This is a genomic window from Lysinibacillus sp. FSL K6-3209 (assembly GCF_037976175.1).
Classification (GTDB): Bacteria; Bacillota; Bacilli; order Bacillales_A; family Planococcaceae; genus Lysinibacillus; species Lysinibacillus sphaericus_D.
Genome location: NZ_CP150264.1, coordinates 1322646 through 1437988, shown reverse-complemented (window position 1 = coordinate 1437988; position 115343 = coordinate 1322646). Strand labels below are relative to the sequence as shown.

Sequence of the window (115343 nt, the reverse complement as noted above, 5' to 3'; positions counted from 1 at the left end):
TTTGATCCACCACATGAAGAGGGCAGCCACCATGGCGAAACAAGAATTATTCGCTTTGCTTACGGTGAAGGAGCTAGTTATGTCCCTTTCGTACTACGCGCAGGACAACTTTGGAAAGAACTTGAAGCGGAAACAAATGAATCTTTGTTTTTACAAACAGGTGTGATGAATGTTGGTCAATCAGATCATACCTTTCTTCAAAATGTTAGAAGAAGCGCGAAGCTATACGATTTACCTTTAGAACAGTATACAGCCGCCGAAGCGATGGAAAAATGGCCTGGATTAGCATTGCCTGAGGATTTAGTAGTGTGCTATGAACCAACTGCTGGTGTATTGCATGTAGAAGCTTGTATCGCTGCCTATAAAAAGTTAGCATTAGCACAAGGTGCCCTTTTACATACAAATGAAAAGGTCCACGCTATTAAGACCGAAGACATTGTACTGATACATACAGATAGTGGTTTTTATGAGGCAAAAAAACTCATTATAACAGCAGGTGCTTGGGCATCGGAATTGCTCCAAACCATGAATCTTTCATTACCTATTACACCCACACGCAAAACATTTGCTTGGTTTGAAGCAGACGAACAGCTTTATCGTGACACTACGTTCCCCGCCTACTGTTTCGAATTTGATGATTGTGCCTATTACGGTTTTCCCAGCATTCATGGGGCAGGCTTGAAACTAGGTCGCCATGATGGTGGTGAGCCGATTGACCCTAATGAGCCAATGCGTCCATTCGATAATCAGGATGCTGCTGATTTACAACATTTTATCAATCGCTTTATGCCACAGCATGGTGCACTTGCATTCGGCAAAACATGTAAATATTCTGTGACACCTGATGAACACTTTATCATTGATTTTTTACCTAATCATCGCAATATTGTCATTGCTGCAGGATTTTCTGGTCATGGCTTCAAATTTAGTAGCGCAGTTGGCGAAGTATTAACAGAACTTATTTTAAATGGTACAAGCAAGCAAGATTTATCACTTTTTCAGCTTAATCGCTTTGCCTAAATCACAACAACCAAGAGAAATATTTCGTTCTCTTGGTTGCTTTATTGTTGTATAACATTACATCCAATAGGCTAACGAACGTTTTTTCATGGACGTACGATATTGTTTCGTGGAAATTGGTAATACTTGATTTGCTTTGTAATCCATAATAACGCCATAGCGACGTACAACGTCCATTTGATTAATTTCACCTGTATTGTACAGACGCTCCACTTCATAGGGGTCTGTTTCAAGCCATTGTTGACGATTTTTTCGAATATACGCTCGCTCTTTCACAGTAGCTGCCATATCAATTTCAAATGCGTCAATATCGCGATCAATTTCACGAATAACAACACCATAATCAAGTTTCGCACGTTCAAGAGAGACATATTCATCAATTACATCCTCTAACACTGCGTTGACATCCCGCTCCAGAGGATCACCTAATCCTCCCCCGCCAGCAGATGGACGTGTAAAGGAGTCTCCTTTTTTCAATGCGACATTAGAAAAAATGGTACCCAAAAATTCCTCACCAGCTTGATTTGGATTTAAAATAGCCCCTTGTGCAATGGACGGTAAGCCTCCCATAATGCCCCACGTAATGGAACGAGAACGGTCACAACAGTACGACATCACTGTATTGTTTATATCCGTTAATAGCCCACCTTTTTCAACACCACAGCCGCCGCGATATTTCCCCGGACCTGCTGAATCTGTAATAATCTCATGTTTTGTTGTTAGTACAGGAGACAAACGTTCTTGCCCTTCACACGGTTGGACACTTAAACCGACCCCAAATACAGGTGATGTCGTATTTGCGCCATCACGATCCACACGCCCACCATGTCCTCCTGCCATCCAGTCATACCACATAAAATACCCATTATTATTTTGTCGTTGATCGTAGCCACCAATTAACAAATACTCTAGGTTAAATGAACAAGCAATTGCACGTTCAGGCATAATGTTCGACCATAACTCAAAACATGCATTCATTATCTTTTCAAAAGAACCTGAGCAATAGCCAGATACCGCAATAGGACTCGGAGCATTGACAACAGTATTTTCGGGCAAATGTATTTTGACAACTCGATAGAACCCTGAATTTAACGGAATTTCCGGAAAGAATGTTTTAGTTCCTGCATAAATACCAGAAAGTGCAGAACCGAATCCAGCATTTAAAAAGCAACTTATAGCAGGGTGTGACCTACTTAAATCATAGAAAATTTCATCTTCACGAATTGTCATTTTCACATGCACTGGTATTAAGCCATCCCCTAGCTCTGGGTCCATATCAATGTAATCGACTGTTTCCCATTGTCCTTTCGGTAAGGCTTTAATCTTTGCACTCGTTAAACGTTCTACATAATTTTGTACCTCTTCAAATGCTAGCAAAACCGTATCGATACCATATTTATTAATCATCTCATTCAATTGTTTTTCGCCAACTTTAGCCGCTTCTACTTGTGAACGTAAATCGCCAATTCGTTCCTCTGGAATACGCATATTCATCACGATAATATTCACAACATCTGCTAAATACTGACCTTTACTATAAATGCGTACAGGGGGTATTCGTAATCCTTCTCCATAATGTTCCTTTGCTGTAATATCAAAAGAACCTGGATTAGAACCACCTACATCTGCCCAATGACCGTTTGTTTGCATCAAGGCAATCAGCTTATCGTCATGGAAAACAGGTAGTATAACCCGAACATCGCTAAAATGCGTGCCCCCCCGATATGGATCGTTTACTAAAAATACGTCACCAGGGTGAATGTCATTTGCAAAATCCTCTAAAACCGCTTTTGCTGTTAGATGTAAAGTACCGACATGTACCGAAATATCTTGTGTTCCCTGCATAACCGTGTTTCCTTGTGCGTCACATAATGCACAACTAAAATCCCGATTATAAATAACAAAAGAATAACAAGTACGCAGCATTTGTTCAGCCATTTGATCGACTAAATTTACAAAGCCATTTTTCAACACTTCAAATGTTACTGGATCTAGATTTTTAATTTGATTATTTAGGAACAATCCTGTTGTACTCATAGATTACTTCCCCCTTATCATGTATTAGTTCACGGTAATAATGATATTTTTATAAGCATCTACTTCAGCCGTAAATCCTGGTGGAATGACCGTTGTCGTATCTAATTGATCCACAATTGCAGGACCTTGTAATTGTGCATACACTGGAATTTTATCGCGATAATAAACGTTTGTTTCAACATATGCCCCATCAAAATAAACAGGTCGTGTCTCTTTATAAGCATCTTGTAAGGAGCCAGTTGGTGCAAATTGTGGGAAATTAGGTTTTGGCACTGTACCTATTGCAGTCACACGTAAACCGTAAATCTCAACAATCTGGTCCTTATCTGAAAATGCAAATTCTCGCTCATGTTCTTGGTGGAATGCTGCTAATACTTCCTCCAAGGAAGTGACATAATCTGGTACCACAACCGCTAAGGAACGCCATTGTCCCTTATAGCGAAGATCCATATAATTCATCAAAGTCGATGTTTCTTCAGAAATCCCTTCTTCTTCTAATAGTGCTTTCGCCTCTTTCCGTAGTGCTTGATATTGAATATCGAGCTCTTCGACTGATACTTCATTTGCTTTTTTTACAAACGTTTTTGAAATATCGTGGCGTACATCTACAAGTAAGCACCCCATTGCTGCTGCTACGCCCGGATGCGTAGGGATAATGACTTTCGGGATATTTAAATCTTTTGCTAAATGTGCGGCATGAAGTGGTCCTGCACCACCAAAGGCTACAAGGGCAAAATCACGTGGATCATAGCCCCGACGTACAGAAATTAAACGAACGGCATCACTCATATTGGCATTGGCAACTTCAATAATGGCACTCGCTGCTTCTTCAATTGTCTGATTGAAAGCTTGCGCAATTTTTTTGACAGCCTGCTGTGCCTTGCCTTTATCTAATTGCATCATACCATCTAACAATGTCACACCAAGACGTCCTAAAACGACATTAGCGTCTGAGTTTGTTGGCTCTGTACCACCATGACCATAGCAGGCTGGACCTGGTATAGCACCAGCACTTTGCGGACCATTTCGTAATGATCCTCCTTCATCTTGCCAAGCTAAACTACCACCACCAGCACCTATTGTTAATATTTCAATACTTGGAAACCCTATTGGATAACCATATTCAATAGACCAATCCTTTGTAATTCGAATTTGTCCTTTGTACATCAGTGAAATATCTGTACTCGTTCCTCCCATATCCAAACCTATCGCATTTTCAAAACCACATAATTTTGCTATATGTTTGCTAGCAATGGCTCCAGCAGCAATTCCTGAACTCGCTAATCTAGCGGCATAGCGAGGCACTGTACTAGAAGTCATGACACCTCCGCCAGAATGTAAAACTAAAATTTCCTCCTCATAGCCTCTTTTTTGCATTTCATTGCTTAATTTACTAATATAATTGCTCATGATTGGTCCTAGAACGGCATTAATAATCGTTGTACTCATCCGCTCATGCTCGAATATTTCAGGTAGTACTTCACTTGAAGTACATATATAAACATCTGGCAGTTCCTCAAGTAAAATCTTTTTCACTTTTGCTTCGTTTTCTCCATTCACATAAGAATTGATTAAACATATAGCAATGGATTCTGTCCCGCGACGTTTCAATTTCTTTGCTAGTACCCGAATTTCTTCCTCATCGATAGCTTGCAATACTGTTCCTTCATAATCTATTCGCTCGTTGACTTCAAAACGATCGCGGCGTTGAATATAGGGCTTTGCCGTATCTTTGTACGTATCCCAAATATCCTCCTTTGTGCCGCGACGTATTTCTGTTACATCGCGAAATCCTTTTGTCGTAATTAGAGCGGTTTTCGGTAGCTTTCGCTCAATTAATGCATTCGTGCCAACCGTCGTGCCATGAGAAAAAATTTTAATATCCTGTCCTTTTAACTCTGCCTTCTCAACGCCATTTAAAATTCCCTGTTCAGGGTTTGATGGTGTGGATGAGGTTTTTGTGACAAATATTTCTCCTGTATCTTCATTAAAAACAAACACATCTGTAAACGTTCCACCAACATCTATTGCTAAGCGAGTTTGTGCCATAGAGATACCTTCTTTCGTTTAATAGTGTGAAAATATGCATAACAATCTACTAATCTATAAGAAAAAACGGTCTCCCATATGTAATGGGCATTAAAGCCCATTACACTCCCTGTGTGCGGATTGTCACCGTTTTAAATGTTGTAAAAAATTCTTTTGCTGCTTGACCTTGTTCACGTGCGCCAGTACTTGAATTTTTCATGCCGCCAAATGGCGCTTGTGGTTCAGCACCACCTGTCTCGTCGTTCACTTGAACAAGCCCTACTTCACTACGCTGAATAAAATCAAAAGCTTTTTGAATGTTGTTCGTATAAATAGAAGCACTTAATCCAAATTCAGAGTCGTTGGATAATCGAATTGCTTCTTCGTAATCCTTTACCTTAATCACAGCTAAAACTGGTCCAAAAATTTCATCACGCGCAATGCCCATAGCATGTGTTACATTTGTAAAAATCGTTGGGTCAATATAATAACCTTCTGATTTACCTTGCGTCGGCCCACCACCATAGACAAGTTTGGCACCTTCTAATGTTGCTTTTTCAATAGCAGCTAAAATACTCTCATATTGACCTTTTGAGGAAACGGGCCCCATTGTCGTGCCAACTTTGATTTCCCTCGCTTCTTCAATTAAACGTGCCAACACCTCATCATAAACTGCTTCCTCAATATAAACTCGGCTAGTTGCTGTACATCGTTGTCCGGTTTGCTTCATTGCTCCTTCCATTGTTAACTTTGCAGCGAGATGTATATCTGCATCGGCTAATATAATGGCAGCGTTTTTTCCGCCAAGTTCAAGCTGAATTTTTTTCTTAGTTGATCCTGCACTATCTAAAATACTTTGCCCCACACCATTGGAACCGGTAAATGTTATTGCTTTCACTTCTGGTGCTTCAAGCAAAACTTGCCCAACTTTCGAACCGCGTCCTTGTACGACGTTTAACACATTCTTTGGTATACCTGCTTGTTCAAAGAGCTCACCGATGAGTTTCCCCGTTAAAGCGCTTTCAATAGAAGGTTTCCAAACAACCGTATTGCCGTATACTAATGCGGGCGCAATTTTCCACAAAGGAATAGCTACTGGGAAATTCCATGGTGTAATAGCTGCAACTACACCAAGAGGCACACGCATGGTGTACAACATTTTGCCTTCACTGGCAGACGGCAATACTTCACCTGTCGCCCGCATTCCTTCTTGTGCAAAATAGCGCAAAATAGAAGCGCCACGTTTCACCTCCCCAATCATTTCATTTTTGGTTTTACCCATTTCGTTGGAAGCTGTTTCAGCTACTTTATCAATATTTTGTTCGAGCAAGTCTGCAGTGACACGCAATAGTTCCCCACGCACTACTGACGATGTATTTTTCCAATCTTCAAATGCTTCATTTGCCGCTGTAACGACTTCCTTTGTCTCATCCACTGTCAAAAGCTCTACTTGACCAATACATTGCGATGGTTTTGCAGGATTAAATTGCTCTCGAATTTCCCTAATGATAGTTGTCATAAAACCCCTCCTTGATTAAGTAACTGATTTATTATTAGCTCACATCAACACCAGACATATTATTCTTTTGCAATAATCGTTTTACGCACAAATTCAAAAGTCTCGTCTAGAATACGTAACATTTCGTTTAATTCTGCTTTCGATAAAATAAGTGGTGGTGCAAAAACAACTGTATCTTGCTCATACGTGACTGTTCGTAAAATTAAGCCTCGTTTCATTGTTTCCTGAACAAATATCGGGCTAATGGCAGTCTCGAAAAGCTCCCCAGTTTCACGATTTTTAACTAGCTCAATAGCACCTAGCAAACCAATTGTTCGAACACTGCCGATAAAGCTATATTTTTCTTGAAGCGCTTTAAAACCTGCCAACATCGCTTCTCCCATAGATGCTGCGTTTTCTATTAATAGTTCTCGCTCTAGAATGTCAATGTTTTTTAAGCCTACTTGGCAAGCCAATGCATGACCGCTATACGTATAACCGTGCATTAAAGTCCCTTTGGAAAGCTGGCAATATGTTTCATGAATTTTTTCGGAAATTACCACACCTCCAAGCTGTGCGTAGCCACTCGATACCCCTTTAGCAAATGACATCATATCTGGTACAACGCCGTAATGCTCCATACCAAACCATTTACCCGTACGTCCGAAACCGGTAATTACTTCATCCGCTATAAATAAAATGCCGTACTCATCGCAAAGATTGCGTACTTCTTTAAAATAATCTTCTGGTGGAATATTGACTCCTCCCGCTCCTTGAATCGGCTCGGAAATAAACGCTGCTACTGTTTCTGGACCTAGTGCTTCAATCATTTCTCGAAGATCGCGAACAGATTGATTGTAAACATAATGGAAATCAGGTGCAGGAGAGTTGGTAAAGTTACGAAATGCCTGTATACCCGTTGCATTTGTCGCACCCATCGCCACCCCATGATAGGATTGTGTACGTGAAATAATTTTTTGACGCTCTGGCTGACCCTTTAATAACCAGTAATGGCGAGCTAGTTTAATCGCCGTATCATTTGATTCTGATCCTCCGGAAGTAAAAAATACTGTATTTAAATCTCCCGGTGTTAAAGAGGCTATTTTTGTTGCTAAACGAATAGCTGGTTCGTTACTAAATGAAGCAAAACAAGAGCTGAATGCTAATGTAGCCATTTGTTCTTTTGCAACTTCTGCAATTTCCTCACGACCATGTCCAACGTTTACGTTCCATAAAGAAGACATGCCATCAATATAACTTTTCCCCTCTAAATCTTTTAAATAGATGCCTTTTCCCTCTGTAAAAATAGCAGCAGGCCCTTGTGTTTGCTGTTGCTCAATCGACGTCGTTGGATGTAGAAAATGCTTTTGATCTAAAGTTTTCAACTCTTCTTTTAGTTGAATTGTCATCAATACCAGCCTCTTTTCATTAAAAGTTTTATACACTTTATTACAAGCAATTTTCATGCCAACTCCATAAAAAAAGAGACATTATTTAAAAAATGCCTCTCTAATCTATTGAATTCGTCCATCATTATTCACTGTTGACCACCTCGAACAACTTTATTGTTTTCAGATTGTCGACATTTTTTTCGGTTCAACAAATATCTTACTAGAAATACATACGCCCTTTCTCAACATCACAAGCACTTCACGCTTTTTTGCACTATTTATGCAAATATGCAAGTAGTGATGCATAACCGCATCATTATTCTTGATATGAGATATGCCGTGTCAATTGGAATTTTTGTATTTTCCTTACTAACGTAGATTGATCGCAGCCGAGCGCTTTGGCTGCTTGTCTTATACTCGGATGTTCGGACAATGCTTGCTTAATCAATTGCTTTTCAAACATTGCCACTTGCTCTTTTAATGTACCTACAAAAAGTGGAACTGCAGGTTGTTGTTGTACATTCGGCTGTTGTACTGTATTGTCGACTTGTCGAATAACTAGTGGGTTGCTATCAAGCTCTTGTTGAACTGTACTTACTGTGATTTCAGGTTGGGTAGCCAATAAGCAAAGGCGTTCCACCATATTTTTCAATTGCCTGACATTTCCCGGCCATGTATACGCTTCTAACACTTTCATAGCAGATGACTCTATTGTTCGATGAATTCCATATTTATCACCTATCAACGCTAAAAAATGATTAACTAATGGTATAATATCTTGCCGACGCTGTCTTAATGGTGGAATTTCAATAGGGATAATGTTTAAGCGATAATATAAATCCTCTCGAAAGCTACCTTGCCTAACCATATCTGCTAAGTTTCGATTGGTTGCTGCGATAATTCGTACATCAATTGCAATCGGTCTGCCGCTTCCTATACGCTGTACCTCCGATTCTTGTAGTACCCGCAATAATTTAGCTTGGAGTTGCAAAGGCATTTCCCCAATTTCATCTAGAAACACCGTGCCTCCTGATGCAATTTCAAAGAGTCCAGCTTTTCCACCTTTACTAGCTCCCGTAAATGCCCCTGATTCATAGCCAAAAAGTTCAGATTCAAGTAATGTCTCTGGAATTGCACTACAATTGATTGTTAAGATTTGCTTATGACTTCGTCTGCTATAGGCATGAATAAGTTTTGTAATCTCCTCTTTACCGACTCCCGATTCACCACCAATTAGCACGGTAGAATCTACTTCAGCAACACGCATCACCCTTTTGACTACTTGCATCATGGCAGAAGATACGGCAATTAAACTACTTTTTCTCGATTCTTGATTATGTAAGGCTTGTAGTTTGCATTTAAAATTTTCATTTTGATCTTCTAATTTTTGTACTTCTTGTTCAAGCAATTTGAGTTGTGTCATATCCCGTGTGATGGCAACAACATATTGCAATTTTCCATCTTCATCAAGAATCGGCTGACCTGTAACTAAAAAACATCTGCCGTTAATGAAGGTTTGCAAAATTGTTACCTTTTCTTGCGATTCAATTACTTTCATCGAAATGGAATCACTCATTAATCCTTCCGCAATGACATCTTTTGCATATCTCCCCCGTAAATCGATACCAACAATTTCAATATCAATGTCATTTTGAAATAAAATCTTGCCGTGGCGATCACAAATCGTCACACCATCAGAAATTGAGTTCAGCAACTTATGTGACAGGGGATTCATAAAATCGATATCGTTAAACTGCTTCAATGATCTAGCTGTAAACAGCGTACCTTGTGATGTTTCTACTACATGGACGAAATATTCTTGCACCTCAAATGTTTCTTGTCCTTTACAGTATTTCTCACTTATTTGTTCAAGAAGCTCTTGTTGGATATCACTTTTGACAATCACTTCACCATTTTTCACAATAAAAAAATGCTCTTCCTTATGAAGTTCTGTTACTGACATCTGAACCGCTTCCTTTCCAAACTGTTTTATTATTGCAAGAAGTAATGCAAAAAAATTCGCTCCCTATCCACGGGGTCTCTAGCAAACAACTACTTGCGTAATTGTTTGCCAGGCTTGCATTCCCGTAAGCGTGTCGCGAATTTAATCTCATCGTATAGTTCCCTCACACTCATCAAGCCTCGTAGTAATATTCTACTCTGAAGCTAATTTATCCTCTAATTGCTCTGCTGGTTTCGTTGAAAGTTTTCGCAAGATGACAAATAATACAATTGACACAATCAATACTAATGTACTTAAGTAAAACTGCGTACGCAACGATTCAATTAACACTTGGCATAAATAGACAATTGTTAAAACACCAATCGTAACATACGATAAGTAGGGAAATAACCACATTTTAATCGCTAATGGCTCACCCGAAACTTGATCATAATACCGTCGAAATCGTATTTGCGAAATCGCAATAAAAATATAAACAGCAATCATTAATCCTCCAACACAGTTACCTAAAAAATAAAAAATGACTTCTGGGGAAATAAAATAGAGCATGGCACAAATATACGCAACTAAGGTACTTCCAATAATAGCTGGTACTGGTGCACCGCGACGATTTCGTATTTGTGAGAAGATTTTTGGCGCATCTCCTTGACGTGACATTTCAAGTAACATGCGTGAACTTGTATAAAGTGCTGAATTGAGCACTGAAATTAATGAGATAAATATAACGATTTGAATAATTTGAGCTGCAATTGGAAGTCCAGCCATCGTTAAAATATTGGCATAAGGTGCTGCTAAAAACGTTGAATCATTCCACGGGATAATCATTACCATAATAGCTACTGAACCGACAAAAAATAATCCGAGACGGAATACGACATTGCGAATAGCACGCACAATATTTTTTGCTGGATTTTCAGACTCTGCCGCAGCAATCGCTGCAACTTCAGCACCGCAAATAGAAAATATAACAAACACAATTGCCGTAAATATTGGAACAACCCCATTTGGTGCAAAACCACCAAATGCTGTTAAAATCCCCAATCCTTTAGGTTCATAATTAGGCCATATACCGAAAATCATCGCTGTTCCCACTACTAAAAAAATAATGATTGCCGTAACTTTAATAAATGATAGCCAATATTCAAATTCACCGAATGATTTCACCGAATAAATATTAATAATGGTCATTAACAATGTAATGCCTACACTTCCAACCCAAATCGGTATAAATGGAAACCAGTTATGCAGCATACCCCCGATTAATGCAGCTTCTAGTCCAACAATGAATACCCAGCTAGCCCAATAAAGCCAGCCAACTGTAAAACCTGCCCATGGCCCAATATACTTTCCTGCATACGATGCAAATGAGCCTAACTCCCCCGATTGACCAGACTTCTCTCCTAATGCGATTTCCCCAGCCGCCATTTCACCAACCATTTGCATAATTAAGACAATGAGCAAACACGCAATTGCATAGGATATGACTGCTGCTGGACCGGTACTTAAAATGTTTTTTCCAGTTCCGACAAAAAGCCCCGTTCCAATTACCCCACCAATGGAAATCATTGTAATATGCCGTGTTTTCAGTGATTTTTGCAAAGCTCCCATTAAACCACCCCTTAGTGTTTTGATATAGACATTTACTAGCCCCTTTCTCTAATGCATGTCTTCTGTTTAATGAGCAAGTTCTATGCCAAACACTACAAAAAACTTAAAATTTATAAAATTCTGTTAAATTAAGTTATAGTTTACTAGCTTCTTATCTCGCTTCATCCTTTTATGGTGGGCACAGCTTATCAAGTTGACGAGTAACGAATCGCTTTTGCACAATGCACAATTAAAATTTTGATGCACATTTGCATCATCGGTTTATTTTTACATCACATTACCCATACGCTCGATTATATGAACTTAAAATATTTAATTCCTCTCGATACTTTGCAACAGTTCTTCTTGAAATTTGAATTCCTTCTTCACATAAAATATTTGTCAATTGCTGGTCTGCTAAAGGATTTCGTTTATCCTCGGTTTCAATCAACTTTTGTAAGCGCTTTTTAATATACATAATAGAATCCATTTTTCCGGAAGAATTCAGCAAGCCCTTTGTAAACAAAGATTGTAATGCATAAATGCCTTTTGGCGTTTGAATATACTTCCCTCGAATAGCACGACTAATGGTCGATTCATGTACAGCTAACAAGTCAGCAAGATCTTTTAAACGCATAGGTTTTATCGCTTCTAACCCCTTCGTAAAGAAATTTTCCTGCTGTTGCAATAATAATCTAGTTAACTCATAAAGCGTCTTATCTCGCTGTTCAATTCCTTGCAATAGAGCTAATGCATCTTTCATTGAATCTCGATAGTACGTTTGATAATTCGGATCATTTTTTAACAGCGCAACATAACTTTCATCAATCGATACGATAGGTAAGTGGTGACGAGTTAACTGAATCACCCATTCCCCAGCAATTACTTTCACTTCGATATCTGGCGTTACATAGGGAATCGATTCTAATTTATCCCCCATCATAATCGGTTTCAATTTTTTTATATAGTGAACCGTTTCGATGACATCTTGTAAAGGCATCTTATATTTTTTACTCAACTGTTTAATCGCCTGCGTTGCAACTAACTCTAAATCTGAACGAATAAAGGTCGAAGCCATTTTCGGCGCAAACTGATCATTATCCAATTGGATAAGTAAAAATTCTTGGTAACTTCGTGCGCCTACGCCAATCGGCTCAAAAGTTTGTAATAAATCTAATATTGCTTCTACATGCGAATAACTAGTTTGAAACTTGTCTGCTACAATCTCTAACTCTACATCCAAAAATAAGCGATCATCCAACGATTGGATTAAAAATTTTAAAATTCGTAAATCAATAGAAGATAAATTTTGGTGCATCGGCACTTGCTCTAAAAGGAATTGTTCATAATTTTCTTTTTCAGCAAGCTTCATCTCAATCATATTAAATTGGTTACTGCTAGACCTATCATAGGATGATGAAAAATGATGAACAGAACAATTTGCTAATTGCATAATCTCCTCATATTGCGTTTTTACTTTTGCGTCGTTGACCACTAATAGTGGATTTTCTGTTGCTCTTTCATAAATGTATTGCTCTAGCTCAGTCGCCGAATATTGCAATATTTCTAAATGCTGGACTAACTGTGCAGATAATATTTGTGTGACCTTTTGAGAAGTTTTAATCGTCATTTGCATCTTCTCACACCCCCAAAACGTAATTTTTCTACATAGTAACATGTTTTTTCTGTTTTTTTACACTTTTTCGTAAATTAAATACTTTTTACTATTTGTAAGGCATATCGCTAAAAGCTCTCTACCAATTTATATATGCTGTAACCAGTTTTCACTTACGGAATTTTCTAATTATTCTAAAAAACATTTGACTTATTTACATAACGAATCATAAAATACACATATAATGTAATTATTATCACAATACGGTAAAAAGGAGGAGTTATTTTATGTTTCAATTACCCACAGTGCAATTTACAGAAGCGCAAGAACAATTCCGTTTAGAAGTTCGAGCATTTCTACACGAAGAACTAGCAAAAGGAACCTTCGTGCCGAAATGTGATTCTTGGTTAAGTGGAGATAACCCTGAATTTTCTAAATTGATAGGGCAAAAAGGCTGGATTGGCATCACCTGGCCCAAAAAATATGGCGGTCAAGAGCGCAGTACTATTGATCGTTATATTTTAACCGAAGAATTTTTAGCTATAGGTGCACCGGTTGCAGCACATTGGTTTGCTGATCGACAAACAGGACCACTACTTTTGCGTTATGGCACAGAACAACAGCGTGCTTTTTTCCTACCGCAAATTGTGAAAGGTGAATGCTACTTCGGCATTGGGTTAAGTGAACCAAATAGTGGTTCAGATTTGGCTTCTGTCAATACACGTGCTGAAAAAGTAGAAGGCGGCTGGATCGTAAACGGTCAAAAAATATGGACGAGTAATGCCCATCTTTGTCACTACATGGTGACTTTAGTTCGAACGAGCCCATATGATGGCAAACATAAACATGCGGGATTAAGCCAACTAATCGTCGATTTACAAGCGGATGGAATTACAGTAGTCCCAATCAAATTTTTAACAGGTGAACATCATTACAATGAAGTATTCTTTGATAATGTCTTTGTTCCTGACAATATGGTTGTCGGTGAAATTGGCAATGGTTGGATTCAAGGTTTAGCAGAGCTAGCATTTGAACGCAGCGGCCCAGAGCGTATTTTAAGCACGTTCCCTTTAATCGATGAACTCATTCAAGAATTAAAAAGACAAAATAACATTGACGGGTTAAAACAAGCATCTAAAGTTGTCGCACGCCTCTGGAGCTTACGCAATTTATCAATTGGTGTAGCCCAGCTTTTAGCAACTGGAAACGGCGATGAAGTCTCTATTCCCGCTGCTCTTGTAAAGGCTCTTGGCACCAAATTTGAACAAAGCATACCAGAAATTACTCGTTTATTAGTGCAAACCTACCCTACACTTGACGCGCAACGTAAAATCGACCGTTTAATGGCAGAGTCTATTTTACATGCACCAGGTTTTACAATTCGAGGAGGCACTTCAGAAGTTCTTTATGGCATAGTAGCGAAAGGAGTTGTTGCACAATGAGTGAAATGAAAGAAATGATACTTGAAGTAGTAGAACGAATGCTAAAAGAAAATGTTAGTAAAGATTTAGTTGATATTGTCGAGCAAGGTAAGTGGGCATCCGATATATGGAATTTGTTCGTGGAAAACGGGATGACGGCTGTCGCCATTTGTGAAGAAAATGGCGGTGCGGGTGGCGATTTAGAAGATTTATTAAATATTGTTCGTTTAACAGGAAAGTATGCGGCTCCGATCCCATTTACAGAAACAACATTAGCAAACTACTTATTAGCATATACTAACCTACAAGTAATGGATGATTTGGCAACCTATGCGCTAGCTGAAACGCCGAGCTTTACACTTGAAAACGGCAAACTAACGGGCTCAGCACAACATATTCCTTGGGCGCGCCATACAAAGCAATTAGTAACACTTGCACACAGCACAAAGGGTATCCATTTAGTAGCAATTGACTTAAGCCAAGCAGATATTTCACCGGATAAAAACTTAGCTGGTGAGCCACGTGATACGGTAACATTCCAAAACGCCAATGTTTGCCAACAATCTACTGTCTTAACTTCAGAACAAATTCAGACTTTGACAGCCATTGCAACAGCCTTTCAACTAGCAATGATGACGGGCGCTATTGAAAAAATAAATGACTTAACCGTGCAATATACAAAAGAGCGTGAGCAATTTGGTCGTCCCCTACATCGCTTCCAGCTTGTTCAGCAACATATTGTGAACTTAGCAGGTGAAACAGCGTTAGCTTTAGCAGCATTTAATAATGTGACCGTTGCCCTCGTTGCACAAAGCCCTCTGAGTGAAGTTGCCTATGCACGGATTCGTTTTGAAGAAATGATTCAAACGGTAGCGACCATTTCCCACCAAGTGCATGCTGCCATTGGTACGACACACGAACATAGCTTACAACAGTATACACGTAGGCTTTGGTCATGGCGTGATGAAGGAGCAAGCACTTTTTATTGGACTGATTTGGTGGCAACTCAATTACTAGAAAATAGCGGTGACAGCTTATGGGCTTATATGACGTCATGCACTAACAATTCACTACTGCTCAAAGCTCAGAGCTAAAAACTATACTTTGTTAGCTGAAGTAAGCAGTGCCATTCTTCAGCACAAGTCAGACAAAATACCAATTTTGTAAAGGGAGAGATGAACATGGCAGATTTATTATTTGATGTAAAAGACCATATTGCCACAATTACGTTAAATCGACCGGAGGCGTACAATGCGTTTAGCGAGGAAATGATTGCAGAATGGATTACAGCGCTTGAAACTGTACGCGATTCAGATGATATTCGTGTTGTTATCGTGAAAGGGAATGGCAAATCATTCTGCGCAGGTGGCGATATTAAAGCGATGCAAGCTGGAGAAGGCTTTTTCAAAAGTGAGGATGATATCTCTTCGACTGGCTTAGCACGAAAAAATTCGCTATGGAAAAAAATTCAACGTATTCCATTGCTGCTTGAAGAAATTGATAAGCCAGTGATTGCACAAGTGCACGGTTTTGCAATGGGTGCCGGTCTTGATATGGCTTTAATGTGTGATATTCGGATAACGGCAAAATCAACAAAAATCTCAGAGAGCTACATAAACGTAGCAATCGTTCCTGGTGATGGTGGCGCCTACTATTTACCAAAGCTTATCGGCATCGATCAGGCTCTGGACATGTTTTGGACTGCGCGTGTTTTAACAGCTGAAGAAGCGAAAGCGAAAGGCATCGTTACCTTTGTTGTAGAAGATGAGGCACTCGAAGAATATACATTACAGTATGCACAAGAACTAGCAAGTCGCCCAACAACAACCGTACAATTCATTAAACGTGCGGTCTATCAAAGCCAACGAATGGATTTACGCACAGCACTCGATTACATTTCTTCTCAAATGGCGATTGTAACAGAACTAGAAGATTTTAAAGAAGGTGTAACAGCCGTCGTAGAAAAACGTAAACCAGTATACAAATAACATTTGTGGGAGGAAACCATATGCAACCTCTTAATAATATTCGGGTGCTAGATTTATCACGTGTCTATGCCGCTCCTGCCGGCTCCATGTTGCTAGCTGATTTAGGTGCTGAAGTCATACGTGTAGAGCATCCCGATGGCTCTGATAGTATGCGTGACTGGGGTCCATTTTTAAATGAGCAAAGTACCTATTATTTATGTGCCAATCGCAATAAAAAATCAATAACATTAGATTTAAAAACAGTTGAGGACAAAGAAAAATTTAAAGAGCTAGTAAAAGATGCAGATATTATTCTAGAAAACTTTAAAACTGGTGATATGGAGCGGATGGGGCTAAGCTATGGGGAATTGAAAAAAATAAATCCACAACTCATTTATTGCGCGGTGACCGGCTTCGGTCAAACAGGTCCCCTCGCCTACGAACCAGGGTTTGATCCGGTCATACAGGCGATGAGTGGATTAATGCATGTAACAGGTGCAACGGATGGTGAGGCGACAAGAGTCGGTGTCCCAATTGCAGATATTTTAACTTCCCATTATGTCGTCATCAGTATTTTATCTGCGTTGCGAATGCGAGATGTAACGAATAACGGGCAGTTTATTGATTTAGCATTATTGGATGTTCAAATGAGTAGCTTAGCAAATGTGGCGAGTGCCTATTTAAATACAGGATTTGCTTCTGAACGTTTAGGCAATCGGCATAATAACGTAGCGCCCTATCAAGTATTTAACTGCGCAGACGGTCCTTTAATGATATGTGTTGGTACTGATGGGCAGTTTCAAAAATTTTGCACAATGCTTGAACGTCAAGAGTGGGCAACCGACGCACGTTTTATAACAAACACGATGCGAAAGCAACATGAAGCAGAACTGGTACAACTCATTTCGGACATTACAATAACTAAAACGCGTGATGAATGGATTGCGTTATTACAACAATATAAAATACCCGGAGGTCGTGTGAATTCCATTGCGGAAGCACTTGAACAACCACAAGTTATGGCACGTGACATGATTGGAGAAATCGAACACAAAAAATATGGCAAAATAAAATTCGTCAAAAACCCGTTGCAGTTTTCAAATTTAAATATTCAATATAAATTAGCTCCACCTATACTTGGGGAACATACAAATGAATTCCAAAAATCGTCTCTACCGAAATAAATTTACGCTATAATAGTAATAATTTTATCATCATACAACCCTAATGAAGATAAAGGTTATAGCCGATAAGCGAAAGTAAATTTATGTAAGTAGGTGGTGACAAGATGAATCAAGAAACTTTCGAAAAAAACTATACAATGTCATCGTTGCACAAAGCGATTAAAGTATTAAAAGCATTTACAAAAGAAGAACCTAATCTCTCTTTAACAGAGTTGAGTAAAAAAACAGGTATTAGCATCTCCAGTTTACAACGTTTTGTTTCTACCTTTGTGTATGAAGGATTTCTTCATAAAGATGAGGGAACAAAACGCTACCAATTAGGTCATTCACTGCTCTATTTAGGGAACCTAGTTAAACAAGAGTCCAGTCTAATTATTGTGGCAGAGCCTATTTTAAGAAAGCTCAATGAAGATATGGGTGAAAGTGTCTCGATGAATATTATCGACGGCTTAGAAAGGCGCTGTATAGTAAACTATGATTCTACCTACCCTCTATCAACGAAAATGTATGTAGGTGACACCTCCCCACTTTATGCAGGTGCATCTTCTAAAACATTACTCGCATTTATGCCAAATGTTGAAGATTACGTAGAACATATCACACTTGAACCAATTACAGATAAGACGATTTGTTCCAAAGAACAGCTATTAAACGAATTACAGCAAATTCGCGTGCAACGTTTTGCCATAAGTAATAGTGAGCGGGTGCGCGGCGCCTGTTCTGTATCAGCCCCAATATTAAATGCTTCGCATCAAATTATCGCTTCCGTCACACTCGTTATACCGGAAGTCCGTTACAATGATTACGATGAAAATCATTTAATTGCAACGATTCTAAATGTCGCTGCAAATATTGAAAAACAACTGTTTTAAAACAAAAAGGAATGGTACAACGAAACCCGTTATACCATTCCTTTTAATCATTCATTTTGCTTAAAAACTCATGCCAATGATGCATTCGAGGTAAATTCACATACTGGTTGTAAGATTGGTTTTTTAATATCACTTTTGTGTGAATGTCTTGTAGCGTTTCTAATACGGCTGGTTTATCATCTACATAAACATCTAATGCAAGTTTTTTAATAATATTTACTTTCTCCACGTCTTGCATACCACAATAGAAACGCCCCTGTTCCACAGGAAAACCTTGAGCCTTCATCCATTGTTGCGTTTGTTGACAATATTGCTTCGGACGTGACGTAATATAATAAATTTCATGCCCCTGTTCATGTAATGTTTGTAGCGTTTCAAGAGCCTTGTCAAAAATTGGACAATCCGTAAAGTATATTTCCTCTAAAGAACTATTCCACATTGCGGCGCCTTCTGCATCTGTTAAGCCAAAGGGCTCATGAATCTCTACTCTTTCTAAAGCATGAAAGACTTCCAGTGTGATATCTTTACCTAGTTTTTTATTATAAAGTGAAAAGGCATGTGCCCGTAAATTGATCAATGTGTCATCTATATCAAAACCGAATTTCATCTATGTTTTCTTCCCCTCAAGATGCCCTATCGATGAAGTGAAAGGCAAAAGTCTGTTCTTTTTCAATTTGCTGCGCTAATACTTCTTCAATAGCCTGTGCTCGCATTTGTTGAAAATCTCGCACATTAAATTGTCTAATTGCTTCTTTGTTTAGTAAGGATGCGAGACAATCTGCATCTTTTAGCGCGCTATTTAAGCCGAATGCGCCAGTAGGTGTCATGGTGTGAACAGCATCACCTAACAGCACAAGTCCTGCTGTACCCCAACAGTCGCAATGACTACTAAATACATCGAGTAACACAAAGTCCTGCCATGATTGAATATGGCGTGTAACAATATCATCTAGCTGTGGAAAGGCCTCAATCAGCTTGTGAATAAACGGTGTAAATGGCTGCTTTCTAAGTTGTGCAAAATTTCCTTGTTCAATATTCCAACCAATTTGAATAAAGCCTCCAGTCTGGGAGAATAGCGACAATTGTTTTTCATCAATTAATGCCATTTTAATAGCTGGCTCCCAATCTTGAGGTGCTGGAATTTTCGCCCACAGTAAATCAAAACCATGTTTCTGTTTTTGGCTAGCAATATGCGCTCGTTTTCGAATAGTCGAGTATCGACCATCCGCTCCTATAATAAGCTGACTCTTGATTTCAATTGTTTCATCGTTCTTTGTTGCCACAACACCGATATATCGCCCTGAAGTATCCGTCAAAAGTGTTGTCACTTTGGTATGCAAGAAACACTTAAAGTTTTGAAAGTGAACTGTTTGTTGAAGTATTCCCTTAAGCAAATGAGCTTGAGGCACATGAATACCTAAATGCCCTATAATTGGATCTGGAACAATCGTTTTAATGACTTCGCCCTTCGCATAATATTCTAATTTTTCCATTCGTAATAAACCAAGTGCTTCAACCGCTTCAAAAAGAAAATGCTTTTTGAGAACCGCCTCACCCTCTTCGTTTAAATGCTCACCACGAAATGCCTGCCCGAGTGTTGCGTTTTGTTCCAATAGTATGACGGATAGACCCTTTTTAACTAGCAAATGCGCAAGAAGTGCACCAGCTGGTCCAGCTCCGACAATACAAACATCCGCATGATAATTCACTTTCCTTCACCTTTTTTCGGATAAGCAATAATGCGTAAATCTTGCCCCAACTTTTTAAATGAATCAAATTCAACATCCCATGCTTCATCCATCGTTGCTGCATTGTAACCAGCGATTGGTGTTAATGATAGACGACCACCTAAAACTTTAGGTGCTACATAGATGACGTATTTATCAATGGCAGCACTTTGTAAAAATGAGGCATTAATTGCGCTACCACCTTCCACTAAAATATCTGTAATACCAAGTGCATAAAGTTTTTCTAACATATCATTAATATGCAAACCCTCACTATCTCTTCGGACAGGAAGGACCGTAACACCTTTTGCCTCAAAAATGCTAATTTGCTCTTGTTTGACTTCCTCACTGCAGACAATAATCGTTTGCGCTTCTTCTACATTTAATACATTTGCATGTGCTGGTGTACGAAGATAGCTATCCATGATTATTCGTATAGGATTCTTGCCCTGTCGATTGTTTAATCTCGTCGTTAAAGATGGATTATCTGCAATCACTGTCCCAACGCCGACTAATATTGCATCTACTTCATGACGAATATGGTGCACATCTTCCCGAGCTTCTGCACCCGTTACCCATTTGGAATGCCCTGTATGCGTTGCAATTTTGCCATCCAACGTCATAGCATATTTTGAAATAACAAATGGACGTTTAGTAAGCATATTGTGTATAAAACGTTCGTTTAAACGGCGAGATTGTTCTTCTAGTACACCTACCTCCACCTCAATGCCTGCATCACGTAGCAATTGTATACCTTTGCCCGCTACAGCTGGATTCGGGTCCTGCATCGCTACTACAACTCGACTCACTTCTGATTCTTTGACTAAATTAGCACAAGGTGGCGTTTTACCAAAATGCGAGCATGGCTCAAGCGTAACATAAAGAGTAGCACCTTTAGCGTGCTCTCCCGCCATACGAAAGGCATGCACTTCCGCATGAGGCTCCCCTGCTTTACGATGTAAACCAGTGCCTACAATAACACCATCTTTTACAATAACAGCTCCTACAAGAGGATTTGGGTTCGTATTCCCTCTTGCACTCGCCGCCATATCTAATGCCAATTGCATATATTTTTCATCTGTCGTCATCTTTACACCCTCCACTTACTTCATGTCACGGATATGACCAGATTTTTCAACTTTTGTATCTAAATAAAAGCGGTTTGTCTCTGTTACCCCACCCCATAACGGGATATGTCCATCTGCTGTTAAACCGTGCATCTGTAAAGCAGCTAGCTTTTTCGGATTGTTCGTAATTAGTGTTACAGGCTTTGAACGAAGAGCCGTTAAAACCGTAATCGCCTCTTCATAAGAGCGCGTATCATCTTGGAAGCCCAGTGCATGATTCGCTTCTACTGTATCTAAACCTTCTTCTTGTAGTAAATAAGCAAGCGATTTAGAAAATAAACCGATGCCACGCCCTTCATGGTCTGCTAAATAGAAAATCGCACCGCAACCATGCTCTGCAATCATTTTCATCGATTCATGTAATTGGTAGCCACAGTCACAGCGTTGACTTCCAAAGATATCGCCTGTATGACAGATGCTATGCATACGAATTAAAACATCTTCCTCATTTGTAAAATCCCCATAAACAAGTACGGACGATTGCTGAGAAAATGCTAAATTTGCTGTTGCTAGCCCGTCAATTATTTCTTCTTTTGATAGATTGCTATCAACTTTTACCCAGTTATACCATTGGAATGTCGCTGAAAATTCACCTTGCTTAACAGGTAATTTCACGGGACCTACAAGACAAATATTTTCAGTTTCTGAATGCTTTACAATTGTCATTTTATCCTTCACTATATCCACTACTTTAGTAGTAATTGTCATATTTATCGCCAACTTTCTATGCTAAACATTTAGGTTATATTTACTAACTAAACACTTCATTTTATTTAACTTACTTAACGTAACTTAGTTTATAATAATAACTTAAAACTGTCAAATAACAGCTCTTTTCTACTAAAATATCATATTTGAATAGAAAGCTGTTAAATGATGCTTAGAACCTATACTAATAGCTTATGGAGGTGCTATTTTTTCTGTGCAGGCTAGTCTATAATAAGCGAAGGTAGGTTTGTTATGACGAAAGGAAGTTTAAGCATGAACTTAGAAAAAAATGTTCAAGTAAAGCAACCAAAATACCAGCAAATAGCGGTAGACCTTGCTTCAAAAATTGTAGAAAAAAAATATCAAATTGGCGATAAAATTTATGCAAGATCTTCGTTGGCTAGCCAATACAATGTATCGGCTGAAACGGCAAGAAGAGCGATAGCCGTTTTGCAAGATTTAGAAATTGTCGAAGCTTCCAAAGGTAGCGGTGTCATCATTAAATCGTATGAAATGGCAGCGCGCTTTGTCCGACAGTTCCAAGATGTTCAATCTGTTCATGAATTACAAAATGAGCTGTTGATCAGTATTCAAAAACAACAGCAGGAATTGTTGCATTTACAGGAAAAAACAAAACAACTAATTAGTCGCACTGAACATTTCCGTTCCGTTAATCCTTTTATTCCATATCAAATTGAAATGACTGCTGATAGTCCGTGTATCCATCACACATTGCAAGAATTAAATTTTTGGCAAAATACATCTAGCACGATTGTTGGTATCCGTCGTGGCAATGAATTATTACTTTCACCGGGACCTTACGCTTCAATTGAAGAAGGAGATATTATTTACTTTATCGGTAATGATGAAAGCTTAGGCCGCGTGCAGAGCTTTTTATATCCAAATTAAAATCCGCATAAGCGCTGATATAACAGCGTTTATGCGGATTTTTTCTCATTTATCAATTTGACAAAAGTAACAACTCTTTGTTAACGTTAAGTTGTTACTTGTTCATTTTTGGTTTTCATTATCCTCAAATAGTTTAAAATAAAACAATTCGCCCACGGATTTGTTTTTAAAGTAACTACATTCTCACTCTACTAATTGAGGTTGTATCTCACTGTATATTTGTAAGTGGGATTAGTTTTTGAAAGGAGCGGTTCTATGGAAAAAATAAAAGTAGAACATGTTTCTAAAGTTTTTGGTAAGCATATTCCTCAAGCTTTAGAACTCGTCAAACAACAAAAAAGCAAGACAGATATTTTAAAAGAAACAGGTGCAACGGTTGGTGTTTATGATGCTAGCTTTACCGTCAATGAAGGAGAAATTTTCGTTATTATGGGTTTGTCTGGTAGCGGGAAATCAACGCTTATTCGACTGTTGAATCGTCTTATCGAACCAACGAGTGGCAATATTTATATTGATGGCGAAAATATTTCTAAAATGGGAAAAGAAAGCTTACGAACCGCTAGAAGAAGCAAAATGAGTATGGTTTTTCAAAACTTCGGTTTATTCCCTCACCGTACACTTCTACAAAATACCGAGTATGGTCTTGAAATACGAGGTATCTCTAAAGAAGAGCGCAAAGCTAAAGCAGAACAGGCTTTAGCAAACGCAGGCTTACTTGCCTATAAAGACCAGTATCCAAACCAATTATCAGGCGGGATGCAACAACGTGTTGGTTTAGCACGCGCACTCGCAAACGATCCAGAAATTTTATTGATGGATGAAGCATTTTCCGCTCTCGATCCTTTAATTCGAAAAGAAATGCAAGATGAATTACTAGATTTACAGCGTACGTTGAAAAAAACAATTTTATTTATTACACATGATTTAAATGAGGCACTTCGTATTGGTGATCGTATTGCCATTATGAAAGATGGTTCTATCATTCAAATCGGAACTGGTGAAGAAATTTTAACGAATCCAGCAAATGAATATGTAAAAACATTTGTTGAAGATGTCGATCGCTCTAAAGTATTAACAGCTGAAAACGTAATGGTTCGACCAGTATATGTCAACGTTGACCTTGATGGACCTACAGTTGCACTGAAAAGAATGCGTCAAGAAGCTGTTAGTTTACTAATTGCTGTTGACAAAAACAGACATTTGAAAGGATTTATAACTGCTGATGATGCACTAGCGGCCGCTAAAAAACAGGAACAAACAGTACATTCGATTGTTCAATCCGAAATGTTAACCGTTCCTCCAGATATGCTTTTACAGGATATTTTAGGCATGATTCATAACTCCCCTACTCCTATTGCAGTTGTGAAAGACGAACGTTTACTCGGTGTGCTTATCCGTGGCGTGGTTATCGAAGCACTTTCAACATGCACTGAGGAGGACGTAACACATGAATAATTTTTTAGACAATATTCCAACCTTACCACTTGCCCCATGGGTAGAATCAGCCATGGACTGGTTGACGAGTAATTTTTCAGCATTCTTCGATGTGATACAAAAATACGGAAAACTACTCATGAACCAGGTCACGGATTTATTAATTAGCATTCCCGCTATTATTCTTATTTTACTTGTCGTGATTTTAGCATTTTTCGCTGTAGGCAAAAAATTGGGGCTTGCAAGCTTTACACTAATAGGTCTGTTATTTATTTACAATCAAGGTTTATGGGATCACTTGATGGAAACGACAACACTCGTATTATTCTCTAGTATCATTTCTATCATCATCGGTATCCCTCTTGGTATTTTAATGTCCAAGTCAAGCGTTGCTGAAAATATTATTAAACCAATTCTTGACTTTATGCAAACGATGCCTGGCTTCGTATATTTAATCCCCGCAGTTGCCTTTTTCGGCATTGGCATTGTACCTGGTGTATTTGCATCCGTTATTTTTGCATTGCCCCCTACTGTACGTATGACGAATTTAGGAATTAGACAAGTACCAAAAGAATTAGTAGAAGCCGCTGATTCATACGGCAGTACCGCAGCACAAAAATTATTTAAAGTAGAAATTCCACTTGCCAAATCAACCATTATGGCCGGTATTAACCAAACGGTTATGTTATCTCTATCAATGGTTGTTATCGCGTCGATGATTGGGGCACCAGGACTTGGTCGTGAAGTATTAACAGCATTGCAACGTACACAGGTCGGTAATGGATTTGTTGCTGGTTTAGGACTCGTGATTTTCGCGATTATTATCGATCGCTTAACTCAAAGCTTTAATCGAAAAAAAGAGCTGTAATAGAGCATTTAGGCATTTATCAGCAAGTTACAATCGCATTATGCAACTAAAATGCTAAAAACGTAGAGTAGAAAGGAAGATTTGAATGAAACTCAAAACATTATCAAAATTAGGAATGGCTTTAGGGCTAAGCTTTTTACTAGCCGCATGTAACGAGGGGGATTCGACTAAAAAAGAAGATGCAAAAGATGTTAATTTAGCCTACGTTGAATGGGATACTGAAATCGCTTCGACAAACGTTGTCGGTCAAGTTTTAGAAGATTTAGGGTATGATGTTACTTTAACCCCACTTGATAACGCTATTATGTGGGAAGCTGTTTCTAAAGGGGAAGCAGATGGCATGGTCGCTGCATGGTTACCACATACACATGGATCACAATATGAAAAATATAAAAGTGACTTAGATGAACTTGGCGAAAACTTAGCAGGTGCGAAAATTGGTTTAGTCGTACCAAGTTACATGGATGCTAATTCTATTGAAGATTTAACAAATGAAGCAGACCATACGATTACAGGTATCGAGCCAGGTGCTGGAATTACGGCAGCAACTGAAAAAGCGTTAGAAGAATATGATAATCTTTCTGATTGGAACTTCTTAACTTCATCTTCAGGTGCGATGACAACGGCACTATCGAAAGCAATTAAAAATAAAGAAGAAATTATCGTTACAGGTTGGTCACCTCACTGGAAATTTGCCAAATATGATCTGAAGTATTTAGAAGATCCAAAAGGTGTTTATGGTGGAGAAGAAACGATTAATACATTTGTTCGTAAAGGTTTAAAAGAAGACCAGCCCGATGTTTATACTGTATTAGATAACTTCCACTGGACATCAGAAGATTTAGAGTCTGTTATGCTAAATATTTTAAATGGTGATGACCCCAAAGATGCAGCAAAACAATGGATTAAAGATAACCCAGATAAAGTTGCTGAATGGACGAAAGATGTAAAAAAATAATTAAAAGAAGAACGCTGCATACAGTTCTTTAAGGGCTAAAAAATCCACCTTGCTCTCTGCTGGCACATTCCAGCAGGAGTCTAGGTGGATTTTTACTTTACAATGAAATTGTTTGAAAATTGTTTGGGTGACTGGCACTACTACTTAAGATAACAATTTTAAAAAAATCGCAGCGCCTAAAACGAGCACAATACAGACAATCCTTCGCCAATCTTTCGATTCATTAAAAAACAACATACCTAATAGCGCTCCCCCTGCTGCCCCAATTCCCGTCCAAATGGCATAGGCTGTTCCCATCGGCAAGGTTTCCATAGCATAGGCAAGCCCTAAAAAACTCACTGTAAATACGGCAATTAATAAGACTAGGTTTTTTATACTTTTCACTTCATTGTACTTACTAATCATAAAAACACCCATCATTTCACAAAGTCCAGCGATGACTAATGCGACCCACGCCATTATCCCTTCACCTCTTTCTCTTTTGGCTCACCCGTCACAAGCTTCAAGCCTACAACACCTGCGAGTAAAACGACAATACACAAAATTTTTGCTAGTTTCCACGGCTCTCCAAACAGCAGACTATCCGCACATACCGTACCTGCCGTCCCCAAACCTACAAACACTGCATAAACCGTGCCAACAGGTAAACGCTCTCCAGCCTTAATTAATAAATAGAAACTAATAAAAATAGCAATTGCTGTTCCTAGCCATTCTAGTGTACTATTCGCATGCTTTAAGCCAATAACCCAGCCAACTTCAAAAAAAGCCGCTACAAAGACACTAATCCATTGTTTGTTCATTTTAAATCCCTCCATTTTCGACAAATAAAAAAAGCCTACAGAAACACTGTTTTTCAACAGTATCTCCCAGGCTTTTATCCTTCCGTGTCACAAAATACATTTTGTGGTTTTCTCTCGGACCAGACTAGCTAGCGCTACGGAACCCTAGAAAACTATCATATCGAATTGTTACCATTATTATAGCCAATAAGCTAATCATTTTCAACTGGCACATAACCAACCTTTTCAACTAATGCCTGTCCTTCAGGCGACACAATCCAATCAATAAACTGTTTAACATTTGGATTATCCGTCCCAGCAGTTACTGCATAAAATTCGGATATTAGTGGATATGTACCATTGCGAATATTTTCCTTTGTCGGCTCAACACCATCAATGGATAGTAATTGTATTTCATTATTCCCAACCATTTCTGTCGAGTAATATCTAAACGTATAACCAATTGCATTTTTATAATTGCGATATTGAGAAACTTCATGGATTATGCCACCCATGCCAGTTGCTACATTTTCTGCTGGTGCTTCCATTATAGGTGTATCGCCCATAATTTTTTCTAATGTCGTCTGACTACCACTATCAGCTGGTCGTTGAAATGCACGAATGGAGTCATTATCGCCACCAACTTCGTGCCAATTTGTAATTTGACCAGCATAAATTTGCTTCAGCTGTTCAAGCGAAAGATTTTTAACGCGATTTTTATGATGCACAAAAAAAACAAAAGCCTCACGCCCAATTGGGGTCATATCAAATGTCAGCCCATTTATTTCCGCGACTTTTAGTTGTGAATCTGATGGCGCTGCGGCAAAAATCACATCTACATCACCAGCAATTAAATTTTGATAAGCCTCGGGCGTTCGACTTACTTTCACCTCGCTATCATAGTACGGATAGCTTTTGTTCGGATAGGTCGCCTCTACAAAGGCCGCATATAATGGATACATCGCCGTTGCTCCATCTATACGCGGAAGTGGCTCTTCCAAGTGTAAGGAAGCGTCCTGACTATTCTTCACAACCTTATTGTGCGCTGCAAAAGGTTCGTAGACAGACACATCGATTTCAGCATCAACAGTAGCCATACTCATTTTATAATGGTACTGAATCGGTGCTACAGAAGCAATAAGTAGAGCCCCTCCAATAATCGTCGCGAACAATGTTTTGCGCTTTCTTGTCGTAAACCAGTCAAAAATCATACACGTAATAAATAAAAAGAGGCTAATTGATAACACAAAGAGGAGATTTAAATAATGGATATCCCCATTTAGTACTAAAGTCAAAGCAATTATTCCTGTAAAAAATAACAAAACTATAAACACTAGTATCGATTGTATAACCCTCATTGTCATTACCTCCTTATTCTTAAAAGTGTAAATTTACACCACTACTATTTACCTTATAAGATTTCCTTTTAAAACGCAACTATTAGTTATGAAAATATTGGTAACAGACCATAAAAATTGAAGCATATAAAAAAGGATGGGACATAACTAAAAAAATTTAAGGAACAGAACAAAGGTGTTCATAAATTTTTGCTATATGGAAAACTACCACACTTAGCTATTCTTGCTTTTGCAATAAATAAAAAATTAGAAAGGTTCGCTAGTTGTTGGTAGCGGAGGCGGTGACTCCTGCTCAGAACGCACACATCGTAAGACGCTGGCATTCTGCGGGTTAGCGAAGGTTTTCGGCTTACGTGTGTGCCCTCGGAAAGCACCGCCGAAGCGGACAATAACGGCGCAGCAAAAAAGTGTTAGATTGACTGCCATCAATCTAACACTTCTTCTCTTTTGTCCCAGCCTCTAATTGTTATTATAGCAACTGCACTGCCTATCCAATATAAACCCCATCACATGTGTCAGGTGCTGGTTCATAAAAACAATGATTTTTAAATTGTCCAGCAAATGGTTGACCGTACCATGTTGGTGGGCACGGCGCGTATGGATTAAAGTACCAGAGTGCATATTTTCCTGGGTGCTCTCGCCAATAATCCAAATTTTGTTTAGCTAATCTTTTCTCCGTTTCTCTTGCTCTTTGATAGAACATATTTCCTTTTTGAACTGCTTCAAATGAATAATTTCCGCCTTGGACTTGGTAAATAACATCTTCAATTGATCTTAAATCTTTAAAGTCTAAACAATTTGAAACTAGCCGATTGACAATTACATTGCCAACATACAACATCCCTTGTTTACCTTCACCTTCAGCTTCTGCTCTCATCATCCGCGCCATTAAGTCAATGTCTGCATCACGGTATTTTACTCTTGGCAATTCATTCACCCCAAAGTTAGTGTATGACTACAAAACGATAAATGTGTCAGATGTAGACGAAGAAAAATACTTTTAAGACTGACCGTTAGCATTCTGTCTAATTTTAAAGTACACGCTATATGGTTGCGGATTTATAAAGCCCAATTTAGTCCCTAAATTAATTGAAGCTCGATTATCAACATCACAGTCCCAACGAGGTTGAATATGAGCGGCTAGACAATAATCAATAAATTGTTCTGCCACAATACTTGCTAATCCTTTTCCTCTATAATTGGAATCTGTCACAATATCTATTTCAGCAAATTTTGTAGATTTAAAAATTGATACACTTTCGCTAATAACTTGCGCATTATCCTTGACACAAAACCCTATTCCATTTTGGATAAAATTATTCGTGGAATCCCAATATGTATCGTAATAGTTGCTGTCAAACTCCAAACAATGTAGGATTTCCAACTGCCCAATTTTGGCTACGTCATACTCATTTTTATTACTGCTTGTTCTTTTTTTATACGTCTGGACATCAAATGAAAAAGCATAACGCTGGATTTTCCCTACCTGCTGCTTCAAATATTTTTCAATGGCACAATCCCACGCTGCACTAGGTGAAAATAATGTAAATCGTTTTCCTTGATCTACAGATGCATCAAAAATTTTTACGATGTGCTGAAGGAATCGTTCATCTGATACCTGACCGGCAACATAATATAATCCTGAATCCGTTGCGATAAGCAATGTTTTGTAATCAACAGTATCTGCATAAACTGATCCTTTAATCATAGAATCCAATATGCTAAATACAAACGTAGGTGCTTCATTAAGTTTCGTTTTTATCAACTGATAATGGTCTTTTGATACTATAATCATATGGCTATACCTCTTTATTTCATCTTCATTTCGAGTAGCCGTACATCTCCTAAAATTAATAAGAAATATTAGCTCCGTTATTTTACATGGCTACGCTTTTTTCTTTTCCAGACAAAACAAAATGTTATGCCAATAAACGCTAAAACGCCTATTACAACGTATACTATTGGATGAATAATCAAGAAATAACTATCTTGCATTTGATAATACTCACGTCCAATTTGCATTGCATCATCCCCTTACTTGTCTACACTTAGTATTGGAAGTAAGTCGAAAGTCTCCGTATCTTCTTGTATACAATACTTTATTTTAATAATTTTTCCAAAATAACTAAATTTCGTTCCAAAAACACAGCATTTTTCTCAAGTCCACGGCGTTTACACCATCCAATACTATTGAAAGCATCTGTAAATCGATAAAAAGGCAATACCACGTCTAAGTCGATTAACGGCCTAATACTGTTGTATCCTTCTTGATAGGCTTGAAATAATGTAATATCCAGACTTAAAAAATCTCGATATAGCTTTGTAAAATCTATTTCGGTGGAACCAAATCGTACAGATTCAAAATCGATTGTACCTAATACTTTATTAGCATCCACAATAATATTCGCTGGCCGAAAATCCATATGGATCAAACTTGGTCCATCAGGCGATGGGAGCTGTTGTTTCATTTTTTCAAAATGAGCCATGGCTTGATTGTATAAACAAACATCTACCACATCTTTAACATCTTCTGCAAAACTATAAAACTGGCGTTCCACAAAATTAGACCAACTAGCAAACTCATTATCAATGCCGATTAATTTGTGCAAAGCAGGAGGTTGGACGGAATGGATGGATGCGTGCAAGACCCCTACTTGATAAGCTACTGTTGGTGGAGCTTCAAATGTTAACGGTTTACCTTTTAATTCCGATAATAAAAATGCTCCTGTACAGGCTTCATCACCATCCCAACAATCCAGCATGTTTGGTATAGCTACCCTTCCTTTTAATAGCTCATACGCTTCTAACTCTCGTTGATATTTTAATTTTGAAAAAGGTATCTTCACAAAAACATTTTCCCCATTACCTAATGCACATTTAACAACTGTTGAACTATTGGAATCTTCCACCTCACTTACGGATACAGCATCCAATCCAAAATGTTTAAGAACACGATTTACCATCCATACGAACCTCCGTTCTGCGAATTTCATTGTTGAATCGTTCACCACTTGCATCTGTGGTAAATTTTTACTTATTTCTATTATCTAAAATATTTTACGATTATGCAAATGCCTTAAAGGCGAGAACATAAACTGCAATATTCCTACACAAAAAACATTGCGTAGAATAGTTTTAAGTTAAAGGAATTTCTTTATTTCCATATTGCATTTCAACTAAAAATGTCTTGATTATTTTTAACGTACGTAAACAAACAATTGTATGCTCCTACAGTACAAAGAGCCTAAAGTTATATCTATTGTTATAATAAAAAAATTTATTTAGGTAGTTAATGTTTTCTTAATCATCTTATTGACGAATTAATAACTATTCTATAAAATTAATTTCGTGGCAAAAATTACCTAATAAAATACATAATTGCGCCATTCATATTACATTCATTTTTTTATCTAGAAAAGAGGAAACCTTAGTGAAAAGCATTAAACATAAATTATTAGGCGTATTTTTAATTATCGTCCTATTAATTACAGCTTTATGCATATATAACTTTAAGTCCGTCGTGAAGTTCAATCACGATACTGAAGCTATAATAAAAGAAGATTTACCATTGTTACTTGCTGACGAAGAATTAGCCTTTAATATTGCCGAACGAATTGCGTTAGCACGTGGATACATATTGTATAATGACCCTTCCTATAAAGAAGCATTTCTTGAATATACGGAGGAAAGTAAGGAATTACAAGATCAAGTCCTTCAAGAAACAAATTCCGAGGAAGCAAAGCAACTTGTTGATAAAAGTATAGAATGGCGTAAAACAATTACAGAAGAAGTGTTTGTTGAGTTTGATAATGGTAATAAGGAACAAGCACTTGCTATTTTGGCCAATAAAGTGCAGCCCCTAGGCAGGGACTTGATGTCTGGTTTTAAAGAGATCGCTGATAAAAGAGAAAACATCATTCTTAAAGAAGGAAATGATGTAATGGATACAGGAACAAGCATTAAAAATGCCAGTTTAATGATGTCTATTATTATCATTATGGTTGCCATTATTTTAGCAATAGTAACTGCGAGAATTATTTCAACGCCAATTAAAAAGGTTGTTGACCGTATGTTGCAAATTGCGGACGGAAACTTACAAACTACCAATTTGGTCACGAAGGCGAAAGATGAAACAGCCCAATTAATTCAAGCTACAAATACAATGAATACCAATTTGAAAAATGTTGTTACGAATATTATTAACGCAAGTGACAATGTAAAAGAGCAAAGTAAAGGTCTTTCCGCTTCTGCAAATGAAGTGAAAGAAGGTAGCTTACAAATTGCGATCACCATGGAGGCATTAGCTTCAGGTTCTCAAGAACAAGCGCAAAATTGTGCCAATCTCGGTGAAACACTTTCCGACTTTATAGAAAAAATTAAATTATCAAATGAAGAAGGGATACAAGTAAGAACCCTTACTGAAAAAGTTAAAACAGCTACGATGAGTGGCAATAAACTGATGTCAATATCCGAGAGTAATATGCATAATATAGAAGATTTAGTGGAAGATTCCGTTACGAAGGTGAAAGCATTAGATCAAAAAACGGCCAAAATTAATGACATCATCTCTGTTATTACGAGTATTTCAGAACAAACCAATTTATTAGCGCTAAATGCCGCAATCGAAGCTGCAAGAGCAGGTGAACATGGAAAAGGCTTTGCTGTAGTTGCAGACGAAGTAAGAAAGCTTGCTGAAGAAGTAAAATTTAGTGTTAATGACATTACAAGTATTGTTAACGATGTGCAACTAGAATCTGCCGAAGTTGCATCATCATTAGCATTCGGCTATAAAACGATCCAAAACGGAACATCCCAAATAAAAGAAACCGCAAAAACGTTTAATTTAATTGCGGAGCTGATTGAAAACATGTCAACAAAAGTTGGATTTATTTCGAATGAACTTGAAAGTTTTGTAGATAAAGGGCAAATACTAAACATGTCCGTTGCTTCTATCGCAAGTGTGTCAGAAGAATCTGCTGCTGGTGTAGAAGAAACAACTGCTTCGACTGAAGAAATAGCCACTCTAATGGAACAAATATTAGCAAGCGCTCAAATGCTAGCTGACCAATCAGAACAATTAAACAACATCACCAAAAAGTTTACAGTCTAATGGGGATAAGATGTGTACTGAAGTCATTACAGTACACATCTTTTTTAGTTTAGTATAAACGTATGGCGATTCTCACTGTTTTTGTGGCGATTTCTTGGGACTTAGTAGCGATTCGCAGTTTCATTTTATCCACCTCCCATTAACTTTTGTATTTAACATCTATACGTTTCTACATATAACAAAGTTTCTAAATTTATCCATAGTTAACCACACACACCTTAGTTACCTCTCATCTTATTGTAATCGCTATTGTTCCCCATTTTATTTCTTGTTCTGGCGTGTAAATTTCATATGTACTGTCTAACATTTCTTTCATTGTCCAACCTTCACAATCAAACTCTTTAAAAGGAATATCATTATACATTGCTTCAAAAGTATCGTATTTTCTCAACTTTGTTACTTGCACCCTAAATGTTTCATTTTTTTCTGGAATCCTAATAAATTCAACAGTGTCTCCGACTTTGATTTTCCTTCTCTTGTCATCATTTAATCGAACCTCTATTGTCTTTTTCCCTTCTTTTATCGATATGAAATATTCATCATATATGCCCATGTGATGTAACACTTGAACTGCACCTCCCTCCGCGAATTCAATAAGAGACTTCCTTCTTTTTTCTTTTGATTAGAAAGATAGCCCACCAAACAACTAAATAAAAGAATCCCGTAACTGCATAAATTGACCAAGGTGATCCTTGTTGTAAGTGGGCAATTAAATGTTCAAATTCATCCACGCCTTTCTCTCTCCCAATACTATTTATAATACTAATAATCGGAATAGTGATTGTCAGTACTGCTGAAATAATCGATAAAATGATGTTCTTCTTTCGGATAATACTTAATATTGAAGCACCCAATGTTGCTAATATAAATGTGTAATAAATAATCCACACCCAATTTAGAAGAGTTTCCCAATACATTTACTCACCTCTACTATTCAAATAATGACCCTTTTAAATCTATGCCATAACTATGCACAGCATAGCATGTAATTGCCCTCTATGATGATAAATATGAGCTACAATTTCTAACAACCATTCATACCGTGAGTATGTGACTTCCCAATAAGAATCATTTCCTCTGACTTTCTCTTTTTGCATATTTCATTATTAAGTCCCCCTTTTGTCTCCCAAAAAATCCACTTCACTTTTCGAAGATTCCTAATGGTATAATAAGTAAAATATATTTTTTATGAAACGGGAGGAACTTTTATGTCATTAGCCGCTCTAAATATTTGCCTTTGGAAGCCACTTTCAACATCACCGCCACCACCGTATACTCCGAATAAGCTTATATACAAAACAGATTAAGAATCTGCGAGATATAAGCTGTTTCGCAGATTCGAAGGAGTATACAATGAAATCAAACATTCAGTTTATTTTATCCATGGTCATTTTCGCTACAATTGGTTTAGTAGTACGAAATATTGACCTATCTTCGAGCGAAAGAGCTTTACTAAGCAGTTTTATTGGATGCTTGTTTTTAACAATCGTCTTATTAATTATGAAGAAAAAAATAGCATGGCAGTTGGTAAAAGCGAATGCTGTCATTTTAATATTTTCTAGTATTGCCTTGGGGGGAAATTGGATATTCCTTTACCAATCCTACGACTATACGACAATCGCCAATGCAACTCTTGGCTATTATTTTGCACCCGTGTTTGTCATGCTTCTTTCTCCATACGTACTGAAAGAACCATTGTCTTGTAAAAAAATTGTTTGCGTTCTGGTTGCGATTACCGGTTTAGTATGTATTGTCGGTGAAGGTCTAAGTGCATCAAAAACTGATGATCTTCTTGGACTTTTTTATGGATTAATTGCCGCCGCTTTTTACGCTATATTATTGTTATTAAATAAACTCATTCAGGATATAGAAAAACTGGAACTGACGATTATTCAGCTTGGAACTACCGCTGTATTTCTCTTGCCTTACGTTTTGTTAACGTCCGGTTTTGATATCGTAAAAGTATCTGGTTCATCCATTCCTTTTATTTTAATTTTAGGGATTTTTAATACGGGGATTGGATTTTGGCTATTCTTCTCGGGTATGGAGAAATTAAAGGGGCAAAGTATTGCCATGCTCAGCTATGTTGATCCCTTTGTAGCCATCTTGATTTCTGCTTTTATTCTACAAGAGCACATGACAATGCTTCAAATACTTGGGGGTATATTACTACTAGCCTCAACTTTTGTTAGTGAAATAAAAACGAAATCACTGAAATTTATAAAACACTAAATGAAGGAAGACAGTGGGAAGTATTGATTTCCCACTGTTTTGATGAAATAACTTGATTGAAACTACCACGTTAAATCATGTAAAAAAGCAAGTATATCATGGTTTATGTTATGCCTATCTAATCCTAATGTCATCAAATGTTGAGAGTTTGGATACCCTTTTATTATTTTATGCTGCGACACAACGTTGTGAAAAATAACTTCGGCACTTTCTTTATACAATGGATCATCCAATACACCATACATTATTTGAATAGGTGTTGTAATAAATGCTAATTTATCCATTGTTACATCAATTAACTGTTGGAATTCCACCAATGCATGGTTAGGCAAATTTTGTAGAAGGGCCATTTCCATATTTATTTGGTCCTCGTTTTTTCCTTCGAGTCGTTTGTATTCCTTTGCATAATAAAAGGCGCGCTTTTGAAGAAATAAAGCTTCCCTATGTCTTGGTACGGACATTGTCACAACACCATTTACCTCTAATTCTTGAGCAACTTTTAAGGCAAACACGCCACCAAGAGAAAGGCCGATTACCGCTATTTTTTCATACCCTTCATCCTTCAACAACTGGTAAGCTTGTCGTACATCCTCCCACCAATCACTCGGTCCAAACGTCAGCAATTCTTCTGCTGGTAAACCATGTCCTTTGTACAAAGGTGCATAACAAGTATAATTGTGTTGTTGCAAATACTTTCCTAATTTTTTCATATCAATCGTATTGCTTGTAAAAGAATGTAATAATAAAACCGCTTGCTCTCCACCTTTATAGAAAAAAGGCTTAGGTGGTACAATGTTCATCATAATAATTGAATCCCTCGCTAAAATATACTGTGACGTTCTTTCACATAAAGTATACCATCCAATAAATAGTCGCAAATTACCACGAACTCAGCTACTTAAAATTGCAGAAAAACTATCAAAAGCTTGTAATACATCATCACCTAATGGATGACCAAATTCTTGTTCTTTTAAAGGTAATATCCCTTCCTTTTCAAGTTGCTGTAGATAGCTTAGAAATGCTGAAGAAATAGCTTCCATATAAGCCTTTAGCTTAAATTGATATGTATCTGTACGTTGTGGATAATGGCCTACATGTTTAATATAAAGGTTTTGACCATCACTTGAAAATAAATAGTAATCAGCATTCCCGTGACAATCTAGCTGTGCCTCGCTGATTTCTCCTTTATAAAGTGCCGATAACGTTATAAAAAAATGCGGAATTGCTACAAAACCTATACCTGATTGAAAACGAAATAGCTGCGTATCATCGGAAACGTCGAATTGTATATCTCCACCGCTCAGTCGAATATCGATATAACCTTTATAATTACCGTCCATAAATCCTACCTCCATAAAAGAAAAGGACCAAAGAATGGCCTATTCCTTATTCAACTACTCTATCAAACCGGTCATTCTACTATCTTTATTACTGCCATTTCCTTACCAAATCTATCCCCTTCATCCATAAATCCTAAACTTGTATACAAATGATGGGCTTCTAAATTTTCTGGATGATAACCTACAATTATTTTCTTTGCATTCGGTAATTTAGCCATCTCTGACAGCATTAACGTAGTTGCAGCTTTTCCAATACCCTTGCCTTGGAAGGTCTTATCGATCATTATTCGATATATCCAATAACCATCAAGTTCTTCTTGAACCGAATTGTACATTAAAAAGCCAACCACTTTTTCATTATAATAAATAGCGTATGGCTTTAAAGTAGGCTCAAACTTTGATTGGGCAATTGAGATTGCATTGGATTCCATGAATTTTTTTTGCTCTGGTGATACTTCTAGTTCACAACAGTCATACCAGTTTTCTGCATTTAATTCGACAATTTGGACATTTTGTTCCATCTTCATTTTCCCCTTTCACTTTTGGGGAAACGCTAAATAACTTTGTTAGTAAGGCGTTATCCCCTTGTAACCATTCACATTCAATCTCGTATTTTCCATACTGAACGCCTCCTTTAACGATTGCTGTTCTTCACACTTTTTAATTATACCTTTTTTCCACTAAAAACCTTTTATATCAAATTTTCATTCCTAGTCAGCTCAAACATTAATAAACATCAATTTCAATGGAATCCCACAATTCCTTGATTAATTGACCATCCAGTTTAATCTTTCGAAGTAAATCTCCAGCGTCTTCGCCAATTATTTCACTTGTTGAATCATAGAATTTCCAAAACATAAACTGACCAGATCCACGACCTATATAGTAATTTTCTTTTTTATAAATGAAATGAATTTCTCTACCCATCGTTAGATCATGCAGCAAATCTGTATAGGTGTAATCTTTCATAAATCTTCATTCTTTAAATGTTTGGCATTTATAAAAAAGGCTGTGCCAATTAAAAATAATCCTAGACAAATGAACATAGCTATCCCCGAATATTGATCTTGCAATATAGTTGTGCTTATTAACATAACGACCATCATTAGTACAAGTGCTCCATATAAGCCTTTAATATACTTCATTAGGTATTCCTCCTTATCCAACAAATGGATTGCTAAAGTTTCTTGCGAGTTTGAGAAAAGATAAAGAATACGACAAATAAAAACGCTAAAATCCCCAAACCTTTAAAGATATAGTGTATATAGCTTTTTTTGTAAGTATAGGGTCCTTCTCGGAAGGCTTTGATATACTGATTGTCTCCAACTTGTACAGCAATTGCATCATCCGTATTAATACCAACAATTGAATAATATTTCGTCCCTATTGGATATTCATTTGAAAAGTTCCCTTCATATTGTTCCATATCGGAATACTTCGTGACTTCTCCAATTTCTTTATTAATAGTATCTATATTTTCATCGCTTATCACATAAATATAATTGTCCCAAACAACGAAAGGATATGCCCAACTTGTTGCGTTTGCTTTGCATGGAAAAATGGCTATAACTAGCATACTTACAATAATCACAAAAGAAATAATTCTTCTATAACTCAAGTACTCCACTTCCTCACTCAAACGTTTTCCTAATTGGACGTTGCCAACATAAAGAAATTCACAAAATATTCCACAACAAAACCTTATTGTACACCCTATTTAAGAACTGGCTACCTTGGCAACTCAATAGAACACCATTGTTATGTACCATTTATTGCGCTATTGATAATGTTTAATATAATTTCCCTTTTCAAAAATTTCTTTCGCACTTAGAGCAATCCATTCCTTTGGCGTTATATTTGGGTGTAAATCAAGATAGGATTTAACCATTTTATAGCCTTCACTGTAACCATAATTTATAGGAAGCTCATTTCCCCCAAAAAGAATTTCTGATGACCTATTTATGTCTTCACTATCGAGATCTCCTTCAATTTTCGACCAATCTTCTTTATTATATGTTAAAGATAAATCAAATAAGGGTAAATGAATATCAGGATAAACTAGATTTGCGAACATAACCGCTTTCCCTTCAAATGCTAGATTATCCAGTACAGTAATAGCTTTATCTCTACTTTGGTACTTCTCCGCCCAAATACTATGATGATATTCATGCGCTATTCCTATTCTTAAATAGTCATCCGTAAAACTTTCATGATATTGAACCAATATTTTATTTGCCCCAACTGTTAGCAAACTTGTATTTTCATTTGTAGAAGGGAGGACACATATCGTTGTTACCTTCTGAGAAGGAATAAGATTTGAAGATTTGAAAAGTGCTTCTCTTATAATCTTTTCTGTATTTTTACTGTCAATTTTTTCGTTTATTTTTTCAATTTCTTCAAAGCGATCAGGGGCTGCATTTAGAACTTGATCAGCCATATAAAGATATTCTGCATTGGCAAAACAATCACTATAGATTGGATTAATAACCTCTTCTTTATAAATTTCCAATTTTGATTGCTCTGGGTTACCTTCAACTTTATCTTTATAGTTATCATAAAGTTTATAGGCATTGACGATTTTATACTTTTGCTTAGTTTCGGGATGTTCGAATGTGGTAATGATACTTTCTATATTTTGTTTTTTATAGAATTTTTCTGTTTGTGTACACGATGCTAGCAGTAAAATGATGCTTATTAGAATAAATGCAGTAAATATTCCCCTATATTTTATCAATAACATTTCACCCTTTTTAGAAATTAGATAATAAATGAATTTTACCATATTTTCCATTTATATTTTGATTTCTTAATCAATCTATTATTATACGGTTATCAGCAATTACATAGTGCTACACCATTCCTAACTTTAAATTCTGAAAATTATGTTAAGATAGATAAAGAACACAGCAAGGAGGGTTTTAAATGGCAATTGAAAAAGTACGCGAGCATTTCGCACAGTGGCATTTACAACATAAAATACAGGAACTAAGTGAAAGTTCAGCAACCGTTGAAATGGCTGCAAAAGCACTTGGCTGTGAACCAGAGCGTATCGCTAAAACACTATCATTTCTTGTAAATGATGGGGCGATTTTAATTGTAGCAGCGGGTGATGCCAAAATTGACAATGCTAAATATAAAGCGATTTTTGGCACGAAGGCTAAAATGCTTGCCAAGGAAGAAGTAAATGAGCGTATTGGACATGATATTGGTGGGGTTTGCCCATTCGGTATAAATGATGGGGTTGCCGTTTACTTAGATGAATCACTTAAACGCTTCGCAACAGTATTTCCTGCCTGTGGTAGTAGCAATTCTGCTATTGAACTTAGCATTCAAGAGCTAGAAGCGTATACACCTTATCAACAATGGATTGATGTCTGTAAAGGCTGGAACGATTAATAAACTAACATGTAAGGTAAAAATCCACTTAGCCTCCTACATTTACGGAAAGCAAAGTGGATTTTACTTTATCTATAGCCTATAGCTAACCAGTGGGAATCCCATTCGGTAATTTGATTGCCCACGCGACAAGACAAACCACATGCGCGATTATCCGCGATAAAAGAGCCAATGAGCCATTTCTTAGAATGGAAGCCATCCGTCTGTTGAATATTGATGGAAGGCATTTCAACGTACTGCTGGTAAATAAACAAATTATCATCATAATGTGTATAGGCAGATGCATTTGTTTTCGAGCCGTCTCCTGCATAAATTTCGACTGTATTGCCTTCACGAGAATAGACAGGTTTTTTCACAAAAGGCATTCCTTCTGCTACAAAAGGCTCTGCGGACAAATAGGTTGGTAACATGTACTTATTAATTGCAGACCGCTCCTCCGCATTAAATAATAGCGGATCATTTTTTCGTTCCCAAATCAGCCATAATAAAATTTTGGACTGAAGAACATAGGCCGCTGGCGCATTAATAATGGCAAGCTTACGATCTTTTACAAGTTCTAATAATTGCAGACCGATTCTTTCACCATCAGATGCTATATCGTCAATTAAAAACTCCACTGGATGTGCAGGGCGATATAAAATATCGATTTTTTCCATCGAAGGTGTATAAAGCCCTCTCATTACGCTAGGCGTATCTTTAGCAAAAATAATTAGCTTTTGGATAGGTACATATTCAATATCAAATGGGACACAAGTTTTTAAAAAATTCACCTGGCAATATTCCTCAAAATCCTCTTCAGCCGTTTTTCCTGTAATAACTATTTTAGGTTTTTTAACATCATGTAAATAATGCATTGCGGCAAAAAGTGCACCAGAAAGCGTTTTTTGCAATGCTGATACATCATTAGGATTTTCTAGTTGGAAATGCTGACAGAGCTGTTCATTCATTTCAAACGTTTCTTGGACAAGAAATGGTGTTTCTCCATTCAGTTCTAGACATTTTATATCGCCTTCCTCCGTACAAATAAAATCAAAACGAGCAAGGATGGACTGTTGCTGTAAATAATCCAATTCGATATAAGGCATCATTTCTGACCGAATGCCAAGAGCAAAAAGCTGTTCATCTGTTAAATGCTTAAATTGTTTTCCAACTTTTAAAAAGATTTGCCAAAGCATATTCGTGGCGTAATAAATTTCGTCTATTTTTTCTTTTTGCAGTTCCATCACATCGTACAAAGCATATTCTAGATCTTCAAAATCAAAAAAGAAATTAGGAAATTGCGAATAGAATTTTAGCCGTTGCTTACTATATGTAGCGTGTTCCATCGTGCGTCCTCCTTTTCCAGTCGATTAGGACGATGACGAGCCTCCTCTAGAAGCCCCTCCAGAGCCGAAACCTGATTTCCCAGCGTTTGATGAAGAGCTATTATACGAACTACCACTTGAAGAGGAACTAGAACCATTGGAATATGAACGCTGACCGCTCGAATAAGAATTTGTGTTATTCGAATTTGTATTTGAACCACTAGATGTTGAAGCATTCGAATTCGTATTATTTGATGTGGAACTATTTACATTTGAGCTAGAACCATTTGTTGAGGTACCAGATGACGTCGATGAGGAACCTCCCGTTGTGATGCCATTTTTCGAGTTTGTAGCATTCGACTTATTCGTAGTCGTCGTCGATCCTGCCGCGCCGCCACTGTGATTGTCACGCTCCGTGCCATTTTTTAAATTGCGACTTTTGTAAATGGCACTGCCAATCATTGCACCCGCAGTAGCATACATTAACCCATTAAAGAAATGCTGTGCGTAATACGGAGAATTTTCATCTAAACATTCATATGAACCATCATCACTTTCTTGCCACTCATCACAAGCATCCGCCATTTCACTGTTATGTACATCAAGTAATTCATCTTCGTTCGTCGTTTGGGCATTATTTTCAACCGTATCGGTCGTATTAACGGGGTCAGACTCCTTCACTACCTCCGTTTCAACATTACCGCATGCTGCTAGTTGCATCACCATAAACGATGCTGTAGTCACTGCCATATATTTTTTTAATTGTTTCGCCATATTTATACTCCCCTTATTCTTGATATCTTTTTTACGGATGACTTGTCATTTAGTTTCATTGATTTTACAAATTTATACTTTCAATAGTAACAGTATATGATTGTTATTTCAAAAAACGCCAGTGCAATAATGCCCTGACGTTAATTTTTCGCTATTTATGATTTTACCGATACTTTTCTTCCATAAGTCATCCATCTCCACACTTTTTCTAACGGACCCATTTTAAAGAATTTAAACCATATAACACTAAAGATGATTTGAATAACAAAAATCATAATGGCAATTATGACTATACGGGAAGTCGACATGACTTCAAATCCCATTAACTTTATAATAGCTAGCCCTATAAAGCTTTGAGCTAAGTAGTTTGTAAAAGCCATTTGTCCGACACGCCCAATAGGCTTTAATATTTTTACAATTGGCTCATGTTCTAAAATAAGCAATAAGCAAGCAACATAAAAGTAGGTCGTCGGGATTACACCTAAGCCAAGTAGTAACTGAAGATGACCATCTTGATTTTGAGAGGCAAACCCAATCCAACTAGATAAGCCTACAAACAATGGACATGTTACATAAATCACCCATTGAATTTGCTTAGTATGTTGTCTTACGTTGCCTATCCAATTAGCTTTTGCAACGAGAAAACCAGTTAAAAACATAATAAAAATCGTCATCATATCATTGCCTAATAAACCAAAAACTGTTGATAACATACTTATATTTGGCATAAACATTTGGCCTAATATGCTCACAATATAAACCGCAATCAAGCTAAATAGCCATTTGCTAATTGTAGAAACTTTTGCATGATAAAATGGCAACAAAAAAAGACCAATTATTGCATAAGCAGATAAGATGGAGCCCCAGAAAAAAATTAAATGGACAATCCCTATAAGAAATAATGCTAGTAATCTTCTTGCAAAGCGCCATCTCGGCTTATCCCCCCGAGCTTCAGCACGTGATGTAAAAATATAATAACCTATACCGAAGAGTAAAGAAAAAATCGAATAAAATTTCTTCTCGATAAATATATCAATTACCGTATCTAGCATGCTATTGAATTTGCTATAAACAGGCAATGGTTGTCCTTCAACTACCAACTGATAAGCCCCCACATTTATAAACAATATGCCAAATAACGCTAAACCACGAATAATATCTAAGGAAACAATCCTTTCCTTTTGTGTAACGGTTGGATTCATTCTCCATAACTCCTTTCATCAATACTGTATTTTTTGCTCCTTCGCAAGTATAACTACGCAACCTTACAGCAGTTTTTTAATTAGCTTACAAAAACCTTAACTGTTCTCCACCTTCTACATAATTAGTATAAACAAACTTCATAATATGATAGAGTATGTAAAAATATAAATCACTTGAAGGAGTTCATATGACCATTCGCCTCCAACATATTCGACACGCAACGTCGATTTTATTTATCAACGAAAAACGCATACTAATTGATCCAATGTTAAGTGATATCAGCAAACTTGCACCCGTGCCATTTACTCGAAACTATCGTAGAAATCCATTAACTCCATTAGCTGTTCCACTAAACATTTTTGAAGATATGGATGCCATCTTATTAACGCATCGTCACTTTGACCACTGGGATAAAAGAGCGATGGCTATCCTGAACAAACAGATTCCTGTCTTTTGTCAGCCCCAAGATGCCACAGCAATACGGTCTGCAGGTTTTAAAAAGGTAATAGCTATCGATGATTGTTATGAATGGGAAGGAATTTACTTGAAACGACTAGCAGGACGACATGCACCTGGTATTACTGGCAAATTACTAGGACCTGTTTCTAGCTTTTTCTTAAATACGACGGAAGAAGGTTCCATTTATATTGTTAGCGATTGTATTTTCACACCAGCTATAGACAAAGCTTTCCGAGAGTTGCAGCCGGATGTCGCCATTTTAAATGCATCAGAGGCACAGATGATATGGGGAACTGTAATAACAATGACGCGCGAAGATGTTGCACGTATTGCTCGCTTATCCCCAAACACAAAGCTTGTTGTTGTCCATCTTGAAACCATCAATCATTGCAAATTAAGCCGAGCGCAGCTAACTAATTTTCTAGACGAGCAACGACTAGCACATGCCGTATCAGTGCCGAATGATGGTGATATTTTGTCGCTTTAATTTTCACTACTTTATCCATTCTTTTTGAGTTATCACTAGTTTTTCATCTCTTTTCAAATGTGAACGCTACATAATGTATAGTATGAAAACTTTTTTGAAAAGAGGTTATTACTATGAGTAGGAATAGAAAAATAGGATTTTGTTATCCAGGCTATAGATATTGTGGACCAGGATGTTCAGGCCCAGGCGCACCAACAAATGCAGTTGATTCCTGCTGTAAGAAGCATGACGAATGTTATGCGAAATATGGTAGAACAAAATACTGTGATGATAGGTTTCAAAAATGTTTATTGCCACAAATGAACACCAACAGCAAAATGAGCAGGGACGCTAAATTGTTCTATAAAGTATTTCATTTGCGCCATAACTTCTTTTAGAACAAAATTTTAAGTCTGCTCGACAAACAAGTCAAAAAGAGGCTGGGGCAAAAGAGAAAAAGTGTTAGATTGACTGCCATCAATCTAACACTTTTTCGCTGCGCCGTTATTGTCCGCTTCGGCGGTGCTTTCCGCGGGCACACACGTAAGCCGCAACCCTCGCTAACGCGCAGGTTTGTTGCGTCTTACGCTGTGTGCGTTCCCGCAGGAGTCACCGCCTCCGCTACCAACAACTAGTGAACCCTTCTAATTTATTATTCATTGCAAAAGAAATAATAGTAAATATGTTCTATATATTTTCTTAGCAAAAATTTATCAAAACCCATGTACCTCTATTTAAGATTTTAAGGTTATGTCCCAGCCTCTCACTACTTTTTACGATGTTACAAATTGTTTGAGAATTATTTGCGTGCCTGACACCGCCTTACTACTTAATCGGTATCCAAATTTCCGAATATAAATTTTCACTTGTAGGATCTTCTTCCGTATAAACTTCTAATTCAGCTGTTCCAGCAGGTTCATATGGATTGGATGGGAACCATTCCGAGAAAATTTTCTTCCAAGCATTTTGCATTGCATCTGGCATCGGGCCTCGCACTTCAAAGACAACCCATTTCGATGCTGGTACTTCCATTGCTAACATATTTTCAGGTACTTCCCCTACGTGATCCGTTGCAATCCAATAGTCTATTAAATGATTATCCTTATAGTTTTCATCTGGTACACACACACCCAGTACCCCTTTGATTTGCCCGTTGTTTAAAGTAAATAATTGCTCGTCCATACCTTGCCCATTTAGTTCATTCCAAAATTGAGGTATGCCTTGTAAATTCTCACCTGTTTGGCAATTATACGTTCTTTTGACACCCACAACTTGAAACTTTTCTTTCTCTACAATGTTATATTTCATTGGTTCTGCTCCCTTCAAAGTCACCTGGATAATCAGGCGATTGTATGATTGTAATGGTCCTTGCTGTTTACGTACTTCACTTGGCGTTACATTATGCTGCTTACGAAACGCTTTGGTAAATGCTTCAGGAGAGTCGTAGCCATATTTGTAGGCGATGTCGATTACTTTACTATCCGTATTGATTAACTCTTGGGCAGCCAACGTTAATCTTCTTCGTCTAATATAATCTGCGATAGACATATCTGTTAAAATAGAAAATGTCCGTTGAAAATGAAAAACAGAGGCATTTACTTCTTGTGCTATTTGTTCCATCGTAATGGTTTCATGTAAATGCTCTTCTATATAATTTATTGCCTTTTGAATCGACTCAATCCAACTCAAATGCCCTCACTCCTTACTTCAAGATTATCGTATTCAATTAATATCATCCTGTCTTTTTATGCTATCTTTGGACAGGTACCCCCCCTTTAATTTCCAAACCTTTACTTCAATCATAATCGTTTCGACGTGCTAATTACATACATAGTTAGCATATGAAAGCTGAATACTCTAATTATGCCTATCTTGGACGTCACAACTAAAACACGTGTTACTCACCTTATGAAAAAACATTTCTTTATCTATGTAATGTTGGAATTTGTTGAATTAAATAAATATTTCAGCAATTTTATTAATTATTAGTAGATTCTTAGTATTTCATTAATTTAAAATAAACAGTATTATTAAGTATTATAGATAAATCACCTAATGACATAAGACGCGGAGGATATGACGATGTTAGAAATTAAAAAAGAATTAACAACAAACCCAAAAGAAAAACCTGCAGTAGACCAATTAGGGTTCGGACAATTTTTTACAGATCACATGTTTATAGTCGATTATACAGAAGGAATGGGATGGCATGATCCACGCATTATCCCGTATCAGCCACTTTCTATCGATCCATCAGCAATGGTCTTCCATTATGGACAAGCTGTATTTGAAGGCTTAAAAGCTTATGCAACAGTAGATAACGGCGTGCTATTATTCCGTCCAGACCGCAATTTCAACCGTTTAAATCATTCAAATGAGCGTATCGTCATTCCAGCAATTGATGAAGAACTTGCGTTAGAGGCGTTAAAGCAATTAGTAACATTGGATCGTGAATGGGTTCCAACCGCACCAGGAACATCTCTTTATATCCGTCCATTTATTATTGCAACCGAGCCTCACTTGGGCGTACACCCTTCGAATAGTTATCAATTTATTATTATTATGTCACCGTCGGGTTCTTACTACAAAGAAGGCATTAATCCAGTCAAAATTATGGTGGAACAGCACTTTGTACGAGCTGTCGTGGGGGGAACTGGCGAAGCAAAAACCGCTGGTAACTATGCAAGTGCCCTGAAAGGACAAGAAATTGCGCATAAGGAAGGCTACTCTCAAACATTATGGCTTGACGGCAAGGAACACCTTTATATTGAAGAAGTAGGGAGCATGAATATTTTCTTCAAAATAAATGGTACTGTCATTACGCCAGCATTAAACGGAAGCATCTTACCAGGTATTACGCGTGACTCGATGCTGCACGTATTAAAAGCAAAAAACATCCCAGTCGAAGAACGTCGCATTTCAATTGATGAAGTGGTTGAAGCCTATCATAATGGCACTTTGGAAGAAGCATTTGGTACGGGCACGGCAGCGGTTATTTCACCTGTCGGAGAGTTGAAATGGCGCGACGAAAAAATTCTAATTAACAACGGTCAAATTGGTGAAATTTCACAAATGCTTTACGATACATTAACAGGCATCCAAAATGGCACGCTTGAAGATTCATTCGGTTGGACAATTAAATTATAGAAATAAACAAATAAAAAATAGCTAGAAAATGCAAAAGTGTTAGATTGACCACAATCAATCTAACACTTTTTTTGCTGTTATCCACTTAGGAAGAAGCTTTTCTCCTCCGCTACTAAAATATTTTTACTAATGGTTGATTTTTAATGACATTGAAATAACACTAAAATAGTAGTACCTTTAGCGCTTTTCCAAAGCTCTACAAAAAAGCAATAGCCATTAGGAAAATCATTTAAGCAAGCTTCATCATCAAGGCTAATATTATTTTTATACTTTGTACGCCATTCAGACTTAACATCATGCATTACTAAACGCTCTAACTTACTTATTCGTTCCGTTTGATAGTGACAGATAAAAATTTCTTCTAATTCGCCATTAAAAATCATTTGTTCAAGTTCCCGTAACGTAACATTATTAGCGTAAATTTTACTTGATACGCATACTTCATCGTGAAACATCTGATTGTTTTCTTTGTCTATGAAGTAGCCTTTCCTTATCACGTTGTTCAACCCTTTTTGTTTAGTACTTGCCTAAGTAAATTTCGATAACCGTTTGTTACAAGGGTCTGTTATTAATCTACCTATACAAAAACTCATATATTTACGTTATAAGTTAATGTTAACTCATCTCCAGGCAGCCCCCGTATTCCCCAATTATGCTTTGGCGTTTCAAAAATCGTAATTTCGATATCTTGAGGCGCTATACGCAGTTCACTATGAATCTTGTCAAACAACAATGTAAGTAATTGCTTTTTCGTTTCCACTGTTCGACCTTCAAACAGGCTTATTTCAATAATGGTATAGGCATCACTTCTATCACTTGGATAGTAAAAATCTTCTTTATCCATCGGAAAAATGCGATGAAATTTCTTATCTGAAGGCAATGCAAGTGCCTCTACCATACATGCATGAATAATCGTCGATAATGTTGCCTTAATAGGATTTAAGCTATCTTTCATACCATATATTTTAACTTGCCCCATATGATCTCTCCCTTCTGGCTACCCCACTTATAACAATTCTATAAAAACTAAGAATTTCCTTTCAATTACTGTCGCTTATGTTGATTGACAATTGCATCGGCTACATGCATACCACCTAATGTCACAAGAGGTAATCCCCCTCCTGGATGCGTACTGCCACCTACAAAGTATAAGTTTGATGCAATCGAACTCTTATTGGGATGACGAAAAAAAGCACTGCGAAAACTATTGAAGAGCCAAAAAGAATGGAATGGGTAGATCCTAAATATTCGACAATAAACGTTGTGCTAAAAATGAGTGTACTAATACTCACACCATAAATTGCGCCAAATCCCCTAACAAAATAAATAACCCCAAGCACACCCGCTGTGATAATAAAGACACTGTTTGCCCATTCAAGCCATGTTGGCAATAGATTAAACCCTACTAAAATCACACCGAAGCTATACCAAATAAGAAAAAAATAAAAAATATAATGTTGCCATCTCATAAAGTTGTGCTACCCCACCTTTTTGTATTTTTAAAAAGATTCATACTAACCTTATGAACTTAATCCTTAGACATTACTCCGGTGCGATGAAAGGAAAACGCTAGATAACTAGATTTATCATTAAATTTGTACCGCATCAATGCCGTTACCATGCCCTTTTGGCATTTTAGGGGCAAAGAGTTCTACTTTTGGTAATGGCTTGACAGCAAATTCAGTCATCTTCTCTTTTCTTAAAATACCATTTGCCGTAATACGTGCCGACTCTAAAATAATAGGTAATCCACTTCCTGGATGCGTACCTCCTCCTACTAGCCAGCAATGATCTAACTCTTCAAATTTATTATGAGGACGGAATGTTAGCATTTGTGTTAACTGATGTCCTAGATTAAAGGTCGCCCCTTTATATACATCCATTTCCTCTTCCCAACCTCTTGGTGAAATCATTTTTTCTTCTTCAATATATTGCGCAAGATTGTCAACCCCAAGTTTCTGTTCAAGCATTCCTATTAACATATCACGATAGTCTTTTTCACATTTCTCCCATTCGATATTACTAAAGTTATTCGGTACAGGTGCAAGAATATATAGCGTTGATTTCCCTTGTGGTGCAACGGTTGGATCAGTCACAACAGCATTTTGGATATAAATGGAAGGGTCATCTGATAATATTTTGGCATTTGTAATATCTTCCACATTTTGACGATAGTCCTCAGCAAACCAAATTGTATGGTGTGGCAAATCAAATGTTTTATTGACACCTAGATATAACATAAATGTTGAACAAGAGTATTTTTTCTTGTCTAACTTTTCCTTCGAATATTTTTTTAGTACACCTGGTTCTACTAGATTCGTCATGGCATGAGCAAAGTCTCCGTTAATAATGACATCATCAGCCGCAACTTTTTCACCATTTTCTAAAATAACACCTCTTACTTTACGTCCATCTAACCATAATTTTGATACACCAGTGCCTGTAAAAATTTCACCATTATTTTCACGTACAACTTTAGCCATCGCTTGTGTTAACTTGTTCAAGCCACCTTTAACATGATACACGCCATAGGCATGCTCAATATAAGAGAGAATCGAAAAGGCACCTGGACTTTCCCAAGGAGACATACCAAGATACTTCGCTTGGAAAGTAAACGCAAGCTGTAATTCTTCTTGTTTATAATAGCGCGATAATGTATCAATTAAAGATTTACCGACTTCTAGCTCTCCTAATGCTTTTAAAACCTTTGGTTGAAGTAAATCTGTAAAGCGATTCATACTCGTTTGTAAAACAGGGGCTAATTTTTCTAATTTGCGATTTGTTTCCTTCATATATCGCTCATAGCTTCCTTCATTTCCCGGGAAAAGCTCATTTATTTGGCGAATCATTTCGTTTCTGTCACGTGTCATTTTAATTTTTTTATCACTAAAAATAAGCTCATACATAGGATTCAAGTCAATTAGCTCTATGTAATCATGAAAATTTCTTCCAGTAAGTTCAAAAATCTCTTCTACAATATATAGCATATTTAAAAATGTAGGACCCATATCAAACTTGTATTCGCCTAGCTGTATTTCGCTCGTTCTCCCACCAATATAATTCTTTTTCTCAAATACTTTTACATCGAAACCCTTTGCAGTTAGCAACATCGCTGATGCTAACCCACCTGGGCCAGCTCCGACAATAATGATTTCTTTGTTCTTTTTCATCATAAAACCTCCCTATATCCTTAAGTTAGCTAGTATTTGCAAAGTTGTTTTAAATGGTCATGTTCTTGTATAAGTAATCCAGTTTTATATTATACAAGAATTCTACAACAAGTATACAACTGCTGTACAAAAATTTGCAAATAATAAAGAAGCTAAAAAATGCAAAAAAATACCTTGAACAAAAGCTTGTACAAGATAAGCTTCATTCAAGATATTGTTGTTTATGATTTTACAGTTTCCGTTGAGGATGTATGCTCGGTTTTCCAAAGAGGTAACCTTGAAAAAGCTGATAGCCATTTTCCTTTAACCATTCAAAATCCGCTCTGCTCTCAATACCTTCTGCTAACGGAATCGCATTCACTTCAAAGGCCTTCGCTAAAAACTGCTTGGCTACTGCTTGCTTTTCACTATTTCCGCTAACACCTTGAACATATTTGATGTCCAATTTCATATATTGAGGCTTTAAGTCTGCAAGCATTTCCAGCGTGTTGTACCCTTCCCCAACATCATCCAAGGCATATTGAAAGCCCTTTTGTTTATAGTAATTGAGAATTGATTTTAGATGCTCAATGTCATCGACTTTGTCTGATTCGACTACTTCAAAAACAAACTGATTCGGATCAATGCCTAATTGATTTGCTAATTGTACTGTTGTTTGTAAACAAAACTCTGGGGAATAAATAGACGTGGGAATAAAGTTTATAAATGTCTTTTTCTTTAATACTGCTGAATAGCGCACTGCCGCCATTCTACATATGCGATCTAGAGCATATAACCGTCCACGACTTCTCGCTGCAGTAAAAATTTCATTAGGATAGATTAGAGAACCATCCTCTCTTGGAAACCTAGATAATATTTCATAAGCATAAATTTCTTCATTTGCATCGACAATCGGTTGAGAGAAGCTAATAACAGATTTCTTCCTGATTACTTCATCAATCCACTTCATCTCTAAAATCGGCTCGATTTCTGTAATAGGTTGCCACGTTCTATTGTCAAAACGAAAATAAACTTGCGCTAAATCCATATAATCATGGCAAAAATCAAGCAACTCCCTGACGCCTGACTCTTGAATAATAAAAAAATCATCCTTTACCGAAATCAACAAGCCTCTTCTTTTAAAATAATTGACTACCTTTTCCATCAGTGATAGATTTTGTTGTCCCTTTAACTGTATGTCAAACTGTAACTCTAAAACTAAGCAGCTTTTACAAGGCATATTGATTCCCCCAGTATAGTAATAACGACTTCTCCTCTTATTTTCGTTAAATTATACAATTATGGATATTCATTATCAATTAATCTCTCACATTATTACTAGCTCTAACAGTTTGCTTGTCATGTTCTTAGCATAGAAGGATTTCAAATAGCTATAAACTGTTAGTTGTCAAATGCCTCTTTTTGTAAAACGCACTTTAAAATATAGCTTTTTTAGCCATTTTCTGTTTCTAAAACTTTGAATAATATTTCTCCTGACAAACCATCAATATACACAATAGAATCTCGGTAATCTTTTTGCAAAGCAACGATGTATGAAGTAAAAAAATAGGGCAAGAATAAAAGTATAAACATTATGAGGTGAATGAATGAAAAAATTATTTATCGGTACATTTACAGCAATTCTAGCAACAGGACTATTATTTGGATGTGGTACATCAAAAGATAAAACAGAGCCCAATGATACGGAAGCACCATCTACACACAAAGAACATATGGAAAATCACAATAAAACAGAAGACACTTCAAAAGAATAATATCTTTTACACATTAAAACATAAAAACCAGCTCAAATCATCAATGGAGCTGGTTTTTTATTATTTAGAAAAAGATTATGTTATTTATTCAAGCGAGGATATAATTGTATATGTATAGAAAGAAAACTATATTTTAGGAGGGTTTTAATGTTCCAAACTGTAGACCATTTTATACACTCTTGGGCATTTGAAGCGAGTGCCACACAAAATTACCTCAACACGTTGACAGATCAATCACTTACGCAAGCCATCACATCAGATAATTGGACTTTAGGACGCATTGCTTGGCATACTGTAACTGCTATTCATATTATTACATCCAATACAAACTTAACGTTTGAAGCTCCAACAGTCGATTATCCCGTCCCTACCTCGGCTCATTATATAGCAGACTGTTATCACCAAGCTAGTAGTGCATTTATCCATGCATTAAAAACGCAATGGAAAGACAAGACAATGACGGAATATATACAATTTCTAGGCCAAGAAATACCGAATGGATCACTATTATTATTTTTAATGCAACATCAAAGTCACCATCGCGGGCAAATGAGCGTTCTTATGCGACAGGCTGGTTTAAACGTTCCAGGCATTTATGGCCCTTCAAAAGAGGAATGGGCAAACTTTGGTATGGATGCCCCACAAATGTAGCGCAATTTAAAAATGATGAAAAAGTGTTAGGATAACTGCTGGCAATTCTAACACTTTTTTGCTACGACAGGGACTGATTGAAAATCCATGCTAATTTGCAAACTTCTACCGAGATTTCCCCTTTTAATAAAGTGAAGAATTTGTCCAGCCCAAGGGATTTTTTAGTAGTGTTGTCTAGTATAATTCGCCTTTTGTCAAGATTATGGCATTTCCTCCCACCATCACTCTTGGATTATTATTATGTATTAATTTAGTGATAATGGTAGAAGGTCTGCCCATGCTATAGCCTTGCAAAAACGTGAATTCTTCATTAAATTTCGTTAGCACGCGATTATGAAGAAGATAATATGTTAATGCACCATTGGAAGTCCCTGTTGCTGCTTCTTCATCAATCCCATAGAGCGGGCAAAAGTTTCTACTCTCTGCTATTCCACTATCTGTGTCCAGTGTAAATGCATGAACGCCTCCTATGTTATGGCGTTTGGCATATTGCGTAAGGGCATTAAAATCAGGGTTTAACGCGTATAATGCATCTTTTGTTTTGATTGGAAGCATAATATCCCAAAGCCCAGTGCTTACAGCTTGAGGCACTAGTTTAAAATGGTTATCGCCAATTTGCTCTTTATCCATATTAAAAAGAGTAGACAGCTTATCATAATCATCAAAGATTTTTCCGAGTCTTGGTTCGGCTTGCTCCATCATGAAAAATGATTGATTCACTTCAACAGCCAGTGTACCCGCCAGTGTTTTCATATAGTAAGTATGGTTATCTTCAATCGCTTGACAGTCCAATAGCGCTTTAAAGGAGGCTATTGTAGCATGGCCACACAGTGCTACTTGGGAAGTTGGTGTGAAAAATTTTATATCAAAATGATTATTGTCTATTTTTTTAATAAAGGCTGTTTCTGAAAAGCGAACCTCCGCAGCAAACTTTTGCATAAATTCTTCGTTTAAATGTTCATAAATCACTACGCCTGCCGGATTTCCGCCAAACTTTATCTCTGTAAAAGCATCAATTACATAATAGTACAAAGCTAATTCCCCTTTATGTTGTATAATTTGCCGTGCTGAAATCGGTGAACGAAGCAGGACATTGATTAAAATGCTTTACGTTGGTAAATTGCTGTAGTAATACCCCACGAAAGTAAAAATACTAGCAAAATCACCACTGTTGCAGCTATATAAATTGTTGTAATGGATAAGTGAATAATAAAATCCGTTATGGCTGTTAAATGTTCAGCTAAAAAGATAACAATAGACGGTCCTATACCTGCTAAAGGGATGAAACTAATCATGATAGCCATTGTGATATACCCTGGTTTAAATATATAAAACATTGGCAAAGTAAGGGAAACAAATAATATAAATAACCCTACAGAAATTGCGATATCCGTTAGTGAAAACGTTTTATTAGAGATCATTAATGCTAAGCTTGTCACGGCAATGGATAAAATCATATAAACTAATGCTCCAAGATAGCGTGAAGCAATAATTTCTTTACGTGTGTATGGTAAAGAATTTAATAGTATATTTGTTTCTGCTTTTTCATCGTAAGCATAAGCATTAAAAGGAATAAAAATACTAGCTACTAAAAAGATAAGAGCAGGATGCGAATCCATAAAAATAAAGAATGCTATAAAAGGAATAAACGTTAAGAGTAGCTTTTTTTGCATGATTACATCGCGCCAGATTAAATTAAACATAGCTTTCTCTCCCTTTCATGTAATACATAATATCTTCCAACGATGCTGGGTCAATGATAACGGACTCTCCGAAAATATTTTTCACTTCATTAATATTATCCGTTAATGCTTCAAAACCTGTAGTTGCACGATGAATGTGTACAAAGGCTTGTTCTGTATCTCGATCCAGCAGATCCACTCTTCCTTTCACAATAGCATAGTTTTCTGTAACATCATGAATGGACTTATTAAACACTAATTGTCCTTTTTGTATAAAAGCTATATAATCTGCAATTCGATTTAAGTCTGTGGTAATATGCGTGGAAAAGAAAATAGTACGATTCCCATCAATCATTAACTCTTGTAAGAGATTCAACAGTTCTCGTCTAAAAATTGGATCTAAACCTGCTGTTGGCTCATCCATGAGTATTAGCTCTGCATGATGTGATAAGGCTATCGCCAACGAAGCCTTCATTTGCATTCCTTTTGAGAAAGTTTTCACTGCTTTATTCATCGGTAATTCGAATTGTTCCACATAGTGATAAAATAATGTATCATCCCAATTTTTATAAGCTGGTGCAACAATACGCTTGATATCTTTTAAGTTGAGCCCTTCAAAAAATACATTGCCATCATATACAAACCCAATGCGTTCCTTGATTGCCTTCTCATGGGTCTTGTAGTCTAAGCCAAAAACCTTCACTTCCCCTGCATCTGCCTTTAATAAATTCATCATCATCTTTATCGTTGTCGATTTACCAGCCCCATTTGCCCCTATAAATCCTGTTACAAACCCTTGCTTTACTTGTAAATCAATATTTTTCACTGAAAAACCTTTAAAATGTTTTGTTACGTTTTTTAACTCAATTACATTTTCCACTTATCTCACTCCTCAGACAAAATATCCAATAATTGATGCAATTCATCGAGTGACAGGCCAATTTCTTTACTATTCGTTATAACGGCACTCAACTGCTCCTCAATGACCTTCTGTTTTTTCTCTCTAATTACTTCAAGATTTTGCTCTGCGACAAAAGAACCCTTTCCAACAATAGAATAGATAAAGCCTGCTTTCTCTAATTCCTCATAAGCACGTTTAGTCGTGATCACACTAATTTGTAAATCCTGTGCGAGTTTGCGCATCGAAGGTATGGCTGCACCTTCTTGTAGCTCCCCAGCTAAAATAGACGATTTCATTTGATTTGTAATTTGTTCATAAATCGGCTCCTTTGAACTATTGGAAATAATTATTTGCATGCTAATCCCTCTTCTTCCTATTTTCAAAACCTCTTTGTATAATGTCATGAACTGCTTGAATGAGAATGGCAATCACATGAACTGTTGTGACCAAATTAAAAAATGGAAAGGAATAAGGAGCAATCCATTTAGTAAAGAGCTTCAAATCGAGTATCCATCTTGCAATTCTGGCAAATAAGTTGCCACTATCGTTGATTTTTGGCTCCAGTAAAGTGCCATCAATAGCGATAAAAATCAATTGAACAATCAAAAAGACACCAATGGTAAGCACCCATCGTTTTCCAAGTTGATTGTTATATACTTTATCAGTTCCTATCATCTATTCTCCTCTCTATAACTCACTTAGCACTCCAAATTCATTATAATGTATATATAATATATACACATTATATACAAAATTAAAATTTGTGCAACTTTTTCCAAAAAAAATTCCCGTGGCTATTCTTCAAAGTTATGACCAAACCTATCAGTAGAATTAAAAAAAGACACGCACAAAGCAGGTTATGACCCTGTCTGTTCATGCCTTTGAATTTCATTGCTCCAATTTTTAGTTATATCCAAATTTACCTCAATTCCTACTAAAATACACTTAGCTTTAGTAACTACAGCATTCGTTATCAAGTATTCATCCTTTCGTGTAGCGTCATATAGCCCACCATTACTTTTTGATTTCTTCAGCTAACTCCAAAATAATGCCCTCTGGACCTCGCACGTAGCAAAGCTTATAGTGTTCTTCGTATTGCTGTATCTCACTAAAGATTTCCTTACCGTTCTTTTTTAGTTTGGCAACAATCGCTTCAATATTTTCAACAGCAAATGCGATATGTCGGATTCCCAGCGTATTAGCACAGGGTTGCTGAAAATCCCCTTCAGCTAACGGGGAATAAAATTTTATTAGTTCTATCCAAGTCTGACCGTCCGGCATGCCCAATCCCACACACGCTACTTTTGCGTCAGAAAGCCCAGCTGCATATCCCATCAACTCTCCTGCCATTTCCCATTCCCCTTTCACCTCAAGTCCAAAATCGAGAAAAAACGCTTTAGCTCCAGAGAGATCATTAACAATTATCCCTATATGATCCATTCTTTTAATCTTCAACTTTTACCCCTCCTATATCCCCTTATTTTACCAGTATGTACAATGCAACTGCTAATATCATAATATGATTTCAGCATTGCCAGTAAAAATTTTTTTTATTATGTACGCATTTATGAAAAAAACAAAGAAGTGTTGGAGCCTTAACAGCCCCAACACTTCTTTGTTAGTACATTGTTATATATTCATCGCGTTCTCAGTCGTGGACGCATTGGGGTTTCTGTCCCTGAAAAATCCCGATTTTCAGTGTTTTTCCATACTTTGATTTTGAACGTTATTTTATCTGGCTATGTATGCTAAAAATTTAATTTCTTCAAAATCTCAGGAAGTTTTAAATAATCATCAATTATTGCATCTGCTTCTATATCAGTCCATTGATTATCTCTTTTCCAAATCCCCTTCATTCCAACGTTTTGAGCAGCTTTCACATCATTTTCTGGATGGTCACCAATAAATACACTTTCTGAAGGTTCTACGTTTAATTTTTCTAATGCATTTAGAAAGATTTGAGGATTAGGTTTCTTCATTCCTTCCCATTCAGATACTAATATTACGTCAAAATATTGATCAATGTTCAAAGCTTTAATGTTCTCCATTTGGAACTGACCGAACCCATTTGTAATCATGCCTAAAGCGGTTTTATTATTTTTCAGCCCCTCCAACATTTCATGAATATGAGGAAATCCTACACAATGATGTTTGAATTCTTTTAAATAATCTTTGAGAAGTTCTTCGCAAGTTACTGAAGATATATTTAATTATCAATCAGTTGTTGGTATACTTTATCCTTCCAAACATATCCACGATTGTCTAATTCAATAAATCTTGAATTATATTGCTCTTTTGAAATATGAGAAAGTAAGTCAAATAATCTTTCATATTGCTGGTTTATAAAAAGCTCAATCGATTTATCACGATTCAATAAAGTTCCATCTAAATCAAATAATACAGCTTTAAACATTTTAGAATTCCTCCACAGGGAAATTTTTACTCAACATTAATATTAACAAAATAATCCACTTTATAATATAAACATTTCCCAAAGCAGGATTAGAGGATACTTTTCTCTTAACATTATAAATTTCAAATAAACAACAATAAGTAATTGTTTTTTAGTTCTAAAAGAATAACTACTATTATTAAGCGAAATGGAAACAATTTTTAGAAACCATAACAGCAAAACAAACCCATGTGGGCAAAAAAACAAAGAAGTGTTGGAGCCTTACAGCCCCAACACTTCTTTGTTAGTACATCGTCAAATATTCATCACGTTCCCAGTCGTGGACGCGTGTGCGGTATTTGTTCCATTCAATTTCTTTCGCTGCGGTGAACTTTTCAAAAATATGAATGCCTAGTGCGTCACGAACGATATGGTCCATTTCTAGTTCTATCAGTGCATATTCTAATGAAGATGGTAAACTATCAATGCCATTCATTTCACGCTCTACACGATTCATTTTATAAATATTTCGGTCCACAGCGTCTGGTGGTGTTAAGCCTTTGCGAATCCCATCGAGCCCAGAGGCTAAAATAACTGCCATTGCTAAGTATGGATTGGCTGCTGGATCAACAGAACGCAATTCAATACGTGTGGAAAGTCCTCGTGCCGCAGGGATACGAATAAGTGGTGAGCGATTTTGTGCTGACCAAGCTACGTAACATGGCGCCTCATAGCCAGGCACTAAACGTTTGTAGGAATTGACTAATGGATTCGTTACAGCTGTAAAGCCGTGCACATGCTTCATAATCCCTGCCATAAAACTACGTGCCGTTTGACTTAATTGCAATTCTGCATGTTCATCATAGAAGGCATTATTTTCTCCTTCAAATAATGACAGATTAAAGTGCATTCCTGAACCATTCACTCCAAATAAAGGTTTCGGCATAAAAGTTGCATGCAAGCCGTGTTGAGCTGCTACCGTTTTAACAACTAGTTTAAACGTTTGAATGTTATCACATGCTTCAATGGCACTGGCATATTTAAAGTCAATTTCATGCTGACCCGGTGCCACTTCATGATGGGACGCTTCAATTTCAAAACCCATGCCCTCTAGCTCCAGCACAATATCCCGTCGACAGTTTTCACCTAAATCCGTCGGTGCTAAATCGAAATACCCACCGCTATCATTTAATTCCAGTGTTGGATGACCTTTTTCATCTAGTTTAAATAAGAAAAATTCCGGTTCTGGTCCAAGGTTAAACGAAGTAAAGCCCAATTCTTCCATTTCTTTTAAGACGCGCTTCAAGTTAGAGCGTGGATCGCCCTCAAATGCTGTACCGTCTGGTCGTGCAATATCACATATAAAGCGTGCTACCTTGCCTCTTTCAGCCGTCCACGGGAAGATTACGAATGTATCAAGATCAGGGCGTAAATACATATCAGATTCCTCAATACGAACAAATCCTTCAATCGAGGAACCATCAAACATAACCTTATTGTCTAATGCCTTAGCTAACTGACTAACTGGTATTTCTACATTCTTGATTGAGCCCAATATATCAGTAAATTGTAGGCGAATAAATTTCACATTTTCCTCTTTCACCATGCGGATAATATCATCTCTAGTATGATGTTTCATTCTTCCCCACTCCAATTTGTCATTTTTCTTAACATCCGTTTTTTACAACTGCTTTTAAATTACACTAAAACAACTAATGAACGCAATGGGCATGTAAGGTTTTGTTACATAGAATTTTTAGAATATTCTTATCTTCTTTTTAGATGTATAGAAGCCTACTTGTTGCCCTTCATTGTCCACCCTAAATAAAAGGCTAGTGAAATAGTCTATAAGTATCAATATCCGAGCAAAAAATAAAACTTAAATATTAATTAAAATATATTTTATATAGAACATTAGTCTTGCTTTTTTTATATTTTACTGGTACATTAAAAGCGAATTTATTTTTATAGAGTTTATTGGATACTTTGAACTATTCAATAAATGGATATTTACCATTGTCTATTAAAGTAATTGTATAATTCGAAAGTACCTTTTATAATTATGACGTTGGTGGATAAAGACCTTTAATTCCATCTAGTTCTATACTCCCTTTAAACGGTCTTAAACTACCAAGTTAAAGCCCAACTTCGCAAGCTCCAAGTAAAAGATTAGTCATCGCCAAAATTTCCTTAACAATGCATGGTCACCAACTAAAATACATAGACTTCCTAGTATTTTTCACTGCTATAGGTGTGACATGTACTACGAGGGTGATAACAGCAATATTTAAAACTATACGTTGCGAGTAAACTCGTTCTCTACTTGTGAATACACACTACCGTTAAATAACGAACTTGTTTCAAACATTACGGATTGTGATTAAATCGTTAGCTACATAATCTAGCGTTTAGAAGGTTACACAGAGCCTAACAAGGTATATTTATGACGATAATGACAGCTTTTGTATGAAAAGAAACATTTTTTATGCCTAAAAGCCTTTCCCTTTATGGCGTCAGGCACTTCCATTTATTATTTTCTCACTATAATGGCGATGACCTATTTTATTTGCTTACATTTTTTACTGAAATGCTAGCGAAATTGTAATTGTTATTTCAAGTACAAGATAGGTGATTGGTATTGGAATTTACACTGCGAGTTCAAGCGAATATGCAAGCAGTTCATTTTATAGATAAGACAATGGAAAATTATACAACGCTTTATAATGTACCTTTTAGTAGAGAATTACGTTTTGTCTTACACGAATTAGTTATTAATGCAGTTGAAGCAACGGAAAAATCATTACATCCCCTCTCCCACAACACAATTCAAGTGCAAGTAACACACAACGACGAGGAAATTAAGTTAACCGTTATCGATGAAGCACAAGGAATTACCGAAAATAATTTGGAAAAGGCTTTGCAATTTGATCTAAACGAACATAATTATACAGATCGAGGTCGCGGGTTATTTTTTGTCAAACAAATGGTGGATTCTATTTGGTTCAAACATATTTCGAAAACAAAATTTTTAGTCGGTGTTTCTAAGAAAATTCACGGATAGGTACATCTGAGATTAGGAGGGACTTTTTATGAAATGGACAATCCGCAAAAAAATTAACTTACTACTCATTACTTGCATTTTACTTATGATTACGGTGATAACGATTGTCAGTTATACCGACGCAAAAAATAATCTAATCGAAACTGTCAATGCAAAACTACTATCGGATATAGATTCAAGTTACGAGTATTTAGATGCCAAAATTCCCGGTGACTGGCACATCAAAAATAATGAATTGCATAAAGGAGATGTGAAAATTGTTGGTAATTTTGATATTGTTGACAAACTCAGTAATCTAACACATGGTGATGCCATCACAATCTTTCAATATGATACACGGGTTAGTACAAATATTATTGAAAATGGAGAGAGAGCTATTAATACAAAGGCTCCTAGTGAATTAATCACGACCGTTTTAGAGCAAAAAGAGCAGCGCTATATCGGTTCAGCAGATGTGCTAGGGGAGCCATACGAAGTCGTTACAGGACCTATTACAAATAACTTGAACGAAATTATAGGCATGTTGTCAATTGCCTTACCATTAACGACCTATACGAATGCCGCTACTGAAAGTGTCATGAAAAATGTTATCGTGTTATTAATTATTTCAGCTTTACTGTTCGTCATCATCAGTTGGTTTCTACAACGCCAAATTATTGCGCCCATCAATCAATTAAGCGCCAATGCCAAAGAACTAGCAGATTTAAATTTAAATGTGAAAATATTAAATCCTAAAGGACAAGATGAAATTGCTAATTTAGCACAAGCTTTTAATGCGATGAAGACCCGTATAACCGAAACAATCAACGTTGTCGCCAATAGCGCCAATCAAATCGCAAGTTCTTCACTAGTTTTAGCGGAATCTTCTCGCCAAACTAGCGAGGCCTCAAACCAAGTGGCATTAACAATGAATGATATTGCAAGCGGCACTAGCACGCAATCCGATCAGGCGGAGCATATTGTGAAAATGATGCAAAAAACGAATGATGAAGTAGCCAATAGCTTACAAAAGGCAGAAGCTACTTTAGAGAGAGCCATTCAATCGACCCACATCGCACGAAAAGGCGAGGATGCGATTAATGAAGCCATTAAACATTTAAACTCTGTCACGCAAACAGTTTCCTACGCTACCGATTCTATTCAAAAACTAGGCAAACGTTCCGAAGAAATCGGCGGTATTATAACTGTTATTACAGGGATTGCGGAACAAACAAATTTATTGGCATTAAACGCCGCTATTGAAGCAGCTCGAGCGGGTGAGCAAGGAAAAGGTTTCGCCGTAGTAGCTTCCGAAGTACGCCAGCTAGCCGAACAATCAAGTTTAGCTTCTGGGCAAATTACGAGTTTAATTAAAGATATACAAGCTGAAACCGCTGTAACCGTTCGGACAATGGAAAGTAATTTGCTCGCTGTCGAAGAGCAGGTACACATCATTAGTAAAGGAGGCAATGCTTTACAAGAAATCGTCGAACAAGTTGTGGAAACAGAGCAAGGTGTGAAGGAAATGAAATCAGCATTCACCCATGTCAATGACAATTCATTAGATGTCCAACAAGCTATACATGATATCTCACGTATCATTGAAGATTCTGCAGCAGCGACCGAAGAAATTGCAGCAACTTCCGAAGAACAGCACGCAACCGTTGCGGAAATCTCACAAAACTCAGAGGAATTAGCCGAAATTTCGACTAACTTACAAAACGAAGTAAATAAATTTACAATCTAACTTTAAACATATAAGGAGGCGTAATTTATGAATCAGAAAAATATGATTAATATTGATACTAAGGCTGATTATATTTTAATCGCCTTTACTGGTAAATTAGAATATGGATTGATTGGAGATATAAAAGAGGAGCTTCACGCGATTAGTTTCGACACAAAACACGGCTATATTATCGATATGCAAAAGGTGGCGAATATTGATAGTACTGGTTTTGGTATGATTATCAATTTTGCAAAGAAAGTCACAACGTTCGATAAGAAAATAGCGATTATTGTGACAGATGATTTTATTCGTAAATTATTTGCCATCTCACAATGCGATAAAGTTTTCCCTATTGCCAAAAATGAACTCCAAGCGAAGCAGTTCATTAAAGAAGAAAAATGGTTAGGCGAACTCGCACTAAGTGAATATTAAATGGTGACAGGCACGCAAACAATTCTGACAATAGTTTAAATAGCAGAGCAACATACATGATTAGAGGAGCAGACATATATTCGTCTGCTCTTTTTTGTCTAAGGCTATAGAGAAATAAGTTAAATGCACACACAGGCAAAAAAAGATAAATTAAATAAACTAGTAGAAAAATGTATTAGGAGGTACAGTCTTTGAATCGTTGTCAAAAAAATTGTTCATGCGAACGTTGCCAATCTAGTTTGCCTGTTATTAAAGCAATCGATATTTGTCATATCACTCCAAACGCACAAACTCCACCCGTCTCATCTTCCACATACGGGAACTTTTTTCAAACGAATTTTATCACGCTCGCTACCAATCAAGCTATGCCTTGGAACGGTATGGGGGAAACTGCTGGCATCACGTTAGACCCCGATACAGTGACTATCAGGGTTACCCAAGGAGGGGCGTACTATATCGATTATCATGTGAATGGAAATTTCTCTCCATTTGGGACAGGTAACGTTACAATCGTTACAGCTCTCTTTGTTAATAATGCCGAAGTGAATCCAATTCAAACGAGATACGGAGCGTTAAATACAGAAGTCGACAGATATGAATGCGTACCAATCACTGGAGGAACAATTGTATTTATCCCAGATAATGGAACAGTTCAATTAAGAAATATCGGTCCAGACTTCCGTACTTGCGATGGCGGAATTGTACTCGCTGCTTCAATAAATTTAATAAAAGTTAGCACACCATAAGGTCTTGAAGTACCAGTAAAAATAGTACCTGTAGTTAAGACACTTGAAAAGAGTGCTTTAATGCCAGGTATTTTTTTCACTACCACTTACTTGGTGCTTAATCGAAAAAAAGATGGCTCCTGCGCAATACAAGAACCATCTCTAAGCTGCAATATATTTATTTTTGTATGAGCATATTTAATAAAACAACAATAATTACAATTGGGACGACCACTAACATTAATAGGCGATATGTGTTATAAAACCCTTGTCCCACCTGACTTCCCATAAGCAATTCTTTTTTCACAAAGTCTTTATCTACTACATAGGCAATAAAAATGGCGATCAATAAATTGCCCAATGGTAGCATTAAATTGGACACTAAGTAATCAGTAGCATCAAAAATGGACTTGCCAAATATTGAAACATCCGCTAATAAACTTGACGATAATGCCGATGGAATTGCTGCAACAAAAACAATGACTCCAAGTAATAACGTTAAGACTGAACGCGACATATGCCATTTTTCAATAAATGCTGCCACGATGATTTCATATAAACTAAACGACGAAGTTAATGTCGCAAATAAAAATAGTAATAAAAACAGGGCCAAAAACACTTCCCCAAAAGGCATTTGGCTAAATGCTGTCGGTAGCACCATAAATAATAAGCCAGGCCCAGCTTGCGGTTCCAAATCAAAAGCAAATACAACTGGGAAAATAGCTAGCCCTGCTAAAAACGACACAAGTACTGTCAAAATAACAACGGAACCTGCTGAATTTGGTAAACTAACATCTTTTTTCAAATACGAACTATATGTAACCAAACAAGAGAAACCTACTGCCAAACCAAAGAATGACTGCCCTAGCGCCTCTAGTAACGCTTTACCTGTTATATTAGAAAAATCAGGCCATAAGAAGAATTTCACACCTTCCATTGCCCCATCTAAAGTTAATGCACGAATAACAAGAATGATAAACATCACAAATAACAATGGCATCATCCATTTATTTGCTTTCTCAATACCATTTTGTACACCTAGCGAAATAACAAGTACATTGGTTAATGTAAATAACGCTAAACCTAGTAATGTAATCCACGGTGTGCTAATAATCTTTCCAAATAAATCGCCTGGATTAACTGAAGAATCAATAACTGCACCCGATATTCCAAGGCCGCTATAAATAAAAATCCATCCTCCTACAACACTGTAAAAGGTTAATAATAGAAAACAACCCAATACACCCATACGTCCAACCCAAGCCCATGCCGGTTTCGTTGGCACAACTTTTTTATAGGCAGTGACAGCTTCCGATTGCGTACCCCGCCCTAAAATATACTCGGATAATAACATCGGTAGGCCGATTAATAATGTAAAAAGCACAAAAATCAGGAAAAATGCGCCTCCACCACTTTGCCCTGTGACATAGGGTAACTTCCAAATAGCCCCTAGCCCAATTGCCGCACCCGCTGATGCTAAAATAAATCCTAATTTACTAGACCATTGTCCTTTATTCTCACTCATCTCTTCAATCTCCTCAAAACTAACTAATCTCTTATTAATTGTACATTAAAATAGTAAATTAGACTAGACAGTTCCTGAATTTCCCAGCATGCTATTGGATCCATAAAAAAACTGCACCTCCATTTGTTAGATGTGTCTAACAATTGGTGTGCAGTTCAATATGCTCGAGGTGAAATGAATTATTTTGATAAATACATTGTGCGTTGTTGGTTGATCCATTTGCGCATCGTTGTGAATAATAACGCCATAATCGCCGTTAATAACACACCTTTCACGATATTAAATGGTAAAATGCCTGCAACAATCATTGTGTATAATGAATCGCCAACGACTGGCTCCATTCCTAAGAAATAAGTGTACATCGGTAAAAATACTGCGATATTTAACAAGCTCATTCCAACCGCCATCACAATCGTTCCTGTTGCTAATCCTCCAACAAGACCTCCAATCGTTTTAAAACGGTTAAAAATAAATGATACTGGTAAAATAAATAATATGCCTGTTACAAAGTTTGCAATATGACCAACTGGCACTCCTGTTGGCGTACCAGAGAAAATCCAATCTAAGACATTTTTAAATAGCTCTACTAAAATACCTGCTACTGGGCCCATCGTGATGGCTGCAAGTAAGGCAGGCATATCACTGAAATCCACTTCCAAAAAGGCTGGGAACGGTGGAATCGGGAAATTAAATAACATTAATAAAAACGAAATACTACTCAGCATACCAATCGTAATAAACGATTGCAGTTTGACATTTTTCTTCATTGAAAACTCTCTCCTCTTTGCTGATTCAATCTTGCAAGAAGAAAGGTTACGACGTAATCGATTGTTTTTCACGAAAAAACCCTTATGCAAATCAGCATAAGGGAGAAAAGGCATGAGTAAATAACGCCATTACTAGCTATTTTTTGTGCATAGCGTGCACTTAAAGACACACTAAAAAAACGTTCGCACATAGCTTAATTCGTAACAACGAATGACGATCGTACCTTCATCTTCTCCCATCCAGACTATACTGTCGGCCTTGGAATTACACCAAGTCAGCCATGCAAAAAAATCTTTGCACAGGTCGCGGGCTGAAGAGCCATCTAGTAAATCATGCGAACTACTGTAGCTTACTACTACACTAGCGATTTACAACTCTATTACCGCCGGTCGGGATTTTCACCCTGCCCCGAAGATGAATCAATATTATTTTATAAACTAACTATAATGTTTTATCACATAAAAGTAAATACTTCTGCTTAAAATAATCCGATTAAATTTGTATGTTTTAATAAATGAAGCATTTTGCGAGAAATCATGGAGTAGCTTACCCGCGGAGCAAAGTCACTTACCCGCGATATTTTATCATTTACCCGCGAATCAAGGTGCTTTACCCGCGGTATTTCAATTATAAAAAAACAGCTATCTCTATCTGATAGCTGTTTTCTATATTATGGCATCATTTGTTTATTGGCACCTACAGGCATTGGTAAAAAATTTGTTAAATCAAAGCCTTCCCAACTTTCCTGTACAATGTTATCTAAACGTATCTTTTTATCAAAGCTTGACGCAGTCAACATCATCGCCTCGATTAATTGTGTTGCCCGTACGGCATCCATTGTCGTTAAATCAAGTGGTGCGTCAAATGTGACCACAACCCCATCTTCTTCTTCTTTTACAGTGTATGTGACATTTTCCGGAACAACTGGCACATAAACATCATCCTTTTTGTCTCGCATCGCCAGTAGAGCCTCTGTCACAGTAGGATACGTTTGATGGAAATCAGGCGATAAATATTCAGTCCCGTTTCCCTCTGTATATAAATAATAGTTATAATGATTATCTTTTGTTAGCGCTATAGGCTCACTCGGCTCTTCTGCTTGCGAAAACTCGTAAGCTGAACCATCTGCCTGTTTAATGGCAATGGCTTTATATTCGGATTCGGAAAAAGTATCTTTTAACGAGCTTAAATATTTCGTGACAGATGCCGAAGCTACATCATAATCATTTTCTTCTGGTAATACGTGCACAAGCGTCTTACCTTCTTCTTTTAACTCACCTTTGTACGGATGATAGTCCGTTAAACCCATTGCTTCTTCATCAATTTGAGGTGCGTATTTTTTATACATTTGTAAAGTTGTTGGTTTCTTCTTCCCAAAATCAGCAGTTATTTTTTCGTTCTTAATAATATAGGTCATTGGTATACTATCAGCCTTGCCACCAGGTAAACCAATTCTGAAAACGACTGCATCGACTAAATCATCTTCGTAAACAGATGTCCGCAACGATAGGATACGAGCATGCTCAGCACCAATATTCGCTTTCATCACACTATCTGCATCTGCATTTTCACTTTCTGTGACCGACCGATCCTCCTGCATGGAAGAATAATTTTCGATTGGGGCGTTTGCTTCATCCTTTACGGAAGAATTGTTCGATACATAGATGTACCCTGCTATTGATAGTACAAAAATTGCAGCAACACTACTTAAAATAGGCAACCTACTCTTGCGTCGTTTTATAGGTTCAATATTTTCTTGAGCAGGCAATGATTGTGCTTGTTGTTCTTTTACTTCATCTACTATGGCCTCTTGAAGATGTATATTGTCTTGTAAACGTGCATCAGCAAGCAATCTTTTTAACACTTCGTCTTTCGAGCGGTGGTCAGTAAGCTTCGGGGCATTGCTCAACATTTGTTCAAGTTGTTCATCGTCAAATTGTTGTTTATGCGTCATTGCCTTTTCGCCTCCTGTTCCCTAGCCTGTTGTAGATGTTGTCTTAAAAACTTAATGGCTCGATGTTGCGTCGTTTTAACCTTCGCCTCTGTCCAATCAAGTATTTGCGCAGTTTCAGTAATTGATAAATCTTGGAAATAGCGCATAATAATAACCATTTTTTGATCCCCTGTACAATTTTCAAGTGCAGACTCTATCTGCTTTAATTCATCACTGGTCTGTAGCACATCTTCCGGTGATGGTGTGGTTGAATGTAACTGTTCCGTTTCCCAGTCAAAAAAATCGAGCGAATGTTTTTGGCGCACAGCCTGCTTTCGAAAATGATCAATTGCGACATTTTTAGCAATGGCAAAAAGCCAAGTTTTTTCACTGCTATTTCCTGCGAATTGTTCATAAGATCGCAGCACACGGACATAAACCTCATGTGCAAGATCCTCAGCCAGTGTACGATTTTTTACTAGATAAATAAGAAACTGGAACACGTCTTGATGGTATGCATCGTATAGTCGATGGAACACGGAGTCATTCAAAGCACTCCACCCCCGTTCTCATAGTATTTGTCGTCTAACACTCGCAAAAGTTACATTTAAATAATAATTTTGTCTCAATTTTGCCATGTGCCAAACCCGAGCAAAAGCCGACAGCTAGACCCTCACAGATATTGGTATTATTGCCAAATAGTGCAGCTAGTTCTAACTACACGCATGACCTGTGTCAGCATGAAAGAGCATTGTCAGATGGAATCAGCTAAGGGCTTCTTAATGAATTTATTCGAAAGGTAAATAGAAAGTAAAGGTTGTGCCCTCTTTTAACACACTATCGACCATAATATTGCCAGAGTGCGCCTTCACAATATTTCGAGCAATTGCAAGCCCTAAACCCGTTCCGCCTTTAGAACGTGTCCGTGCTTTATCCGCTTTATAAAAACGTTCAAAGACATACGGTAAATCTTCCTGTGGAATCCCATGCCCTGTATCCTGAACAGATATTTTGGCAAAGGTTGGCTCTTGCTCTATCTTGACAATGACAGAACCTTCGTCTGTATGACGCAGTGCATTATCTACTAAATTCGTTAACACTTGTTCGATACGATCTTCATCCATACTTATGCGGGCATCATTATCAAACTCACTATTAAATAAAAGCTGCACGTGCTTTTCTTTTGCCACTTGAGCAAATTTCTGCGTAATACGTTCAAATGTCGAGTTAATCGGTACTTCATCTTTGTATAGTGTCATATGTCCTGATTCCATTCGCGCTAAATCCAATAAATCAGTTACTAAACGTCCCATACGCTTCGATTCATCATAAATAATTTTCGTAATCTCATTGCGTTCTTCTTGATCTTGAATAAAATCATCATCCATTAATGCCTCTGAATAGCCTTGTAACATGGAAATCGGTGTACGTAGTTCATGTGATACATTGGCAATAAAATCTGAACGTAGCTTTTCTAGACGATGCTGCTCTGTCATATCGCGGATTACAGCAACTGCTCCACGAATTAATTCCCCACTATAGAGCGGGCTAATCGTAAATGTATAATAATTTCCATCCATTTCAATTTCTTCTTCTAACTTATCTTCAAACATTAGTACATGATCGAGCATATGATAGAGTTCTGGTGGAATCGGCTTTGCGCTTTGCGAGCCTTTATTTACAAACCATTTTTGCATTAAACGTTCCGCCGGCGGATTGCTCAGTAAAATTGTTCGATCACGGTTAAACGTTATCACGGCATCTGTCATGGATGTTAAAATATTGGACAATTGCTCATTTTCTTGATTGATTACTTCTAAGTTATGCTTTAGCTGACGCCCCATTTGATTGAACGCAACAGCTAGCTGGCCGATTTCATCATTTTGCGTTGTCGGCATTTTTGCCTCGAAATTCCCTTTTGCAATTTCAAAAGCTAGTTCACGCATTTTACGTAATGGTGATGTAATACGGGATGATAAGAAAAATGCAAAAAATGTCGTTAACACAAACGCAATAAATGCCGCTAAAAAGACAATTTTGGTCGTCTCTTTCGATGTTTTATGTAACGCATCTGGACTTTGATAAATAAATACAGCACCATGCACTTCATTTTCCACATTTAGTGGAAACCCTAGCACAACATACGATTCCATCTTTCCTTTATCAGTTGAAGATGGCATCATCATTTCCTTTATAATAGGTTCATCTGATTGGAAAATTTCATGGAAGGATTTATTCGCTAAAATTTCATCTTGAATTTCTTTCTTGTTGACGCCTTCTTGCATCGCAAATGAGACTTCCAAATGATTTATGGCGATAAGTGCATTTGTACCCTCAGGTAAAATATCTGTAAGGAGTTGCGAAGTCGATTCTGCCGTCTCATTGTCATCCACTATACTCGCTATTGTTGCAGCCGTTTGACGCAGTGAAATTTCTGCTTGCTGCATATGATAGTTTTGAAGAAATTCGAGCATTAAAACCGTGAAAACAAATAATACAAATGAAACGAGAAGCAATATGGTTACCCATAGCTTCCCGACAACACTGTTCCATATTCTATTCATTGACAACCTCAAATTTGTAGCCAACGCCCCAAACAGTGACAATCATTTTCGCTGCGTTCTCGGATACACGATTCAGCTTCTCACGTAGACGCTTCACATGTGTATCGACTGTTCGTAGGTCTCCAAAGAAATCATAATGCCAAACCTCTTTTAGTAATTGTTCACGGTCAAATACTTTATCAGGAGATTTTGCAAGGAAATACAATAATTCATACTCTTTTGGTGTTAAATTTACTTCGATACCTTCCGCTGTTACACGGTGAGCATCATGGTCAATCATCAAATGTTGGAATACAACTAAATCTTTTGATGACGATGCATTTGTCGTAGGTGAAAATGCTTGTGAACGACGTAAAATCGCTTTTACGCGTAGAACCACCTCACGAGGACTAAATGGCTTTACAATATAATCATCTGCTCCAAGCTCGAAGCCTTGTACACGGTTCGCTTCCTCGCCTTTTGCAGTTAATAAAATAATTGGAGTTGCAGCTCTTTCGCGAATTTCTGCACATACTTCAAGCCCATCTTTTTCAGGCATCATAATATCTAGTAAAATACAGTGGTACTCTTTTTCTAAAGATTTCTCGATCGCTTCTTCACCATTCTCTGCTTCGTCAACTTGATACCCTTCGCGCTCCAAATACATTTTTAATAAGCGTCGAATACGATCCTCGTCGTCTACTACTAATACTGAAATATTTTCTGACACTTTCACGATCCCTCTCTTCCGATCTTTCTCTACCCTTCTATTGTACATGGTACGCTACGACTTGAAAAGAAAAGAAAGCCCTTTCGCAGCAGCGAAAAGGCTTTTTGTTCCCATTGTTACGCGTAGGAGTGTAAACCTGCAAGAATTAAGTTAACGGCAATAAGGTTAAATAATATAATACCAAAGCCAATTAATGCTAACCAAGCAGATTTTTCACCTTCCCAGCCTTTAGATAAACGTAGATGTAGGAATGCTGCGTAGAATAACCATGTAATGAGGGCCCATACTTCTTTCGGGTCCCAACCCCAGAAACGACTCCACGCAAGTTGTGCCCATATCATCGCAAATATGAGTGCACCTAATGTAAATACTGGGAAACCAATAATAACAGAACGATAACCGACTTCATCCAGTAATTGTAGATTTACACGTTTAACAAGCGGTTGGAATATCGCGCTTATGCGACGACGTGCAATAAGGCGAATTAATAAGTATAGTAACGAGCCTACTAATAATGACCAAACGACCGTTGTTAATTTTTTCGCATTAATCAATGCAGGCATTTCTACTAATGGAGACATGCCATGTTCCTCTACTGCCTCATACTCATTCATCCCAAAAATCGGTGGCAAATTATAAGTGATCTGGCGAGATACATCTTCTTTATCAATATACGTGTATTTCGATTCATAATCCATCGCACTAAATGTAGACGACACAATAACAAAGCCAAGCACAACGACTAAACAGTACATAACCGCTTCAAGCCAGAAACGCTGCTTTGAAGGTTTGTTTAAATCTACAACTTTTAATAAATAAATTAAACCTGCAACTGCACTAATCGCTAAAATCGATTGACCCATAGCAGCCGTAATAACGTGAATTGTTAACCAATGACTTTGCAATGACGGTACTAATGGACTTACTTCTGTCGGGAACATCGATGCATAGGCAATGATTAATAACGCTACAGGTAACGCCACTAAACCAAGCGCTGTTAGGCGATAAATAAAGTAAATTAAAATAAATGCACCAACAATAAACATCCCGAAAGCAGTCGTAAATTCAAACATATTACTTACAGGTGCGTGACCTGTGTGAATCCAACGTGTAATAAAGTAACCAATTTGCGAAAGGAAACCTATAATTGTTACGACAATCGCCAGCTTACCCCATTTGTCTGTGTTTTTGCCCGAAGCATTGGATTGTTTAATAGCGCCGCCAAATAGTAAAGTAGCTACTAGATAGGCTAAGAATGCAACAAATAATAGATTTCCACTTAAGTCAATCAAACTCATAAGGTGTTGTCACCTTCCTTTTTAGTATTGCCACGATTTGTGGACTCTTCGCCTTCTTCAGACGGCTCTAACTGATCCTTATATTGCGGTAGGCCAGCAAATGCAGTCACGGCATCTAAATCTTTTTTCATGCTGAACATATTTTTGTTTACATGGGCAGCCATCAGTACATGACCATCAGGCTCTACTTGTAACCAAAGTCGACGGTGGTTCCAATATGAACCGATTGCAACGCCGATCATGAAAATAATACCACCAACAAATAAAATTGGGATTGTGCGGTCTTTACGTATTGTAAAACCAGACATATCGCGTGTTTCCACACTATCAAACTTCATTTTGTATTGGTTTTCACCTAGTGGTTCGAGTGTTTGTTTAATCGCAACGAAGCTTGTTTCACCCTTTGGTGTTTCTGGTGTCGTCATTTTAAATAGAAATGCTGGATTATTAGGAACTGACGTCGCTGTTTGCGGAACACCATTTTCAAACCCAGAGAAGTCTGGCGTGTAAACAAGTAATTTAACAGATACACCATTTCCTAAATCGTATTCTTTTTTAGGATTTGTTAAATCGATTCCTACTTTACCAAGTGATTGCTCGGTTGTTTTATTTACTAGTTGGAAATTCATTTGCTTCAATTCATTTAAGCGATAATCCATTTGATACAGTGCATAGCCAGCTTCTTTTAAAGGGTGATTCACTCGAATTGAATAATCTTTCACCTTTTCTAGATTTTCCGTATCACCAGCAATAGCGTCTTCTGGTTGCTTATATAACGTAATATCTGTTTGGAAGTTTTTCGCAACGACGTTAACACCTTGCTTTAGCTGTTCACCTTGTGGTGTATTATCATGTGTTTCTAAAATAAAGTCTCGATTTTCAATAAAATAACCGTCCATGCCAGTAATTGCACGTGTTTCACCTTCACGTACCCATATCGATTCATCGACATAGAAACCAGGAACTAAACGCAACATTACCCCAGTTAAAAAGATAATGAGGCCTACATGATTTATGTACGGACCGTAACGAGAGAAGCGGCCTTTTTCTGCTAACAAAGCACTGCCGTCTCGACGAACAATGTATTTCATTTCAGTCATTTTCTTTTCAACTTTACTAAGCGTCTCTTCAGGACTTGCTGTTACCTGTCCTTCTGCCACAATACGTTGGCGCTTTAAAAAACTTTCATGGCGCTTAACACGTTGATTTTTCAATGATTTGTAAAGCGGTATACCACGGTCAAGACTGGCAACAATAATGGATACCGCAAGCATTCCAACTAAAATCTGGAACCACCAAGAGCTGTATAAATCAGAAAGTCCTAATGTATAATAGATTTTCCCCACTAAACCGTAAACATCCTCGTAATAGGCTCCCTTTTCCATGTCAGAAGCTTTTACGTAAAACTCTTGCGGTAGTAACGTTCCGATTGAAGCTGCTATTAATGTAATAATAATTAATGCTATCCCTACTTTAACACTTGAGAAAAAATTCCAAATTTTGTCGACAATTGATTTGTTGTACGTCTTTGAGCGAATAGCCGTACCATCATAACGCATGTCGACAACTTTATTTTGCTTTTCTTCTTCGGTTAAAGGACGACCACATTTCTCACAGAGCTTCGTGCCAAACGGATTACTATGTCCACAAGCACAAATAATATTCTCCATCGTCTATTACCCCTCATTTTGGCTTTATTAATTCCATGTAAGAAGCGATTGTCGCCTCCGTCATTTCTCCAGTAGTAATCTTCACTACCTTACCGTCTGGATCAATTAAAACTGTAGCAGGTAAATTGCCAACATTGTAAGCAGTCATTACACTTTTCGTTTTATCAATTACAACAGGAAATGTAAGGCCGTACTTATCAACAAAATTTTGTACTTCTAAATCAGTTTGTGCAATGTTGACGGCCAATGTCTGTACACCTAGATCCTTAAAAACTTGGTATTGGCTATTCATTGCGGGCATTTCCTTTTCACATGGTTTACACCAAGTTCCCCAGAAATTTAAAAATACTCCCTGCCCTCTATAATCAGACAGTTTGTGTTTCTCACCATTTAAATCTACTAACGTGAAGTTCGGTGCTTCAGAGCCAACAGCTACTAACTCTACCTTTTCCTTTGTCGCTGTCCCGTATACGGTATACCCAATTGCGATCGCTAAGATGGCTAAAATAATAGTGCGGGTTACGAGACGTTTCTTCTTTTTCTCCAAGTTAATAAACCCCCTACTCAAATACGCCTCGAGGGTATTTGTCGATATTTCACTTACACTTAAGAAATATCTGTTATAGCTCCCCCGAGACTTACTTTGTTTACGCGCCTGCTGGATAAAATTAAAACAGGTGTACTATTCTCACCTATTATAGCAAAATGATACAAAATCGCTTAGTTATTAATTATGAATGATTTATGAACGTTTTCACACGAGGAAAGTGAAAAACCCGCCATACGTATAGCGGTATATATTTCCATGCTGTTGTTCGTTTAGCCGATTTGCCCAGTTTCAGCTAACACACGTAGTTGCTTGACTTCATGTTTCGACAATTCACGATATTCTCCTGGTGTTAGACCGTATAAATCTAAAAATGCAAAACGTTCACGCTTTAGTTTGACTACCGGTGTACCGATTGCCTCAAACATACGACGTACTTGACGATTTCGCCCTTCGTGAATCGTAATTTCACAAATCGCCTTGCCCGCCTGCTCATCAAAAGAAGTCATACTTACTTTTGCTGGTGCTGTTTTGCCATCTTCTAATTGAATACCACGTTGTAGCTTTTTTAAGCCCTCAATTGTTGGCACACCTTTAACACGTGCAATGTATGTTTTGTCAATTTTAAATTTTGGATGCGTTAACATATAGGAAAACTCTCCATCATTTGTCAGTAATAATAATCCAGATGTATCATAATCTAGACGACCAACAGGGAAAATACGTTGCGGAATATGTTTAAATAAATCTGTGACAGTTTTGCGTCCTTTATCATCCGTTACTGCAGAAATTGTTCCACGTGGTTTATATAGTAAGTAGTAAACTTTATCTTCTTTCTCAAGTTTTACACCTTCTACTTCAATTGTATCCGAGTTGGATACCTTCGTTCCAAGTTCACGTACAACAACGCCGTTTACCTTTACTTTACCTTCTACAATCAATTGCTCTGCTTTACGCCTTGAAGCGACACCTGCATATGCAATCACTTTTTGTAATCTTTCCATTGTTTCACCTCTAGTTAAAAATGTAACCTTTTGAAGGTTATTTTTCCCGTCAATCTGTGAAAATTATGTCATACTTTTGTGTAATATAAAAGAGAAACTCATTCCGCACTAGTAATACGATTATTCTAAATAGTGTATTATTTGCTAGTTTCTCATTTATTTGTCTTTGCACTACATAAAATGGCCTAGCTATTTTTCAATCTATTTCTAATATAGACCAAACCACAAAATTTTAAAAAAAGGTGCCTGACACCCAAAAAATTCTGAAAATTCATATTTGTTTCGGTGTCTGGCACCCTAAAAAAGCTACCCTTTTAGGTAGCTTTTTTTATTGATATACATTTTCTATGGTAACGCCATTTTTACTCAATTCAAGATTGATAAATGGTTTGGCTTTCGCTAACTTGGCTGTCAAAGATTGTTCAATGGTCGAACCGTCCTTTAACGTAAAAATCAACTTATCTGGTTTCGTCACACCATCTTTTTGCACGTTTGTTTGTTCTGCTTTAATGATTTCTTCCCAGCTTGTCAAATCTTCCTGCACACTAAAAAATGCATTCGTATGGAGTCCTTTTTCATCCATTATTTGATAATGATTAATACATAAAAATAAAAATAATAGGACGAGCAACCAAGATGTACCGACAATCGCCCGTTGTATATTTCTCCCCTTTTTTGTTTTTGGAGCAATAATTATATTTACCAAAAGAACGCTCGCCATGACTATTAAAGCAATCATTAATATAATATACGCTTTAAAAATAGTCTCAAAAAGGTAATAGTCATTCGGTCGATACAGTAGCTCTTGAATAGGGAATAGTAAAATAAATGGAGCGATAAAACTTGATATAAATAAAACAATAATGACTGCTATTTGATTATGCTTTCGATTCACTTTAGCTGTAGCCATAATTGTCCCCCTCCTTGCCATCATGCTTATACAATTTAACTAACATAATTTTACACCAATTACTATAAATATAAAATTCCTTTTTAGATAAACAATATACAGTATAAATAAAAATCAGCGCATCGCTTTTAACGATCCGCTGACTCTACTTTAACAGGTGTAGCATAAATTCGCTCTTCCCCTAGAAAAATCGACAATACCGCTTCCTTTCTTTTTCTAGAAATTTGCAGTACTTGCCTTACAACCTTTTTTTCTTCTTTATTTAATTGCAATTGAATTGGTTGCTCTAATCGGATAGCCAATTTATCATTGACATTATATTTTCCCTTTTTCACAACCGTCTCCATATTATAGTTTTGCCATACTTCATTTGCTAAGCCTCTGTGAACATTCCAATCATCCGATTCATTTAACGTCACAACTATACATGTTTGCCCGTCTTTTTGAAAAGCGGTTGCCAACGTTCGTCCTGCTACCTTTGTAAAACCAGTCTTTCCTGCAAAAGCTGTTCCCGTTGCCGATTTTAATGAGCTTACAGGTTGCTCCGTCTCATCATCTACTTCAACTGCGACACCCGAACCTTCCCGCAATAGACGATGCTTATTTTCCCATAGTATACCATTTACTGTATTGGCACGATAAAGAACGGTAGATGCAATTTTCTCAAAGGTTTTGTTTTGAAGTGCGATTCTTAGCATTTCAGCTGTATCTCTTGCAGAAGACAAATGCTCGTCGTGATGCAAACCTGAAGGGTTCATAAAAACGGTATTGGTAAGTCCCGCAATCACAGCTCTTTCATTCATTAATTTAACAAAGCCTTCTACCGAGCCGCCTGCATGCTCTGCTAAAGCTGTCGCAGCATCATTACCTGATCGTAACATTAAACCATATAATAACGTTTCAACCGTCACCGTCTCCCCCGCTTGCAAATAAATGGAGGAGCCTTCAGCCATTGCAGCTTTAGGTGAAATAATTACTTCATCTTGAAGATCACTATTTTCAATCGCGACGAGAGCTGTCCAAATTTTTGTTAAGCTCGCAATGGGGAGCCTCTCATCGCTATTAGAACCTGATAATACTCGACCTGTCTCACCGTCAAGCACGACATACCCACTTCCGCCTCTTGCCAAACCATTTTGTGGGAAAGTTAAGAATCCCACAGCTATCATAAACACCATTAATCGTCGTAACCGTAGCAACAAGCCACTCCTTATTTTAAGTGATAGATAAGTAGAACTATGAAAATTAAAAGGAAAGCGCGTTAGCACTTTTCTTTTGTTTACTTAACGCCATTAAACGTTTCTTGGAATTTAGTCATAAATAAATCAGTTTCTTGTTCTGCTTCACCATTGTCCTCTTCAGGTAATGGTGGCATTTCTTCAATACTATTTAATCCGAAGTAGTTTAAGAACTCCTTCGTTGTGCCATATAAAATCGCACGACCTGTCCCCTCTGAACGTCCTACTTCTTTTACTAGCCCTCTTGAAGCGAGCGTTTGCAGTGGTCGTTCACATTTGACACCACGTAAATCTTCGATGGCTACCCGTGTAATGGGCTGTTTATATGCCACAATGGCCAACACTTCTAAAGAAGCCTGAGACAATGATTGCGCAGTTGGATTTTCTACTAATTTTTGAATCGTATCTGCTAATTGCGGCTTTGTAATTAACTGGTAAACACCAGCGATTTCCTTAATTGTTATCCCTCTAGTATCATCTTCGTCAAATGCTACACGCAGTGCCTCCATAGCAGGTGCAACTACTTCTTCTGCTTCACCAAGTAGCTGTGCTAATTGCTTAACTGTTAAGCCATCATCTCCTACAACAAATAATAAAGCTTCAATTCTACTCTGTAGGATTATTGTCTTCGTCATCATCCCATTCCTCCTTCTGTAATGTGACCGTTAGTTCTTCAAAATTACCGTCTTGCTCTACAATGACAATTTGACGTTTCATCAGTTCAAGTAGTGACAGAAACGTTAAAATAAGTGTTGGTTTATCTTCATAAGGAAAAAGCTCGAAAAATGATGCACGTCCACCTGTTAAACGTAAAGAATTCACAACAGAACGCATTTGCTCCTTTACTGAGCGCTCCTGCCTCGTGACAGTTGTCTTCAATGGCTTCTTTAATTTTTTTCGGCGCATCAGCTTCTGGAAGGCGCCAAGCATATCATAAATATTGACGTTCATATCGAATAACGCCATCTGTTCATCAGGTGCTAATTCCGATAAATCTGAAGGTGGTCTTGTAAATACCTGTGCTCTATCTGTTTCAAGCTCTTGTAGGTTACTTGCCGCTTCTTTATATTTTTTATACTCTATTAAACGTTGTACCAGTTCTTCACGAGGGTCAGGGCCATCGATTTCGATTTCCGCATCTTCTAGCTCTCCTTCATGTATCGGTAATAGCATTCGGCTCTTAATAGCCAAAAGTGTTGCCGCCATCACTAAATACTCACTCGCCTCATTTAATTCAAGCACCTGCATCGCATGGATATGATCAATATATTGTTGCGTAATTTCAGCCATTGGAATATCATAGATATCAATTTCCAATCTGTGAATTAAATGCAATAATAGATCCAGAGGACCTGAAAAGGCTTCTAACTTTACTTCATAAGACATTATTTTACCACCCTGATATTCAATGTTCTTTTAGTATAGTGGAAAGGAGTTCAAAATGCATCCACAGCACCATACTTTATTTATTGATTACTGTGCCTATTTCAATGGCAATGGGGATTTTTTTGAATGCCATGAAGTGCTTGAGGAATATTGGAAAAACATTGCGCCTGGCAATAAAAATCATCCTCTTGTTGGCTATGTTCAACTAGCGACAGGATTATATCATTGGCGTCGTGGCAACGCAACTGGTGCTTTCAAAATCTTACATAAAGCACTCACTAATTTTCAAGTCAATAAAGGCAATGTGTTTTTTAACGAAATCGACTACACAAAACTTCTATTACAATTAACCGAAACACTTAGCCATATTCAAACGGGCAAGTCCTTTCAAGCTTTTCAATTACCGCTGACACCTACTTTACAAAATTTAGTAACAGCTCGCATACAGCTTTTACCGGAAAGCAACCCTAACTATCTTCTTCATAAACATATGCTACGTGATCGCTCACATATTCTTGCTGAACGACAAGAAAGCAAACAAAGAAAAAGCAGACGTTAACTTTCGTCTGCTTTTTCTTCATTACATTGTATACATTTGCGAACAAATTCACGCGTTTCATCTGTTGCACGCAATTGTTCGTATTGGCCAAGTTCTGCTACTTCTTGTAGCATTTCTTTTGCCACGCCTTCTCCTCTGTAAGAAGGAACTACAGAAACGTGCTGAATTGTTGCTGTGTGATTGTCTGTTACAAGCCCGACGATACCAACGTATTCATCGTTCTTTTTCCATAAATATAATACCCAATTATCATCATTTTCATAGGATTGGATTGTCTCTGTGAGCTTTTTTATGTCTTTTTCGTTAGGCATAAACGAGAGTAGCCCCATTGCTATTTTCTCGAAAGCTTTTTTATATCGAATTAACATATTTGTCTATTCCCTCTTTTTCTAGCTGTACATAATCTTTGACTATCCTACACGATTTGTACTATTACCGCAAGCCAATTTTCTGTCTTACGAACCAGGGCCGAGAATACCTTGCGACGCTAACACCCAATAGACAACGCCCCACAACAAAATAAATGTCGTCATAGATGCCAATAATACCCATTTGTTTTTTCTCAAATTTATTCACCCTTTTTTAGCGTTAGCGGGAGATCATTTTGTACAATATCTTCGTAACTTTCACGTTTAATCGCTAATTGATGCTGTCCATTTTCTACAAATACCACTGCTGGACGTGGTACACGGTTGTAGTTGCTTGCCATCGAATAGCCATATGCCCCTGTACAGAAGATTGCTAGTACATCACCAGAAGCTGCCTCTTGTAATTTTGCATCGATAATCAATTTATCGCCAGATTCACAAAGTTTCCCAGCTACAGTGTACGTTGCTTCTTTTGGTGCATTAGCTTTACTAGCGATGACTGCCTCGTATTTTGCATCATATAATGCAGGACGAATATTATCACTCATTCCGCCATCAACTGCAATGTATTTACGTACATCTGGTACTGTTTTTTGAGAACCTATCGTATAAAGTGATGTTCCTGCATCACCGACAAGTGAACGGCCTGGTTCAATCCAGATTTCTGGCATTGTTAGTCCAAGTACAGTTGCTTTATTTTTCACAACAGTAATCATGTCCTCTACATACACTTGTGGCTCAAGCGGTGCATCTTCTTCTGTATAGCGAATACCGAAGCCCCCACCTAAGTTTAACACAGTACACGTAAAACCGTGAGTCTTGTTCCAATCAGAAATCTTGTCGATTAGTTTTTCACCCGCTAAGCCAAAGCCAGCTGTATCAAAAATTTGAGAGCCAATATGGCAGTGTAAGCCTAATAGTTGTAAGTATTCATGTTTAAACGTTTGCTCAAATGCTTGATCGGCTTGTCCATTATTTAAGTCAAAGCCAAACTTAGAATCCGCTTGCCCTGTCGTAATAAAATCATGCGTATGTGCCTCAACACCTGGTGTGACACGTAATAAAATACGCATTTTTTGTTGACGACGCTCAGCAATTTCTTTTAAAAGCTGAATTTCATAGAAGTTATCTACAACAATACAGCCAATTTTTGAATCAAAGGCTAACTCTAATTCCGCAATGCTTTTATTATTACCATGGAAGTGAATTCGCTCTGCTGGGAATCCAGCTTTTAATGCTGTAAATAGCTCCCCTCCAGAGACAACATCCAAGGATAGGTTTTCCTCTGCTGCTAATTGATACACCGCTACACATGCAAATGCTTTGGAAGCATACGCTACTTCAGCCTTTACCCCTAGTTTTTTAAATGTATCGATAAAGCCGCGTGCTCGCTTACGAATTAGCGCTGTATCGTAAACAAATAATGGCGTACCATATTCTTTCGCAAGTTCTAATGTATCTACTTGTCCTATTGTTAAATGTCCATCTTCTGAAATCGCTTGTGTTCCATATAAATGCATTTGCATCTCTCCCTTTTCACGTCTCCATTTTGTGACATTTGCGTACCTCGTGGTTTGTCAGCTCTTACTCAAACATTCCTATCGAGACATTGTATTATCTTAGCAGGTATTTGCATGTCACAAGATAAAAACATCTAGCCATTTACTAGCAAAGATAATTTTTGCAAAAATCACAAAATACTATATGTGAACTTTATCACATGAAAAAAGTGAGTGCAACGGCTCCTATGATCTTTTTCTCTGTTTGGAAGCGACTACATATGGTCTTAGCGCATCTGACGTCATAGGGAAGCGGATAATGACGCGAAGCATCGCAGTTGGGAAAAATGGAACGAGCGGCCATAAATAGGGTGCTTGTAACGGACGTAATGAACATAAATAGGTAAATAATAAAAACAATCCAATAAATAATCCATCTTCTCCCCAAATACCTGTCATAATAAGCAAAACAAATCGGAAGAGCTTAATGGAAATTCCTAGCTCGTAAGATGGAATAATAAACGTAAAGATTGCTCCTACTGCTGTATATAACACAACTTCGGATGAGAATACACCAACATCAATGGCAATCTGCCCAATAATTACCCCGGCTACTAAACCCATCGCAGTAGACAATGGTGTCGGGGTATGGATGGCGGCCATCCTTAGAAATTCAATCCCAATATCGGCGATTAGAATTTGCAGTAATATCGGAATATGTGATTTATCCTGACTACCTAAAAAAGATAGCGAATCAGGTAGTAACGATTCATTCGTTACAAATAAATACCATAAAGGTAATAATAGTAACCCCATAATTGTTCCGAAATAGCGCATAAAACGCACAAAGGTCCCGACAGTAGGCGCTTGTCTGTATTCTTCAGCATGCTGCAATAAATGGAACATCGTAACTGGCACTAAAATAACAGAAGGTGAAGTATCCACCATAATCGCTACATGCCCCTCTAGTAAATGAGCAGCGACAATATCAGGACGTTCTGTATAGCGTACAAAAGGAACTGGGTGAAACTTTTGCTTAAACAGCCATTCCTCTAGTGATTTATCGGCCATTGTCAAACCATCATGATTAATTTGACTAAGACGCTGTCGCAATTTATCGAGCATTTCCTCATTTGCAATATCCTTCATATACGCAATTGCGACATCGGTTTGACCGATTTTGGATATTTTATGTAGCTCGAAGCGTAAATTACTGTTGCGAATGCGTCGACGAACTAAAGCTGTATTTTGTGAAATCCCCTCTGTAAAACCATCCCTAGAACCGCGTATTACCTTTTCATTATCCGGCTCTTCTGGTGAGCGCCCTGGATAACTCCGAAGCTCCGCAATATAGCAGTAACCACTTTTCGTAATAAAGGTTACTTGCCCACTTAAAATAGCGAGCAAATAGGCTTTACGTTCAGTTTCTTCAGAACGACCATGAAAGTTGAAATGCGCTTCAAAATATTCTCGCTCATCATCAATATCAATGTCTTCTTCAGGTAACATGTTGGATAGTAATTGCGTCAGGGCTTCCCCATCAACAAGTCCGCTAATATATGCACAAAGAACCGGCAAATCTTTGACAAATAAATGCTTAATACCTACGTCAAATGATTCGCCGTCTCCAAATTGCTCTTTAAGAAAATCTTCGGCTTCTTCTAAGCTGTTAAATAGTTTATTTGTCATGCTGTCACCATTTTCTTAGATGTCTTTTTCTACTCCGTGTTCTACCGTGGCACTGGTCGCCATCCAACTTTTCAACTGCGCTAAAATCTTTTTCTCTAAACGAGATACTTGTACTTGCGAAATACCAAGACGAGTGGCAATTTCAGTTTGTGTACAATCTGAAAAATAGCGTAAATAGATAATGGATTGTTCCCTCGGATCAAGTCTTGTCAGCACTTCTTTTAACGGAATATATTCAAAAGGTTGCTCTGATTTTTCATCCTTCATTTGGTCCATTAATGTAATGGAATCCCCTTCACTTTCATACAATTGCTCATGTAAGGAAGCTGGATCCCTTAACGCATCAGACGCTGTCACAATTTCCTCAGTCGTGACGCCAAGAACCTGTGCTAATTCTTGAATGGTCGGGGGATGCTCGTTATTTTTAATAAATTCATCCGTCGCATGGCGGATTTTAAAGTTGAGCTCGCGAATTGAACGGCTCACTTTTACCATACCGTCATCCCTTAAAAAGCGCTGTATTTCACCGATAATCATCGGGACAGCATATGTGGAAAATTTCACATCGTACGCTAAATCAAACTTATCTACTGATTTCATAAGGCCAATACAGCCTATTTGAAATAAATCTTCGAGCTCCACGCCCCTTGTTGTAAAGCGTTGGACGATAGACCACACAAGCCTCGTATTCCCCTCAATCATTCGTTTACGAGCTTCATGATCGCCCTGTTGTGAACGCGCAATTAAATCACGCATTTCCTCCTGTGACAAAAGCTTATCGGACGACTGTTCTATCGGCTTCACGATAGCAACCTCACATTACCGCCGTGCGAACCGAATAAAATTTTTTCGTAAACGTTACAGTTGTACCTTCCTGCCACTTGGACATGACAGTCAACTGATCTGAAAAGCTGTCCATAATGGTAAAGCCCATACCAGAACGTTCCATTGCACTTTTCGTCGTAAACAAAGGCTCCATTGCTTGACTTACATCCGCAATACCAACCCCTTTATCCATCACAGACACCGTTACAATATCATCCTCACGCTTTGCATGAACTGTAACGACACCTTTTCCATCTTCTTCATAACCGTGAATAATGGCATTGGAAACAGCCTCTGAGACAACTGTTTTAAATTCTGATAGCTCATCAATTGTTGGATCTAATTGTGCGATAAAACCCGTTATCGCCACACGTGCTAAGGCTTCGTTTTCGCTAATTGCTAAAAAAGTTAATGTCATTTCGTTATCCATTTACAATCCCCCTAACTCGATCAATCGCTTCTTCCTCTGTTGCATCCATCATCCACGGACCTAAGCCTGAAAATTGAAATACTTTTCGCATCGTCGGCGATGGATTTAATAAAATAGTTCGTCCAGCGACTGCTTCTAACTCACGCATTCGACCAAGCACTAGGCCTACACCTGAACTATCCATAAACGATAGTCGCTCAAAATTCCAAATGATGGTCGTTACAGCCCCCTGAAAAATTGCTGTAGAAATTTTAGCCCGAATTTGCTCTACTGCATGATGATCGAGCTCCCCAAATAAACGTATAACTACTGTCTCTCTTGTTACCATTTCTAATTGAAAATGCATGAACATCGCCTCCTCCTCGTGCAATTCCACATTCCATATAACAAATCCTTGCTGTTGACAGAACTAGTGCAAAGTCTCTTGAAATAGTGTCAAATCGACATTCTTATTGCTTTTAGGTTAAGTGCAGTATGGGATAAATCAAAAGGTTTTAAACGTCGTCTACATTTTTTGTCAGTGTGTCATTGTAGAAAGCTAATTTATGTAGGTATTCAATACGAGTAGAACGAAAAAAAGTGTTAGATTGACTGCCATCAATCTAACACTTTTTCGCTTCGGCGGTGCTTTCCGCGGGCACACACGTAAGCCGCAACCCTCGCTAACGCGCAGGTTTGTCGCGTCTTACGGTGTGTGCGTTCTGAGCAGCATCACCGCCTGTGCTACCATAAACTAGCGTTTTCTGTTAATTTATACTTATGCCATTGAATAGGCTTGCTGTACTTTAGTGATTGTTTCTTCGTTAATTTCACTGTTTGAATACAGATAGGCAATGGTTTCATCCGCACTGACGCGGTCACCTTTTTTCGCGACTAGCTGGATGCCTGCATCATAATCAAGCGAAGATTCCTTCGTTAAGCGACCAGCGCCAAGACTAACGCTTGCTTCACCAATCATCAATGCATTAATCGACGCGACAACACCCTCTGACGCTGCTTTTACAGCCACCTTATGTGTTGTGTCATTTTGCACAATATCCGCTAAATCGCCGCCTTGCGCTACGATAAATTCCTCAAACTTCGCTGCTGCTGAGCCATCTTCCATCACTTTTTTGACAGCTGCTACCGCTGTTGTTTCATCTACTCCAGCCGCAATCTGATACATTAGAGAAGAAATAATAATGCACTCTTCTAATAAGTCTGCGTGCGTCTCTTCTAAGCGACCTTTTAGCAAGGCATACGCCTCTACTACCTCAAGTTTATTACCGATCATTTTTCCTAATGGATTATCCATATCGCTAATATGAGCGACAACTTTACGGCCTAATTTTTCACCAATTGCTGTCATCGCTTCAGCTAATTTCTTCGCTTCTTCTTCCGTTTTCATAAAGGCACCCGAGCCACATTTTACATCTAGCACAATGCCGTCTGCACCACTTGCAATTTTTTTACTCATAATCGACGCAGCAATTAACGGAATAGAGTCGACAGTACCTGTCACATCTCGCAATGCATAAAGTTTTTTGTCGGCAGGTACAAGATTGCCTGTCTGACCAGCAACCGCAATTTTATGTTTATTGACATTATCAATGAATTCTTGTGACGATAATTCTGTTTTAAAGCCACGGATTGATTCTAATTTATCGATTGTGCCACCTGTAATACCTAAGCCTTTACCGCTAAACTTCGCCACTGGAATGCCTAGAGAAGCAATGATTGGTGTGACGATTAACGTGACTTTATCACCGACACCGCCTGTAGAATGTTTATCAATTTTAAAACCTTCAATTGAAGTTAAATCAATTACATCACCTGATTCAATCATTGCCTTCGTTAAATAAAACGTTTCTTCGTCAGTCATACCAAGTAAGCGAATAGCCATTAACAATGAACTCGCCTGATAATCCGGAATAGCACCTGTTGTATAGCCTTCAACAAAGTATTGGATTTCAGCTTGTGTCAGTTCTTTGCCTTGTTTTTTCTTTTCAAAAAGCTGCACCATATTCATAGACAATTCCTCCTTATTTTAAATCATTTAAGAAACTCTTACCGAATGGTGGTGCTTCTACTTTGAAGTTTTCAGCGACAGTTGCTGCAATATCTGCAAAAGTCTCACGAAGAGCAAGCTCGCTTCCACCTTTAAAACGTGGTGAATAGACAATTAGCGGTACATATTCACGTGTATGGTCTGTGCCAGGGAATGTCGGATCATTACCGTGGTCTGCTGTAATCATCAGTAAATCATCTTCTGTCATTGCCTGTAAAATTTCAGGAAGACGCGCATCGAATTCTTGTAATGCGTTACCGTAACCAAGCGGATCACGACGATGCCCAAAATTGGCATCAAAGTCCACTAAATTTAAGAAGCTAATCCCATGGAAATCTTGCTTTGCAACTTTAGCGAATTGATTCATACCGTCCATATTATTTTTTGTACGAACTGCTTCAGTAACCCCTTCACCATTGAAAATATCAGAAATTTTACCAATAGCAATTACATCAAAACCAGCATCTTTTAAAGCATTCATCGTTGTACGTCCAAAAGGCTTTAACGCATAGTCATGACGATTTGGCGTGCGTGTAAAGTTACCTGGTGTACCGATAAATGGACGTGCAATCACGCGTCCTACTAAGTATTCAGGCTGTAATGTCAACTCACGTGCAATCTCACAAATTTTATAAAGTTCGTCCAGCGGAATGATGTCTTCATGCGCAGCAATTTGTAACACAGGGTCAGCCGATGTATAGACAATAATAGCCCCTGTCTCCATATGTTCCTGTCCAAAGTCTTCAATCACCTGTGTACCACTTGCAGGCTTATTACACAGTACTTTGCGTCCTGTACGTTGTTCAAGCTCGGCAATCAGTTCAGCAGGGAAACCTTCAGGATACACTTTAAATGGCTTATCAATATTAAGACCCATTATTTCCCAATGCCCTGTCATTGTATCTTTCCCGACAGATGCCTCTTGCATTTTACCGTAGTATGCTTGCGGTGTATTTGTTGCTTGTAGTCCTTGAAGTGGTTCGATATTCGCTAAGCCAAAAGACTCCATAACGGGCATTGTAAGCCCATTCATTTTTTCAGCGATGTGACCTAAAGTATGTGCGCCTGCATCTCCGAATTTAGCTGCGTCTGGTGCTTCACCAATCCCAACTGAATCCATTACAACGACATGGATTTTTTTAAATGCTTTATTCATAATTATTGCCTCCTAATCTCACGATTCCATTTTACCAAAAACAAGCGAAAGGATAAAGGTCAGACATCCGACTAAGTAATATATTTTCCTTAAACAAGAAAAAAGCACTATCTGTCACTTGTTTTTTATTAGGCACGCGGATGGTACTGCTTGTAAACTTCTGAAAGTCTCGTTTTACTAATATGCGTATAAATTTGAGTTGTGGAAATATCTGCATGCCCTAGCATCTCCTGCACTGCACGTAAATCAGCTCCATTTTCCACTAAATGAGTAGCGAAGGAATGACGTAACGTATGTGGTGTCAGTTCATGTTGGATGCCCGCCTTTAATGCGTGCTCCTTCATTAATTTCCAACAACCTTGCCTTGTTAAACGTTTCCCTCGTTGATTAATAAAAAAGGCATCTGTTTTTGGGTATTTCCCTTGTAATGTACCTCGTGCACCATCTAAATAAACACCCAATGCAGAAAGGGCACTTTTACCAAGCGGAATAATGCGCTCCTTGCCTCCCTTTCCAAATACACGTACAAAGCCCATCGTTAGATGGATATCAGCCAAATCGAGTGCAATCAGCTCACTTATACGCATGCCAGAGCCATATAAAAGCTCTAGCATTGCTACATCTCGAACACCTTGTGGCTTGCTGCGATTCGGTACTGCTAGCAATGCTTCGATTTCTTCAATCGATAGAATATTTGGTAGTTTTTGTTCAATCGTTGGCATTTCTAAATGCACCGTAGGATCAGTTTCTGTGCGCTTTTCTCGAAGTAAAAATTGGTGGAAACTACGTATGGATGAGATATGTCGTGCAACAGTACGGCTCGTCTTTCCTTGCATGCGCAGTTGCTCTAAATGGCGCAAAATCGTTGTACGTTCAATATTGCGAAAATCAGCCATTCCTTCAGCTTCTTGCAAAAAATGGACATAGTTTTCTAAGTCTCGGCGATAGGATGCTAATGTATTAACGGATAATTGCCGCTCTACCTGGATAAAATGGATATAATCCTCTATTGCATATTGAAATTCATTCATCACAACGCCCCCTCACTGTCAATTATTCTCTATTTTAGCACGCCTATAAAAAAAGTGCGAAAAGGCTACACTTTAGCTTAAAGGTAATTTGCTTACAGGCTTATCCTCCCTTTACTAGAATAATAGAGCATCCCATTAAGCATAAAAAAACAAAAAACTGCCTGATGCAATCTATACGCAAGATTTCATCAGACAGTTTTTCGTTATTGTTCTTCATTCGTTTCGTCGTTTTTATCATGACAACGCCAGCAAATACCGTGGAAAGTTAGTCGGTGATCTTTTATAATAAAGTTCCAACGTTTCTCAACAACGGCTTCCACATCTTCAAGTAAATCTTCTTGAATTTCATCTACCGCACCGCACTCGATACAAACGAGATGGTGATGGAAATGCGCAGCTCCTTCTTGGCGTAAATCGTAGCGTGATACGCCATCTCCAAAGTTGATTTTGTCGACGATTTTAAGCTCTGTTAGTAATTCTAACGTTCTATAAACAGTAGCCAGACCTATTTCTGGTGCCTTATCTTTTACTAAAAGATAGACATCCTCTGCACTTAAGTGGTCCTCTTCATGCTCTAGCAAAACAGCAACTGTTGCTTCTCGCTGCGGCGTCAGCTTATAACTAGCACTATGCAACTGTTTTTTTATACGATCAATTCGGCTTTCCATGTGACGCCCCCCTAAACTTATTTCATTATACCAAAGGAGTAAATCCTATTACAAGATAGTGAATAGATTTCAAATAAGCTTTTAATGTTTTTAGCTGTTGCTTCATTTGAACGTATTTTATGCATTATTTGAGTACATACGATATAACGATAAACTCAGCAACTATTATGATGAAAAAAGCGATAAAATTCAACAAAATTGTCCGTCCATTCGTCTTTTTCCCGATTTTTCGCTTCGACCAAGCAGGTACTAGTAAATTACATAGGACTAGCAACAATATACAATAGATAAGCTGAAATGGAAACCACCAAATCGTATATAGCCAAAATGCTTCAAGTTTTTGTAGTAAAAATACAGAGCTAAAGCCAAAAAACGTTGCGCGTATTGCCACTGTAACACGTACTAAAACTTTTAAAACACTATGCGTTGCAAGTAACAGTACAATACCGACAGAAGCGACTACAGGTAACACTAAACGTACAATAGATTGCCTGTCCACATCTGCTAAACGAGGTTCTATAAACAAAATAAAAGGCTCTGCATTCGCCCCTCCAATAATATGAAAGCAGATGACGCCACAAACGAAGCTCACTGCAACAATTGATGCGTGATAAAATATAGAAACCGTACGAGACATAAGCATGCTCCTTTTCTATCAAGGTTTGTACAGCTTATGCTCGTCCGCTTCTATTATGCTAAACTTTATTTTTCTTGTTGCAATGCCAACCACAGCACGGCAAACGCTGTTTTCGCATCATATATACGCCCGTCAGCAACCATTGCTTGTGCCTCTTCCAACGAAACTTCTAGTAATTCGACAAATTCATCTTCGTCTAGTTCTGCACTATTTTCAATGTGATATAAATCTGTCGCCACAAATAGATGTATAATTTCATCCGCAAAACCTGGTGAAGTGGCAAAAGCTTGTAAATACTTGAATTGATGTGCTCCATAGCCTGTCTCTTCTTCCAATTCACGACGTGCTGTATGAATCGGCTCCTCACCGCTTTCAAGTTTACCTGCCGGAATTTCTACAATGGAACGTTCCAGCGCTTTACGATATTGCTCCACCATTACGAGCTTGCCTTCGTTGGTAATGGCAATGATTGCTACCGCTCCTGGGTGTTTAATAATTTCACGCTTAGCAGACTTCCCGTTTGGTAATGTGACATCATCAACTTGTAAGTGTACGATTTTGCCTTTATAGATAGGTGTAGTCTGTGTCGTTATTTCTTCAAACTTCTTCATTGCCCATAACCTCGCTTGTTCTTCAGATATGTTCATTGTACCATTACAAGTAGAGAAATCGAAGGAGGTATTCATATGAAAAAAAGACAACTCGGCACAAGTCATTTATTTATTTCAGAGATTAGTTTAGGAGGTATGTCTCTTTCGACAGATAAAAATACTGCAGCGTCCATTATCGATATGGCGCTAGATGCTGGCATTAACTACATTGATACAGCAGATTTATATGATTTCGGTGCCAATGAACAATTAATTGGGGAAATTTTAGGCAAACGTCGACAAGATATTATCATCGCAACGAAAGTAGGGAATCGTTGGACAGAAGGGGTGGACGGCTGGCAGTGGGATGCCTCCCCTACCTATATTAAAGAAGCTGTTCATAAAAGCCTAAAAAGACTCGGTACAGATTACATTGATGTCTATCAACTACATGGTGGCACAATAGAGGATGACTGGGACGGTATTATCGACACGTTTGACAACTTAAAAAAAGACGGTGTCATTCGAGAATATGGTATATCCTCGATTCGACCAAATGTACTGAAACGTTTTTTACCTGCAAGCTCGGCAAAAAGTGTCATGATGCAATATAGTGCGTTAGATCGTCGCCCAGAAGAATGGTTAGATTTTATAGCTAGTGAGGGGGCTTCGGTCGTAACACGCGGCACCATCGCAAAAGGATTATTAACAAATAATTGGAAAGAACGTTTGCAACAGGTCAATGGCTATCAAACATACACTATAGATGAATTAACAACAACATTAACAAACTTAGCCAAACACTATGAAGATTTACATGCATTAGGGCTAGCCTTTAATTTGAAGGAACCCACTATAGCTTCAACAGTGATTGGTGCTAGTTCGCAGGAGCAACTCGCCCAAACACTAAATGCCTATGAAAAAATAAATGCAATCACTAATTTTGATAAAGCGAACGCTCTGACTAAAGCAGACCAATACGTTGACCACCGATGAAAAAATGGTCCGTTTTACTTTTATTTTTAATCATTCTCGCAATATCCTCTAGCATGACTTATGAACAACAGTCGATTATTCCTGAACTAGAGGAACTATTAGCACATAAGCCTTTTGAAAAACAACTGTCCCTTTTAAAAATTCCCTATTGGGATACAGTCGTTTCTATAGAAGAGCGAGGCTACTTTAAATTTGTAGAATTTTTAATTCGAAAATTCACGCATTTTGTAGGATTTGGCTGCATTGCACTGGGGATATATTTTGCATGGGGGAAACGGCGATTCGCCGCAAGCGTAGCCATTGCCATTACGGCTGTCATTGCCATGCTAGATGAATTTCGTCAAAGCTTTACACCTGGACGTACCATGAGCGGGCAAGATGTCCTAGTAGATACAGCAGGCGCTATTGTATTGGTTAGCATCGCCGTAGTCGTAAAGAAACTACGGTCGCTTAGAAAATAAAATTTTGTTTCTATTAACGATTTCCTAATGATAGTGGCGATTCTCACGTAGATAGTGGCGAGTCAAATTATTCTATATCAACATCAACGAAAAAACAGTGAATCTCATTCCTAGAGATTCACTGTTTCTATCAAACTTAAAATTTCGAGCCTTTGTCACCGTATTCGTTCAATAATTCTTCGAACGTTTTGTTTTTCTCACGTTGCTTGCGCTCAAAAGCTAACTGTGCTTGACGCTCTTCCTCTGCTGCTTGCTCTTTCGCTGACAAATCTTGTTTCGCAGCTTTTAACTTTGCTAACACATCGCCAGCAAGCTGATCTGCTAATGTAACAGCCTCCTGCTTTGGTAAACTAGCAGAAATACCATCGTCAACACGTTGCTGTTGTTTTCGTTTTTTTCCCATACTTTCACCTTCTTACTAACTTTAAGGGCGTTGAACAACTGTTGCTACGCCTTGTCCCCCACCGATGCATAATGTAGCAAGGCCCGTTTTTGCATCACGTTTTTCCATCTCATGTAACAGTGTCACTAAAATTCGTGCCCCACTTGCTCCAATTGGATGACCAAGGGCAATTGCTCCCCCATTTACATTTAGTTTATCATGATTAAAGCCTAGTTCGCGATCGACAGCAATCGATTGTGCTGCAAATGCTTCATTTGCTTCAATTAAATCTATATCTTCTAACGAAACATCCGCCTTCGCTAATGCTTTCTTCACCGCTGTGACTGGCCCAGTTCCCATAATGGATGGATCTACACCTGCGCTCGCATTAGCTGAAATAAGTGCCATTGGCTGAATACCTAACTCGACAGCCTTAGCTTTTGACATAACAACCACCGCTGCTGCTCCATCGTTAATGCCTGAAGCGTTCGCTGCAGTTACAGAGCCGTCCTTTTTAAATGCTGGACGCAGCTTTGCTAATGATTCCGCCGTAACCCCTGCACGTGGAAATTCATCTTGATTAAAAATAATCGAATCGCCTTTACGTTGTGGTATTTCCACAGCCACAATTTCATTATTAAATTTCCCCGCTGCAATCGCCGCTTCTGCACGCTGCTGTGAACGCGCGGCAAAAGCATCTTGCTCCTCACGAGAAATTTCATACGCATCACATAAATTTTCGGCAGTAATCCCCATATGATAGTCATTAAATGCACACCATAAACCATCATGAATCATCGTATCTACAACTTTTTGATCGCCCATGCGGAAGCCTTCACGTGCATTTTTTAATACATAAGGCGCTTGGCTCATATTTTCGAATCCGCCTGCCACGATGATATCTGCATCGCCAGCAACAATTGCTTGTGTTGCTAAATGCACTGCTTTTAAACCTGAGCCACATACTTTATTAATTGTTAAAGCGGGCACTGTGTTCGGTAATCCCGCAGCAATCGATGCTTGTCGAGCAGGATTTTGTCCAAGACCTGCCGATAAAACATTCCCCATAATGACTTCATCGACTTGCTCACCTGCTACACCAGCACGTGCTAATGCTTCTTTAATAACGATACTTCCAAGAGTTGTTGCTGGTACATCTTTTAATGTTCCTTGGAATGAACCGAGTGCCGTACGCACGGCACTAACAATCACTACCTCATTTGTCATAACCATTCTCCCCTTTTCCCCGTTCAAAAATCAACACTGCATGCATATGCTACTAGCAGATATGTATATTTTAACAAATGTTTAGACGATTTTCGATAACAGAAATAATCGCAGTTTTTCAAAAGTTGTTGTAAAATGTTGTCGTGTTTTAAACAAACGTAGTTGGGAACATTACAAATAAGAAATGTGCATTGGCTTACAATCATTAAGTACAATGCCTAGACATGAAAAGAAATAGGGTGTGGAGGTGTAGAAGATGAAAAAGAAAATGCTTTTATTTTCAGGTATTACAACGACGCTTGCTGCAGCAGCAACGGGGCTGTTCGGCTTTGCGCTTTCCAATAAATTAATGTACATTCAAAAAAAAGATCCTGAATTTATTCGTGAACGTGAGACAACTGCCAAACGGTTTGACGAAGCTTGGTACAATAAAAATTTTAAATGTGAATTAAATATTGACTCTCCCAATGGTTATTCCATTCACGGCATTATGTTTCAACCATTACAAACAAACAATACAATGATTATTTGTCACGGTGTTACAGAAAATAAAATTAACTCGGTCAAATATGCTCGTCTTTTTGAACGGTTAGGATATAATTCTGTTATTTTTGACCATCGAAGACATGGCGATTCCGGTGGCAAAACGACTAGCTATGGCTATTATGAAAAAAATGATTTAGATGCTGTTGTAAAAACGGTGAAAGCGATGATTGGTGAAAATGCCTTGCTCGGCATCCATGGGGAGTCAATGGGTGCTGCAACCATGCTGTTGTACGCAGGAACGGTTGAAGATGGCGCTGATTTTTATATTGCAGATTGTGCCTTTTCGGATTTCTCAATGCTGCTTAAGCAAATCGCGAAGACCGAATTTAAATATGGCTCCATTATCCCGATTCGTTTCGCAGATTTCTTTATCCGGTTACGCGACGGTTATTCATTTAAGAGTGTGACGCCCTCTGAAGCTGTGACCCATATTGAAAAACCGATTCTCTTTATTCACAGTATTCCTGATACATTTATACCTGCTTCAATGTCACTCGATTTATACAATAAAAAAAATGGACCTAAGAAATTGAAGCTTTTTGAAAAAGGGGCGCATGCTCAATCCTTTAATGAAAATATGGCTGAATATGAAGATCTCATACATGACTTTTTAGAAAGTTTTATTTATGAAAAAATCAATCATGATGCTTCATCATCCAATGTGATTCCTTTTCACTTTCGATAAGTGAAAAAACCTTGCAAGCTTTGACAACTTGCAAGGTTTTTTATTATTCTGCAAAAACAATATGCCATTCGTCTCGCTTCGCTAAAAATTCTTTTGCCAGCGCCTGTGCACCTTCAAGACTATGACTTGCCGCCCAGCCACATTGCACTTCGTTGCATGCTGGAACAGCCGTTGCTTTCGTTACATCTGTAAAAGTTTTTTCTAAAATCGTCAGCAATTCATCATAATCATTATGATTAATCAACGATACATAAAACCCTGTTTGACAACCCATTGGACTAAAGTCAACGATGTGATCTGAATAATTGCGGATAATATCTGCCGATAAATGCTCCAAAGAATGGAGTGCTGGCATTTCCATATGCTCTTTGTTAGGCTGTTTTAAGCGAATGTCGTACTTATAAACTTCATCGCCATTTTTCCCTACTTTTACACCCGCTAAACGAACATAAGGGGCTTTCACTTTCGTATGATCTAAATCAAAACTCTCGACATTTGTTTTTTCGCGTTCCATTGCTAACAGCTCCTTTTCTGACAATACTAACTATTATACCTAGTTTTCTATGAAATGTGTAAATTTTTGAAATAGAATGATAATTCGGGTGCGAATTTACTAAAAAAGAAGACAAAACGCCCATTTCGTTTTGTCTTCCCTCTGAAAAATATTTTTGCTGGTGTGTTGCGGCTTCTACAATGGAAATTCAAATTCTTGAACACGGCTCGGTATGTTTAAAAGCAATGTAATCACAACGCTCATTGAGATTAGTATTAACACTGACTTCCATTGTAATTTAAAATCATTCTTTTTGAGTAATAACATTTGATTAATAAAGTGAAAGAACGAAACAAACAGCAACACAACAACAAACTGTAAGAAAAAATTCATTGTTGTCATCATCCTTTACATGTTCACGGTTCTCGCTAATGTTTAAGTAATATTTTTATTATCAGTTACTTTGGTTTGTACAGCACTTATGAAGATATTTGAAATGCCCTTTTTTCTAACTTCACTTTACTAAAATCATATCGTAATTAATACTACTTAACATGTTGATAGCTTGTCACATCTTCATCTAACAAGAAGTTTGTGCCACGTTTTTTCAAAGCTGTCCCAAAGAATATGGCTGTAATGATAAATCCGGCTATAATCCCAGCTGCATTAGAAAATGCAACATCCTGTCCGAATCCCATAGTTGGTTCATAAATAATATAGCTGAATACCATACTTGTCATACATGAAGCTGGGATTGTTGCAATCCAATGGTTTTTACGGTCCAAAAATAAATACATTGCCGCTACCCATAAGGCAATTACTGCTGTTACACCGTTTGCCCATGAGAAATAACGCCATAAAATATTAAAGTCTATTTTCGTTAACACATATGACATGACGAATAATGGGATTGCAACCCATAAACGACTAACTAATTTTGCTTGAGCAAATTTGAAATAATCAGCGATAATCATACGAGCTGCACGAAACGCTGTATCACCTGATGTAATAGGTAGCACGATTACTCCTAAAACTGCTAAAGTTCCACCAATTGAACCGAGCATCAGAATAGATGCCTCGCTTACTACAGCAGCCGGTCCACCTGCTGCCATCAGCTCATTTAAACCACCATATCCTCCAAATAGGCTCATTGCAGCAGCCGCCCAAATCATCGCAATAATGCCTTCAGTAATCATCATCCCATAGAAAATTTTACGTCCTTCTTTTTCTCTTTTAGTTGTACGAGAAATGATTGGTGTTTGTGTTGCATGGAAACCTGATAATGCCCCACATGTAATTGTAAAGAATATTAATGGAAATATCGGTAATTTAGCAGGATGCATATTCTCAAATGTTAGCTCTGGAATTGGTGAACCTTTTACGATCATACTAATACCAATTCCAATTGCTGAAATCACAAGTAGCGCTCCTAGATAAGGATAGAATCGACCGATAATTTTATCAACTGGAAGTAATGTTGCTAAAATATAATAGATAAAAATTAACGTTACAATAATACTTATCGCAACTTTGCCATCCATTAAATTATTTATTAGCATTGCAGGTGATGTAACAAACACAGTACCAACTAACAGGAGCAATAAAAGTGCAAAAATATTTACTACATGTTTCATTGCTTTTCCTAAAAACTTCGCTGCAAGCTCAGGTAAATGGGCTCCTTTATTACGAATAGAGATCATGCCTGTCAAATAATCATGAACAGCCCCGGCAAATATACAGCCAACTACAATCCATACAAATGCAACAGGGCCATATAAAGCACCTACAATAGGACCAAACACAGGCCCAGTACCCGCAATATTTAGGAGCTGAATTAATGAATTTTTAGGTGTAGACATTGGTACATAGTCTACACCGTCTGCATTTACATAAGCTGGTGTAGGGCGCTCATCTTTAGGAATAAATACCTTTTCAACAAATTTCCCATAAGTAAAATAACCTACAATTAAAATCACTATACAAGTTATAAAAGTTATCATAAAAATTCCTCCTTATATAACATTTTTAGTATTTTAATAAAAACTATTTTTCTATAAAATCATCAAATATACCGATGAGCTACAACAATCGCTTAATTATTATAGTAATATATAATTTAACTAAAACAAAATCCCTCCTTTTTTATTACTATTTAATATGACTTGAAATACAAAAATATTTCTAAATCAAATGCTAATAGAACATCCCCATAGTTCTTTCGTTTCTAAATGGGGAAATCGATTTCCTGAATATCACCATTATCACCTATATTTAAAAGGATGGTGATAACAACGCTAAGTGAGACTAGTATCAACATAGACTTCCACTGTATTTTAAACTCGTACTTTTTCATCAAAAGCAATTGATTGATATAATGAAAGAACAAAACAAATAGCAACACAACAATAAATTGAAATAAATAATTCATCGTTGGCACCATCCTTTACAAGTAAATTTGCAATGCATAAGTGTTATTGTTTAGGCTGATATTTCAGCTCTTGTTATTCTATAATTCCCGCTCCCTAATAGTTGAACAGAAAGATAAGTATTATATTCTACTAAATATTTAAACGCTTTAAAATTGCCATGACTATGAACATACCAGACACTTGGATCTAGTACATCAATCCAAGTATTATGAGATTCTGAATACACCAGCCCTGTTAGCCTTGCATCTTTTGTAGCACCCATTATTTTTCCATTACTATATGTAAACTCCCCTGCTAAAACATGCTGAAAATTCCAACCTATAGTATTCTTTACATATGCGCTATAAACTTTCTTTTTGACAGCACTAGCAGCAGCAGTTGTAGATGCTAAAAATTTAGTATTTGCAGCATTATAAGGATTGGTCAAAAAAGGAGTAACTTCATAACTAGTAAAAGTCAGTTCTATAAAACCATTCTCAACACTTTTTCTAAGATAAAAACTTTCTATACCATTTGCCAAGTTTTCATTTGCTTGAACTACTAATTCATCAAGAGCTTCATTCGCTTTATCAATTTCATGAACAGTGGGAAACTCTTCTATTCCCAAATCTTCTACTTCCTTTGAAATTTCCGCTTTGGCTAAAGTAAAGCTTGCATTTGATAATAAAGTTAACAACATAACGATAAATAAAATTGAAATCTTTTTCATCAATTACCTCACCTCTTCTTAGCTTTTGCATTTTTTATTTATAATAAAAAAAAGTTGCGTTTTTTGTAAATACAATTAATTTAATTTACTGAATTTTTTATCAATTAGTGTTTTTTGATGGCTAAAATAACGCATTCCAACATAAAAATAGAGGGCATTTTTAAGGATTAACCCAACCTGTACAATCATTCAAGTGGAAAATGGCAACGTGGAGCCATCCATTTTATATGTGGACAGTAAATTTTGTAACAGTCGGCTACCTTGCAATCATACATCGCAAATTCAATCGATTTCTTTTGCTTTTTTGCAACCTTTAAATTGGAATAGTTTCGGGGTATGGCTTAGCTTATTGCTTTATGCAAGAGGAGAAAACATTCTTCGCGTGAAAGGAATGCTAGATGTCGGTGAAACAGGACCCATCATCTTAAATGGTGTTCAACATATCATTCATCCACCTATTCATTTAAGTGAATGGCCAGAAAATATGCAGATTTCACATATTGTTTTTATTATGAAAGATATCCCCACTACGTTATTGAAACAATCATTACTATCCTTTCAAACATTTCTCGGCACGGAAATCGATTTAATGGATGTACATTCCATATAGGAAATATTGTCAAGACCACCGAAGAATCGTGCTTAGATGAATCCATTCTCCTCCTTCATCTGAGCACCTTTTTTATGCACTTCTTCGAGAAACGTCAACGAAAAAAGCAACCGGTTACCTAAACCAGTTGCTCCTTAAAAACTCCAATTATTTTTGGAATTTGTTCATTTGCGTCATCATTTGGCGTACTTGCTTTTCAGACGGCGTACGACCCATTTGTGCCATCATCATTCGAATCATTTGTTCGTTAATTGGTGGGTTCTCTTTTAAATATTTCATCATAGCTTGACGTGCAAAGTAGAAACCAAGTGCTGCACCAGCTGCTAATGCGATAATTACAATAATAATCCAGCCCCATGTAGGCATACAACCAACCTCCTCCACTACAATATACCGAGAAAAAAACTCTCCACGCTCCATTATACACCAAATACTAGCGTGTTACTATATATTATAGTGAAAAATCCTAGTGCATTGTATACTTCATCGGCTTTAGCCAACCACACTCATTATCTTGTTTATTAAAGGCAATAAAACGCTCACTCATCTTTGCTAGCATTTGAAATAAGTCCAAATCAAGCATACGTGAGCCTTCGCAATAGACACAAATTTTACGATCTACTAGATAAATCGCCATTTTTCCTTTTATCGGATGTTCTAAAAATAAAGCATTACGCGCTCTTTCTAAATGTGCATATTTGGAATCTAGCTGTGCTTCTAACATGATGGCAATGTCATCGAAGCGAACAGTTTCACATATATACGCGAGTTCTTTTAAGGATTTCTCATTGGCATCTTCACAGCCTTGCATCATCTCTAACAACTTACGCTCTCTGCCGAAAATAAACGTTAAATGCTCTTCTTTTATTTTATATATGGAATAGGTTCTCACCAGAAATCCCCCTTCGCTCAGTTTCTTTAACGTAAGTATAGCGGATTGTCTCTAGTTAATTTGTCAAACGAAGGAGGCAACCATCTTCTATTTTTGTCGAAAACCTTCTACTTTCAGCTTAAAAAATAACTGCTCCGCCTCAAGACCTAGAGGAAAATCCATTTCCAGTCCGTTTTAGATGTTCTCGTAAGCAGGTAACATAAAGGTACAAACGAAAGGAGCTAAAACATATGAAAAAATTTCTTTTACTAACTGGAGGTATTATTGCAGCATGTGTCGCACTTGCCTTAATTGGACCAATTACTGGTCTAGTATTTTCAGTTGCATTCGTTGCACTAGGCATGCACTTCTACATTGGTAGTAAATCGACATTTGCAAAAATTATTTGGTTTACAGTTGGTTTAATCGGTGTACTATCGGCTATCTCTAATATCCCAGCAATGATTGGTCTTGCAGCAATCGCCATTATTTATGTGATTTACAAAAAATGGAATGGCGAAGAAGTGAACATCCCAACAATTGAAGCGAAAGAAGAAGATCCGTTTACAAACTTTGAAAAAGAATGGTCAAACTTAACAAAATAAAAGGAGCGAACTAAAAATGAACTTATTACAACGTTTTAGATACACAATTGAAGCAGACTTACATCAATTATTTGATAAAAAGGAAGAAAAAAATCCTATTGCTTTGTTAAATCAATACATTCGTGAGGCTGAAAAACAAACAGAGCAAACAGGTACATTATTAGAGCGTCAGGGCAAACTAAAAGAAAAAATGGAACTGGAGCTTAAACAAAATGCCGATTTACTAGCAAAACGTGAAGCACAACTTCAATTAGCACTTGCGAGTGGCGAGCAAGATTTAATTGATTTTGCTTCGGACGAAGTAGCAGCCTATACTGCTCGTAACCATGCATTACAGACAAGTATCGAGGTGAACACGCGTGAATACTTTGAACTTGAACGCAAATTTGAAACAATGAAACACAAAATTAAAGATATGAAAGTTCGTCAATTACAACTAATGGGCAAAGAAAATGTTACACGTGCGCACCATCAAATGGATGGCATGATTGCAAACAACAATAAAACGAATTTCGAAGATTTAGAATCCTATATCGATAAACTTGCCCATCGTATCGACAAAGATCATGAGGTAACAACTTTTGAAGCACGCCTAGCAGCACTTGAAAAAAATTCAACTGAAGCTGTTTCACCACTACTCATTGAAAAGAAATAACATGTTATAATAGAAAGAAATGCGCCACTAAAAGCGGCGCATTATTTCTTGTTGTAAAATATTACATAGTAGAAAGAAGGGTGACCCTTTTGCAAAACTTCACAACAAATAAACTCACATTTTGGGTACTATGCTTCTTTTTACTCGTATTTGTAGAGCTAACCATTTTCAATAATGGCGGTGCTTTTTGTTTGTTAATCGGTGCTGTCCTGCTCTATTTAAGCTTTTCAAAAAACAAGCGATTTTTAAAATGGACAGGAATTTTCTTTATTGCGATTGCTCTCTTTACGATGTGGAGTTTGCGATTATTTATCGTCATACTGCTCTTATACATGCTCTATCAATACTTACAACGAGAAAACGAACCGAAAATCGTCACATTGGAATTTGATAAGTTGCCGGCAACTGAAAATAAACTATTCGGTACAATACCTGCGCCTGAAGATGCTTACAAATGGCAAGATGTACAAATTCAACGACTCGCTGGTGACATTACAATTGATACAACCCAAACAATTTTACCTGCTGGTCCAAGTCTCGTAACGATTAGACAAGGCATTGGTAAAGTACAGATTTATGTTCCTTATGAAGTTCCTTTTCGCTTACACTACACAACGCTATTTGGAGACTTTACATGTTTGCAAAGACATCCACAGCGGCTTTTGAATGAAAGTATCGTGTTCTCAGATGGCAACCCTGAGGATGCAAAACGTACCCTCGTCATTCATGTCGCTACATGGCTAGGAGATTTGGAGGTGCTACGTAAATGATTGCCTTTCTTTCTAGAGCTTTCACTATATTTTTCATATTGATTGGCGCGGCATTCGGCCTCCTTTTTGCGATTTGGGGTGAACCAAATGAGAAAGTTTGGGAACCTTTGTGGCAACAAGATTATGATAATATTCCACTAGGTGGCGTCTTTTTAATCAGTCTCTTTGCGCTTAGTTTCTTTATTGCAAGCTGGATTAGTATGACCGCACGTGCGCGTGAGGCGCAAGCAACTCGCTTTGTAAAAGAATTAATCGAGCCTGATTTCGTGTTACCTAAAAAACATGCACTACCGAAACCATTGAAAAAAGCACTTGTCCAAACGAGCGAGTTAATTGATACACAACGAAAAAGCTTACAGCGCCTTTCCAATGAACGTGCAGAAGCCAATGATAAAGTAATTCAAGAGCGCATTATTGCCGAACGTCAACGACTTGCACGCGAGCTCCATGACTCGGTTTCACAACAATTATTTGCCGCTTCAATGTTACTTTCCGCCTTAACGGAAAGCGATGAAAATGCCAAAAGTTTAAAGCAAGTAGAAAAAATTGTACAGCAGGCTCAGCTAGAAATGCGCGCATTATTATTGCATTTACGCCCTGTTGCATTGCACAATAAAACCCTCGCCCAAGGCTTAGAGGAATTAATTATTGAACTACAACAAAAAGTATATTTTCATATAGAATATGAACTAGAAGAAATAGCTTTAACAAAAGCAGAGGAAGATCACCTATTCCGCATTGCTCAAGAAGCATTGTCCAATACATTGCGCCATTCTAAAGCAACAGAGGTTGAACTACTTCTTGTTGCCCGAGATAACCTTGCTATTTTACGCATTCAAGATAATGGTCTTGGCTTTGACGTAGAGGCGGATAAATCGACTTCCTACGGTTTACAAAATATCGCTGAGCGGGCCGTGGAAATTGGTTGTAGGTATAAAATTGTTTCAGTACCTGGTGAAGGTACAATAGTGGAGGTAAAAGTTCCACTACAGAAGGAGGTTGTTGAAGTTGATTCAAGTATTAATAGTGGATGACCACGAGATGGTACGAATTGGCGTATCTGCCTACTTGTCAGCACAGCCTGATATTACCGTTGTGGGGGAAGCTGAAAATGGCGTCGAAGCTGTTGAACGCGCGCTCGCCCTTCGTCCTGATATTATTTTAATGGACAATGTCATGCCTGTGATGACTGGAGCTGAAGCAACCGTCAAAATACTTGAAGCTTGGCCAGAAGCGAAAATTATGATGGTCACAAGCTTTTTAGATGACGATAAAGTATATCCCGCTTTAGAGGCTGGTGCGATTAGCTATATATTAAAAACATCCAATGCCAAGCAAATTGCCGATGCCATTCGTAAAACAATGGGCGGAGAAACTGTTTTGGAGCCAGAAGTCACATCTAAAATGATGCACCGTATGCGCTATGGATCAAGTACGCCTCTTTATGAGCAATTAACTGAACGTGAAATGGAAGTTCTTTTGCTCATGGCAAAAGGCAAGGCAAACCAAGAAATTGCGGATGACTTATATATCGCCTTAAAAACAGTGAAAACCCACGTCAGCAATATTTTAGCCAAACTAGACGTTCAAGATCGAACACAAGCTGTCGTCTACGCCTTTCAAAATGGTTTAGCAAAGTAATTTTTATTAAAGTCGCCAGGTTTGTGGCGATTTAGGCTGTTTTAATGGCAGTTTGCTGGTTTTTAGTGGCGAGTCCTTCTGTTTTTGTGGCGGTTCGCCGAGGTTTAGTGGCGAGTCGTAACATCGAAATGATCAAAAAATACCGCAGCGCTCAATAAGAGCTTGCGGTTTCTTTTTAATTATTTGTTTGTATTAATCTAGCTAATAAATCAAATAAACTCCAATAACCTTTTATTAAATCCTCATTTGTATTTCCATTCAAAGCAACGCCAAAAGTAGTACCTTTATAATAACCGATAAAATAATCTTGAGCGTGATTTTCAAATGTATTTTCGTACGTGTGGTTAGGAATAATAAAAGCTGAAATAGCTTTGTCTGACTGAACAAATACAATCGGTATAGAGGCATCTAAATAAAATTGAGTATACTGTTCGTCGGAAGCTTCTTGTAAATAATCTTTCGTAATCATAATAGCATCAAAAGAATCTTCATTTTGTTTATGTAAATCTTGTAACATTATTTTTTTAAATTTTATATTGTTTTCTTTAATTAAAGAAGGTATTTCCCCTACAATCCCAATTTCTATAATTTCATGTTTTTTGACAATAATTACTTCCTTATTTGAACATCCCACTAATAAAAACAAAAAAGCAAAGAAAGAAAAAAAGTGTTTTTTAATCATTTAAGCTCACCTTTTACATTTTTTTATGCTTTATGATAAAATTTCTTTTAATAATATTATCATATTGAAAGGATTGAGGATAAACGGGTAGTAAAAATTTTGACGGAACAATCAAAGTAGATTTGGGTAACACAGAAGAATATGGCTTACCATGTACAAGTAGCCAGCTTTTTTCATTGTTGTAAAAGTAAACATCGCCCGTAACGGAAATCAACGGTAGTTGTCATCTACATATTAAAATAAAAAAAGGACTGTAGACAATCTCGAAAATTTCCGAGTTTGTCTACAGTCTGACCGCAACGCTTAATAAGAGCTTGCGGTATTTTTTATGGAAGCCAATTCTTATAGTGCTTTAACTTTTGCTACAACGTTTTCTACAGTGAAACCGTATTTTTCCATAACTAACTCACCTGGAGCAGAAGCGCCGAACTTGTCGATTGCAAGAACGTCACCTTCAAAGCCAGTATATTTGTGCCAACCGAATGATGCACCCATTTCGATTGCTAAACGTTTTGTAACAGCTTTTGGAAGAACCGATTCTTTATATGCTGCATCTTGTTTTTCAAAGCGATCCATTGAAGGCATTGATACGACTGCAACGTCCATACCTTCAGCTTTTAATGCTTTTTGCGCTTCAATTGCAAGTGAAACTTCAGAACCTGTTGCAATTAAAATAGCATCTGCTACTTCTTTCGATGCAGGTGATACAGTGTAAGCACCTTTTGCTACACCTTCACGAACTATTTCGATTGACGCGTCAAGCACTGGTAAGTTTTGACGAGATAATACTAATACAGTTGGTGTTTTTTCTGATGATACTGCAAGCTCCCACGCAACTGCTGATTCATTTGCATCTGCTGGACGAACAACAGAAAGATTTGGCATTGCACGTAATGAAGCTAAATGCTCGATTGGTTCATGTGTTGGACCATCTTCCCCTACTGCGATTGAGTCATGCGTGAATACATATGTCACAGGAAGACCCATTAATGCAGAAAGACGTACAGCTGGACGTACATAATCAGAGAATACGAAGAATGTACCACCAAAGACGTTTAGACCGCCGTGAAGCGCCATACCGTTCATTGCCGCGCCCATAGCGAATTCACGGACACCAAACCAAATATTGCGACCTGCATAGTCATCTGCAGAGAAGTCGCCTGCGCCCTTCATCGTCGTTTTGTTAGAGCCAGCAAGGTCGGCTGAACCACCAAAGAATGATGGTGTTTTCTTGGCAATTGCATTGATTGCATCGCCTGATGAAGAACGTGTTGCCACAGATTTACCCGCTTCATACACTGGTAATTCTGAAGCGAAATCTTCAGGTAGTTTCCCATTCATTGCATTTTCAAATTGCGCTGCTAATTCAGGGAACTCCGCTTTGTATGCTACGAACTGCTCATTCCAAGCTGCTTCTGGCTGTGCACCTTGCACTTCAGCTGCTGCATTAAACGTATCATATACTTCAGATGGGATTTGGAATGGCTCATGTGTCCATTCGTAAGCCGCTTTTGTTAAGACAACTTCATCCGTACCTAGTGGCGCACCGTGAGAATCTGATTTTCCTGATTTGTTTGGTGAACCGAAACCGATGACTGTTTTCACTTCAATCAGTGTTGGCTTACCAGAAGATTTTTTTGCTTCTTCAATAGCTTGGTTAACAGCTTCTACATCTGTACCGTCAGCCACTTTTAAATAGTTCCAGCCATATGACTCAAAACGTTTTTGTACGTTTTCAGAGAATGATTTTTCTAAATCACCATCTAATGAAATATCATTTGAATCGTATAACACGATTAATTTTTCAAGTTTTAAATGTCCAGCTAATGAAATCGCTTCAGCTGCAACACCTTCCATTAAGTCGCCATCACCACAAAGCGCAAAAGTATAGTGATCGACAATTTCATGTCCTGGTTTATTATAAGTCGCTGCTAAATGACGCTCTGCCATTGCCATACCAACTGTCATCGCAATCCCTTGTCCAAGAGGACCTGTTGTTGCCTCTACCCCAACCGTATGACCGTATTCTGGATGTCCTGGAGTTAATGAATCCCATTGACGGAAGTTTTGAATCTCTTCCATTGGTAGGCCGTATCCGCCAAGGTGAAGTAGGCTATATAAAAGCATAGAGCCATGACCTGCTGAAAGTACGAAACGATCGCGGTTATACCATTTTGGATTTGCCGGATTATGGCGAAGTTGTTTAGTCCATAGCGTGTAAGCCATTGGCGCTGCCCCCATTGGTAAGCCTGGGTGACCTGAATTTGCTTTTTCAATTGCATCAATTGACAATGTTCGGATAGCATTAATCGCTAGTTGGTCCGCATGTTGAGTCATTATGTTGTGACATCCTTTCTCGTCCTATATATTGTTCTACTACAGTTTAGTCAACATTGTCCTAGAAAACAATGCTTTTGTTATACTATTTGAGATTTATGACATACTTTATCATCATTCTGTAACTTAGACATAGCAATGATAGAAATAATAACAAAATTACTGCTTATTTTGGAGGAAGGTTTAACAAATAAAAAAAGAAACCTTCTTCAATGATGGCAAGGATTTTGCTAGAAATCCATAGTGACATGTCCACGCGAAATGTATTTGCTTACATCCTGTATGAAATGTGTCATATTAATTTAGAAATTTATTTTTTTTCGCTTGTTTTACCTTCTCAGGAGTTACGTCATTACCTTCTTGATCGACAACTTTAACATTTTCAATTGTATTGCGCATTGTTGCTCTAAATGTATCTAAATATTCTTTGCGAAGGGACGTACGCTCTTTCGCTTCTTCCTCTGTTAAACTGCCCGCTTTGGCTTTTGCTGCTAGTTCATTAATGCGATTAATTTTTTCTTTGGATAACATCGTTACACACCTTTCAATACCTTGATGACTTCAGTATGCAAAGTATAGCATGCTTTCCCTTAAAATGCAGTTATACCAACCCTTAATCACACACCTTAGCCATAATTTACATGACTTCCAAATGTTAGTCGTGTATAACTATTAATAATGAATACTTATTGGGGGGAAATAATGTGAACATTACAACACAGCGATTACATATCCGAAAATTTGAAATACAAGATTGGCGGGCTGTTGTTAACTATATGTCCGATCAAACAGTGATGCACTATATGCCAGAAGGCGTTTTAACTGCAGAACAAGTGCAAAAATTTATTTCCGATAATCGTGACGAAGCAAAGCATTTTGCCATTGTTTTACGTGAGCAGTCACAAGTTATCGGTCATCTCGTATTCCATCCTTACTTTGGCGAGCATACATATGAAATTGGCTGGGTGTTAAATCCTGCATATTATCGTAAAGGCTATGCATCAGAGGCAGCACAAGCCCTATTAAATTATGGCTTCACGAAAATGAAGCTTCATCGCATCATCGCCACATGTCAGCCCGAAAATATTGCATCCTATCGTGTTATGGAAAAAATCGGTATGCGTCGTGAAGGATTTTTCAAAAAATGTATACCTTATGGTGACGATTGGTGGGATGAGTACTATTACGCTATTTTGCAGGAAGAATGGCAAAGTTGAGCTCTCTACTACCCTTCAAGACTAGAATAAAAAAAGACTAGCAGTGCAAATTATTTGCCTGCTAATCTTTCTTGTGTTCTTGATAGCGCCTATGTACGGTTGCTTTACTAACTTCGAAGCCGAGACCTCTCATTGTCATTGCAATTTCTTCAAAAGTAAAGCCTCGGTTTCGCAACTTCACAATTTCTTCTATCGGTACTTCCTTGCGCTCCTGACCATTTGGATTGCCACGATTGGACAAGTTATTTTCTGGCCGATAGCCATTTTCTACTGCTCGACGCATACCGCGGCGAATTTTCGCATTATGAATTTTACGCTGATACTCCTCTACAATCGCTAATATTTCAAGCAACATCGTGTCCATCTCATTTAATTGGACAGGCCCCCCATCACGCATCGAAAAAACATCTGTTTCTGTTTTTTGCAATAAATGGAGTACAGCCATTCGGGCATTCCCACGCCCTAAACGTGTTTCATCTTGTACAAATAATGCTTGAATTTCGTTTTCTTTAATAAAATCGAGCATCTCAAGTAAACCTTCGCGTTCCACATCATACCCACTATGTTTGTCCTGAAAAACCTGTATCACTTCATAGTTTTGTTCCTTTGCATAACGCAGCAATTCTTCTTGTTGTCGTTCTAATGAAGAACTTTGGGTCTCTTTTTCCGTGCTAACCCGGCAGTAAAGTACAGCCGTTCGTTTTTTATTCATCATTTTCCACTTCTCGCAATTTCAATAGAATTGGTGGGCTTCGTATTGTCACCCACTACTGGTATAACGAGCGATTTCCCTGCAACAATATTAACGCTATGTAATTCGTTCTCGGCTTTCACTAGTTTAATCCAGTCATCCGTACCCATTTTACCACGGTATTGTTCGGCTAACGACCATAAGCTATCGCCATGCTCTATATGAATTTCAGTGTACGTAATATCTCCAGGATCAGTTATAAAAAGATAACTTGCAAATAATAAAATTACGCCCAATAAAATTGAAATATGTGTATTTTTTTTAAACCAATTCATGCATCATATCCCCTTTTTTAGAATGTTTGTTCGGAATGTATGTTCTTATAATAAAGCGAACAAACGTTTTTGTCAAACACTTTTCGAACCTATGTTTGCATAAGTGTTCGCATTCTGCTATACTATCTAGTAAGAAGAATGATATGAAAAAAAGAGGTGAGCAATCATGAAAAAAGTTTCGAAAAGACAAGAAGACATACTGGCGTTTATCAAAGAAGAAGTACGCGCAAAGGGCTATCCACCATCTGTACGTGAGATTGGTGAAGCAGTTGGACTTGCATCAAGCTCAACAGTTCATGGACATTTAGCTCGTTTAGAGCAAAAAGGCTTTATTCGACGAGATCCTACTAAACCGCGTGCAATTGAAATTTTAGAGCCTGAGGATTCAATTCAAAAGCAAAGTGTTATCCATGTACCACTTGTAGGGAAGGTTACTGCTGGATCACCAATTACAGCGATTGAAAATATCGACGAATATTTCCCTTTACCGGATATTTACGGGACAAGCGAAGATCAGTTATTTATGTTAGAAATCATGGGTGAATCGATGATTGAGGCAGGAATTTTTGACGGGGACTTAGTCATCGTCAAGCAAAAAGCTACAGCCGATAACGGTGATATCGTCGTAGCCATGACCGAAGAAGATGAAGCAACTGTCAAACGCTTCTTTAAAGAAAAAAATCATTTCCGCTTACAACCAGAAAACGCTACAATGGAACCGATTATTGTAGACCAAGTTTCGATTTTAGGACAAGTTGTCGGCTTATATCGCCGTGTACATTAATGCATTCTTATACTAATTCCACGACAAAAGAGAAGCATTCACTATGCTTCTCTTTTATATAACATGCTCGCTTTAACGAAAGCTGAAAAAAGTTTTTGCGCAGCAATATCTCCTACAATTGCCTGTTCTTCTGGGTGCCACTGAACTGCCAGACAAAACGGAAAATCTTCATGGACCACTGCTTCGACTAGACCGTCACTCGATTTTGCTGCAACGACTAGCTTCTCCGCTAAGACATTTACTGCTTGATGATGAAAGGAATTAACAGCAATTTTTTCTTCTTCAATAATTGTTTTTAACAATGTATGGGGTGTTATGTGAACATAATGTGTGGCAACACCACGAGCCGCTTGTTGTGCATGTTTTAGCAGCTTACTACTATGATATTCACTATCAACATCTTGGTATAACGTTCCACCCAATGCAACATTGAGCATTTGAATACCACGACAAATACCGAATATCGGCATTTTCCTTGTAAAGGCTGCGTTAAGTAAAGCCAGCTCCACCTTATCTCTTTCTGGGTGTATCTGTCCTAGCTTTGGCAAAGGTTCAGCACCAAATTCAAATGGATGAACATCGTGCCCACCCGATAAAAGTAAACCATCCGTTAACGATAGAATTTGTGCCGCATCTTCCTCTACCCCCAGCGGAATAATAAGTGGGATGCCACCAGCTTCAATAATGCTATTGCTATAGGCTACATTTAATCTCGATGATAAATCGTCTTCCGCAAACGCCGTTATACCTATAATTGGTTTCATCTATCTATCTCTCTCCTTCCTTACCATAATCCTACATACCACTGTACTATGACATTTCCATAGAAATACACTATAACCGCCGCTAGTGCGATGGAAGGGCCAAATGGAATCGGCGTTTTTCTACCTTGCTGCCGCACTTGAAGCACAATTATACCGACAACCATTCCAATGAAGGCTGCTATAAATAATGTCAATAGTGTGTTGATTGTCCCTAATACAAGGCCAAGTAAAAAGAATAATTTTATGTCGCCGCCACCTATCCCGCCACGCGACACAACTGCGATACTATATAATATGCCAAAGCCAAAGACAGCACCTACAATACTATCCCACCACGGCGTTAAAGGTGCTAGCATACGCCCAATCACTAATAATGGCAAAAAGCACAAGAGTACTTTATCCGGCATAAGCATATAGGCAATATCCGATACAACAACAATCGCCAATAATGAAATTAATAATAAAGCTACGATAAATTCTTCACTAAATCCAAATTGCCAATACGAAAAGGTAAATAATATCCCTGTTAACAGCTCTATTAGCGGATAAATCCATGAAATTTTTTGCCCACAGCTACGACATTTGCCTCTTAAAACTATATAGGACAATACCGGTATTAAATCTTTAGGCGTCAATTGCCTCTGACAAGTCGTACAGTGTGATGGTGGTTGGATTAGCGACTCCTTCATCGGCACACGTAAGCCTACCACATTAAAAAAAGAACCAAATACAAGCCCAAATACGAATACAAGTATTGTATAAGCCATTTCCATTTTTATTACCTCCTAAACTAACATAGCGCTTATTGTCCATTATCAAAAGGTTGTGACCCCGACGGTCGCGGAAATAGTAAACTCTACATTTTTCTGGTGTTTCTGACTCGTGTTTGAATTCAATACAAGTGAACTGTAATGATAAAATTCTACAGCTTCTATCCATGTTCCTGTTACCTTCATATAGAAATGGCACGTCTTTGGGGCACTTTTTTATGGACAAAAATTTTCACGGTAAAATAAAAGACCATTTACTAGTCACACTAGTAAACAGTCTTTATTTTTATTTCCTCAACAATCGGCCAGACAGTAGCATGCCGATGCCACCGATTGAGATGAAAAGTATTGCACGTATTAATAAATCGAGTGCGGATAAGTCAAAGAAAATTAGTTTTATAAAGGCGATGGCTAATATGACAAAGCCGGAAAGTCGCAGTATTCGTAAGTGACGTACCACGCCGAGCCATAATGATAGGCTTGCCGTTAGGAATAACGTAATTGTTGTTAGTGCAATGCTAAGCTTCCAATCTAGTAAGTCGTTATAAGCAAGTTGTGACACAAGACCACATACTGCTAGCATCGCACTTACTACACCTACACTAACAATGGCATCTAAAAATTTCGGCATATAGTCTTGATAGATTCGATAAATACGTCCCTTCATGAGCAAATCAAGGATGATGGCCTTAATCGTAGCAATGAAGGTTAACCGTGTCATAATATTGAGCCATTCAATCCCTTGTATATTAGAAGGAATAATGCTTAACATAAATGTAAATAACAAGAATAATACAGTCAGCACTGGCGTTAATGCCCGCCCTTTAAATGCTACTGGTAGCAACAGTGACCCTACAAACAACAATACAATGCTGATACTCATTAGATGCGGGGTATTACTAGGACTTACAATATAAACACTATCCAACTTACCTATATAAGCGATAAAGTAACTAGCTGTAATAACTGCTAATAAATCAAGCACATATAAATCTTTCATCCATTTCTCAAAGGCATTTAATGTTTCTTTACGACGTAATGCATACATATAAATAATGAAGAGATATACCCCTGGCATCAATAAGGCGAGATGTTCTATACTAAAAAATGGGGTTGGCTCGTGTATAACAAAGCTAACAATCAGTGCCACGAAAAACCCTATTGAACTGACAACTTTCATCACACTTACTCGAAGTCGTAAGCTCATCATAACGCCTGCAAATAGTATGAATGGAAGAAGTAAATCATCCACTTTTTCTGGTAGATTCATAATCAATAGCGTATTACAAAGTGTAATAAATGCGAGTGTTACGGCACTATCAAATGCCTCCTGCCATTTTTGCTTATAGCCATAACCCGCTATAACTATAAATAACATACATAATCCAAACAGTAGGAGCTCTTTATAGTCAAGTGGACTACTTATCAAGTTCATCATTAGTAAGCTAAAGACCCCTAAACTAAATTGCAATCCAACATAAATGTGCTTCCATTTCGATTCAGCATTATACAAGCGACACCAACTCGTGTAGAAAATAGCAAGTGTCATAAACAAACCTAATGCAAACATTCCTTGGTTATCATTATTCATAAAGGCGACAATACCAATTGCCAAAATTGAGAAAAAAGTAGCGACATACAGCGCAATCTTTTGTTTATGTTGCAGAATAACAAATTGCAACATTGTAAACAGGACAATGACAAAGAATAATATAATGTATGTGCTAAAATCCATGTATTCTAGTAAATACGGTAATAACAATGAGGTAAAGGCGACAAATAAAGTAAGCACCTCATTTTTCTTTAGATAGCTGATGGCTATGCCATAGCCAATGAATAGGATGGCAATAAACAATGCTAATGTTAAACCTAATACATCATATAGCATAGCACCAGCAGCAGTAGTTAATATACCTACGATAAATGCCCCTCCATATAAGGAAATGGTTACAGCTGGTGACCCTAGCTTTCTACGTTCTACTACATAGGCTATGGTTGCTAATGCGATGGATAATAAATAAGCGAGGATGATTTTCACCTCATTTGATAAGTAGCCATAATCACTAACTAGTTTTAACCCCCATAACACGCCCAACACTAAAATAACCATAAATACTTTCGGAAGCGCCCACATAATTTGCTCCTCGATTGAACGCCCTTGTTGTACATTTGTTTTCGGTGTTGGGATTGGCGGAGTTGGTGGCGTTGGCTTTGTTTTTAAGGTTGGTAAGGCTGATTGGACAGTGATGGATTTGTTCATGTTTTGTATCGTTGTTTTTTCTTGTGACTGTTGGTGCTTTAACTCATCCATTTCTCGGCGTAACACTACCATCTCTTTTTCTAGCCTAGCAATTCGCTGCTCCATTTCTAGCGACAATTCATCATCCCCCTTAGCAATTAGAATTTTCTTACATTATATCATATTCACTTTTATTGTAAAATTACACTTTACATAAATATCATTAAATTTTATCGAGGTTTTCGATACATTAAGGCACGTTCACTATCACTAGTACCACTCGTAGTCGGATCGACAACAACCCCCATTAAAACAAGAATCGATAACACTGTATTCAAAATGGACGTTAGTTGCTCACTCATTGCACTTGTTAAATCATAACCAAACAAGGCACCCACTTGTTGAGCGAGTAGTAACAGCATGGAAAATAAAGCTAATAAAAACGGCTTATGCATGAATCGAATCTTCCAGTTAATTCTCATAATTGCTCACCTCCCCCCCTCCTCACCACAGTATATGCACCACGTCACTTGACACATATGCAAAAATATAGCTTTAACGAGGAATAAATGAATGCTTCCTCCCAAATTGTCATTTCACTTTCTATCAACAATAGGCGCTAACGTATCGAAGATTTACATGGATTAATCGGTGATTTACACCGACTTATCAGCGCTTACAACCTTTTCTATGAACTAAAAGTTACAACTTCACATACTATAGAAAGGAACTATTTGATAAAGGGGATGTCAAATGTCTTGTAGGGAAAGACCCGATGTGTGGGACGAAGATGGAAGAGATATTGAGCGTTGGGAAAATGACGGTGGTCGAAGTAATTTTACGAAATACTTCTAAGCGGCTATATAACGGTTTCCAAAATCCTGTAAAAAAAGCAGGCTGTCCTCTAAATGACTAGGACAGCCCGCTAAACATTACCATATATCAATATGATTTAAAGTAACAATGGAAATCGGTGCTTCCGATAACTGCTTGGAACACAAGGCAACGATATGAAAATCATCTAAATCAAATAAT

120 protein-coding genes, 1 pseudogene and 2 riboswitches (2 of these 123 cut by a window edge) are annotated in these 115343 nt (G+C 37.6%); of the genes and pseudogenes, 34 read left to right on the top strand and 87 right to left on the bottom strand.

The genetic code is table 11. The features are described 5' to 3' along the window. Positions 1–1020 carry the 3' portion of an N-methyl-L-tryptophan oxidase gene (gene solA, locus MHH88_RS06770; RefSeq protein WP_339262004.1) on the top strand. Its footprint begins 99 nt before the window's first position, so 1020 of the gene's 1119 nt are visible here — the last part of the coding sequence; its start codon lies beyond the left edge, outside the window; it ends in the stop codon at positions 1018–1020. Positions 1021–1077: 57 nt separating this feature from the next. Here the strand turns inward: solA and MHH88_RS06765 are convergent, their stop codons facing one another. The 7 genes from MHH88_RS06765 to rpoN all read right to left on the bottom strand — a co-directional run bounded on the left by MHH88_RS06765 (position 1078) and on the right by rpoN (position 13160). After that, a complete protein-coding gene (locus tag MHH88_RS06765) occupies positions 1078–3057 on the bottom strand; it encodes a hydantoinase B/oxoprolinase family protein (RefSeq protein WP_339262002.1) in 1980 nt (659 codons plus the stop codon). Positions 3058–3081: 24 nt separating this feature from the next. After that, positions 3082–5106 (bottom strand): hydantoinase/oxoprolinase family protein, encoded by a 2025-nt coding sequence (locus tag MHH88_RS06760; protein ID WP_339262000.1) that lies wholly within the window; start codon positions 5104–5106, stop codon positions 3082–3084. A 100-nt stretch (positions 5107–5206) separates the two neighbouring features. After that, positions 5207–6604 (bottom strand): aldehyde dehydrogenase family protein, encoded by a 1398-nt coding sequence (locus MHH88_RS06755; RefSeq protein ID WP_339261998.1) that lies wholly within the window; start codon positions 6602–6604, stop codon positions 5207–5209. A gap of 59 nt (positions 6605–6663) precedes the next feature. Next, positions 6664–7992, bottom strand: coding sequence for an aspartate aminotransferase family protein (locus MHH88_RS06750; protein ID WP_069512001.1), 1329 nt, complete (start codon positions 7990–7992; stop codon positions 6664–6666). A 298-nt stretch (positions 7993–8290) separates the two neighbouring features. Next, positions 8291–9937: a sigma 54-interacting transcriptional regulator gene (locus MHH88_RS06745; protein WP_339261996.1), complete on the bottom strand. Its 1647-nt coding sequence runs from the start codon at positions 9935–9937 to the stop codon at positions 8291–8293. Between the two features lie 192 nt (positions 9938–10129). Continuing rightward, positions 10130–11545, bottom strand: a complete 1416-nt coding sequence (locus tag MHH88_RS06740) for an amino acid permease (RefSeq protein ID WP_339261995.1) — start codon at positions 11543–11545, stop codon at positions 10130–10132. Between the two features lie 277 nt (positions 11546–11822). Then, on the bottom strand, positions 11823–13160 hold the full coding sequence (rpoN, locus tag MHH88_RS06735) for an RNA polymerase factor sigma-54 (protein ID WP_069512006.1): 1338 nt from the start codon (positions 13158–13160) through the stop codon (positions 11823–11825). Positions 13161–13426: 266 nt separating this feature from the next. Between rpoN and MHH88_RS06730 the strand changes: the two genes are divergently transcribed. The 5 genes from MHH88_RS06730 (at position 13427) to MHH88_RS06710 (ending at position 18583) form a co-directional block, all read left to right on the top strand. Then, a complete protein-coding gene (locus tag MHH88_RS06730) occupies positions 13427–14581 on the top strand; it encodes an acyl-CoA dehydrogenase family protein (protein ID WP_339261992.1) in 1155 nt (384 codons plus the stop codon). After that, positions 14578–15654: an acyl-CoA dehydrogenase family protein gene (locus tag MHH88_RS06725; RefSeq protein WP_103977186.1), complete on the top strand. Its 1077-nt coding sequence runs from the start codon at positions 14578–14580 to the stop codon at positions 15652–15654. The genes MHH88_RS06730 and MHH88_RS06725 overlap by 4 nt, the downstream gene beginning before the upstream one ends. Positions 15655–15741: 87 nt before the next feature. Next, on the top strand, positions 15742–16548 hold the full coding sequence (locus MHH88_RS06720; RefSeq protein WP_069512012.1) for an enoyl-CoA hydratase/isomerase family protein: 807 nt from the start codon (positions 15742–15744) through the stop codon (positions 16546–16548). Positions 16549–16568: 20 nt separating this feature from the next. Beyond that, the gene (locus MHH88_RS06715; RefSeq protein ID WP_339261990.1) at positions 16569–17711 is read left to right on the top strand and encodes a CoA transferase; all 1143 of its coding nucleotides are present in this window, start codon (positions 16569–16571) and stop codon (positions 17709–17711) included. 104 nt (positions 17712–17815) lie between these two features. Beyond that, positions 17816–18583, top strand: a complete 768-nt coding sequence (locus MHH88_RS06710) for an IclR family transcriptional regulator (protein WP_339261989.1) — start codon at positions 17816–17818, stop codon at positions 18581–18583. A gap of 43 nt (positions 18584–18626) precedes the next feature. Here MHH88_RS06710 and MHH88_RS06705 read toward each other — a convergent pair whose 3' ends face one another. The 4 genes from MHH88_RS06705 to MHH88_RS06690 are packed head-to-tail and all read right to left on the bottom strand — an operon-like array spanning position 18627 to position 22145. Further along, positions 18627–19190 (bottom strand): hypothetical protein, encoded by a 564-nt coding sequence (locus MHH88_RS06705; protein ID WP_339261988.1) that lies wholly within the window; start codon positions 19188–19190, stop codon positions 18627–18629. A 16-nt stretch (positions 19191–19206) separates the two neighbouring features. Then, positions 19207–20292 carry an FAD-dependent monooxygenase gene (locus tag MHH88_RS06700; protein WP_339261986.1) on the bottom strand — a complete coding sequence of 362 codons (1086 nt, stop codon included), beginning with the start codon at positions 20290–20292 and terminating at the stop codon, positions 19207–19209. Beyond that, entirely contained in the window at positions 20289–21398 is a 1110-nt protein-coding gene (gene ribD / locus MHH88_RS06695) for a bifunctional diaminohydroxyphosphoribosylaminopyrimidine deaminase/5-amino-6-(5-phosphoribosylamino)uracil reductase RibD (protein ID WP_339261984.1), read from the bottom strand. The genes MHH88_RS06700 and ribD overlap by 4 nt, the downstream gene beginning before the upstream one ends. A gap of 15 nt (positions 21399–21413) precedes the next feature. Further along, the gene (locus MHH88_RS06690; RefSeq protein WP_069512025.1) at positions 21414–22145 is read right to left on the bottom strand and encodes a GTP cyclohydrolase II; all 732 of its coding nucleotides are present in this window, start codon (positions 22143–22145) and stop codon (positions 21414–21416) included. Positions 22146–22418: 273 nt separating this feature from the next. Here MHH88_RS06690 and MHH88_RS06685 point away from each other — a divergent pair, with 273 nt between their 5' ends. The 4 genes from MHH88_RS06685 (at position 22419) to MHH88_RS06670 (ending at position 26314) form a co-directional block, all read left to right on the top strand. After that, positions 22419–23054, top strand: coding sequence for a TrkA C-terminal domain-containing protein (locus tag MHH88_RS06685; RefSeq protein ID WP_069512026.1), 636 nt, complete (start codon positions 22419–22421; stop codon positions 23052–23054). Between the two features lie 255 nt (positions 23055–23309). Continuing rightward, positions 23310–24509, top strand: coding sequence for a glycine betaine/L-proline ABC transporter ATP-binding protein (locus tag MHH88_RS06680; RefSeq protein WP_024361425.1), 1200 nt, complete (start codon positions 23310–23312; stop codon positions 24507–24509). Continuing rightward, on the top strand, positions 24502–25356 hold the full coding sequence (locus MHH88_RS06675) for a proline/glycine betaine ABC transporter permease (protein ID WP_024361426.1): 855 nt from the start codon (positions 24502–24504) through the stop codon (positions 25354–25356). The genes MHH88_RS06680 and MHH88_RS06675 overlap by 8 nt, the downstream gene beginning before the upstream one ends. 85 nt (positions 25357–25441) lie before the next feature. Continuing rightward, a complete protein-coding gene (locus MHH88_RS06670; RefSeq protein ID WP_339261977.1) occupies positions 25442–26314 on the top strand; it encodes a glycine betaine ABC transporter substrate-binding protein in 873 nt (290 codons plus the stop codon). A 144-nt stretch (positions 26315–26458) separates the two neighbouring features. On the opposite strand, the gene MHH88_RS06665 is transcribed toward MHH88_RS06670, so the two are convergent. From MHH88_RS06665 to MHH88_RS06635, 7 genes are all read right to left on the bottom strand, one after another. After that, positions 26459–26773 carry a multidrug efflux SMR transporter gene (locus tag MHH88_RS06665; RefSeq protein ID WP_339261975.1) on the bottom strand — a complete coding sequence of 105 codons (315 nt, stop codon included), beginning with the start codon at positions 26771–26773 and terminating at the stop codon, positions 26459–26461. After that, entirely contained in the window at positions 26773–27114 is a 342-nt protein-coding gene (locus MHH88_RS06660; RefSeq protein WP_025218951.1) for a multidrug efflux SMR transporter, read from the bottom strand. Before MHH88_RS06660 ends, MHH88_RS06665 begins: the two co-directional genes overlap by 1 nt. Before the next feature lie 61 nt (positions 27115–27175). Next, positions 27176–27273, bottom strand: a riboswitch (guanidine-I (ykkC/yxkD leader). Between the two features lie 32 nt (positions 27274–27305). After that, entirely contained in the window at positions 27306–28457 is a 1152-nt protein-coding gene (locus tag MHH88_RS06655) for a substrate-binding domain-containing protein (protein ID WP_339261972.1), read from the bottom strand. A 481-nt stretch (positions 28458–28938) separates the two neighbouring features. Beyond that, positions 28939–29379 (bottom strand): cell wall hydrolase, encoded by a 441-nt coding sequence (locus MHH88_RS06650; RefSeq protein WP_069512035.1) that lies wholly within the window; start codon positions 29377–29379, stop codon positions 28939–28941. A gap of 72 nt (positions 29380–29451) precedes the next feature. Further along, positions 29452–30246, bottom strand: a complete 795-nt coding sequence (locus MHH88_RS06645) for a GNAT family N-acetyltransferase (RefSeq protein ID WP_339261970.1) — start codon at positions 30244–30246, stop codon at positions 29452–29454. A gap of 77 nt (positions 30247–30323) precedes the next feature. Continuing rightward, entirely contained in the window at positions 30324–30473 is a 150-nt protein-coding gene (locus MHH88_RS06640; RefSeq protein ID WP_339261968.1) for a hypothetical protein, read from the bottom strand. A 77-nt stretch (positions 30474–30550) separates the two neighbouring features. Beyond that, positions 30551–31414 carry an aminoglycoside phosphotransferase family protein gene (locus MHH88_RS06635; RefSeq protein ID WP_339261966.1) on the bottom strand — a complete coding sequence of 288 codons (864 nt, stop codon included), beginning with the start codon at positions 31412–31414 and terminating at the stop codon, positions 30551–30553. A gap of 467 nt (positions 31415–31881) precedes the next feature. On the opposite strand from MHH88_RS06635, the gene MHH88_RS06630 reads away from it, so the two are divergent. Continuing rightward, positions 31882–33561 (top strand): methyl-accepting chemotaxis protein, encoded by a 1680-nt coding sequence (locus MHH88_RS06630; RefSeq protein WP_339261964.1) that lies wholly within the window; start codon positions 31882–31884, stop codon positions 33559–33561. A gap of 229 nt (positions 33562–33790) precedes the next feature. On the opposite strand, the gene MHH88_RS06625 is transcribed toward MHH88_RS06630, so the two are convergent. Continuing rightward, positions 33791–34126 carry an ASCH domain-containing protein gene (locus MHH88_RS06625; protein ID WP_339261962.1) on the bottom strand — a complete coding sequence of 112 codons (336 nt, stop codon included), beginning with the start codon at positions 34124–34126 and terminating at the stop codon, positions 33791–33793. Positions 34127–34151: 25 nt separating this feature from the next. Next, a complete protein-coding gene (locus tag MHH88_RS06620; RefSeq protein WP_339261961.1) occupies positions 34152–34478 on the bottom strand; it encodes a hypothetical protein in 327 nt (108 codons plus the stop codon). A gap of 436 nt (positions 34479–34914) precedes the next feature. Here MHH88_RS06620 and MHH88_RS06615 point away from each other — a divergent pair, with 436 nt between their 5' ends. Beyond that, positions 34915–35793, top strand: a complete 879-nt coding sequence (locus MHH88_RS06615) for a DMT family transporter (protein ID WP_339261959.1) — start codon at positions 34915–34917, stop codon at positions 35791–35793. Positions 35794–35855: 62 nt separating this feature from the next. On the opposite strand, the gene MHH88_RS06610 is transcribed toward MHH88_RS06615, so the two are convergent. The 7 genes from MHH88_RS06610 to MHH88_RS06580 all read right to left on the bottom strand — a co-directional run bounded on the left by MHH88_RS06610 (position 35856) and on the right by MHH88_RS06580 (position 39924). Continuing rightward, complete coding sequence (locus MHH88_RS06610; RefSeq protein WP_339261957.1) at positions 35856–36596, bottom strand: alpha/beta fold hydrolase; 741 nt, start codon at positions 36594–36596, stop codon at positions 35856–35858. 87 nt (positions 36597–36683) lie between these two features. Further along, positions 36684–37133 (bottom strand): hypothetical protein, encoded by a 450-nt coding sequence (locus MHH88_RS06605; protein ID WP_339261955.1) that lies wholly within the window; start codon positions 37131–37133, stop codon positions 36684–36686. Between the two features lie 71 nt (positions 37134–37204). Beyond that, positions 37205–37654, bottom strand: coding sequence for a GNAT family N-acetyltransferase (locus MHH88_RS06600; protein WP_069512043.1), 450 nt, complete (start codon positions 37652–37654; stop codon positions 37205–37207). 205 nt (positions 37655–37859) lie between these two features. Beyond that, the gene (locus tag MHH88_RS06595; protein ID WP_339261951.1) at positions 37860–38078 is read right to left on the bottom strand and encodes a hypothetical protein; all 219 of its coding nucleotides are present in this window, start codon (positions 38076–38078) and stop codon (positions 37860–37862) included. Between the two features lie 20 nt (positions 38079–38098). Next, positions 38099–38278: a hypothetical protein gene (locus MHH88_RS06590; protein WP_024361441.1), complete on the bottom strand. Its 180-nt coding sequence runs from the start codon at positions 38276–38278 to the stop codon at positions 38099–38101. A gap of 32 nt (positions 38279–38310) precedes the next feature. Then, positions 38311–38751, bottom strand: a complete 441-nt coding sequence (locus MHH88_RS06585; RefSeq protein ID WP_339261949.1) for a hypothetical protein — start codon at positions 38749–38751, stop codon at positions 38311–38313. A gap of 159 nt (positions 38752–38910) precedes the next feature. Then, entirely contained in the window at positions 38911–39924 is a 1014-nt protein-coding gene (locus MHH88_RS06580; protein WP_339261947.1) for a DUF2268 domain-containing putative Zn-dependent protease, read from the bottom strand. A 131-nt stretch (positions 39925–40055) separates the two neighbouring features. Between MHH88_RS06580 and MHH88_RS06575 the strand changes: the two genes are divergently transcribed. Beyond that, positions 40056–40529 (top strand): YbaK/EbsC family protein, encoded by a 474-nt coding sequence (locus MHH88_RS06575; protein ID WP_069512049.1) that lies wholly within the window; start codon positions 40056–40058, stop codon positions 40527–40529. 68 nt (positions 40530–40597) lie between these two features. Here the strand turns inward: MHH88_RS06575 and MHH88_RS06570 are convergent, their stop codons facing one another. From MHH88_RS06570 to MHH88_RS06560, 3 genes are all read right to left on the bottom strand, one after another. Beyond that, on the bottom strand, positions 40598–41854 hold the full coding sequence (locus tag MHH88_RS06570) for a glutathionylspermidine synthase family protein (RefSeq protein WP_339261945.1): 1257 nt from the start codon (positions 41852–41854) through the stop codon (positions 40598–40600). 24 nt (positions 41855–41878) lie between these two features. After that, complete coding sequence (locus MHH88_RS06565; RefSeq protein WP_339261944.1) at positions 41879–42607, bottom strand: hypothetical protein; 729 nt, start codon at positions 42605–42607, stop codon at positions 41879–41881. A 155-nt stretch (positions 42608–42762) separates the two neighbouring features. Further along, positions 42763–43809 carry a DUF418 domain-containing protein gene (locus MHH88_RS06560; protein ID WP_339261943.1) on the bottom strand — a complete coding sequence of 349 codons (1047 nt, stop codon included), beginning with the start codon at positions 43807–43809 and terminating at the stop codon, positions 42763–42765. Between the two features lie 188 nt (positions 43810–43997). On the opposite strand from MHH88_RS06560, the gene MHH88_RS06555 reads away from it, so the two are divergent. Together MHH88_RS06555 and MHH88_RS06550 are read left to right on the top strand one after the other, a co-directional pair. Continuing rightward, positions 43998–44756 carry an MBL fold metallo-hydrolase gene (locus tag MHH88_RS06555; protein WP_339261942.1) on the top strand — a complete coding sequence of 253 codons (759 nt, stop codon included), beginning with the start codon at positions 43998–44000 and terminating at the stop codon, positions 44754–44756. 113 nt (positions 44757–44869) lie between these two features. After that, the gene (locus tag MHH88_RS06550; RefSeq protein ID WP_339261940.1) at positions 44870–45133 is read left to right on the top strand and encodes a Parvovirus coat protein VP1-like protein; all 264 of its coding nucleotides are present in this window, start codon (positions 44870–44872) and stop codon (positions 45131–45133) included. Between the two features lie 427 nt (positions 45134–45560). Here MHH88_RS06550 and MHH88_RS06545 read toward each other — a convergent pair whose 3' ends face one another. Continuing rightward, positions 45561–46424 (bottom strand): AraC family transcriptional regulator, encoded by an 864-nt coding sequence (locus tag MHH88_RS06545; RefSeq protein WP_339261939.1) that lies wholly within the window; start codon positions 46422–46424, stop codon positions 45561–45563. Positions 46425–46811: 387 nt separating this feature from the next. Between MHH88_RS06545 and MHH88_RS06540 the strand changes: the two genes are divergently transcribed. Then, entirely contained in the window at positions 46812–47882 is a 1071-nt protein-coding gene (locus MHH88_RS06540; RefSeq protein WP_339261937.1) for a branched-chain amino acid aminotransferase, read from the top strand. Positions 47883–48022: 140 nt separating this feature from the next. Here MHH88_RS06540 and MHH88_RS06535 read toward each other — a convergent pair whose 3' ends face one another. The 5 genes from MHH88_RS06535 to MHH88_RS06515 form a co-directional block, all read right to left on the bottom strand. Continuing rightward, entirely contained in the window at positions 48023–48337 is a 315-nt protein-coding gene (locus MHH88_RS06535; RefSeq protein WP_339261936.1) for a hypothetical protein, read from the bottom strand. Between the two features lie 134 nt (positions 48338–48471). Beyond that, positions 48472–48861, bottom strand: coding sequence for a tautomerase family protein (locus MHH88_RS06530; RefSeq protein WP_339261934.1), 390 nt, complete (start codon positions 48859–48861; stop codon positions 48472–48474). A 160-nt stretch (positions 48862–49021) separates the two neighbouring features. Further along, entirely contained in the window at positions 49022–49351 is a 330-nt protein-coding gene (locus tag MHH88_RS06525) for a hypothetical protein (RefSeq protein WP_339261933.1), read from the bottom strand. Between the two features lie 120 nt (positions 49352–49471). After that, a complete protein-coding gene (gene crtI / locus MHH88_RS06520; protein WP_339261932.1) occupies positions 49472–51052 on the bottom strand; it encodes a phytoene desaturase family protein in 1581 nt (526 codons plus the stop codon). A 229-nt stretch (positions 51053–51281) separates the two neighbouring features. Further along, the gene (locus MHH88_RS06515) at positions 51282–52271 is read right to left on the bottom strand and encodes an EAL domain-containing protein (RefSeq protein WP_339261930.1); all 990 of its coding nucleotides are present in this window, start codon (positions 52269–52271) and stop codon (positions 51282–51284) included. A 367-nt stretch (positions 52272–52638) separates the two neighbouring features. Here MHH88_RS06515 and MHH88_RS06510 point away from each other — a divergent pair, with 367 nt between their 5' ends. Both MHH88_RS06510 and MHH88_RS06505 read left to right on the top strand, forming a co-directional pair. Continuing rightward, positions 52639–52806 (top strand): hypothetical protein, encoded by a 168-nt coding sequence (locus MHH88_RS06510; RefSeq protein WP_339261928.1) that lies wholly within the window; start codon positions 52639–52641, stop codon positions 52804–52806. Positions 52807–52953: 147 nt separating this feature from the next. Continuing rightward, positions 52954–53457 (top strand): DinB family protein, encoded by a 504-nt coding sequence (locus MHH88_RS06505; RefSeq protein ID WP_339261926.1) that lies wholly within the window; start codon positions 52954–52956, stop codon positions 53455–53457. Between the two features lie 174 nt (positions 53458–53631). On the opposite strand, the gene MHH88_RS06500 is transcribed toward MHH88_RS06505, so the two are convergent. The 8 genes and pseudogenes from MHH88_RS06500 to MHH88_RS06465 form a co-directional block, all read right to left on the bottom strand. After that, positions 53632–54489: a PhzF family phenazine biosynthesis protein gene (locus MHH88_RS06500; protein WP_339261925.1), complete on the bottom strand. Its 858-nt coding sequence runs from the start codon at positions 54487–54489 to the stop codon at positions 53632–53634. A gap of 65 nt (positions 54490–54554) precedes the next feature. Beyond that, complete coding sequence (locus MHH88_RS06495; RefSeq protein WP_339261923.1) at positions 54555–55160, bottom strand: ABC-2 transporter permease; 606 nt, start codon at positions 55158–55160, stop codon at positions 54555–54557. Next, positions 55153–56019, bottom strand: coding sequence for an ABC transporter ATP-binding protein (locus tag MHH88_RS06490; RefSeq protein ID WP_339261921.1), 867 nt, complete (start codon positions 56017–56019; stop codon positions 55153–55155). The genes MHH88_RS06495 and MHH88_RS06490 overlap by 8 nt, the downstream gene beginning before the upstream one ends. Before the next feature lie 5 nt (positions 56020–56024). Beyond that, positions 56025–56396, bottom strand: coding sequence for a GntR family transcriptional regulator (locus MHH88_RS06485; protein ID WP_024361465.1), 372 nt, complete (start codon positions 56394–56396; stop codon positions 56025–56027). Position 56397: 1 nt separating this feature from the next. Continuing rightward, a complete protein-coding gene (locus tag MHH88_RS06480; protein ID WP_339261919.1) occupies positions 56398–56715 on the bottom strand; it encodes a YfzA family protein in 318 nt (105 codons plus the stop codon). A gap of 339 nt (positions 56716–57054) precedes the next feature. Beyond that, a complete protein-coding gene (locus tag MHH88_RS06475) occupies positions 57055–57495 on the bottom strand; it encodes a VOC family protein (RefSeq protein WP_339261918.1) in 441 nt (146 codons plus the stop codon). 293 nt (positions 57496–57788) lie between these two features. Next, positions 57789–58453 (bottom strand): annotated as a pseudogene (locus MHH88_RS06470) (HAD family hydrolase). 283 nt (positions 58454–58736) lie between these two features. Beyond that, complete coding sequence (locus MHH88_RS06465; RefSeq protein ID WP_339261916.1) at positions 58737–60071, bottom strand: glutamine synthetase family protein; 1335 nt, start codon at positions 60069–60071, stop codon at positions 58737–58739. A gap of 999 nt (positions 60072–61070) precedes the next feature. Here MHH88_RS06465 and MHH88_RS06460 point away from each other — a divergent pair. The 4 genes from MHH88_RS06460 (at position 61071) to MHH88_RS06445 (ending at position 64379) form a co-directional block, all read left to right on the top strand. Further along, entirely contained in the window at positions 61071–61493 is a 423-nt protein-coding gene (locus MHH88_RS06460) for an ATP-binding protein (protein ID WP_024361471.1), read from the top strand. Between the two features lie 28 nt (positions 61494–61521). Continuing rightward, positions 61522–63219 carry a methyl-accepting chemotaxis protein gene (locus MHH88_RS06455; protein ID WP_339261914.1) on the top strand — a complete coding sequence of 566 codons (1698 nt, stop codon included), beginning with the start codon at positions 61522–61524 and terminating at the stop codon, positions 63217–63219. A gap of 27 nt (positions 63220–63246) precedes the next feature. Next, on the top strand, positions 63247–63633 hold the full coding sequence (locus MHH88_RS06450; protein ID WP_339261913.1) for an STAS domain-containing protein: 387 nt from the start codon (positions 63247–63249) through the stop codon (positions 63631–63633). Between the two features lie 191 nt (positions 63634–63824). Continuing rightward, entirely contained in the window at positions 63825–64379 is a 555-nt protein-coding gene (locus tag MHH88_RS06445) for a hypothetical protein (RefSeq protein ID WP_339261912.1), read from the top strand. A 157-nt stretch (positions 64380–64536) separates the two neighbouring features. On the opposite strand, the gene MHH88_RS06440 is transcribed toward MHH88_RS06445, so the two are convergent. From MHH88_RS06440 to MHH88_RS06375, 14 genes are all read right to left on the bottom strand, one after another. After that, positions 64537–65883, bottom strand: coding sequence for a sodium-dependent transporter (locus MHH88_RS06440; RefSeq protein WP_339261910.1), 1347 nt, complete (start codon positions 65881–65883; stop codon positions 64537–64539). Positions 65884–66062: 179 nt separating this feature from the next. Continuing rightward, positions 66063–66650 (bottom strand): ECF transporter S component, encoded by a 588-nt coding sequence (locus MHH88_RS06435; protein ID WP_024361484.1) that lies wholly within the window; start codon positions 66648–66650, stop codon positions 66063–66065. A 224-nt stretch (positions 66651–66874) separates the two neighbouring features. Beyond that, a riboswitch (FMN riboswitch) is annotated at positions 66875–67071 on the bottom strand. A 250-nt stretch (positions 67072–67321) separates the two neighbouring features. Further along, entirely contained in the window at positions 67322–68605 is a 1284-nt protein-coding gene (locus tag MHH88_RS06430) for an RNA polymerase subunit sigma (protein WP_339261909.1), read from the bottom strand. Next, positions 68602–69135 (bottom strand): RNA polymerase sigma factor SigX, encoded by a 534-nt coding sequence (gene sigX / locus MHH88_RS06425; RefSeq protein WP_103977224.1) that lies wholly within the window; start codon positions 69133–69135, stop codon positions 68602–68604. The genes MHH88_RS06430 and sigX overlap by 4 nt, the downstream gene beginning before the upstream one ends. 237 nt (positions 69136–69372) lie before the next feature. After that, the gene (locus MHH88_RS06420; RefSeq protein WP_339261907.1) at positions 69373–71148 is read right to left on the bottom strand and encodes an ATP-binding protein; all 1776 of its coding nucleotides are present in this window, start codon (positions 71146–71148) and stop codon (positions 69373–69375) included. Next, positions 71141–71857 (bottom strand): response regulator transcription factor, encoded by a 717-nt coding sequence (locus MHH88_RS06415; RefSeq protein ID WP_024361488.1) that lies wholly within the window; start codon positions 71855–71857, stop codon positions 71141–71143. The genes MHH88_RS06420 and MHH88_RS06415 overlap by 8 nt, the downstream gene beginning before the upstream one ends. Before the next feature lie 116 nt (positions 71858–71973). Further along, on the bottom strand, positions 71974–73155 hold the full coding sequence (gene ccsB / locus MHH88_RS06410; protein ID WP_339261905.1) for a c-type cytochrome biogenesis protein CcsB: 1182 nt from the start codon (positions 73153–73155) through the stop codon (positions 71974–71976). Beyond that, complete coding sequence (locus MHH88_RS06405) at positions 73152–74825, bottom strand: cytochrome c biogenesis protein ResB (protein ID WP_069510900.1); 1674 nt, start codon at positions 74823–74825, stop codon at positions 73152–73154. Before MHH88_RS06405 ends, ccsB begins: the two co-directional genes overlap by 4 nt. 13 nt (positions 74826–74838) lie before the next feature. Then, entirely contained in the window at positions 74839–75372 is a 534-nt protein-coding gene (gene resA / locus MHH88_RS06400) for a thiol-disulfide oxidoreductase ResA (RefSeq protein WP_024361491.1), read from the bottom strand. Between the two features lie 272 nt (positions 75373–75644). Beyond that, entirely contained in the window at positions 75645–76376 is a 732-nt protein-coding gene (locus tag MHH88_RS06395) for a pseudouridine synthase (protein ID WP_069510902.1), read from the bottom strand. A 328-nt stretch (positions 76377–76704) separates the two neighbouring features. Further along, positions 76705–77286, bottom strand: coding sequence for a hypothetical protein (locus MHH88_RS06390; RefSeq protein WP_339261903.1), 582 nt, complete (start codon positions 77284–77286; stop codon positions 76705–76707). 128 nt (positions 77287–77414) lie between these two features. Beyond that, positions 77415–78464 carry a serine hydrolase gene (locus MHH88_RS06385; RefSeq protein ID WP_339261902.1) on the bottom strand — a complete coding sequence of 350 codons (1050 nt, stop codon included), beginning with the start codon at positions 78462–78464 and terminating at the stop codon, positions 77415–77417. Between the two features lie 101 nt (positions 78465–78565). After that, the gene (gene scpB / locus MHH88_RS06380; RefSeq protein WP_339263008.1) at positions 78566–79159 is read right to left on the bottom strand and encodes an SMC-Scp complex subunit ScpB; all 594 of its coding nucleotides are present in this window, start codon (positions 79157–79159) and stop codon (positions 78566–78568) included. Continuing rightward, positions 79131–79910 carry a segregation/condensation protein A gene (locus tag MHH88_RS06375; RefSeq protein WP_024361496.1) on the bottom strand — a complete coding sequence of 260 codons (780 nt, stop codon included), beginning with the start codon at positions 79908–79910 and terminating at the stop codon, positions 79131–79133. The genes scpB and MHH88_RS06375 overlap by 29 nt, the downstream gene beginning before the upstream one ends. Before the next feature lie 55 nt (positions 79911–79965). Here MHH88_RS06375 and MHH88_RS06370 point away from each other — a divergent pair, with 55 nt between their 5' ends. Further along, positions 79966–80469 carry a DUF309 domain-containing protein gene (locus MHH88_RS06370; protein ID WP_069510910.1) on the top strand — a complete coding sequence of 168 codons (504 nt, stop codon included), beginning with the start codon at positions 79966–79968 and terminating at the stop codon, positions 80467–80469. On the opposite strand, the gene MHH88_RS06365 is transcribed toward MHH88_RS06370, so the two are convergent. The 12 genes from MHH88_RS06365 to MHH88_RS06310 form a co-directional block, all read right to left on the bottom strand. Continuing rightward, positions 80466–80837 carry a GNAT family N-acetyltransferase gene (locus MHH88_RS06365; protein WP_069510912.1) on the bottom strand — a complete coding sequence of 124 codons (372 nt, stop codon included), beginning with the start codon at positions 80835–80837 and terminating at the stop codon, positions 80466–80468. The two genes, MHH88_RS06370 and MHH88_RS06365, sit on opposite strands and share 4 nt — an antisense overlap. Before the next feature lie 200 nt (positions 80838–81037). After that, the gene (gene lysA, locus MHH88_RS06360; RefSeq protein WP_069510914.1) at positions 81038–82357 is read right to left on the bottom strand and encodes a diaminopimelate decarboxylase; all 1320 of its coding nucleotides are present in this window, start codon (positions 82355–82357) and stop codon (positions 81038–81040) included. A gap of 225 nt (positions 82358–82582) precedes the next feature. Continuing rightward, positions 82583–84025: a spore germination protein gene (locus tag MHH88_RS06355; RefSeq protein ID WP_069510916.1), complete on the bottom strand. Its 1443-nt coding sequence runs from the start codon at positions 84023–84025 to the stop codon at positions 82583–82585. 15 nt (positions 84026–84040) lie between these two features. After that, positions 84041–84829, bottom strand: a complete 789-nt coding sequence (sigF, locus tag MHH88_RS06350) for an RNA polymerase sporulation sigma factor SigF (protein WP_024361501.1) — start codon at positions 84827–84829, stop codon at positions 84041–84043. A 10-nt stretch (positions 84830–84839) separates the two neighbouring features. Continuing rightward, on the bottom strand, positions 84840–85280 hold the full coding sequence (spoIIAB, locus tag MHH88_RS06345; RefSeq protein WP_024361502.1) for an anti-sigma F factor: 441 nt from the start codon (positions 85278–85280) through the stop codon (positions 84840–84842). Next, positions 85273–85626, bottom strand: coding sequence for an anti-sigma F factor antagonist (gene spoIIAA / locus MHH88_RS06340; RefSeq protein WP_024361503.1), 354 nt, complete (start codon positions 85624–85626; stop codon positions 85273–85275). Before spoIIAA ends, spoIIAB begins: the two co-directional genes overlap by 8 nt. A 411-nt stretch (positions 85627–86037) precedes the next feature. Then, on the bottom strand, positions 86038–87288 hold the full coding sequence (locus MHH88_RS06335) for a thymidine phosphorylase (RefSeq protein ID WP_339261899.1): 1251 nt from the start codon (positions 87286–87288) through the stop codon (positions 86038–86040). 13 nt (positions 87289–87301) lie between these two features. After that, positions 87302–88483, bottom strand: a complete 1182-nt coding sequence (gene deoB, locus MHH88_RS06330; protein WP_339261898.1) for a phosphopentomutase — start codon at positions 88481–88483, stop codon at positions 87302–87304. A 128-nt stretch (positions 88484–88611) separates the two neighbouring features. Continuing rightward, a complete protein-coding gene (gene xerD / locus MHH88_RS06325) occupies positions 88612–89514 on the bottom strand; it encodes a site-specific tyrosine recombinase XerD (protein ID WP_069510922.1) in 903 nt (300 codons plus the stop codon). Positions 89515–89717: 203 nt separating this feature from the next. After that, entirely contained in the window at positions 89718–90182 is a 465-nt protein-coding gene (locus MHH88_RS06320; protein WP_069510924.1) for a Fur family transcriptional regulator, read from the bottom strand. Positions 90183–90306: 124 nt separating this feature from the next. Beyond that, positions 90307–90819: a hypothetical protein gene (locus tag MHH88_RS06315; protein ID WP_069510926.1), complete on the bottom strand. Its 513-nt coding sequence runs from the start codon at positions 90817–90819 to the stop codon at positions 90307–90309. A gap of 65 nt (positions 90820–90884) precedes the next feature. Continuing rightward, on the bottom strand, positions 90885–91430 hold the full coding sequence (locus MHH88_RS06310) for an NUDIX hydrolase (protein WP_339263006.1): 546 nt from the start codon (positions 91428–91430) through the stop codon (positions 90885–90887). Between the two features lie 75 nt (positions 91431–91505). Here MHH88_RS06310 and MHH88_RS06305 point away from each other — a divergent pair, with 75 nt between their 5' ends. Together MHH88_RS06305 and MHH88_RS06300 are read left to right on the top strand one after the other, a co-directional pair. Continuing rightward, positions 91506–92405: an aldo/keto reductase gene (locus tag MHH88_RS06305; protein WP_339261894.1), complete on the top strand. Its 900-nt coding sequence runs from the start codon at positions 91506–91508 to the stop codon at positions 92403–92405. Then, a complete protein-coding gene (locus MHH88_RS06300; protein WP_339261893.1) occupies positions 92402–92866 on the top strand; it encodes a VanZ family protein in 465 nt (154 codons plus the stop codon). Before MHH88_RS06305 ends, MHH88_RS06300 begins: the two co-directional genes overlap by 4 nt. Positions 92867–93002: 136 nt before the next feature. Here the strand turns inward: MHH88_RS06300 and MHH88_RS06295 are convergent, their stop codons facing one another. After that, the gene (locus MHH88_RS06295) at positions 93003–93269 is read right to left on the bottom strand and encodes a YqkE family protein (protein ID WP_339261891.1); all 267 of its coding nucleotides are present in this window, start codon (positions 93267–93269) and stop codon (positions 93003–93005) included. 21 nt (positions 93270–93290) lie between these two features. Further along, a complete protein-coding gene (locus MHH88_RS06290; protein WP_069510935.1) occupies positions 93291–94475 on the bottom strand; it encodes an acetyl-CoA C-acetyltransferase in 1185 nt (394 codons plus the stop codon). 256 nt (positions 94476–94731) lie between these two features. Between MHH88_RS06290 and MHH88_RS06285 the strand changes: the two genes are divergently transcribed. Next, on the top strand, positions 94732–95706 hold the full coding sequence (locus tag MHH88_RS06285; protein WP_069510936.1) for an alpha/beta hydrolase: 975 nt from the start codon (positions 94732–94734) through the stop codon (positions 95704–95706). A gap of 43 nt (positions 95707–95749) precedes the next feature. Here the strand turns inward: MHH88_RS06285 and MHH88_RS06280 are convergent, their stop codons facing one another. The 3 genes from MHH88_RS06280 to MHH88_RS06270 form a co-directional block, all read right to left on the bottom strand. Continuing rightward, positions 95750–96220: an S-ribosylhomocysteine lyase gene (locus tag MHH88_RS06280; protein WP_024361515.1), complete on the bottom strand. Its 471-nt coding sequence runs from the start codon at positions 96218–96220 to the stop codon at positions 95750–95752. Between the two features lie 524 nt (positions 96221–96744). Next, on the bottom strand, positions 96745–98199 hold the full coding sequence (locus MHH88_RS06275) for a carbon starvation CstA family protein (protein ID WP_339261888.1): 1455 nt from the start codon (positions 98197–98199) through the stop codon (positions 96745–96747). Positions 98200–98677: 478 nt separating this feature from the next. Next, positions 98678–99340, bottom strand: coding sequence for a hypothetical protein (locus MHH88_RS06270; protein WP_339261886.1), 663 nt, complete (start codon positions 99338–99340; stop codon positions 98678–98680). Positions 99341–99530: 190 nt separating this feature from the next. On the opposite strand from MHH88_RS06270, the gene MHH88_RS06265 reads away from it, so the two are divergent. After that, complete coding sequence (locus tag MHH88_RS06265) at positions 99531–99947, top strand: GTP-binding protein (protein ID WP_339261884.1); 417 nt, start codon at positions 99531–99533, stop codon at positions 99945–99947. 147 nt (positions 99948–100094) lie between these two features. On the opposite strand, the gene MHH88_RS06260 is transcribed toward MHH88_RS06265, so the two are convergent. Together MHH88_RS06260 and sirA are read right to left on the bottom strand one after the other, a co-directional pair. Continuing rightward, complete coding sequence (locus MHH88_RS06260) at positions 100095–100313, bottom strand: YneF family protein (protein ID WP_024361518.1); 219 nt, start codon at positions 100311–100313, stop codon at positions 100095–100097. 100 nt (positions 100314–100413) lie between these two features. Then, positions 100414–100839, bottom strand: coding sequence for a sporulation inhibitor of replication protein SirA (sirA, locus tag MHH88_RS06255; protein ID WP_024361519.1), 426 nt, complete (start codon positions 100837–100839; stop codon positions 100414–100416). 230 nt (positions 100840–101069) lie between these two features. Between sirA and MHH88_RS06250 the strand changes: the two genes are divergently transcribed. The 5 genes from MHH88_RS06250 (at position 101070) to MHH88_RS06230 (ending at position 104489) form a co-directional block, all read left to right on the top strand. Continuing rightward, entirely contained in the window at positions 101070–101423 is a 354-nt protein-coding gene (locus MHH88_RS06250) for an ABC transporter permease (RefSeq protein WP_069510948.1), read from the top strand. A 16-nt stretch (positions 101424–101439) separates the two neighbouring features. After that, entirely contained in the window at positions 101440–102078 is a 639-nt protein-coding gene (locus MHH88_RS06245; RefSeq protein ID WP_069510950.1) for a PspA/IM30 family protein, read from the top strand. A gap of 89 nt (positions 102079–102167) precedes the next feature. Then, positions 102168–102848 carry a cell wall-active antibiotics response protein LiaF gene (liaF, locus tag MHH88_RS06240; RefSeq protein ID WP_339261880.1) on the top strand — a complete coding sequence of 227 codons (681 nt, stop codon included), beginning with the start codon at positions 102168–102170 and terminating at the stop codon, positions 102846–102848. Next, entirely contained in the window at positions 102845–103882 is a 1038-nt protein-coding gene (locus MHH88_RS06235) for a sensor histidine kinase (protein ID WP_069510954.1), read from the top strand. Before liaF ends, MHH88_RS06235 begins: the two co-directional genes overlap by 4 nt. Further along, positions 103857–104489 carry a response regulator transcription factor gene (locus MHH88_RS06230; protein ID WP_339261879.1) on the top strand — a complete coding sequence of 211 codons (633 nt, stop codon included), beginning with the start codon at positions 103857–103859 and terminating at the stop codon, positions 104487–104489. Before MHH88_RS06235 ends, MHH88_RS06230 begins: the two co-directional genes overlap by 26 nt. 175 nt (positions 104490–104664) lie before the next feature. Here the strand turns inward: MHH88_RS06230 and MHH88_RS06225 are convergent, their stop codons facing one another. The 3 genes from MHH88_RS06225 to MHH88_RS06215 all read right to left on the bottom strand — a co-directional run bounded on the left by MHH88_RS06225 (position 104665) and on the right by MHH88_RS06215 (position 108039). Then, complete coding sequence (locus MHH88_RS06225) at positions 104665–105171, bottom strand: hypothetical protein (RefSeq protein WP_339261878.1); 507 nt, start codon at positions 105169–105171, stop codon at positions 104665–104667. A 342-nt stretch (positions 105172–105513) separates the two neighbouring features. After that, positions 105514–107508 carry a transketolase gene (gene tkt / locus MHH88_RS06220; protein WP_339261876.1) on the bottom strand — a complete coding sequence of 665 codons (1995 nt, stop codon included), beginning with the start codon at positions 107506–107508 and terminating at the stop codon, positions 105514–105516. Positions 107509–107805: 297 nt separating this feature from the next. Beyond that, positions 107806–108039, bottom strand: a complete 234-nt coding sequence (locus MHH88_RS06215) for a DUF896 domain-containing protein (RefSeq protein ID WP_024361527.1) — start codon at positions 108037–108039, stop codon at positions 107806–107808. A 173-nt stretch (positions 108040–108212) separates the two neighbouring features. Between MHH88_RS06215 and MHH88_RS06210 the strand changes: the two genes are divergently transcribed. Beyond that, positions 108213–108725, top strand: coding sequence for a GNAT family N-acetyltransferase (locus MHH88_RS06210; RefSeq protein WP_069509893.1), 513 nt, complete (start codon positions 108213–108215; stop codon positions 108723–108725). Positions 108726–108786: 61 nt separating this feature from the next. On the opposite strand, the gene MHH88_RS06205 is transcribed toward MHH88_RS06210, so the two are convergent. Both MHH88_RS06205 and MHH88_RS06200 read right to left on the bottom strand, forming a co-directional pair. After that, on the bottom strand, positions 108787–109437 hold the full coding sequence (locus MHH88_RS06205; RefSeq protein ID WP_339263004.1) for a recombinase family protein: 651 nt from the start codon (positions 109435–109437) through the stop codon (positions 108787–108789). Then, complete coding sequence (locus tag MHH88_RS06200) at positions 109437–109751, bottom strand: LysM peptidoglycan-binding domain-containing protein (protein ID WP_339261873.1); 315 nt, start codon at positions 109749–109751, stop codon at positions 109437–109439. Before MHH88_RS06200 ends, MHH88_RS06205 begins: the two co-directional genes overlap by 1 nt. A gap of 166 nt (positions 109752–109917) precedes the next feature. Between MHH88_RS06200 and lexA the strand changes: the two genes are divergently transcribed. Next, positions 109918–110535, top strand: coding sequence for a transcriptional repressor LexA (gene lexA, locus MHH88_RS06195; RefSeq protein WP_024361531.1), 618 nt, complete (start codon positions 109918–109920; stop codon positions 110533–110535). Between the two features lie 41 nt (positions 110536–110576). Here lexA and MHH88_RS06190 read toward each other — a convergent pair whose 3' ends face one another. From MHH88_RS06190 to MHH88_RS06170, 5 genes are all read right to left on the bottom strand, one after another. Next, entirely contained in the window at positions 110577–111299 is a 723-nt protein-coding gene (locus MHH88_RS06190) for a gamma-glutamyl-gamma-aminobutyrate hydrolase family protein (protein WP_339261871.1), read from the bottom strand. Between the two features lie 20 nt (positions 111300–111319). Further along, entirely contained in the window at positions 111320–112072 is a 753-nt protein-coding gene (locus MHH88_RS06185; RefSeq protein ID WP_339261869.1) for a prepilin peptidase, read from the bottom strand. 283 nt (positions 112073–112355) lie between these two features. Continuing rightward, positions 112356–114446, bottom strand: a complete 2091-nt coding sequence (locus tag MHH88_RS06180; RefSeq protein ID WP_339261867.1) for a DUF2339 domain-containing protein — start codon at positions 114444–114446, stop codon at positions 112356–112358. A gap of 92 nt (positions 114447–114538) precedes the next feature. Beyond that, the gene (locus MHH88_RS06175; RefSeq protein ID WP_024361536.1) at positions 114539–114790 is read right to left on the bottom strand and encodes a phage holin; all 252 of its coding nucleotides are present in this window, start codon (positions 114788–114790) and stop codon (positions 114539–114541) included. A gap of 450 nt (positions 114791–115240) precedes the next feature. Then, positions 115241–115343, bottom strand: partial view of a 4'-phosphopantetheinyl transferase superfamily protein gene (locus MHH88_RS06170; protein WP_339261866.1) — the 3' end only. The gene runs 581 nt beyond the window's last position; 103 of the gene's 684 nt are visible here — the last part of the coding sequence; the start codon falls outside the window, past its right edge — the gene reads right to left on this strand; the stop codon is at positions 115241–115243.

Excerpts from the sequence above, each read along its gene's own strand:
- MHH88_RS06765 (WP_339262002.1), bottom strand. The coding sequence starts at position 3,057 with ATGAGTACAACAGGATTGTTCCTAAATAATCAAATTAAAAATCTAGAT.
- MHH88_RS06760 (WP_339262000.1), bottom strand. The coding sequence starts at position 5,106 with ATGGCACAAACTCGCTTAGCAATAGATGTTGGTGGAACGTTTACAGAT.
- MHH88_RS06755 (WP_339261998.1), bottom strand. The coding sequence starts at position 6,604 with ATGACAACTATCATTAGGGAAATTCGAGAGCAATTTAATCCTGCAAAA.
- MHH88_RS06750 (WP_069512001.1), bottom strand. The coding sequence starts at position 7,992 with ATGACAATTCAACTAAAAGAAGAGTTGAAAACTTTAGATCAAAAGCAT.
- MHH88_RS06745 (WP_339261996.1), bottom strand. The coding sequence starts at position 9,937 with ATGTCAGTAACAGAACTTCATAAGGAAGAGCATTTTTTTATTGTGAAA.
- MHH88_RS06740 (WP_339261995.1), bottom strand. The coding sequence starts at position 11,545 with ATGGGAGCTTTGCAAAAATCACTGAAAACACGGCATATTACAATGATT.
- rpoN (WP_069512006.1), bottom strand. The coding sequence starts at position 13,160 with ATGCAAATGACGATTAAAACTTCTCAAAAGGTCACACAAATATTATCT.
- MHH88_RS06730 (WP_339261992.1), top strand. The coding sequence starts at position 13,427 with ATGTTTCAATTACCCACAGTGCAATTTACAGAAGCGCAAGAACAATTC.
- MHH88_RS06725 (WP_103977186.1), top strand. The coding sequence starts at position 14,578 with ATGAGTGAAATGAAAGAAATGATACTTGAAGTAGTAGAACGAATGCTA.
- MHH88_RS06720 (WP_069512012.1), top strand. The coding sequence starts at position 15,742 with ATGGCAGATTTATTATTTGATGTAAAAGACCATATTGCCACAATTACG.
- MHH88_RS06715 (WP_339261990.1), top strand. The coding sequence starts at position 16,569 with ATGCAACCTCTTAATAATATTCGGGTGCTAGATTTATCACGTGTCTAT.
- MHH88_RS06710 (WP_339261989.1), top strand. The coding sequence starts at position 17,816 with ATGAATCAAGAAACTTTCGAAAAAAACTATACAATGTCATCGTTGCAC.
- MHH88_RS06705 (WP_339261988.1), bottom strand. The coding sequence starts at position 19,190 with ATGAAATTCGGTTTTGATATAGATGACACATTGATCAATTTACGGGCA.
- ribD (WP_339261984.1), bottom strand. The coding sequence starts at position 21,398 with ATGACGACAGATGAAAAATATATGCAATTGGCATTAGATATGGCGGCG.
- MHH88_RS06690 (WP_069512025.1), bottom strand. The coding sequence starts at position 22,145 with ATGACAATTACTACTAAAGTAGTGGATATAGTGAAGGATAAAATGACA.
- MHH88_RS06685 (WP_069512026.1), top strand. The coding sequence starts at position 22,419 with ATGAACTTAGAAAAAAATGTTCAAGTAAAGCAACCAAAATACCAGCAA.
- MHH88_RS06680 (WP_024361425.1), top strand. The coding sequence starts at position 23,310 with ATGGAAAAAATAAAAGTAGAACATGTTTCTAAAGTTTTTGGTAAGCAT.
- MHH88_RS06675 (WP_024361426.1), top strand. The coding sequence starts at position 24,502 with ATGAATAATTTTTTAGACAATATTCCAACCTTACCACTTGCCCCATGG.
- MHH88_RS06670 (WP_339261977.1), top strand. The coding sequence starts at position 25,442 with ATGAAACTCAAAACATTATCAAAATTAGGAATGGCTTTAGGGCTAAGC.
- MHH88_RS06665 (WP_339261975.1), bottom strand. The coding sequence starts at position 26,773 with ATGGCGTGGGTCGCATTAGTCATCGCTGGACTTTGTGAAATGATGGGT.
- MHH88_RS06660 (WP_025218951.1), bottom strand. The coding sequence starts at position 27,114 with ATGAACAAACAATGGATTAGTGTCTTTGTAGCGGCTTTTTTTGAAGTT.
- MHH88_RS06655 (WP_339261972.1), bottom strand. The coding sequence starts at position 28,457 with ATGACAATGAGGGTTATACAATCGATACTAGTGTTTATAGTTTTGTTA.
- MHH88_RS06645 (WP_339261970.1), bottom strand. The coding sequence starts at position 30,246 with ATGATTATAGTATCAAAAGACCATTATCAGTTGATAAAAACGAAACTT.
- MHH88_RS06640 (WP_339261968.1), bottom strand. The coding sequence starts at position 30,473 with ATGCAAATTGGACGTGAGTATTATCAAATGCAAGATAGTTATTTCTTG.
- MHH88_RS06635 (WP_339261966.1), bottom strand. The coding sequence starts at position 31,414 with ATGGTAAATCGTGTTCTTAAACATTTTGGATTGGATGCTGTATCCGTA.
- MHH88_RS06620 (WP_339261961.1), bottom strand. The coding sequence starts at position 34,478 with ATGTATTGGGAAACTCTTCTAAATTGGGTGTGGATTATTTATTACACA.
- MHH88_RS06615 (WP_339261959.1), top strand. The coding sequence starts at position 34,915 with ATGAAATCAAACATTCAGTTTATTTTATCCATGGTCATTTTCGCTACA.
- MHH88_RS06610 (WP_339261957.1), bottom strand. The coding sequence starts at position 36,596 with ATGATGAACATTGTACCACCTAAGCCTTTTTTCTATAAAGGTGGAGAG.
- MHH88_RS06605 (WP_339261955.1), bottom strand. The coding sequence starts at position 37,133 with ATGGACGGTAATTATAAAGGTTATATCGATATTCGACTGAGCGGTGGA.
- MHH88_RS06600 (WP_069512043.1), bottom strand. The coding sequence starts at position 37,654 with ATGGAACAAAATGTCCAAATTGTCGAATTAAATGCAGAAAACTGGTAT.
- MHH88_RS06590 (WP_024361441.1), bottom strand. The coding sequence starts at position 38,278 with ATGAAGTATATTAAAGGCTTATATGGAGCACTTGTACTAATGATGGTC.
- MHH88_RS06580 (WP_339261947.1), bottom strand. The coding sequence starts at position 39,924 with ATGGAAAATATGGTAAAATTCATTTATTATCTAATTTCTAAAAAGGGT.
- MHH88_RS06575 (WP_069512049.1), top strand. The coding sequence starts at position 40,056 with ATGGCAATTGAAAAAGTACGCGAGCATTTCGCACAGTGGCATTTACAA.
- MHH88_RS06570 (WP_339261945.1), bottom strand. The coding sequence starts at position 41,854 with ATGGAACACGCTACATATAGTAAGCAACGGCTAAAATTCTATTCGCAA.
- MHH88_RS06565 (WP_339261944.1), bottom strand. The coding sequence starts at position 42,607 with ATGGCGAAACAATTAAAAAAATATATGGCAGTGACTACAGCATCGTTT.
- MHH88_RS06560 (WP_339261943.1), bottom strand. The coding sequence starts at position 43,809 with ATGAATCCAACCGTTACACAAAAGGAAAGGATTGTTTCCTTAGATATT.
- MHH88_RS06555 (WP_339261942.1), top strand. The coding sequence starts at position 43,998 with ATGACCATTCGCCTCCAACATATTCGACACGCAACGTCGATTTTATTT.
- MHH88_RS06550 (WP_339261940.1), top strand. The coding sequence starts at position 44,870 with ATGAGTAGGAATAGAAAAATAGGATTTTGTTATCCAGGCTATAGATAT.
- MHH88_RS06540 (WP_339261937.1), top strand. The coding sequence starts at position 46,812 with ATGACGATGTTAGAAATTAAAAAAGAATTAACAACAAACCCAAAAGAA.
- MHH88_RS06535 (WP_339261936.1), bottom strand. The coding sequence starts at position 48,337 with ATGTTTCACGATGAAGTATGCGTATCAAGTAAAATTTACGCTAATAAT.
- MHH88_RS06530 (WP_339261934.1), bottom strand. The coding sequence starts at position 48,861 with ATGGGGCAAGTTAAAATATATGGTATGAAAGATAGCTTAAATCCTATT.
- MHH88_RS06525 (WP_339261933.1), bottom strand. The coding sequence starts at position 49,351 with ATGAGATGGCAACATTATATTTTTTATTTTTTTCTTATTTGGTATAGC.
- crtI (WP_339261932.1), bottom strand. The coding sequence starts at position 51,052 with ATGAAAAAGAACAAAGAAATCATTATTGTCGGAGCTGGCCCAGGTGGG.
- MHH88_RS06515 (WP_339261930.1), bottom strand. The coding sequence starts at position 52,271 with ATGCCTTGTAAAAGCTGCTTAGTTTTAGAGTTACAGTTTGACATACAG.
- MHH88_RS06510 (WP_339261928.1), top strand. The coding sequence starts at position 52,639 with ATGAAAAAATTATTTATCGGTACATTTACAGCAATTCTAGCAACAGGA.
- MHH88_RS06505 (WP_339261926.1), top strand. The coding sequence starts at position 52,954 with ATGTTCCAAACTGTAGACCATTTTATACACTCTTGGGCATTTGAAGCG.
- MHH88_RS06495 (WP_339261923.1), bottom strand. The coding sequence starts at position 55,160 with ATGTTTAATTTAATCTGGCGCGATGTAATCATGCAAAAAAAGCTACTC.
- MHH88_RS06485 (WP_024361465.1), bottom strand. The coding sequence starts at position 56,396 with ATGCAAATAATTATTTCCAATAGTTCAAAGGAGCCGATTTATGAACAA.
- MHH88_RS06480 (WP_339261919.1), bottom strand. The coding sequence starts at position 56,715 with ATGATAGGAACTGATAAAGTATATAACAATCAACTTGGAAAACGATGG.
- MHH88_RS06465 (WP_339261916.1), bottom strand. The coding sequence starts at position 60,071 with ATGAAACATCATACTAGAGATGATATTATCCGCATGGTGAAAGAGGAA.
- MHH88_RS06455 (WP_339261914.1), top strand. The coding sequence starts at position 61,522 with ATGAAATGGACAATCCGCAAAAAAATTAACTTACTACTCATTACTTGC.
- MHH88_RS06450 (WP_339261913.1), top strand. The coding sequence starts at position 63,247 with ATGAATCAGAAAAATATGATTAATATTGATACTAAGGCTGATTATATT.
- MHH88_RS06440 (WP_339261910.1), bottom strand. The coding sequence starts at position 65,883 with ATGAGTGAGAATAAAGGACAATGGTCTAGTAAATTAGGATTTATTTTA.
- MHH88_RS06435 (WP_024361484.1), bottom strand. The coding sequence starts at position 66,650 with ATGAAGAAAAATGTCAAACTGCAATCGTTTATTACGATTGGTATGCTG.
- MHH88_RS06430 (WP_339261909.1), bottom strand. The coding sequence starts at position 68,605 with ATGACGCATAAACAACAATTTGACGATGAACAACTTGAACAAATGTTG.
- MHH88_RS06420 (WP_339261907.1), bottom strand. The coding sequence starts at position 71,148 with ATGAATAGAATATGGAACAGTGTTGTCGGGAAGCTATGGGTAACCATA.
- ccsB (WP_339261905.1), bottom strand. The coding sequence starts at position 73,155 with ATGAGTTTGATTGACTTAAGTGGAAATCTATTATTTGTTGCATTCTTA.
- MHH88_RS06405 (WP_069510900.1), bottom strand. The coding sequence starts at position 74,825 with ATGGAGAATATTATTTGTGCTTGTGGACATAGTAATCCGTTTGGCACG.
- MHH88_RS06395 (WP_069510902.1), bottom strand. The coding sequence starts at position 76,376 with ATGGAAAGATTACAAAAAGTGATTGCATATGCAGGTGTCGCTTCAAGG.
- MHH88_RS06390 (WP_339261903.1), bottom strand. The coding sequence starts at position 77,286 with ATGGCTACAGCTAAAGTGAATCGAAAGCATAATCAAATAGCAGTCATT.
- MHH88_RS06385 (WP_339261902.1), bottom strand. The coding sequence starts at position 78,464 with ATGGTGTTTATGATAGCTGTGGGATTCTTAACTTTCCCACAAAATGGT.
- scpB (WP_339263008.1), bottom strand. The coding sequence starts at position 79,159 with ATGACGAAGACAATAATCCTACAGAGTAGAATTGAAGCTTTATTATTT.
- MHH88_RS06375 (WP_024361496.1), bottom strand. The coding sequence starts at position 79,910 with ATGTCTTATGAAGTAAAGTTAGAAGCCTTTTCAGGTCCTCTGGATCTA.
- MHH88_RS06370 (WP_069510910.1), top strand. The coding sequence starts at position 79,966 with ATGCATCCACAGCACCATACTTTATTTATTGATTACTGTGCCTATTTC.
- MHH88_RS06365 (WP_069510912.1), bottom strand. The coding sequence starts at position 80,837 with ATGTTAATTCGATATAAAAAAGCTTTCGAGAAAATAGCAATGGGGCTA.
- lysA (WP_069510914.1), bottom strand. The coding sequence starts at position 82,357 with ATGCATTTATATGGAACACAAGCGATTTCAGAAGATGGACATTTAACA.
- MHH88_RS06355 (WP_069510916.1), bottom strand. The coding sequence starts at position 84,025 with ATGACAAATAAACTATTTAACAGCTTAGAAGAAGCCGAAGATTTTCTT.
- spoIIAB (WP_024361502.1), bottom strand. The coding sequence starts at position 85,280 with ATGGATAACGAAATGACATTAACTTTTTTAGCAATTAGCGAAAACGAA.
- spoIIAA (WP_024361503.1), bottom strand. The coding sequence starts at position 85,626 with ATGCATTTTCAATTAGAAATGGTAACAAGAGAGACAGTAGTTATACGT.
- MHH88_RS06335 (WP_339261899.1), bottom strand. The coding sequence starts at position 87,288 with ATGAATATGGTGCAGCTTTTTGAAAAGAAAAAACAAGGCAAAGAACTG.
- deoB (WP_339261898.1), bottom strand. The coding sequence starts at position 88,483 with ATGAATAAAGCATTTAAAAAAATCCATGTCGTTGTAATGGATTCAGTT.
- xerD (WP_069510922.1), bottom strand. The coding sequence starts at position 89,514 with ATGAATGAATTTCAATATGCAATAGAGGATTATATCCATTTTATCCAG.
- MHH88_RS06320 (WP_069510924.1), bottom strand. The coding sequence starts at position 90,182 with ATGGAAAGCCGAATTGATCGTATAAAAAAACAGTTGCATAGTGCTAGT.
- MHH88_RS06315 (WP_069510926.1), bottom strand. The coding sequence starts at position 90,819 with ATGTCTCGTACGGTTTCTATATTTTATCACGCATCAATTGTTGCAGTG.
- MHH88_RS06310 (WP_339263006.1), bottom strand. The coding sequence starts at position 91,430 with ATGAAGAAGTTTGAAGAAATAACGACACAGACTACACCTATCTATAAA.
- MHH88_RS06305 (WP_339261894.1), top strand. The coding sequence starts at position 91,506 with ATGAAAAAAAGACAACTCGGCACAAGTCATTTATTTATTTCAGAGATT.
- MHH88_RS06300 (WP_339261893.1), top strand. The coding sequence starts at position 92,402 with ATGAAAAAATGGTCCGTTTTACTTTTATTTTTAATCATTCTCGCAATA.
- MHH88_RS06295 (WP_339261891.1), bottom strand. The coding sequence starts at position 93,269 with ATGGGAAAAAAACGAAAACAACAGCAACGTGTTGACGATGGTATTTCT.
- MHH88_RS06290 (WP_069510935.1), bottom strand. The coding sequence starts at position 94,475 with ATGACAAATGAGGTAGTGATTGTTAGTGCCGTGCGTACGGCACTCGGT.
- MHH88_RS06285 (WP_069510936.1), top strand. The coding sequence starts at position 94,732 with ATGAAAAAGAAAATGCTTTTATTTTCAGGTATTACAACGACGCTTGCT.
- MHH88_RS06280 (WP_024361515.1), bottom strand. The coding sequence starts at position 96,220 with ATGGAACGCGAAAAAACAAATGTCGAGAGTTTTGATTTAGATCATACG.
- MHH88_RS06275 (WP_339261888.1), bottom strand. The coding sequence starts at position 98,199 with ATGATAACTTTTATAACTTGTATAGTGATTTTAATTGTAGGTTATTTT.
- MHH88_RS06260 (WP_024361518.1), bottom strand. The coding sequence starts at position 100,313 with ATGCCTACATGGGGCTGGATTATTATTGTAATTATCGCATTAGCAGCT.
- MHH88_RS06250 (WP_069510948.1), top strand. The coding sequence starts at position 101,070 with ATGAAAAAATTTCTTTTACTAACTGGAGGTATTATTGCAGCATGTGTC.
- MHH88_RS06245 (WP_069510950.1), top strand. The coding sequence starts at position 101,440 with ATGAACTTATTACAACGTTTTAGATACACAATTGAAGCAGACTTACAT.
- MHH88_RS06235 (WP_069510954.1), top strand. The coding sequence starts at position 102,845 with ATGATTGCCTTTCTTTCTAGAGCTTTCACTATATTTTTCATATTGATT.
- MHH88_RS06225 (WP_339261878.1), bottom strand. The coding sequence starts at position 105,171 with ATGATTAAAAAACACTTTTTTTCTTTCTTTGCTTTTTTGTTTTTATTA.
- tkt (WP_339261876.1), bottom strand. The coding sequence starts at position 107,508 with ATGACTCAACATGCGGACCAACTAGCGATTAATGCTATCCGAACATTG.
- MHH88_RS06215 (WP_024361527.1), bottom strand. The coding sequence starts at position 108,039 with ATGTTATCCAAAGAAAAAATTAATCGCATTAATGAACTAGCAGCAAAA.
- MHH88_RS06205 (WP_339263004.1), bottom strand. The coding sequence starts at position 109,437 with ATGAATAAAAAACGAACGGCTGTACTTTACTGCCGGGTTAGCACGGAA.
- MHH88_RS06200 (WP_339261873.1), bottom strand. The coding sequence starts at position 109,751 with ATGAATTGGTTTAAAAAAAATACACATATTTCAATTTTATTGGGCGTA.
- lexA (WP_024361531.1), top strand. The coding sequence starts at position 109,918 with ATGAAAAAAGTTTCGAAAAGACAAGAAGACATACTGGCGTTTATCAAA.
- MHH88_RS06190 (WP_339261871.1), bottom strand. The coding sequence starts at position 111,299 with ATGAAACCAATTATAGGTATAACGGCGTTTGCGGAAGACGATTTATCA.
- MHH88_RS06185 (WP_339261869.1), bottom strand. The coding sequence starts at position 112,072 with ATGGAAATGGCTTATACAATACTTGTATTCGTATTTGGGCTTGTATTT.
- MHH88_RS06175 (WP_024361536.1), bottom strand. The coding sequence starts at position 114,790 with ATGAGAATTAACTGGAAGATTCGATTCATGCATAAGCCGTTTTTATTA.